We start from the raw sequence: 115,343 nt of genomic DNA, 5'->3' as shown, positions 1-115,343 counted from the left end.
AATTCATTGCTTGCCCAATACCAATCTTCGTAAAATGAAACCTGAATAGACTGAGCCGCAGGCCCGGCAATTCGAATATGTGTATCGCGCCAATGTCGCAGCCCTGCACTTTGGCCAAGATACTCATCGCCGACATTGTGCCCGCCGACCCACGCTTCAACACCGTCTACAACGACAATTTTCCGGTGATTTCTAAAATTCAATTGAAATCGATTGGCCCGCCCTTTGGTTGTATTGAATGCATAAACCTTAACACCCGCAGCACTAAGCCCCGACAAATATTCATCCGCAAGCCCGAGGCTGCCTATTTCATCATAAAGAAAACAAACCTCCACACCTTCGCGAGCTTTGCTGATTAATCTGTCCTTAAGTTCATTGCCCAAGCCGTCAGCCTTAACTATGTAAAATTGCACGAGTATATATTTCTCAGCACGCGCAATTCCGGCAAAAATTGAATCAAAAGTTTGCCTGCCGTCTATCAGAAGGTCGACATTATTGCCGGACGTAAATGGGAGTTTTGCAATCTTCTCAATTGGCAATGCGATCCTTTGATCCGGAAACATTAACAAATTCCGCTCCCTGAGCACCTGAGTATATTCTTGGACAGCATCACTGCTGCGCGCATGATTGGCCCGCAGCAATTTAACAAACCCGTGAAATTTATTCCGCCCGAATATCCAGTAAGCAGGCAAAGCCAGATAAGGAATCGCGACAAGTCCAAGCGCCCATGCAACAGAACCCTGCGGAGTACGGGATTCCATAATCGCTTTTATTGCGCTGAAAAAACCTAAAAAATGGAAAAATAATGCTATAAACGCTAATAATTCCAAAGTCATCGTTAAGTCCTTCAGGTGAAAGATTCTATTAAGCACGAAACTTCTATTAATTACGTTTTATGTACCTCATAACACGCATATTATCTAGAATAATAAGGTTAAAACAGGTCTCGACTAGATCCGTAAAAAGACCAAATTGCTTCATAAACCTATTCATTGCCAAACTGTTAAAACGAAAATTTATATCTTTATAAAATTTTGAAAAAACATTGACAAAATGCCCCTCAACTTAGTTATAGTTCAAATAACCAAGCCTCATAAATTTCAAGAACACCCGCCAAAAGGAGTAACATGCTTAAAAATAACAAAGTATCTTGCTTAACCACAATCTTTACATTTCTACTTATTATAACCTCGACTTCATACGCCCTTGCAGGCGGAGTTCAAAACAGTCCTGAAAAGTATACTGATGTTTTTGATCTTCTGATTAATATATTTATCTTAGCGACCGTAATTGAAGTTGCATTTTCCATAGTTTTCAATTGGAAAATATTTTTACTCCACATGCATGACAAGGGCTGGAAAGTTCCGATCATTGTTGTAACGACGTTTTTATTCTGTAAAACTGCGAACCTTCACCTCGTTGGTGATCTCGTTAATTTACTCTTTACTAAAGCACACACCTTAAATGCTAATCTAGATTATTTTTTATCAGCCCTCCTGTTAGCCGGAGGTAGCGGCAGTGTTAATACCATATTTGAAATTATAAAACTAAGAGATCCTAAAATGATCCAAGCAAGATATGAAAGAGTCGTTGCAGAACAAAAGGCTACGCTTGAAAAAAAACTAGAGGAAGAAAAACTAGCCAAGAAGAAAACACTTAGTTCTTAAAAAGTTCTAAAATACGGAGGCAAGAATCATGATCACTGACACTGCAACCATAATTCTATTTGCAATACAGGCAACCGTAAAAATAGGTGAAGCCGGCTACAAAAACTACATAGATGCCACACGAAATAGAGATCTTATTCTTCCTCTTCCAGAACATTACAATAAAATACTACCGACACAGGCTTGGAACTTCTTTTTTGGATCAGACGCAGAAGGAAAAAGATTTGCCTCCGGCGACAGTGTCTGGCCAGAATTAATTATTTTCGAAAACAGACTCTTTGACACCTATACTGACGAAGACAAAGAATTGTTGTGCAAACTTGCGGAGCAAGCTTATAATATACTTGAACTTGAACGCTTCCCCGATGCCAAACCTAATTCCACGATAAACCTGATTAATTTCCACGTCATTTCTGCTTGGGAAGAAGGATATTCAACAACAACAGCTGTTCAACGGGTTGCCGGAGCAATCATAGAAATTGGAATTGACTATGCCAAACTGAATCCTGGATTATTCGACACCAAAACATCAAACGGCAAACTACTCTATTCTTTAATAAACGAACTGGACAAAATAAAATTTTCAGACAGCCCCATTGATGAATTGCCTGCCCTACTATTTGTAGCAACTCTTGAAACTCTTACTACAAATACAAAAGCTATTAGCAGTGATCCAAATATCAGAGTATTAATTAGTAACTCCGCTAAGAAAGTTGCCTCACTCGTTGGCACGAGGAATACTGCGATCAATGCTCTGGATATTAAAGAGTCAGAAAAACGCGATAAACGTAAAAATATGGAAGACTGGGGTGAACTTATCTTCCGTGGCGTTCTCGACTCTGTCGGCCATACAATGCTGGCTTCTCCAGGGCAGTTTTTAGGAGTGCAAGGTGAGGCAAGTCAGACATTAGTGACACAAGTTGGAAACGATGTTCTTGACTTGATGATTGGAGATGATTCTATCAATCTTGATCCAATATTTTGTAAATCTGGCGCGGAAAGGCTCATGCGTACAGCTCTGGATGTCGTCAGTAAACACCCGAAACTCATTACTAACTCCGACAATTCTGGGATTAACGCGATATTATCAGCTGTCACGAAAGAATTAAGAAACCCCGACCAGCCATTGCTTGAAGATTATATGATACCTGAAATCGGCAGGATCATCCTCGAAAAAACAGGTGAAAACCTAACGCTACTCTGGCCTTCGGCCCCCAACACTCCAGAATCAAATCTTCTTCTCATTGCAAGCAAAGCAACACTTAAAGCGCTCTCCGCTTCCACAACTGGGGAATATTGGACTCCAGATTTCACACATAAAAACATGCTGTTTGTCGTCGAAACAGTCTGTAATGAAATCAAATGCAACCCGGGCTGGATAACAGGAGATGATAAGTATTTAAACAACGCTCTAATTTTAGTTTTGGAAAACACTGTCCTCTGTCTGGAAAAAAAAGAAATTACTATTTCCGGAGATACTGCAGCATCAATACTTACTGAGGTTGTTAAAAGTATCTCTTTGCGGAAAGAATTATTTGATCAGATCACGTATAAAACTGAAACACTAACAGTTGCTGCGGCTGCGATAGATGCAATTGTATACACAATATTTTCTAGCCAGGAAGCAAGTGTAAAATGGATACTCTGCCGTGATGAAACTCTAACGACTATAGTAAATGTCCTCATGACAGAACTAGCAAAGTCCAGTGCGGACGTAGCAGCAGTCACCCAAATACAACAAATTGTTGATGGGCTAATTAATGATCTGAAAAATGGTAAAAAATTTGACTTAGAAAAATTTGCAGAACACGCCGCCTTACAATTATAAAAAACAGTCAGGGAGAAAATCATGAATCATAAAATTAAGTTCTCACCGATTAAGACTGCATTTTTAATCATAATACTAGTTCTAGTATGCGGATGTCAGTCAACAAATAAACTGCGTAATGCACAAGATGCTTTCAACCACGCAGCACAAACTGATATTTCAATATCATACGGGAACAATTTTTCAGAAGAAGACAGATCTCAATTTTTAGAAAAATGGTTAGTCGGCAAAAAGGATAGTCAGGGTCAATACACTGCGGCCCTTAATTCCTTAAACAGTATAACTGAAGATGAGCTCCGTACCATAAAAAAAAACAACCTTTACGGATCAGTAGTCACATTAAAAGCACTGACCTATTGGAAGCTTGAAGACTATAAAAACGCCTACGCTACAATAGATACCGCCAACAGAAGTAAAGAAAAAATCATACAACGAGATAAACATATTTTAAAGATTCTTCCCGCGCTTATAGCTCTCGATGAATCCAAAGAAGACTATCTGAAAATTACAAATCGTGAAGGTAATACGGAAGAGATCGACTCACTATATAAAAAAATATCAAACGTACTAAAGAAAGACCGCCTCGATGAAATTAACAGCGTAATCAACAGTGAGAATATCTCCCTAGAATTAAAGCTGTACGCTTTGGAGGTTAAGCTTCTTTTTCTATGTCGAAAAATTTCAGTCTACAAAGCATATAACTTAGGAGCGTCCGCACAATCTGAAAAAACAGAAGCTGAGAACACTTTAAAAGAATTAAGTAAAACTGCAAAAAAAGTAGACAAAGATAATGCGGATACAATAATCCGTAAATGGACAAAAAAAGTTAGCACAGCCTAATTTTTAAGGAGATAAAACGCTATGACTCCAACAACGGATATAAACCGATCACTTTTTGAACGTGCACATGGCGGACTCAGATTAGTTAGAGGTGAGCTGATCAGACTATTTCAAACAGGACTTATAAACCATGACTCCATGAACGGTCCTGCAGATGGAATATTCGGACCAGGTACCCAAAAAGCAATAAATTCATTCCAACAAGCTGCAAACATGCCCATTACCGGGGTAATTAATGGCGCAACATGGACAGCGGTAACAGGAACGGATTCTCCCTCACTTAAAGACCGATCACTTCAACTGACAGCGGATTTTGAAGGACACGGTTACGGTAAAGCAGAAGGAGACTTTGATGGATGCGGACTAACGTGGGGTATTATCGGATTCACCTTAAAACATGGAGAAGTTCAGAAAATACTAAGTAAAATTAGCACTGATCACCCCGCCATACTCAGCGCATGTTTTGGACAACACACTGAGTCGGTAACCCAAATGCTGACCCAAAGCTTAAAAAATCAAATGAAATGGGCTCGTTCAATATCCGTGGGACGTAATAAAGCCAAAATCCACCCTGAATGGGCTGTTGCATTTAAAAAATTAGGTGAAACTTTAGAATGCCAAGCTATCCAACTTAAACAGGTGGATAAATATTGGAACATTGCGCAAAAGGATTATGCCAAATTTAACCTGCAAACTGAGCAGGGAATGGCTCTGTGTTTCGATATTGCAGTCCAAAATGGAGGAATTGACCATGAGGAAGAAAGCACAATCAAACAGAGCATAAACAATATGCCAGCTCCTTCTGATCTTGATATCAGACTGTGCATTGCAGATACGGTAGCTGAGAGCAGCCGTCCGCAGTATATAGAAGATGTTCGCAGACGAAAAAGGACAATTGCATCAGGTAGTGGAAGAGTGCACGGAGGACGATATGACACTGAACTCTGGGGAATATCTGACATAATTATTTCTTAATCACAATAAAAGTCCCCTGCCTGACACTAAACCAGACAGGGGACTTTTATTTTAAAAAGACTGAATTACTTGGAGTGACTGAACCCGCCGGCATCTTCCTCTGACAATGGCTCTGTCATCGGATTCTTTTTCAGGAAATCCAGACAGCGCTGCATGTCGGCTAACAACAACTCGCCGAGATCAAGGCTTACACCGTGACGCACTAACATGCGCATGATGACCAGATCCTCACGATGGGCAGGCATGGAATACGCCGGAACCTGCCAACCACGACTACGCAGACGATCGGACAAATCGTAAAGTGAAAAACCGTGATCCACTCCCGGCTTCAACGTCCAGCTGAGAGCCGGGATGCCGCCCTTGCCGTCATATATAATTTCAAATGGCCCCATCTCTCCGATTTTTGCGGCAATGGCTTGAGCCGTATCATAGCAAGCCTGATGAATCTTGCGGTACCCTTCTCTGCCAAGGCGCAGAAAATTGTAATATTGCGCTACAATCTGACCACCGGGGCGTGAAAAATTCAGAGCAAATGTCGGAATGTCGCCGCCCAGATAATTAACACGGAAAATCAGATCTTCGGGAAGATCTTCCTTGTCACGCCAGATAACCCAACCCACACCAAGTGGAGCCAGTCCGAACTTATGACCCGAAGCGTTTATAGATTTAACGCGCGGCAAACGGAAATCCCATTCCAATTCAGGCTCTACGAAAGGAGCCAGAAAGCCGCCGCTTGCGCCGTCAACATGAACAGGAATATCCAGTCCGGTTTCAGCTTGCAGTTTATCCAAGGCATCGCAGACCGCTTTGACAGGTTCATACTGGCAAGTGAACGTCACCCCGAGAGTTGGAACAACGCCGATAGTATTTTCATCACACCGCTTGATGACTTCTTCCGGAGTCATGATCAACCGATCTTTTTCCATGGGAATTTCACGTAATTCAACATCCCAATAGCGGGCAAACTTGTGCCAGCAAATCTGTACCGGACCACATATAAGATTGGGCCTGTCTGTCGGCTTGCCCTCTTTTTTCATTTTATCACGCCAGCGCCATTTCAAAGCCATAGCACCGAGCATGGCGGCTTCACTGGAACCGGTGGTCGAACAACCCAAGGTATTAACCGCATCCGGTGAATTCCAGAGATCGGCAAGCATATGCACACAGCGAGCTTCGAGTTCAGCCGTCTGTGGATATTCATCTTTGTCGATCATATTTTTATCCACACACTCATCCATGAGTTTGTGCATCTCAGGGTCCACCCATGTCTGGCAGAATGTAGCCATATTCTGACGGGAATTACCGTCCAGCATCAACTCATCATGAACAACCTGATATGCGTGACGGGGATCATGCTCTTCGGCTGGAAATTTATATTTGGGCATTCGAACCGACAAATCGGTGGAAGCGTAAACATCATCCAACAACTTTCCCCTGACTGAATTTTTATCATGTAGTGCCATACTATTATATCTCCTTTTTTAATGGTCTAATTATCAGAATCCTGCTTCCACTCTGGTTTTTTCAGTGCATGAATTATCATTGGCAACCCGATGAACACGATCATTCCGGCAGCAACCAAACAAACATAAAGAGTAGGATTACCAACCGGCAGGTTGGTGGGAGGGAAAAAGCCGACAAGCAGCGCAAAACTAACTCCGATCAAGCCCATTCCAGCCAACAAACACATGCCGAGTGTTCCACCGGGAACTTTGTAGGAACGCGGCAGGTCCGGACGGGTAATGCGTAACTTAATGGCTGCCGCATACATGAGAATGTACATGACTAAGTACAAGGTCACAGTGATAGCCGAAAGCACGAAAAATGCGACGCTTACATTGTCCATAATAAAATAAAGCGAAGCCAGTACACTGACAATCACCGCTTGAATCATGAGAATATTTACCTGAATGCCATTCTTGTTCACTTTAGCCATGAATGGCGGAATTTCACCTTGCCTAGCTGTATGCAAGAGTCCGCGACTTGGGCCGCCGAGCCATGACATAACGCCGCCGATAGCTCCGAAAGCCGCCAACAATCCTATTACCGGGGTGAGAAACCCGATATGAAAGGCATCAAGCAACTGTTTAAATGCCTGCATCAAACCAGCCGTAAGACTGATTTCAGACACAGGAATTACGGTTGCTACAGCCAGAGAACCCAAAATAAACAATCCAAAAATAATAGCTGCGGCCAGAAACATGCTTTCAGGAAATTGCTTGGCCGGATTTTCAAGATCAACAGCGTGAACAGCCTGCACTTCCACACCCGCAAAAAGCAGAACAATTCCCGCTAAAAAAGCCACACTTCCTAAACCGGTAATATGCGGAAAAAACCGGACATGCGGAGCTTGATCAGCCAATTTTTCTACTGCGATGGTTGCGGCGCTGGGTTCGAGAAACTGAATGGGATTGCCCTGCAAAACCCAAATCGCTCCCAATACTATTATAAATAATCCCGGAAGCAATGTTCCGAGTAAAACTCCGTATTTAGTAACAGAGCTTGCAACGTCTGCTCCGGCCATCGTTACGAATGTCGCCGCCCAATAACAGACGAGAATGACAATTCCGGTGTACACTCCGTTGTCAGCCAAAGCCGGGTCCATAAATAAATATGCCAGCGCACTGGCGGCAAAAGCAAGCACAGTAGGATACCAGACCACATTCTGAATCCATTGCAGCCAGATTGCCGTAAAGCCCCACCGGGAACCGAAAGCTTCCTTGATCCAAGTATACACACCGCCGCCCTTTTCGCTGAATGCGCCGCCAAGTTCGGCTGCAACCAGAGAGGCGGGAATCAAAAACATTATCGTGGCAAAAAGGATATAGAAAATCATTGAGAGCCCTTCTTTTGCCATCATAGGCAACCCTCGCAGACTTACTACTGCAGCCACTGTCATCATGCTTAACGTGAAGACGGTCATTTTTTTAGATTTCGCCATAAACAAAAGCTCCTGAATTTAATGAAATATACCAATCCACCTGCCCACTTCCTCATTTTAGACACTAAAGCATATTATATAAATCAGGTACAGTCTTCGGACATGTTTTTAAGGAGAGAACTTAAATAACTAATCCATCTTTTCAATAAAAATATTCATCTTTTTACTTGCCAAACTTATCAGTAATAATTACTAAGAAGATCAAAACAACATGAAATAATGGAATTTCAAGTTATATTTAGTAAATAAACATAAAGGAGAAATACAATGACTAAGACTCTTAAAAATCTACAAGACGCATTTGCCGGAGAATCTCAGGCTAACCGTAAATATCTTGCTTTTGCTGAAAAAGCTGAATCTGAAGGCAAACCCGGTGTGGCTAAACTTTTCCGCGCAGCAGCTGCTGCCGAAACAATCCACGCTCATGCACATCTTCGTTTGATGAAAGGAATCGGAACCACCGAAGAAAACCTTAAAGGCGCCATCGAAGGCGAAACCTTTGAATTCGAGTCCATGTACCCACAGATGATTAAAGAAGCTGAAGCTGAAGGCGAAAAAGCTGTTCTTCGTTACTTCGGTTTCGCCAACGAAGCTGAAAAAGTACATGCCGAACTCTACACAGCTGCACTAGAAGCAGATGGAGACACTTTTGCAGATGCTGAATTCTACATCTGCTCAGTTTGTGGACACACTCAGGACGGAGAAGCTACAGATAAATGTCCAATCTGTGGTGCTGCAGCTAAAGCATACAAGAAAGTAAATTAATAACAGATCGATACAAATAATTAACCGCCCGTCAGGCTAACGCCGAATCGGGCGGTTTTTTTGGTAGTGATAAAAAAACGGCCCACCCAGTCAGGGAGTAGACCCGAACCAGATAAGCCATCTATATTAAACAACTAATCAAAAAAAACTATTCTTTAATTCTTCTCAACTCCACTTTCACGCGATTATGAGGATTCGGACAATCCCAAACCTGTACATCTGGATCTTCACCAAAAGGGAATGTGCCTCCGAGTTGCAATACCTGAACCCACCCCGAAATATTTTTGTAAAAAAGACCACAAAAATCACCGCATTTATGAGAGCTTAATTCAAACTCATCTCCGGGCTGCATTCCGATTGTACAACTACCCTTTGCCTCAATAACTTTTGCGACGACCTTGTTACCGATTGCTGGAAATTTAACTGACATTTTATTCTCCTTTTATATAACGTTTGCTACTGCTTCTGTTTATAAAGGAGTGAAAATAATATCTGTAGCGTAGGCTACATCTTCAAGAAAAAGACTTAATCAAAGTTATTTTTTTCCCGTTTTTTAATATTTTACCGCAATCAATAAGTGATTTCATGGCTTTTGTTATACTCACCCTGTGCGCTCCAACCAAAAAACCAAGCTCTTCATGAGTAAGTGAAAAATTTAGTTCAAATCCATCTGCGACCTTGGTGCCATGCTCTTTTGCAACAAGAGAAAGTACACTATGCAGACGACTTTCAAGACTATTTTCGGTCATGCTTTCAAGGCGGTCTGCCATTGAAACCATCTTAATGCCCATGGATTTAATAACACTCAAACCAATATCAGGATGTTTTAGTATAAGTTCATTGAAAGAATTTATATTGAAACCACATGTTACAGTCTCTTCCATGGCCCAAGCACTTAAAGGGTAATCCATTTCGCCAGAGAGAATATTTTCTCCCACAACGTCACCCGCTTTCCTGAAATCCAATGTAATTTCAGCCCCATCTTCCTGCACTTTGCTCAACCTGATTCTTCCAGCTTTTATAAGAAACATTTCATTCGCAGGACGTCCCTGCGCAAAAATAGAATTCCCTTTCGTAATTGTTTTCTTTAAACCGATTTTTTTAAGTTCTTCCAGTTGAGAATCATTAAATGTTTCAAAAAGCCACAAGTCTTTGAAACATTTATCAGTTGTTTGCGAAGACGTCTTTTTACAGTCATTGCAAATGCACTTCATAGAAATTTCCTTATTAGGAACCAATTAAAAATGAGCCGATCTATTTCTTTTTTTCGGTCTTTCCACACAATAAAAAGACTTCTAATTAATCTTATATACAATGTATACCTGCCACAAGCCCCCTAACCTAGACATTCTTTAGATAGAGTGTAATTTTAAGTTATCAAAAATTATCAACCTATTGAATCATTACGGAAGGGTCCGCATGTTCCGAAAAAAAGAATGGTCGTTTAAAGGCGAATCAGGAACCGAATATTACTTTGAAATTAAAATGAAAAGTTCAGCCCTGCCGACAGCCGGTGGAGTCTTTATACTGGCCTACACCCATCCGCGCGGACATCTGGCCGGTTTTGAAGTGCATCCCTTATACATCGGTCAAACGGATAACTTGAGCACAACCATTGATGCCCCGCCACAACTGAAATGTATCACTGACGAATGCTGGAACTGCACCTATATAATGATGACGGATGATGAGCAGACAAGAATCGACTGCGTGCAGGATTTGCTGAAAAACAATCAGACGCCTTGTTAAGTACTTATATTAAGGCCAATTGCCTTTTTACAAAACAGATCGTAAGTTAACTTAAGCAATTTTAGTTCATAAACCTGCCTAAAACGAATAGACTTAATAAAATATCTATAAAGTAAACCTCATGTTCAAATTAAATATCCGACAAAAAATAGTAATCGGCATCATCATATTCTCCATCTGTTTCGGATGTATCGGGATACTCTCGTATTCAAACACTATTCATCTGGAACGCGAAGTTTTACTGGTTGAACGTGTTGACGACCTCAGTAATCTGATCCTCGAAATCCGGCGGACGGAGAAGAACCTGTTTCTCTATCACGATCCGACTGTTTTTTCACAGGGAATCGAATACATAGAGCAAGCCGAAACTCTGTTGCAATCACTCATGGAGGAATTCACCCAGCCCGAGGTCAGGCAACACGGAGCTTCACTTAAGAATGATTTAAATCACTATCGTGAATTACTCGGGAAAATTGCTCCCGAAGTTAATTTCAGCAAAACCTACAAACTTGATAGCGACCCTAACCTTCTCCGTGAATCCGGTCAGGCTATTGTGGAACATTCCCGCGCTATAGCCCGCTTTGAACGTGAGAACATTCTGAATATTAACAGAAACTTACGCACCAATCTGGCAATTTCAATAGTGGCAATAGCAATCGTTGTTTCAATTCTGGTTATATTTGTTAACTCAAACATTCTCCGCCCGTTGAGGCTGGTACAGGAAGCAACCAAGCGCATATCTCTCGGTACTTTTGTAGAGCTCCCTATCAAAAACTCACACGATGAAATTCAACAAGTATTTGTTGCCTTGAATTCAATGGTTGAGCAATTAACGAAACGGCGATTACAGCTGGTGCAGGCTCAAAAACTTTCTTCCATAGGCACACTCGCTTCGGGCATAGCTCACCAGTTAAACAATCCGCTGAATAACATTTCGACCTCATGCCAGATTCTAATGGAAAACGAGCGTGGCAGCGATAAACTTGCTGACAAAATGATGCACAACATAGAGCAGGAGACTTTAAGAGCGCGGGACATTGTGAAAGGACTGCTTGAGTTCTCCCGTGAACGGGAATATTCACCGGCCCCGACTCTTCTTGATGCGATAGTTCATTCAGCCGTACGCCTTGTATCCAGTCAGGTTCCTTCCGATATTTCAATAAAAACAGATATCTCCGGCAAAATTTTACTACAAGCTGATCGGCAAAGATTGCAGGAGGCATTCATCAACCTTATTATCAATGCCGTTCAAGCCATCGAACCGGAAGCGGGATCTATCCTTATCAGCGCCACAATTCACAATGAAAATGCGTTGATCACTGTAAAAGACTCCGGAACAGGAATAGATACCGAAACACTTGAGCGTATTTTCGACCCATTTTTCTCAACCAAAGAAGTAGGACAGGGCACCGGCCTCGGGCTCTACATAGTATACGGTATTATTGAAAAACATCTGGGCCGCATCAGTGCTGAAAGCACACCTGGTAGAGGCACCAATTTCTTTATCAGCCTTCCTTTGGCTACGGATGGAATCATATGATCAGTCATGCAAATATTCTCATCATCGACGATGAACTTATAGCCCGGGAAAACCTTGTACTCGTTCTTTCGCAGGAAGGTTATAATGCGGTTGCAGTTGAAACAGGCATAGCCGCGCTGCAACAATTGGAAAAAAATGAATATGAACTGGTCCTGACTGACCTGATGATGCCGGGAATGAACGGCATTGAAATTCTTGAACACATCAAAGAAATGCAGCCTACCACTGAGGTAATCGTAATCACGGGACATGCCACCGTATCAACTGCGGTTGTCGCTATGCAGAAAGGTGCGCATTCATACATAGCCAAACCGTTCAATCTTGATGAACTCCGCATGCTGGTGCGCAAAGCCCTTGAACAGCGGGCCCTATCTGTAGAAGTCTTGCGCCTAAGACAGGTTATTGCTCAAGGTAAACAGGATTTTCCTCTGGTCGGGCAGAGCGAATCTATACTTCGACTGAAAAAGACTGTGCAGCAACTCGCCAACATGAACTGCAATGTTCTCATTCAAGGTGAAACAGGAACAGGTAAGGAGCTCATTGCGCGGGGCATCCATATGCTCAGTAACAGATCAAATGAGCGCTTTATGGCTATCAACTGCGGAACTTTCACTGCGGAACTGATGGATAAAGAATTGTTCGGACATGAACGGGAAGCCTTTACCGGAGCACAACGCGGACAAAAAGGAATCCTTGAAGTTGCTGACGGAGGAACTGTCTTTTTTGATGAAATGAGTGAACTGCCGCTGAATATGCAGGTAAAACTGCTGCGAGTTCTTCAGGAAAGAACTTTCCTGCGCGTGGGTGGAACACAGGAAATTCCTGTTAATATTCGGATTATCGCCGCAACAAACTGCGATCTCAAAGAAAATGTTGAAAAGGGAACCTTTCGTCAGGACTTATTCTACCGCTTGAATGTAGTCACTCTTTCCGCTCCACCTCTCAGAGAGCATAGAGAAGATATTCCAGTACTTGTAGGACATTTTCTGGAACAACATAGATCTCCGGAGCAGACAATTACTACGATTTCTCAGGAAACTCTGGATATTCTCATAAATCATTCTTTTCCGGGAAATGTGCGTGAGTTGGAAAATATTGCGCAACGGGCTCTGGCTTTAGCCAAAGGAACCGTTTTCACTCCCGACCTATTGCCTTATGACGTACGCAATACCCCGATTGAAAATCCGCTGCAAACTCTCGAAGAAATGGAACATCGCCACATTGAAAAAGTTATGCTGGCAACAGGCGGAAACAAAACTCAAGCCGCTAAAATTCTCGGTATCGACAGAGTTTCACTCTGGAGAAAAATAAAACGGTACAATCTAGATTAAGAAAAAGACTTAAAGAAGCGCCAAATCCACAACTTCTTCCAATCTGCTGACAAGCCGTACTTCTATATTTTCAAGAACTTCAGGCTCAATACTACGCACTGCATAATCACACTTTTCCGGCAGAACGACAGTCTTGATACCGGCACGGCCCGCAGCCATTATCTTTTCCCGTACCCCTCCGACAGGCAGAATTTCTCCAAGCAGGGAAATTTCTCCGCTGAAAGCAACATCCTGCCGGACAGCACGCCCCGTAAGCATCGACAGAATAGCAATAGTTATAGTTATTCCAGCTGACGGGCCTTCTTTGGTCACCGCTCCGGCCGGAATATGAACGTGAATATCTGAGGATTCGAAAAAGTCCGGTGCAAGACTGAACTTTTCAGCATTACTGCGAAGAAAGCTTAAAGCTGTTTGCGCAGATTCCCGCAAAACTTCGCCCAGCGATCCCGTAAGAATTAATTGTTTGTTTCCCTGCATTCTCGCAGCTTCAACAAATAAAATTTCTCCTCCGTTCTCTGTCCAGACCAGCCCGGTAGCCAGTCCGACCTTAGGTGAAGATTTTGCTGTAGTCGTAAAATGAGGTGGCGGCCCCATAATATCAGGGATATCCCCAGCTTCAACCGTGACTATATCTGAATTTTCTCCACCTGCCAGCGTCTTTCGTGCCAATTTGCGACAAAGCGAAGCTATCTGTTTTTCCAAACCTCGAAGGCCGGCCTCACGAGTATAATCAACAACTAAACTTCGCACAGCTTCGGGTAGCAAATTAAAATCTTTTGGGTTCAATCCATGTTGACTCAACTGTGAAGGGATCAGAAAACGAGTGGATATTTGTTGCTTTTCACTTAATGTATAGCTTGAAAATTCGATCTCTTCCATTCGATCACGAAGCGGTGCAGGAAGACGTTCGACGATATTTGCAGTGGCAATAAAAAGAACGCCTGAAAGATCAAAAGGAAGCCCCAGATAATTATCCACAAAAGAAGCATTCTGTTCAGGGTCGAGCATTTCCAGCAACACGGCCGTTGCATCACCTTGAAAATCCTGAATAACCTTATCCATTTCATCCAGCATAATAACGGGATTACGCACGCCGGACTTCTGAATTCCCTGCAAAATTCTTCCTGCCATTGCTCCAACGTAGGTGCGACGATGTCCCCTCAGTTCTGCTTCATCCCGCAGTCCAGCGAGTGACAGGCGAAAAAACTTGCGCCCCATCGCCTCTGCTATGGCCCTGCCGATAGAAGTTTTCCCTGTGCCGGGAGGGCCGGTGAAACAAAGAACAGGGCCGCGCAGACTCTGAATACGCTGATTTCTATTAAGCAGCTCCATCACATAATCGCGCAGTTTCGTCAGATTCACAGGTTTGCCGAGATACTGATCCGCCCCCTTCAACATAGCGGTAACAGCCGTCTTAACAGTGGCATATCCTGTAAGCATAATCACACCGGTGTCGGGCCAGCGGCGGCGAACCTCTTGAAGGAGCTGGAGACCGTCCATCCCTTCCATTTTCAAGTCAGTCACCAAAATATCAGCGGGATCATTTTCCATTGCAGTGATTGCTTCAAGTCCGTTTGCCACAGATCTTACTGCAAAGCCTTCCTGTTCAAAAATTATGGAAAGATTTTCACGGGCAATAACTTCATCATCAGCCAGTAGAATTTTAGCCTGCTGGCGACTGTGCAGACTCTTAACCGCCAAAAATTCCAAGATACGCTCTTTGACCGGGTTAAGCCCATAGTGACGCGCATCTAAAAGATCTTTTGCGCGTGTCAGGTCAAGATCATCTTTAGTAGTAACATTCCAAGGCAAGGACAGAATAAATTCAATATAATTGTGACCAAGAGCAAATTCTGGCGAAGATTTATCTGTCTTGATTAATCTTTCACACTCATCCCGGGCGACTTCCAGTATGTGGTTTGGCAGAGAAGCAGATTCAATACGCATGCGCAAATCGTCCGCAAAAGGATCTTTGAGAATATCATCCACTTTTTGTCCGCCGGAACCTTTAGATTCAGGCTGTGATCCTTCATCTCTTTTTTTACGAAACCACTTCATATTCTAACTTCTCCTACCTTAAAAAATACTGCTGCAAGATGCCCTTTGGCTGTCAAAATTATATAAAAATCCTAACTAACAGTCCACTTTTTATAAGTAACATTAATCACTTGTGTTGTTAACGTTGCATTGTGAAACAACTAGAACACGATCTGACAAATTATAATTTTGAAACAATATACAAAGTATAAGATCCTGATATTGTTATCAATTATCAATCTAAAAGTTCAATGATTCTTTTATAGTTACATTTGGTTCATGTTTTTATGTCCAAAAGGACTATCAGTTAGTTATTTTTTGTTTGTGAATAAAAGCACTAGTATTGCAAAAAGCAACACATGTAATTTCAAGAGAAAATACGCTCTATAAGGGATTATCCTATATAAACCCAAAACACCTATTGCAAATCGCAACACAAGTGGGTGGGCAATCAATGTTATTTAATTAAAAACTCCATCATTACAGGGTATTATACAGCAAGATTCATTTGGCATGACTTTTGATAGTTAAGCGATGTGAATCAATGAACGAACAATGGGGAGGCAACATGGCTACAGTACAGAATGTAAAGTGTTTCTTAGATAGACACTACAAAACAACGGTCAATAACCAATGCAACACCTGTAGTGTAGGAACATGGGCCATCAATCGTGAACAGTCATCAAGTGATAATAAAGAAAGGAGATTTTTCTTGAAAACATTTTTGAACCGTTTCCGCACCAAAGACCAGAACTCCACCGCCGCACAAGTTGAAAATGATCAAATCGTCAATACACTCTCTGAATCTACCCGCCCGGGATGCAAAATTCTTGTCGTAAGTAAAGGATCTGCATTCTCCGGAAATGTAGTGAGCTATGCTGTCGAGATGGCAGCGAAAACCAAAAGTAGTTTAGTTGCTCTTAATCTTGATGAGCACGGCTCAAACTTTAATAATTTCCGTTCAGAATCTGAAGACAACATTGCCAGCTTCTCCGCTAAAGCCACAGAAGCAGGCCTCCTCTTTGCACATATCGTCAAAAAGGGAGCTGAAGATTCAGTCGTCGCAGAACTGCATTGCGCAGACAATGAGTTCCGTTATGTCATGGAAGATGTAGTCACAACTAAATCCACAAAACAGGCTATTCCTGTATACACGCATGCAATGCTGCGAGTGAAATAAAGGTATATTTATGACTCCCGAGATTCTTTTAGTTATGGGCGTACTCGCTTTCGCCGTCCTGCTGTTCGTCTTTGAATGGGTCAGAGTCGATGTTGTAGGTATCATAATGATGGTAATACTACCGTTGCTTGGGCTTGTGACACCAAAACAGGCTATCAGCGGTTTAAGCAGTAACGCCGTTGTTTCTATAATTGCTGTAATTATAATCGGCGCCGGTTTGGATAAAACCGGCGTCATGAACACTATGGCGCGGCTCATATTGCGTTTTGCCGGAAAAAGCGAAATGCGGATTATGACAATGATATCCGGAACTGTTGCCATTATTTCAGGATTTATGCAGAACATCGGTGCTGCGGCGCTGTTTATGCCGGCTGCTAAGCGTATTGGGAATCAGACAGGCGTCCCAGTCGGGCGTTTGCTTATGCCCATGGGATTCTGCGCTATTATCGGTGGGTGTTTAACTCTTGTCGGTTCCAGTCCTCTGATTCTGCTCAATGACCTTATGGTCGTCGGCGGAAAGCACTATGAACCGTTCGGTTTATTCGGAGTTACTCCGATTGGCCTTCTGTTGATTGCCGCCGCTCTTGCTTATTTCATCCTTTTCGGACGTTTCATACTGCCAAATAAAAATGTCGACGAAATTTCAGGACCGATGTCCACCCTTCTCACCAACACTTACGGTGGGATCGGCTCATTATTTGAATTACATGTTCCTGAAACATGGACAAATGAAAATAACCTGATGGCTCTTGAACTGCGCCCGATTTACTTCTCAACAGTAGTCGCAATTGCCAGAAATAAAGGAACATCACATCTATTCGCTCCCGACGCTCTGGAAGGTATCAAGCCCGGTGACCATTTAGCCGTGGTTGGACCTCAGGAATTTGTTGAAAGTATGGCAGAAGATTTTGGGTGGGCTATGCAGTCGGAACTAGCATCCTTCGCAGAAGAACTCTCCCCCAACAATGCCGGAATTATGGAAGGGATTGTTACGCCGCGTTCTGAACTTGTCGGACAGACTTTGTCAGAATTGCGAATACGTGACCGCTTTAAAGTTTCTCCTTTAGCCATATTTCGCGGAGAAAAGTTATTTGTCAGTGGACTTACCAGCATAAAAATTGAATCAGGCGATGCCTTACTATTGCATGGTCGCTGGGAAATGTTCCATCTGCTGAAAGACAGACCGGACTTTGTCTTCACTGAAGAAGTAAAAGGCGAAGTACTCCGCACTGAAAAAGCTAAAATTGCTGTAATGTGGCTGTTAGTTGCTCTTACACTTGCTTTAGGTTTTCATGTTCAGCTTTCCATATCCCTGCTCGCAGGAGCACTTGGAATGGTTTTGACAAAAGTGCTCAGTATTGACGAAGCATATCAATCGGTCGACTGGATGACGGTCTTCCTGCTCGGTGGACTTATTCCTTTAGGAATGGCCTTTGAAAATACCGGAGCGGCAAAATACATTGCAGATGCCCTCATGGTGGCACTTGGACATCCAACTCCTTTGGTTCTGCTCACTGCGATAGGAATTCTGACTTCATTTTTCACTTTAGTGGCCTCCAATGTAGGTGCAACAGTCCTACTGGTTCCACTATCAATGAACATGGCCCTCAGCGCCGGAGTTGATCCGCGAATTGCCGCTTTAACAGTTGCTGTCGCTGCTTCAAATACTTTTATTCTACCGACTCATCAGGTTAACGCACTGATAATGCGCCCCGGTGGTTACAAGACAATTGATTATGTCCGCGCAGGAGCGGGAATGACCGTTGTTTATATGGTGGTGATGATCTCGGCTTTAATGCTTCTTTACTAAATTAACCGGATTAAACGCCAAGGAGAAAATTACTCCTTGGCGTTTTTGCGTGAAAAAATAAAGACGACACATAAAAAGGAGAATTTAATGCAGCCTTCAATTATGCAGGCATTTGGTAGCAACTTTCTTGGTGCTGCTCCCAAATGGTACAAGATAATTATTTTACTTTTTTTAGTTCTCAACCCGTGCCTTATGTTTACAGCAGGGCCTTTTATCGCCGGCTGGGCACTTATTGCAGAATTTATTTTCACACTGGCTATGGCACTGAAATGCTATCCTCTGCCTGCCGGTGGACTGCTCGCATTTGAAGCTGTCTTTTTGGGCATGACTTCAACCGAGACTATTTATCATGAAGCTCTCAAAAATTTTGAAGTAATACTGCTGCTGATTTTCATGGTCGCAGGAATTTATTTCATGAAGGACTTTCTACAGTTCACTTTCACTCGTATTCTTGTGAGAGTTCAGTCAAAAATCACTATATCCGTCCTGTTCTGTCTGGCTGGCGCAGTATTATCTGCCTTCCTTGATGCCCTTACAGTTACAGCCGTTATTATCGCGGTGGCTTATGGATTTTACAATATTTACCATAGATTTGCTTCAGGCAAGACACTGCATTGCGATCATGACCTCTGCTGTGACAAAGCCGCTGCTAAAAACCGTGAAGACTTGCAGGAATTCAGAGCATTCTTACGCAATCTGATGATGCATGGCGCGGTGGGTACAGCTCTCGGCGGGGTTTGCACACTTGTAGGGGAACCACAGAATCTACTCATCGGCGGCGAAATGGGCTGGCACTTTGTAGAATTTTTCCTCGAAATGATGCCTGTATCAATGCCTGTATTAGTAACGGGATTGCTGACTTGCGTCACAGTCGAATATTTTCATCTGTTCACATACGGTGCTAAATTACCGGGAAATATTCGTTCACATTTGCTTGAAACAGCAATTCAAATGGAAGAGAAACAAGGTACAAAAGGTAAGGTAAGATTAATTGTTCAAGCCATGGCAGGCATCTGGCTCGTCATTGCGCTGGCTCTGCATCTTGCCGCTGTCGGTATAGTAGGACTGTCAGTAATTATTTTGCTCACATCCATGAACGGCATCATTGAAGAACATCACTTAGGTAAAGCCTTTGAAGAAGCATTACCATTTACAGCTCTTCTCGTAGTATTCTTCTCCGTTGTCGCTGTAATTCACGACCAAGGCCTTTTCCACCCTATCATCAATTATGTCCTCAGCTTACACGGACAAAGTCAGCTTGTAGCATATTACATTGCCAACGGACTGCTTTCAGCTATTTCTGATAATGTCTTTGTTGCGACAGTATACATATCTGAAACAAAAATTCATTTCGTCAACCTGCTCGGAGCCATACCTAACATAGGAATGACCGGACAAGCTCTGATGGACAAACTTACCGATCCACACTTTGCGAGAGCTGACGTTGTTGCAAGCTTACCACAAGCTGCTGCAACTCAAGCACTCGATATAATGACCAACCTTGATAAACTGGCAGTAGCAATCAACACAGGAACCAATATCCCAAGTGTTGCTACTCCAAACGGTCAAGCAGCATTCCTATTCCTGCTGACCTCAGCCTTAGCACCGGTTATCCGCCTCTCATACGGCCGGATGGTGCTTCTGGCCTTACCGTACACCATTACCATGTCAATCATGGGCCTCGTAGCTGTTAACTACTTCTTGTAGTCATCAGCAATGCTGCTATTGAATCTGGCAGCATCCCCGTCCTCGTAGATGACTTCCAACTTCTACGGGGATGGGGTAAATATTATATGATCCACAAAAGACAACTACGCCATTTCTTCATAAATCTTTTGCCGAAGTCCAGCACTATACTCCAACACACCGACTTTGCCATCAATGAAGTCATAAAGCCGAGGCCTTTTGCCATCAGCAGGTCTTAAAATCCTACCGATAATTTGCACAAGCCTTCCCTTTGATTTAATAGGAGAGCAAAGAAAAAGAGTCGATAAACCAGAGCAATCAAAACCCTCACCTATCAAGGAAGCAGTGCTTGCCAGAACTTTGATCTTTCCTGCGTTGAGATCCTCAACAATTGTACAGCGTTCCTTTGTCGGAGTCTTTCCAGTCAATACGGCCACGTTTATACCCTGCTCCTCAAGAATACCAGCCAGAGCAAAAAGGTGCGCGGTCCTGTCTGCAACGAGCAGCAAAGTTCCATTATCCTGATCAACTTCTCCCTCCACAGACGTAGCTATAAGCTTATTGCGATCCCAGTCCTCGGCAAGGGCAGTCATCATAAGAGGATATTCGTTTGAAGGGTCCCCCGCAAAAGAAAAGGCTGTATTCACGGTAAAAATTTCCGGCTTGAGTATGGCCCCGGTATCCCGAAGCAAATCAGGGTTAACCCGGTGAACCACATTTCCAAGAGTCAAATTTATTATCCGGTCAAGCCCGTCATTTCGGTACGGCGTGGCGGAGAGTCCTGTTAAAAATTTCGCATCAAAGCTGGTGACTACTTCTTGAAAGGTGCTGGCCGGTGCCCGGTGGCACTCATCAACCACAATATGACCGAATGCCGGGATCAATTTATCCAGACGATTACGGGCAGTCTGAATAGTGGCCACGGTAAAGGGTTGAATGTTAAATTTTCCATTACCGACTTGTCCGGGCTCTATCCCCAGAAACTGACGCCCTCTTTCCACCCATTGTAATAGTAATTCCTTGGTATGAACGAGTACAAGGCAAGGTTGCTTACGCTCAGCAATCAAGGCCAATGCCATAACCGTTTTACCTGCACCGGTTCCTGCTTCCAGAATACCTTGTGAAAGCCCGTGAAAAGATTGTAATGCTTCTGACTGATAGGGTCTCAGTTCTCCTTTAAAGACAAAGTCCACAGGCTCAAGTTCCCGCCTGTTGTCTTCATATATAATCTCTTCACCTGCGGCTTTAATAAGCTGGTGCAGTTCAAGCCCATAGCCGCGCGGACAATGCAGCCGCCCTTTGCGGTCGCCTGAAAACATCTTTATATACTTCGCAATACGCCTAGCATTGCGCCCGTACTTCAGGGCGTTGACATACTCAGGGTTCATCAAGGTCAAAGACTCTTTGACCTTGCCCACCAAATCAGCAGGAGTGCCAATCAAGGTCAGGTCTTTTGATATATAAATCTGCATAAAAGCTCCTATCGTAACTCAATCCATGTAGTGCCGAAAATACGACCTTCAATAGCTATAACCTTCCTGACCTGATCAGCATAAAGGTAAACCTTCTCTTTGTTGGCACTCTTAACCTTTGGGACAGTAAGCCCAATATTCAGATCTCCAATGTGAGTATATCTATGAACTCTCCCGGACTACTATAGAACTATACAAAACAAGAAAAGCCCCTAACTGGTAAGTTAGGGGCTTTTTACTACAATATTCAAACCTATCAATATTCGTTGATGGCATACTTGCGCAAGGCTTTCATGCCATCCAATTTCAGCTTGGCGGCTATACGAGTACAATAAGTCTCGACGGTTCTGACACTGATACCAAGGGCTTCAGCTATCTCGCTATTACTTTCTCCTTGGCTTAACAGAGTTAATATAAGAGTCTCTTGTTCGCTGAAGCTATTAAAGGCCATCGAATCATTCGATATCGGCTCCCTAGAAAATTGGTTGGCAGCAACACGGGGACTAAAATACTCATTTCCTCCAAGAATCTGTCTGACGGCATCCAGAAGAACAGTTGAAGTTTCGCGCTTGGAGACATAACCGCGAGCCCCACAATCCATCGCCCGTTTTTGCGTCGCGGCATCCTCATGCATGGAAAAAACAAGTACGGGTATATTTCGCTCAACCATGAGAGGGATTATTCTTAACCCACTTTCGCCACACAAACTAAGATCTATAAGAGCTATGTCCGCCTCACAGCTATCAATACCCTGCAATGCTTCCTGCTGATTTGTAGCAACACCGATTATAACATAATTTTCGCAGGCGAGAAGTAGCGTCAACCCGTCCAGCATTGCGGGATGATCATCTACCAGAAAAACACGTGCTCCATTGGATAGATTCTTTGTCATTGCGTATCCGTTTTCAGTGAAAATTTATTTATAATACCACACGAAGCTGAGCAGGTTACAATGGTGCCGCCTTCTGCAACATCCTCAAAAAGCAGTGTTGCTCCGATAATATTAGCACGATGATTCATGATACCCACGCCGAGTCCTCCGGCTGAACTTTTCGCACGCGCCCTGCCGATGCCGTTATCGCATACTGAAATAGTTATTATCCCTTCGACGTTGCATGAGCAATCCAAACAAATGCGGGTTGCTTTAGAATGCTTCACAGCATTGGTGAGAGCTTCCTGAGCTATTCGATACAACTGGATCACGTTTGCACTAGAAGGACAGATTTTGCAGGCATGTACCTGATTATATTCGATGGAAATTCCGCTTGAGCGAGACAAACGTTGAGCCATATCAGAAAAAGATGGGGCCGCGCTCTCAGGGGTATATTCCTGCGTCCAGAGTCCATGTGTGACATTGTAGGCTTGATCAACAAGTTCATCCAATATGCCGGAGAGTTTTTCCATCTCCAAATCTCCATCCCTCGAATTGCCCATATGCAAAATAGCTGAACAACGCAATCGGGCTGCTGCTAGTAGTTGGCAAAGGCCGTCGTGAAGATCAATACTAACGCGTCGTCGTTCATCTTCACTAATATTGATAATTTCACGTTCCAATTTATTGCGCTCAGCCATCTCCATTTCAAGACTCAAATTTTTGTTTTCCAACTGTAGAGAAAGATTTTCAACAGAGGAAAAGGCAAAGAACAAACGTTGCGACAAAGCAAGAGCTTGGCTCATAATAAAAACAAACAACCCAAGAGGCAAAAGTGGCACAGAGTGGATGAGACGGAGGTCGGTCAACATGTCATTTATACCGACAAGCCCAAGAACCATGAATCCCACAAAAATAAAACAGGCTCCATCCCGGCCTCTACGCCAAGCTTGAAATAACCGCCCAAAACAATAGAAAATGAGAATACCAGAAGAAATATAGTAAAGTGGCAACAAAGCCGTGAGCGTTAGTGTACTTCCAAAAACAGCAAGTGCAGTGAATACTCCGCACATAATCCACGTATACCACTGAACCCGCAGTGAGAATTCATGGGGATAAAGCAGTCTAAAAAAGGTAAAGCCTACTGGAATCGAAATAATGAAACAGGCTATGCCCAAATGCTCCATGAGGAATGGATACATATTTGGGAACACTGCAAGAACAATCCAGCCACTGGATTCAGAAAAAATATAATTGCCCATCCAGAGCAGGCTATAGAAGCCGAAGAGAAGCGGCGAACGATCTTGGCGACGAAAAAGAAACAGCACAATATGGTATATGCCCATAATTAAGAGAATTCCAGTCAACAACATGGCAAGGCTAGAATCACGCAAGGCCACGGCCTGAATGACGGGTTCAGGCCCTAACCATAACGAGGAAAAAACTCCGCCATCCCGAAAATGCTGATTGGATATATTAAGCACAAGTTCCAACGGAGCTGAGCTGTCACGCCCGTAATTTTCTGCTTGTAGTGGCACGACAACGGAAGACGGCCGAGGGGATTCGGATTCGGCAGAAAGACCGGGAACACCGCTGTTACCAATAAGGCGACCATCAGCCCATAGCGTCCAGGCAGCATTGGTATTCGAGAGACGAAAAGCTATACGATCTGTGTTTGGAATATTTTTTATAACTAGCCGCATTGAGGCTGAACCTGTCGCTTGGAACATGCTAACTTCAGGTTTGCTCTGACTCCAAGGGCTTGGAACCTCAGTATATTCCTGTACAGTTTGACTATTAACCCCCATTTTTTCGGGAGGAAGCAAACAATCCCACCTGACTTCCCATTCCCCATCCAGACAAACCGGACCATCTTTTACGAAACTCCAGTTTGAAAGATCCATGACCCCCTGTTTGGCCCTTGGCATAGAGGATTTAGTATAGATACAGCCATTGAGGACTAAAAGAGTAAGAAAGAGAAAAACGCACAGTAAACGGTTCACGAACAAGTTCTCTTGTGCATTTGAACGGGAAAAAATAAATATAAATTATTTTTAAACATTAGGACTTGATCTGTTTTTATAAATATTTACATAGGGGTAGAATAATAACTACAATAGTTAACAAAATTCGTTAGCATTAAGAACTTATGAAAGCAATATGCTGTAAAATTGGCGTCCGACATGGATGTTAAACAAGCATAAAACAAATCCGGCTATTCGTTAGATTAGCCGGATTTATCTTAAGCATTATTTAAATTCAGTTCAGAGTCTAAACCGTGCCCTGACCAACAACAACACTGGAACCAAAAGCAGCAGTGACCACTCAAAGGAGAATGTTGCTGTAGGATTAAGAGTACACCCAGAGCTTCCACCTGAAGAACTTCCTATCAAAACCGGGTCAGTGATATTTCCAAGAGAGCTATCTTCATCATAAATACCGTTGTCTTTGATAACGAAATAAATGGAATACGCCGCCCCTTTTGTGACCTTATCTGAAGCGGCAAGGTGAGCTCCACTTGCATCAACCAGCCACCATGCTCCCTCCACGCTATACTCAGGGCCTGATGAAGCATATGTGCTATATGTCGCGCTGGATTTTTTTGTTTCATATAGTTTTATAAGAGATAAGCTGGACACGCTTGCGGTTGGAAGCTCTGTTGAATTGAAATAAAATGTCGCACAGGATCCGTTGGGGCTGACTGTGGCGTTGAACGCAATGGCTGTGGTTACGGAATCATACCCGCTCAAGGAATATTGTGACTGCAATTCGGAGGCGGTCTTTTCTTTTGCACAGGCCCCGGAAAGAGTAACAGTCACTCCGGCAGCCTGAGTGGAACTTGATTTTACACAAGTGTCACCATTGTCGATGCTACCGGTATTTTTCTGATTTTTTCTAACTTTTGGCCAAGGACTGTCTGCTAGCCCACCAGAAGAGCCTTCTAATGCGTATAGCTTGCCATCACTTGCGCCGATATAAATTGTTCCATCACTGTCGATGGCGGGACCACCTTGCACAGGAACAGAGGGGGCCACCGCATAACTCCACTTCAAAGTTTTATCTGAATTAAAAGCTAAAATAGAGTTATCATCAGATCCGACATATATTGTGCCATCACAACCTATGGCAAGAAAATTGGCTAATCGAGCACCATTATCAAACACCCAGTTCTCATTTCCATCAGAATCCAAGGAATGTAGCATATTATCATTTGATACAAAATAGATCGTTCCATCACTGCTGATAACGGGAGAAGAAGATATAGCACCTCCAGCAGCAAAATCCCATTTCGTGCTGCCATCAGGATTCAAAGCATAGAACTTACCATCAGCTGCGCCGATATAAATTGTGCCATCACTGTCGATGGCGGAAGACATAGATACATCCGTTCCAGCATTAAACTCCCATTTTTTACTGCCATCGGGATTCAAAGCAATAAGGACATACCTACCATTCTCTCCGGTGAAATAAATTGTTCCATCACTACCTATGATGGGAGAAGAACCTACATAACCATTTGTCTTAAACTCCCATTTTTTGCTGCCATCAGGATTAAAGGCATATAAATTAGCGTCATATGATCCAAAATAGATTGTTCCATCGCTACCGATAGCGGGAGAAGATGTTACCGAATGACTGGTAATAAAATCCCATTTTTTGCTGCCATCAGAATTCAAGGCATAGAAATTCTTATCACTTGAGCCAAAATAGATGGTTCCATCGCTACCGATGGCGGGAGAAGAACTTATAAAACCATCTGTAGCAAACGCCCATTTTTTGCTGCCATCAGAATTCAAGGCATAGAAATTCTTATCACCTGAGCCAAAATAAATTGTTCCATCGCTACCGAGAGCAGGACAAGATATTACACCATCTACTGTCGTATAACTCCACTTCAAATCTCCAGCGGCGGCATGACTGCTCGAAACATAAAGCATTATTGAAACAAGAAAAACCGCACAAGTTACAATAGTACACTTAGATACAAATAATAAGCTGGATCTAATTTTGATAGAGCGGTTGGAGATGTTGCATAATTTCATTTTAATAAATCCTTGAGGAGTATTTTATATCACGTCAGAGTGACTACACACTTGATCCGTTTGCTAGAAACAACAGAACTATAATAGTTAGTCATATTTATGAAGCATGCATACAACAATAAAAAAAGTGCGTCTGTCCGGGAAAACCCGGACAGACGCACTTTTTTAACTTAAACTACTATGTAAAAACTAACTTTTCTGGACAAAAGAACAGCAACCACCCACCTACATTGCTGGACTGGAACTGACATAACCCTATTCTTGTTTGAGCAGAAAAAATATATATTTTAAATTATTATATACTGTATTCCAATTCTTTAAGTATATAGTCGGTCATTTTTCCAAATTCTGGAATAGCTCTGCTTCGAGGACGCTCTATATCTACTTCAAGATTTTTCCGAATGCGTCCCGGACGACTTGCCATAATGAGAATTTTATCAGCGAGAAAGATAGCTTCATCAACGCTGTGAGTCACAAGTATAATTGTTTTGCGAGTTAGTTCCCAGACTTTTAGAAGCTCCTGCTGGAGCAGAATTCGAGTATGAGCATCAAGCGCTCCGAACGGCTCGTCCATGAGTAATACATCAGGATCATTAGCGAGTGCACGCGCAATTGCGACCCTTTGCCTCATTCCTCCAGACAATTCATGAGGATATGCCTCTTTAAAATCAAGCATATTGACCATTCGTAAATAACGGGTGGCTTCTTCATTGCGTTTTTCTTTTTCCACTCCGGAAAAATCAAGCCCCGCAGCAACATTATCCATCACCGTAAGCCATGGGAATAGTGAATATTCCTGAAACACAAGGCCGATCTCTCCGCAAGGTTTAGTTACTGGCGCGGAACGGTAGTGAACTGTACCGGAAGTAGCTTTTTCAAGTCCGGCTGCAATGCGTAAAATAGTAGATTTGCCACAACCTGAAGGTCCGACAAGACAAGTAAAAGAGTTCTCTTGAATTTTCAGACTTATGTTGTCTATTGCAAGAAAAGGTTCGCCTCTTTCAGCTTTATACTCTTTGGTAAGTTTATCTATCTCAATTATCACGTTCTTTTGTGTCATTAGCCTGCCTGCCTGCGCCATGAAAATTTCTTATGCTCAATGCGCCTGAAAACCATATCCATTAATGTTCCGACAATACCGATTGAAATCATCCCGGCAATAACGATGTCGGTTGATGCAAGCGTAAAAGCGTGGGTAATCATGTAACCTATTCCTGAAAGTGATCCGGGAAGCATTTCCGCAGAAACGAGACACATCCACGCAATACCGAGGCCAATTCGCATTCCGGTGATGATGGAAGGCATAGAAGCTGGAATCAAAACCTTCATAAAAACTTGATATTCACTTGCTCCAAGCACCCTTGCAGAATCGATCAACGTCTTATTTACATTGCGTACGCCGTGAATTGTAGAAGTGAGTATTGGGTAGAATGCGCCGATGAAAATTATAAACAGCATGGAAAACTTGATGTTGTTCAGATAAATATACATCTGCCCTGTTTCAACGCCTGAGATAGTTGCCAAACTTGATACTCCAAACCAAGCCAGAACCAGCGGAACCCACGCCAGAGGAGGAATTGGTCTAAACAAGTTTAAAAAACCATTGAAAAATTTAAAAACAAATCCGTAATATCCCATGACAATACCTAGAGGGATCGCAACAAAGGCGGCAATGGCGTAGCCCATAATTACACGCACGAGGCTTACTAATACATTGCTGAACAGCGATCCCATGCTGATCAAATCTTCTGTCGGATTACCCAAAAGTTCCGCAACCTGTTCTATTCCGGGAAGAATTACTTGGTTACTTATCTGCCGGGCAAGAATCATCCATGTGACGGCTAAAAGAGCCGGTGCAATAATAGGTAAGGTTAAAGACAGGGCTCGATCTTTCATTTTGTTCCATATTTCGGAGCGGAACTACTCTTGTAATTCCGCTCCGATAATTTTTATTAACTTATTTTTTGAGGCTTTTTTCTACAAAGGTGAAATCGTAAAGAAGTGGTGTTGCAGTTTTAATATCTGCACCTTTCAGAACTCCTTTAAACTTGTTCATGCTGTTCAGCATGGAAAGGAAAACAGCTTCGCCGTTCATCCAATTCTGTGTGGGATCAGTTGTATAAATGATGGTGGACTTCTCAACCGCTACAGCAGGAACTCCGATCCATTTAGCTGAAATTTCGGCAGTCTTAATCTTGTTTTTGTTGCTCCAGTCAGAAGCCGAAGTCATCAGATCAGTCATTGCCTGAACAACTTTAGGCTGTTCAGTGATCATCTGCTCACTTGCTCCCATTACGCAGCAAGGGAAATCAGTCCATTCGCCTGCTGGAGGAAGGTCGCGGGAATCAAGTCCAATGTGCCCAACGTGCTTATATTCGGCAACCGCAGGATGAGGAGCAGGTCCAACCCAGCAGTCTACCTGTTTACCGAGCAGTGCAGGAATAAGATTTGAGGTGGATTTGAGATCTACCATTAAAATATCAGCGTCTGCATCGTTAGGATTACCTGTGATTTTGAATCCTGCCTTATGCAATGCGCCCTCGAAAACAACACGTGGTGCGCTGGTAGGAGAATGGTAGCCGATCTTAAATGGATTTTTAGAACTCTTAATAGCTGCTGCAACATCGTTGTATCCGGTAACTTTACTGTCAGCAGGAAAAACCATGCTCATACCATCAACATGCAAAGGGCAAAGGATTTTAATTTTGGTTCCCTTGTCAATTCCACTCATAAAGGCGGTGCTGGAAGCGAGACCTAAATCAAGCCGATTCATTGCGAAAAGTGTTGAAGTTTCAGATCCGCTTTTAGATACGATGAAGTTGAGCACAGCAAGTGGCTCACCTTCTGCGGACATAAGTTTGTATTTCTGCTTAGGAACCATTTCTTCTAGATATGCACCGGATGTTTTAAAATCTTGCCCCTTAATGGCGGCAACCATCAACGGTGTGTGGTGAGTTGTAAAAACATAACCTAGATAAAGACTGGGTATTTTACTTTTAGCGGCATGTGCTGCGCTGGTTCCGATACAGAAAACTGCGAGCACTGCTAAAATAATTGTGTAAAGTTTTTTTTGCGAAAAACTACTGATCATAATCTATCTCTCTCTTTATTTTGGGGTTATTCTGAAAGTTCCACAAACGCTTCAATCCGTGTTCGCAGTTGTTCTATGTCTGAGTCCGAATAATCTGTTTCAATATGTAAAAAAGGAAGTTCAAGCTCTTCCTCAACAAAGCGGCGTAGGGTCGTAGATTCAGCATTATATGTATGGCAACCGAGCCAAGTCATATCGACAACGGCATCCACCTTGAAAATATCAACCATTTCTTTGATGGATTCAGGTCTATGCGGATTAGGAGTCATGCAAGAACATGGTACCTGCAAATAGCGACGGGCAAGAGCTTCATATGGATCACCTGTTTCATCTACAGATAAGGTCACTCCTTTCAGGCCGGAACAGTTTTCCATGCAAACGACACGGGCGCCCAACTCCTCCGCAATAACAATTGCCTTGTCTGAACCTTTGCCCATGGGGCAACCTGTCATCAATATACGAAGCCCCCGATTAATGGATAAATCCGGCTGTTTCAAATACTCTTCAAGTTCAGTGCGCAATGTGGTCAAGCTGGCGAGATATTTCTCAGGATGTACAACAAAGCTTTTGCTTTCTTGCACAGTAAGCATTTCCTTTGCGTTCAAGGGAGATCTTTCATCCGCAGCCAGAACTGCCAGATTATATAATTCCCGGCGTATTTTATTTTGGATAACGATCTGGTTGTGAAGCTCTTCTTCTGTGACTTTTATACCGGAACATTCGAACAGAAACTTTTCCAGTTCGCGCAATCCATCCATCCAGTATTTTAAAGGAGCTGTTCCCGTCTGTGTGTGCGGAAGATGCATCAGATGCAGCGGTTTCAACTTACTCATCAGTTCATACATCTTCTTTTTGCCGTCGCAGGTCGTTTCAGCAATCAGGATGTCTGAGAAACTAAAGAAAGGACACGTGTCCGTAATTGCATATCCGTAGCTAGATTTTATCAACGGACATAGACTGACAGGAAGTTCTCGCTCGGCCTCTTTAATCGGGTCTTGTTTCTTGCCGCAAAGGCTGACAGGCACAACCCCAGCGGCACGAATAAGCTCATTGGGCGCGTAGATACAGTATACTCCGGCAATTTTATTGCCTTCTTCCTGCCATGCATCCAGTTCTGCAATGCTAAGTTCTGAAAAAGAAATGAAAGGTTTCAAGTTCATCAGACTCTATCCTGTTATTTTTAACATAATAAAAACAAATACTTTCATAAATAATTGATTGAGTAATTAAATCTTTGAACACATCGTCAAGGTGCAGTCCAATTGCTAATCATAATGACTTTAGTAAGTTGTGATTTGATTTTATAATAAAAGGCGAGACTAATCAGTAAGGGGGCTGGGTATAGTCAATAATGATGGGTAGAAAAATGGAGTAAAAACCAGAAAAACCACTAACTGTTAAGCTAGGGGCTTTTTGTTGCCATATGACGGAGAGGGAGAGGCTAAGAAATTTTTAAGATGCTGTTTTGATGAGATATAAGTGGTGGTGTTTTTTTGTGGTTACTCATGGAGTTACTCATGTTTGAAAAGAAATTTATATTTTTCCTTCTTTTTCTGAAGAATTCTCAACATCGATAAAAGCTTGACCTATCTCATCTGCCAACAAGACAAGTGCCTTAACATGACATGTTCTGGTAAAACTTTTTATTGGCTGCAATATCACCGATGTAACTTGTATCAAGCTTAACGCTGTAGAATGCTCTGGAACAGTCATACCAGAGTTACTAGATCCAACATGAATAACGTCACCTTTAACTTCTTGCCGGCCCAAACTTTTATGCATTGATTTGGACATAGGGTGGACGTTTTGACTTGCCCATTTATAATAGGGACGAAAATGATCAAGTTTAACAGCTTCCTCGATCTTACTAAAAGCTATATTTTACGGATACATACGAGCCGAATGCAAAATTCTCAAAATAATTATCTGATCAGAGCTTTCCGCATAAACGACAATATAATTCGCAGAAAGAACCATCTCACGAGTTCCGGCGACCCGTCCGGACTTGTATGCTTTAGGGAATTCAAGCAATCCATCAACTCTTGACTCTAAGTCAACTTTCAGTTTGCGAGCGGCCTCTGGATTATCATTCCCGATAAAACCGAGTATAGACAATAAATCTTTTCTGGCATCGGCTTTCCAATGAATTTGCAACATACTTATTTATCTCTACCCAGTGTGGTCAAAAGCTGTTCAGCCTCATCCATTACCTGACTATGTGCAATTGTCGGGCTGGTATCTTCAAGCGCGGCCTGAACTTTTGCCTTAAACCAACGATCATGTTCTTCCTGATTGCAGGTAAGTCCAGCGGGCAAACCACCCTCTTTTGCGATTCTGGTTAAAAGAATTCTTACCGCATCAGAGAGACTAAGTCCCACTCCTGACAAAGCTTCTGCGGCCTCGGCCTTTACAACCGGATCAACACGGACATGAATCATAGATGATTTTGCTGGCATAATTTTATCCTCCGTAAAAAGTGTATCTCATTTGATACACAAATACAACTTAACAAAGCTCAAACTATTTACAGATACCCTACCAATCTATCCCCTACTCCAAAACACCCCGCCAATCCTGAATATGCCGCAACACTCTCAAAATCTCGACATCTTCATTACAGCAATACGCCACAAGATACGCACCTTTAAGCACAATCAACTCACGAGTTCCCGGCACTCTGCCTGCTCGCCCTATTTGCGGATGCTGCTCTAAATTTTTCACATTACTCAAAATAGCCGAAGCTACTTTCTTAGCTGATTTGGGATCATCTTGGCTTATATATTCGTAAATTGAATCCAAATCCTGAACGGCCCGTTCAAGCCATTTAATCCTCGGCATACTTTGCCTCTAAATTTTCCTGAGAGGTCCACTTAGCTTCTGGGCTTCTGGCTTCGTCCAATCCTTCCTGAATAGCCTTGACCTGCCATTCATTTACATCAAGGTAACTGGAAATAGCTTCACCAAACAAAAATGCCTTAGACCTATTAGTTGCCTGAGCCAGCTTTTCAACGCGCTCTTTCATTTCAGAAGTCATTCGAATTGTTACTACTTCACTCTTGGGTTCACTGCTTATCATTTTTTACGCCCTCCATTTGTATTACAACATATTACACTGTAACACGAAAGACAAGTTTTCGATCAAAACTTCTATTTTTCAAAAACCCAAAACGCCCTTAACTGTTAAGTTAAGGGCGTTTTATTAATGCAAATCAGTGGACCAGATTCTATTTACTATACTGCTGTTTGATGGAAATTATTTCCTCTATGTTCTTAAAGAAAATTTCAACGAGTTCAGGATCAAAATGTTCGCCCCGCTCTTTTAAAATAAGATCAAAGGCTTTTTCCTCTGGCCAAGCATTTTTGTATGGTCGCTTGGACGTCAAAGCGTCAAATACGTCGGCAATGGCCGCAATACGTCCTTCGATGGGAATATTTTTACCAGACAAACCGTTAGGGTAGCCTGTTCCGTTCCATTTTTCATGATGGGTTAAAGCGACGGTTCTGGCTGTGGTCATAAGGTTGTTATCATGAACGCCAATGATTTTTCCCCCGATTGCGGTATGAGTCATCATGGTTTTCCACTCTTCCGGGGTAAGTTTTCCCGGCTTGATGAGGATGTTATCAGGGATACCTATCTTGCCTACATCGTGCATAGGAGCAGCATTTAGCAGAATGTCCGCTTCTTTGTCACAAAAGCCAAACCCCTTGGCTATTGTACGGCAGTATTTACTCATCCGAATAATATGAAGACCTGTTTCATTGTCCCTGTATTCTGCTGCTATTCCAAGGCGACGGACGATTTCCAAACGAGTAGAATACAAATCCTTGGTACGGTCGGCCACCTGATGCTCCAAAGCAATACTCTGATTATGCAGAGCTAAATGCGTCTTGACACGAGCCTTCACAATGGCGGGATTAATAGGCTTGGTTATATAATCTACAGCACCTAGCTCAAAACCGAATGTCTCATCATCTTCAGCATTTTTCGTGGTGACAAAAATGACAGGGATGTACCGACTCTTCTTGTTTAATTTCATCCTGCGACAGACTTCATACCCGTCCATCTCTGGCATCATTATATCCATAAGGACGATGTCCGGTGGATTGGGCGAATCAATGACCTCCAAGGCTTCTTCACCATTGAGTGCAACCTTCACCTTGTAGTCACCCTTAAGAACTTCCAAAAGAATATCAATGTTAGTGGCCATGTCATCCACTACCAAGACAGTCTGTAAGGGTTGCACTTCCATTTTGATCTCCCGCCTTCCCAGATTGAAAAAATTATATGGTTAAAATTGTAACTTTAAGCATAAAACAACAAAATATCCTTATTTTTTAAAATGTTAATATAAAAGAACAATGCAAGTTAACATTTTATAGCAGTACTTTGAAAGCCTCTCAACAATATCGGAAGGATTATTGTGTACCCACCCTTTATTGTGTGATAACAATCATAATACGCCTTCTTTTTTGTTCATTCAATACATTTGAGAATTGTACTATGAAAAAAATGCACATCTGGTCATTTATTGCCATTCGAAGTTTTCTGATAACTACAACCTTTCTTGCCATTCTTGCTGGTGTCGGATGCTATATAATGTACCTGCAGGAAGCTGATTCAATTGAAAAAGTCATCAAAATTAATGCAAAGATGCATAACAGATTATTAGCGCAGAAGGTCAGTCTGGATTTGAGAAGTCTCTTCAACGACATCCAGTTGGTGAGCAACCATATTGAGGTACAGCACTTCTTGAGAAAAAATGACTCGGTTAACCGCACCGACCTTGAATCGGAGTTCATAGCTTTGTGTCAGATCCGCAAAGTGTATGATCAGGTTAGAATTCTTGATAATGACGGTATGGAACTGGTTAGGGTCAATGACAACAACGGACACCCTGCGGCGGTTCCTCAAGAGAAGCTTCAAAACAAAAGTAGCCGCTATTACTTCAAGGAATCTTTGAATCTAAAGCTCGGCGAAGTCTACGTCTCTCCATTTGATCTCAATGTTGAAAACGGGAAGATTGAACAGCCTCTCAAGCCAATGATCAGGATATCCATGCCTATTTACGATAACTCCGGCCATCGACTAGGTATAGTAGTGCTCAATTATCTCGGACAACAAATCATTGATGGCCTTGTCGAAAATGCAGCCGACCACAGCAACCCTTCGATGATACCGATGCGAACAATGCTTCTGAACAGCGATGGCTATTGCCTTCTGTCTCCAGACAGGACCCAAGAATGGGCGTTCATGTACCCAGACCGAAAAGAAATCAATTTTGGAGCCATTAACCCAGAGGCATGGAAACAAATTATTTCGTCCCCAGAGGGGCAGTTCTCCTCTTTTGAGGGGGGCTATACATATTCCACCATCGTTGTATCTCCTGAAGTGGGACAGAGAGAAATCAACGGCAATATTCACAAGTGGAAGATCGTTTGTCTGACTCAGGCTTCAACCATCAACTCTATGGTTTCACACGCATTATATCGCTATATGATGGTGTATTCCGGAATTCTCCTGATTATACTTTTTGGAACGTTGACCAGAGCCAGATTTGTCAGTGCACGAGTTCTCGGACAAAAAAAATTAGAAATAGCCAAACAAACAGCAGAAGATGCCAACCTTGCCAAAAGTGACTTTCTAGCACGGATGAGCCATGAGATCCGCACTCCGATGAACGCAATTATCGGTTTGACATACTTGGCGCTCAAAACGGAGATGTCTCCCAAACAGCATGATTATTTGACGAAGGTTAGCATGTCCGCGAAGTCACTGCTTGGTATAATCAATGACATACTGGACTTCTCTAAAATTGAGGCCGACAGGCTGGAGCTGGAAAAGGTCGATTTTATCTTGGACGACGTGTTTAACGACATACTCAACATGCTTGGTCTTGAAGCTGAAAAAAAGGGGCTTGAACTGCTCCTGATGGTTAGAAGTACTGTTCCCAATCTGCTTATCGGTGATCGTCTTCGTCTGGGACAGGTGCTGTTGAATCTGGCAGGAAATGCAATTAAATTCACCGAGTCCGGTAATATTATTATTTCGGCTAAACTTGTCGAAGAAACTGGCGACACAGCGCAAATCAGATTCTCAGTTCAGGATTCCGGCATCGGAATTACCTCAGAACAGTCAGCCAAGCTTTTTCAACCTTTCTGTCAGGCCGATGGCTCCATCTCCAGACGGTTTGGAGGCACCGGACTTGGCCTGACTATCAGCAAACGTCTGGTGGAATTGATGAGCGGGACCATGCAGCTAAAAAGCGAAATCGGAAAGGGAAGTGAATTCATTTTCACCATCCCATTCGGACTGCAGGCCAGACATACCCAAGAACATTACATTTACCCCGAAGAAATCAGAGGCATGCGCGTTCTGATTGTGGATGACAGCAGAATGTTACGAAACGTACTCGCTAAAGTTTTGCAATCCTTTACATTCGACGTAACAACCGCGGAAAAGGGAGAACAGGCACTGGAGCTATTGCGTAAATATGATAAATCCGAGCCTTTCAAGCTAGTAATCACAGACTGGAGAATGCCAGACATCGACGGCATTAAACTGGCCCAGAAAATCAAGGAAACCAGTTTCTTGGAAAATATCCCCAAAGTCATCTTACTTACAGCTTACGGGCATGACGAAATCCGTCACAGGGCGGAACAGATTGATCTGGACGGTTTCATGCTCAAGCCGTTCAATCGATCGATTCTGTTCGACACAATCATGGAAGTCTTTGCTAATAATGACTACCGAATGAAAAAAACTATTTCGGAAAAATTTCGAAATGGCATGCCAGCCAACGTGGCCGGAGCTCATATCCTGCTGGCAGAGGACAACGACCTCAATCAGCAGGTCGCGCGGGAAATACTCGAAGGCGCTGATGTAACCGTTTCAATAGCCAACAATGGTCAGGAAGCGGTGGAGATGATCAAGACCAACACTTATGACGCCGTGCTGATGGATATCCAGATGCCGATCATGGACGGTTTTCAAGCTGTAAAAAATATTCGATCTGACAAGAACCTGCAATCCATCCCTATCATCGCCATGACAGCGCACGCTCTCGTCGGCGACAGAGAAAAAAGTTTGCTGGCGGGCATGAACGACCACGTCACAAAGCCCATTGATCCCGATGTACTCATGGAAATCCTTTCCAAATGGCTACCAGAAAAACCTGAAACTGAACCTGTGGAAACACATCTGACCCTCAAGGGTGAAGATCCTCCTCTCATTTTCAATAATTTACCTGGAATTAATGCAAAAGAGGCTCTAGCCAGAGTCCGGGGAAATATCGTGCTTTATGAAAAAATCCTTGTAAATTTTGCCAATGATTACGGGGAAATACACTCGAAGATTCATTATCTAATTTCCATAAATGAGTATGAAGAAGCACGAGCTCTGGCCCACAATATGAAAGGTGTTTCAGGGAATATAGGAGCTGCCACCCTGCATCAAGCTTTTAGTGAAATGGAGATTGCTTTGAGTAACGGCTCTGACACAGTCATAACTTTACTGAACAACTTGGAGCAGGAAAGAAAGCGCGTAATTGAAGGAATATTCAAAGCATTTCCTCGAACTGAAAAGGATAAAGGCATCATTGAAGCCGACACTTTTTTGCTTCAGGAAGTTCAGAAGCTATTACCTCGGCTAAGAATTATGTCGGACTTTTTGAAAAAACACGATGTCGAAGCAAGAGATATTTATCGTTCCATCGAATCCAGACTGACCCATGCTGCGCCGAAGTTTGCAAAGGAACTCGGTGCGCTGCTAGATAAATTCGACTTTAGCCGAGGCCATACGAGAGTCAAAGAATTCATCGCGAAATGCGAGCAGAAGGAAAAAGACGATGGATAAGGCACGAATTTTAGTTGTTGACGACACTCCGGCCAATTTGGACATTTTGAGTGAACTGTTGAGTATCAAGTACAGGGTCAGCGTAGCAATCAATGGGGATGACGCTTTACAGATAGCATTATCCGATGAACAGCCCGATCTTGTGTTGCTGGACATCATGATGCCGGGAATAAACGGGTATCAGGTGTGCACAGCTATGAAGACCAATGAACGAACTCGCCAGATTCCCATAATATTCGTAACGTCCATGGACGAAATTGAAAACGAAGAAAAAGGTTTAAGCCTCGGGGCGGTGGACTATATAATCAAGCCCTTCAACCCTTCCATTGTCATGGCACGGGTGAAAAATCATCTCTCATTATACAATCAAACAAGATTGTTGCAAAGTCTGATCAGTGAGAGAACCATTGAACTTGAAAAAGCCAAAGAAGAAGCTGAACTGGCAAATCGTGCTAAAAGTATATTTCTCGCCAACATGAGTCATGAACTACGGACGCCTCTTAATGGTATCATGGGCATGACTCAGCTCCTTTTGGAAAACAACCCCACGAAAGATCAGGAAAATTTCCTAAAAGATGCGTTGGTATCATCATCTCGAATGTTGACTCTGGTCAACGATCTTCTTGAATTGTCCCGTGTTGAAACTGGTAAAGTTCATTTATGTCCCAGTAGTTTCGATACTAAAGAAAGCATTGACCATGTTCTTAGTCTCTATCGGGATCAAGCAAATCAGAAGGAAATCGCTTTTTCCAGTTCATTCGAATCTAATGTTCCAGCCACTCTGTATGCCGACATTAGCCGTATCCGCCAAGTCTTGATGAACCTGCTGAATAACGCCCTGCGTTTCACCAACAGCGGTTCCATAGATGTATCAATTAAATTATGGGGAGGGGAAAAAGTATCTCTCAGCGAGCCAGCTACGGTATTCTTTTGTTTCACCGTCAAGGACAGCGGTGTCGGCATTGGCAAAGAAGAGCAGGCATATATATTTGAGCCTTTCTCCATCGGAGAAGACTTCATGACGAAAACTTACAGCGGCGCAGGATTAGGTCTTACTATCTCAAAACATCTCGTCGAACTGATGGGCGGACACATCTGGCTGGAAAGCCAGAAAGGTATCGGCACTACAGTCAACTTCACTGTTCCATGTGGGTTATGCTCGCTTGAAAATGAGAGGTGACGAAGTCGCCAAACGATTCTACCCTCGCCCGCCAAATAGTCCCAGAAGACCAAATTTTTCTAGGTTACCGATACAGAATAGCTGAAAACCTCAAAAGTCTAGTAGCTAGACAATATGTCTCACCTTTCTATTAATTTTTGTTATAAATTTAAAAATCACAATATAAAAAGGGGGCACCTATGATACTTAAAAAAGGTGTACTAGTTTTTTCGTTCGTAACGATAACCACTATAGCATTGCTATACGGAGTATCCCCCCAGTGGTTCTTTTCAACTTTTTTGGTTGATTCTCAAATTCCAAATATTGATCAATCTCATATTCTTAGGGCCGTAATGATGCTCTATATTGCTCTCGGGTTATTTTGGTTGTATTGCGCATTTAGTTCCAAATTTCGTGATGCAGGAATAATTGTTCTTGCTCTTTTCTGCGGTGGATTAGTTGCCGGAAGAATTTTGAGTGTAATTATTGATGGATTACCTTCACCAATTTTAATTGTCTATATTCTCATAGAATTCAGCATGGTACCTGTGTGTATCTGGTTACTAAAACGGGAAAAGGCTGAGTCAATCGATTGAGTTGGTTCGCAAACAAACTATTAACCGTTTAATCGAGGTCTCGAGCTGTGAATAAACAAGCTATAATATTTGGCGCGACCGGTGCGGTTGGCCGCCAGCTACTTGATCTCTGTCTCAATGGCGACATTTACCAAAAGGTCACAGTTATTGCTCGGAGATCTGCCTCTTTGTCTCATGCTAAGCTGAACTGGATTGAGGCTGAAATGGATGCACTGGAAAGTTTGCCACCCATTTCTGGCATGGTTGATGGAGACGCATTTTGCTGTCTTGGCACAACCATCAAAGCGGCTGGTAGTAAAGAAGCATTTCGCCTAGTGGATTACGACTATGTAATAAACAGTGTACACTTCGCAAAAAAATGCGGCGTAATGACCTACAGCATGATCAGCGCAGTTGGGGCTGACACAAAGTCGAATAGTTTCTACAATCGTACCAAAGGTGAAGTTGAAGTTGCCGTTATTGCTGAAGAACTTCCTTCTCTACGCATATTTAGGCCTTCACTCCTCAAAGGAAAACGTGACGATTTTCGCCCAATGGAAATAATAAGCAACATCATCTCGTTATTATTGACGCCTCTGTTTTTCTGCGGGCTCCGCAAGTATCAGCCTGTGGAGATCAGAAAACTGGCCCGTGCGCTTTATAAGACTGCAAATGACGGAAGTGCTGGCATGTTGCGGATATATGAAAGCAACGAGCTTCAGTCCTATTAATTCAATCAGTTTAGCTGGATGACTACTCGATACCAGTCAAGGTTATCACATAAGACAAGTTTTCGATCAAAACTTCTATTTCATAAAAACCAGAAAAGCCCCTAACTGTTAAGCTAGGGGCTTTTTATTGCCAAATGGCGGAGAGGGAGGGATTCGAATATATATGATAAGAGTCTGTTTTAATGGAATTTAGATAGTTTTATTTTTGTGGTTACTCAGGGAGTTACTCATGTTTGGCGAAAAAAATAAAAAAATCACCTTCAACGACTTATTATTACAAAAACAACACTTTCTCACACCATTTTATACTTTAAATATTCCACATCCACAAACAATAGAACAAACTTTTCACATATAATCATAAGCACTTGAGAAAAGCTCATCTAAAATCATTAATAACTTCCTTAAAAGTAGCCTCATATAATTTCGTTTATTCGGAATTGCTTAGCCTATACCGCCAAACAGCACAGATTCATAACAAACTTTTCTATAATTAACTTCTGTAAAAACACTGCATAGCGAATCAACGCCATTGACGCTAAAGACGCAATCATACTATGATTGAAATAATATTAACCCATCACGACAACCACTCAATAACATGCATCCCTATATACTTTAGAATATACAGCATAATTCAGAATATTTTTATAATGACAATTTAGTTTTTGGAAAGTTTAAAGGAAACTTATTATGACTATTATTGATCTTCATACAGCTCTACCAGAAGAAAGCTTTGAGAAACAAACTATTAAACTATTACATAAAAAACTAAGTGAAATGAATGAAGCGGACTTTACCAGAATGGCAGTTTGTCCTCTTTTTGAAGCCCTTGGCTATGATGTTATTGATTACAATGGAGGAGCATACGAAGGAGGAAAGGATGTTATCTGCTGGAAAGACGATGAATTTGGAGATCCTGAGCTAACAGTCATTCAAGTTAAGAAATTCAAGTTTACGCCTAAAGCTCGATCTGAAAGAAACTTTTCTGAAGTAGTCACGCAATTGTCTCAAGGCATTCGAGAAAAAGTTCATCATTCCAATGGATCATCGTATTTCCCTAATAAAGTTTACTTGATAACACCATATGACATTGACGCTAGGTCCCTTCAAATGAGATTTGAAGATTACTCTAACTTAAAAGATAGAAATAGAATAAAAACTCTTGCAGGTGTTAATTTTGTAAAAGTGCTAATAGACAAAAGGCCTACGGTTATTCAAGAAATACTAGGAGAAGGTCACAGCATTAAAGGTTCTGCATTTAAAACATTTGGAAATGAAGATTTACTAAGTGCTTTAAATTACCAACATACAATTAATATTGAAGAAATATATAGTGACTTGGAGTTTGTTTTTGGTGGGGCCCAAGATATTTTCTTTAACTCTACTTTTACAGGAGGAAAAACATGTTTAAGCATACCCCTCAAAGAGTGGAAAACTATTAAGAAGAACCTTTTAACATTGAATAAAAATTTGAATTGTGAATTTTTAATATTGGATTTGGATACAATCGAAAAAACATATATTAAAAACGAGTTAGACTATAAAGAAAAAACTGCATTACTCAATAAAATTGATAACAAAATAGACAGATTAGTGACTTCTATCCCTAAAAATTACCATGCCATAAAAAATAGCTTGTCCCAAATAATAGAAGATCTAAAATTAAGAGATAGCCATTTACTCTTTGATTACCAACTCTTATTGGAAGATGTTGACAGCCTTTTACTAAATATTTCAGAAGACCACGATATTTTAGAAAAATATAAAACTAAAATTAATAACATAGTTTTTAGAGTTTCAAATGACAAAACAGAGCCACACAAAAACGCAGATCTTTGGCGACTTATGGATAGTATTTCAAAATCGATAAGCTCTTTAATTGATGAAAAAAATTCTAAAAAACAACTTGAGAAATATCATCAACAGGCCAAATTCAAAGTCGAAATTGATGGATCATGCTTAGCTAAATATCTAAACATACAAAAAAATAAAATATTGTTGGAAATTGAAGAAATAAATAATAAAAACAATTCATTAGACCTAAAAAAACTTCTTGAAGACGTCAATAGAATAGCAACTTCAACAAAAATCATATTCAAAAACAAACGATTTAGAGGTGTTTTGTGCCCTCGTGTTGATAAAAATAGTAAAAGACCCATAATGAAAATATCGATCCATGATGTTTTCAATACCAAAGCTGACCTTCTCGTTCTAGGTGACGCTGGAGCTGGCAAGACAACAAGCTTACAAATGTTTGCAAGAAAAAGTCATCAATCAAAATTAAATAATGAGTTAACTCTTTACCTACCTTTAGCAAAGATATTTTATGGACATCAAAATTATGAGAATAACCTTACGGTAAAGACATTTATTTCACAAATAGCAAGTTACTTTAAATCAGAAAGCATTTCAGCCAACTACGCTGATTTATGCTCATTGTTCTCTAAGTGCGAATGCACTCTATTGCTAGATGGAGTCGACGAGGTAGTAAAAAAATCTAAAGGAATATTGGAAGCGGTAAAAAAATTCAAAAAAAAATATAGTAAGACCAACGTTATCATATCTTCCAGAACAGGTAATTATGCCAATGAAATAGAATTCTTAGGCGTCTATTTGCTACCATTTTCAGAAGGTCAAAGAAACTGTTTCATTAAGGCTTGGTTTTCAGGAAAAGAAATAGATCGATCTGATATAATAATTGATCACTTAAGTGAAAACAGCTGTCTTTCAGAGTTAGTGCGCAGCCCCTTATTGACAACAATTCTATGCGTTCTTGCTGAAAGTGAGACTCCACTTCCCGTAAATGAAATCGAACTATATGGTGAACGAATGCGTTTGCTGCTCGGCCAATATGATATCCATAAAAAAATCAGAAGGGTAACAACAACCCATAGCGAGCGTGAATATATAGCCAGAAAAGTTGCTTTTATACTCCACAACATAGAAAGGCGATACTTAGAGAAAAAAGTACTTTTAAAAAAACTATTCGCTGTAAGTAAATACCCTAAAGAAACAGTCCAGTCAGCCTTATGTGAATTGATTGAACCATGTAATATTTTAGTAACAATGACTTCCGATGGCAAAATAGGTTTTGGACATTTAAGATATCAAGAATACCTTGCCGCTTCTGAGTTAACTCTAAATAGAGGTGCAGGTATTGGTAAGTTAATGGAAAATCCCTGGTGGAAAGGAGCATTAGTTTTATTTTCTCAGGCAACCGATGACATCTCTTTTTTGAGTGGGTGGATAGTTAATCATGGTCACGTTGCAGATGTACTTGATACTTATAATGCAATGATTGATGTAAGATCAGAAGAAGAACAAAATCACTTCAGAGGATGGTTGACTTCTTACTTAGAAAATGCGGACAGGTTGGAGCAACCTACAGAAGTAAGCTATGAAAATTTCATTGATTTTAGATAATGCTGTCTTTAAATTTATACTTTATCTGAAATATAAATTAACCTTGTAACAGAAACTATATTTTCCAAGACACAAATAACTTTGTGGAGATTCCACCAGCCACAAAACCGTTTGTGTCCCCTAAAACCCCCTAAACCTCCCACAAACTTTTTTGTGTGCCACACAGGTTACACAAAACTTACCAGATAACCTTACGTCCCTCAGCTATATTCAAAAGTTCAGGAAAACAAAGAACCGCAGGTTTGCTACCACTTGCTTCGCTTAAAGTGACTAACACATCGTTATCTCTAAGCATTCTCAACAACCCCATTGATGTTTTCTTATTTATTCCAGAGCGAACAATAAAATCTGTAGTTCTAAACAATGGCTTATCAAAAATAGCATCAAGAAGGTTTATAGAATATCTTGAATGAGTGATATCTTGAATCCTTATTTTCATGTCCTCATAAAGATTCATTATTGCAGTAACCTTACGACTATTAGATTTTGCCTGATCAGCTATTGCCTCCAGAAAGAACACAATCCAACCATTCCAATCTCCACTCTGGGAAATAGCCTTTAGCCTTGCGTAATATTCGTTCCTGTGACTCTCCAAGTAGGAACTAAGATAGAACATAGGCTTAGACAGTTTCTTTTTCTGGTACAGAAACAGCGGAATAAGAATACGCCCAATACGTCCGTTACCATCCTTAAAAGGGTGCAACAACTCAAATTGAGCATGAACAACAGCAGACTGAAGCAGCAGGTCAATATCATTGCCTTTTAAATAATTTTGCCATGCCTCTAAATGATCATTCAATTGAAGCGGATTAGGAGGGACAAAAGAAGCCTGTTCAATAGAACACCCCGCACTTCCAATCCAATTTTGATCTTTCCGAAACTCACCGGGAGTCTTGTCCTGCCCGCGTACACTATCCAGTAATAATTTATGAAGCTCTCGAACGAAAGATAATGTTATAGGTCGCTCGTCAAGATATTCTTGTGCAGAATTCAAGGCCTTACGGTAATTAATAATTTCCTGAATATCTTCATACTTAGTGCCCTCTTTGAGCAACCCAGCCTCATGTTCGAGAACCTCATCAACAGTTGCCTGAGTCCCTTCAATCTTGGAAGAAAGAACCGCCTCCTCATTTGTCAAAGGAGAAAGCATTACAGACGGATTCACAATCCCCTGTAACAGTCCATCGTAGCGGGCAAGTTCAGCATTAGCATCACCGACAACGGCAAACAGGCGTTGGTAATCCAACTCTTTCAAAGGTAGTTCACACGGTTCATATGGTTTCATCAGAGCACCTTATATTTAAATCTTTTACTGATAGCTAAAGCATCACAAATGCTTTTACCTTTCAATGCTTCTTCTTTCAACTGCTCATTTTCTAGAGGAACACGCACAAAATATTCTCTTATGCCTTATGCTTTTATTTTCATTGAAGTCAAAACCTCGAAGCGAACACAGTGCTTGCGCGGTCATTATCCTTAAGCGAAATCGAACGAAATAAAGAAGAATTAAAACCGCATCACAACCATTACTTAAAAAAAATAAATTTATTTTATATTTCATAAAACGTCATTTAGTGTCCCACAGCGTCCTTTGACGCAATTCAGTAACACATCAACCTAATTGGATTAATTGGTTTTATATGATATCAATAGCTCCCATATAATTCCACATTTCAATTACGATACGCACCAATTAGGAGCAGACATGGAAAAAACACCACTTTTCACGGAAAAGGAATATTCTGATACTTTTAAGTTATTAGTATTTCTTATTATGGCTGTAGGACTAGAAGCAAATCTAGCAGCCCGCTGTTTCCAATTAGCCGCGATTCTAGCTATAATTCCAGCCGGGCTTTTCTTGGAAGGAAGAAGCCGAATAAAAAAGAAAAAGGCTAAGCAAACTAGAGTACTACGAGACCTGCCAATCACCTGTGAAAATAGCCGACCTTCCCTTCCTAGCGAGCAAAACCTTTTGAGATGTTACCTTTTGCTGTCCACGGCTTTTGTGATTCTTTTACACTACTACCTTAAGAAAAAAGATATCCAGACCAAGAAAGAAATCGAAATTGTAAATAAAACCAGAAAACAACAACCAACTTTAGCTATTCCTCTTCCATGTTCGAAAGAAAGACTCATTAAAGCGAATAGAGTTGAAAAATGGGAGAGGGATAAAGACTTAAAAAATCACTACGCGATAGCTCTCGACAAGATTCTCACGTGGGAAAATTCTGTAAATGAGCCAGTAAGAATACACAAAGAAGCACTCATCCATGGATCTCGGAAATTTTTTAGCTCATACTTCACTCACGGAGTGCCAACGGTATCGAAAGAAATGTTCTTTAAAGAGGTAAGCGGCTATATGGAAAAGACCCCTTCAGTAAAATACATTGAAAAAAGAGCCGCAGAAGCGTGGCAATATCTTCCAGAAGATTTGAAGCTGCTTGGTGGAACAACAGCTAAAAGCCAGAATAAAGAACGATCGAAGTCCCCTTAAAAAAGTTTAAGCCCTAAAATAAATTTAGTATCTTGTTGGATTAATAAGAAAACGTATGATTTCTCCTGATGTCGAAAAAAACAACACAGGAGAAAATTAATGAAAGGTAAAGAAAAAGAACTTCTTTTAAATCCACATGCAGGGTTCCTACGTCTCAAGGATGTCCTCAAAATTATACCTGTAGCCAGAAGCACATGGTTGCGAGGTGTTCAGAGTGGAAGATTTCCACAATCCATTCAATTAACTGAGAGAACTGTCGCTTGGGCTGCGTCTGAAATTTATGAACTTGTAGAGAATCTTCAAAACAAGAATTCTTATCCTTTTGCCAAGGGTAATGAATAATGCCTTACCTAAATGAATTCAAACAAATCTTGGAAGAGCATGGAATCTCTAGCGAGAATTTAATTCGTGACGGTCAGCTGCACCGAACTGCAACGCACACCAAACCTCATAAGAAAAACGCAGCCTACATAATCCATAACAACGATCCTGCAGTTTTGTGGTGGTGTAATTGGGAAACAGGAAATCAGGGTTCATATTCCCCCAAAAACGCTACAGACAACCCTATCGATCAAGCAAAAACACAGGAACGCTTGGCTGACATCAGAAAACAGCAGCTACTAGAGCAAGAGCTACGCCACGCCGAAGCTAAAGAACGAGCTGCAACCATATTACAAAACTGCTTGCCTTGCACGCATAGTGAATACCTACAGCGCAAAAAATTGCCTATTATGGATAACCTTTTCCAAGGTCGAAACGGCGAAATCATAATCCCCATTCTTTCAAAAAATGAGTCCGTACAAAGTTTACAACGTATTTTCCCAGACGGTAAAAAACGGTTCTTAACTGGCGGGAAAATAAACGGTGGATTCTTCTACCTTGGCAAAAATCCTGAAAAAGCAATTTATCTGTGTGAAGGCTATGCCACGGCTGCAAGCGTCTATCTAGCCTCACAAGATACAACTTACCTCTCTTTCTCAGCCAACAACTTAAAACCTGTCGCTTTGTTCTTGCGTAAAAAATAGCCACAAATACCCATAATCATATGTGCCGATGCGGATGAAGCTGGTCAAAAGAATGCTGTAGAATGTCTAGGCATCACGAATTTATCCGTGGCAACTCCTTCTTTTTTAAATATTGAAGGATCAGATTTTAACGACCTACATTTAAGTCAAGGACTTGGAGAAGTATCAAAGCAGATCGAAGCTGCCTACTCTGCGCATATTCAAGCACAAAAATCGCAAGCGCTATGCGCGATTCAATTAGGAGATTTTCTAAAAATGCCCCTACCTAAACGAGGATTTCTGTTGAAACCAGTTATTCCAACTCAAGGGTTAGTCATTATGTATGCGCCTCGTGGAATAGGTAAAACCTTTGCAGCATTAAGCATGGCTCTGGCTATTTCTGGGGGAGGGGAAATTTTTGAATGGCGAGCGTCCAATCAAAGTAGAGTTCTATACGTTGACGGGGAGATGCCAGCAATAGCGATGCAGGAACGCTTGGCATACCTTGCGATGGGAAACAACGTTCCTCCCAACGCCACGAACAACCTCGTACTTGTCACCCCAGACATTCAACCTTGCCCCATGCCGGACTTATCTACTTATGCAGGGCAACAATCCCTTGAACCTTTGTTAAAAGATATTGCTCTTTTGGTTTTAGATAATATTGCCACACTATGCCGGACAGGTAAGGAAAATGAGGCTCAGTCGTGGCAAAACATGCAGTCATGGTTGCTGGACTTAAGGCGCAGAGGGATTGCAGTTCTAATTATCCATCATGCGGGTAAATCTGGAGACCAAAGAGGCACTAGTGCCCGAGAAGATATCATGGACACCGTGATCAGCCTACGCCGCCCTAAACAATATAAAATGACAGAGGGGGCTAGGTTTGAGGTTCACTTAACTAAAGCTCGTGGAATTTCTGGCGAAGATGTAAAGCCCTTTGAAGCACTTCTATGCAGCGAAAAAGAGTCTTTTTACTGGAAAATAAAAGATATCGAAGATGCTGAGTTAGACGAATTAAAGGCGCTTCTATCCGAAGGGCTGAGCATTCGAGACTGTGCTGAAGAAATGGGAAGATCCAAATCCTCAGTGCACAGGCTCAAAAAGAAATTGGAAGCCACGAACTGAAAACAAAATTGACCGCCAGTCCCGCTTTTAAATTCTATAGGTTTCGGGACACTGGGACAATAAAATGCACTCCTAAATTATAACAAAATATTTGCCCCAAAAACCTGCATAAATTCCTCTGGTGAAAAAATAACGCAAAATTCGACTTTGTCCCACTGTACCACCTCCTAGTAGGGAGGACACGGGACAGTGAAATCAAGACTCAATTGCTAGCCCCCCCCTGAAGGATAGAGATGGCAATCACGATTGACACATTATATTCGTGCTAGCTTTACCGAGGTAAGGAGCAAGCCATGTTTTCGTTTCACTTAAACGCTTGCCCTGCGGGGTAGCAATAAATCAAAGCACAAAAAATAAAACCACAAAATGAAAAATAATTATCATAAAAAAACAGGTCGTCCCACTCTCCCTAGCGAGGACGTTAGACAATACGTTATTGGCGTCCGTGTAAATTTAAAAGAACGGACACTGCTAGCTAGTAAAGCCCGAATGTTAAATCTATCTCTTTCGCAATGCTTACGAGAACTATCCATACAAAAGAACATAAACCACTTAATTGTCCCAACCATAAACAGACAAGCTTACGCCGAACTATCAAAGCTTGGAAGCAATCTAAATCAGCTTTTGCAGCTTAGCTATCGCTTAGACAAGAACGCGATCCCAGAGCAATTAATCAACGAAACGCACGAAGCTGTCACAAAACTACGCTGCGACCTGCTAGGCCTAAACAAAGCTGCGAAGAATGATAGCTAAGCTAGTAAAAGGTACAGGATTTCGCGGAGCTTTGGATTATGATCTAGGGAAAGCTGGTGCATCTATTTTAACAACCAATATGGCCGGAAAAGAGCCGAGAGGCTTAGCAAATGAATTTGGAGCTATTCGCAATTTGCGACCTAATTTAAAAAAAGTAGTTTGCCATGCAAGCATTAGTCTGGCTCCACAAGAAAGCCTAACAGACAAGGAATGGCGTGACGTCACGCAAAAATACATACAAGCAATGGGGTTTAGTGACTGCCAATATATTGCGACAAAACATACAGACACAGAACATCCACATATTCACATTGTAGTTAACCGAGTCACCATGAGGGGAGAGGTTGTAAGCGACAGTAATGATTTTAGAAAACAAGAAAAATTAATGCGAGAACTAGAGAAAAAATACGAACTGCAAATTGTTCCAAACAGTAAAGAAGTCAACTCCAAAGCATTAACCAAAAATGAAGTTGAAAAAGCTCTCCGCACAGGAGAATTGCCTATCAGAATGCAACTACAAAAAAAGGTAAAAGAAACTTTAAACACGAACAAAGACCTTAATTTATTCATAAAATCACTAAAAGCAAACAATATTGAAGTACGACTAAACCAAGCCAAAAATGGAAATATCAGAGGCATTAGTTTTGCGCTGAATGGAATAACCATGAAAGGCAGTTCCCTAGGTAAAGGTTACTCTTGGAACGGACTGCAAAAAGGAGGATTATATGAGCAAAATGGAAAAAATAAAGAACTTATCGACTACGAAAGAAGAGGCTCCAGAAGTGGACGAAATCACAATGATGGAAGCCCGCTTGGGATTGTTGAGCCAGCAGGAGCAACACAAGATCGAGAGCAACATGGAGTTGATCAAGCTTTTGAAAAAATTTCAAAAAGTAATCACGGAATCAACTCGGACAGTAGAAAAAACCATCGAAGAAACAAAGGATTTTCCCGTTAAGGCCGTGAAGTTATTAGAAAGGGACGTAAAGCATTGTATAGCGATATGTAATCAAGTCAACAAGCAAGCCGGAAAGGCTCATGATGAGGCATGCGAAGTCTATAACTACATGCAAAATGAAATGCGGAATAACACCTACATAAATATGGGAGTTATGTTTCTTTCTTCGTTTGTTGGGGTTTTGCTTGGGGTGGTGATTATATTGTATACGTTGGGGGTTTTGTAAAAGAGGCTGACTGTCAGATCAAGTCGGAACTAATACATATGACCCACTATTTACGAATTGGTAGGCGAGGGATTAATTTGGGGGCCGATAACGCCCGTATACCCATGATTCATGAGGATAAGTGGAATTAGGGAGAATTTAAAAACTACCAAAAACTAGCTAAAACTACCGACTTTTGTACGCAAATTTGCGGACAGTTTGCTTACAGATATTTTTATTAACTATGCGGGCCGCCACCATTTTCAACGCAAGGTTTTCTGTTAGCAACGGAATCGTTTATCCACAATCATGTCGCAAGATTACATCCAATCCATAATTTGCTAAAAACACTACTCCAATGACGCAAGTGAAGTTTCAAGCTGACTTTCAATATTTGAGTAATATGACAACATCTCATCTAATGCGGCGTATTTACGGATTAAATCAGTTTCAAGCAAATCAAGCCGTGCGCTTTCATCATAAATTTCATTTTCATAATTAGTGCAAGAACTTTCATAGCTACTAATCAATAACGGGATGGAACCAGTTTCGACATCTGTAATATCTGAACATAAATCAGCGATTTCCCCGGCTTTTCCTTGCTTAACCGAAATTGTCGCAGAGTAAACTCCATCCGTAGTTTCTGTTCCTTCCAAATAAAGACCGTTTGCATCGCTATCTCGCTGAGCAAGCATGGTATTCCCATCTATCAGCATATCAACACCATTAATTGTTGCAGAAACAATCACCCCACCCGACACTTCATACTCAACATCATACTCCCCCGCAGAAGTTAATCCGCTGATGCTTGAAATTATTTCCAGCGAGGAATTACTTGAAGAAGCTTCACCTGATGCGGAAAAAAGCTCTGCTACGGTTTCCGGTGAATCAGTAAGAGCTTCGTTAAGCTCATCATAATCTATGACGAGTTGCCCGAAAGTAGCAGATCCCTGCTCTGAATCTGTGGAAATTCCTACCATTGAAAGAGAAGAATAAAGATCACCGCTTCCCGTTTCACTGTCATAACGTTCAAAGCCTTGACCAATAGAAGATAAAATTAATTTGATCTGATTATAAACCAAATCCAAAGTACTATCGTTTAATTTAAAAGAGGATTCATCTTCATCATCTGAATTAGTATCAAGACGGCCTGTAACACTTTGAATATCATAAATAATCTGGTTAATCTCTGTAACAAATGTTTCAACCTTTTCAATCATGCCCTCGGTATCGTAACTAATACCAACCTCTATACCATCTTGATCTGTAGTGCTGTTCAAAGTAAGGGTTACATTGTTAATAAGGTCGTCAACAGTATTTGAATCTCTTTCAAGCCACTCATCCGCACCGGAAGGATAGCCATTAATTTTGAGATATGCGTTCTGTGCCTGCTGGGTATTATTAAAATCTGCGGCAGTTAATGAATCCAGTGCGCTGAGATCCTTTATTTCAATTAAATTAGCGGCTCCTGTTTCCTCGCCCGAAAAACTTAAATGATAATTTGCTCCGTCATAGATAAGCGATGCTTCAATTTTATCATCAAACTTACTGCTTTGATTTATCTGATTTACTAATTCTTCAGCGCTTGTTCCTGCTGAAATATCCAGTGAAATATCCTCACCGGCATAAGATAATATTATGGATGAATCCGTACTGCAAAGTATTGTGTCGTAGGATGCAATGTCATAATCTTCAGCTACCCAAGTATCTTTTTTTGCAAGCTGATTAATAACGACATTATGCGAACTCGGCTCCGCCCCGTCCTCGACAATGGCACTTAGCTCATCGCCTGAGATTGAACCTGTATAACTATAAAATTCTTCAACTTCATCCATTTCCTGCATGATTACAGACAGACTGAGAAGTTCCTCATCAAGAGTTGTGAGAACCTCTACTGCATTTTCTGCATATACGAGGTCTTCTTCATATTGCGTCTTTTTGTATGACTCAGCTTCGATTGTTATATCAATAATGTTTTCAAAATCGGTCCCATTACCAAGACCTGAAAAAGTAACAGCTCCAGAAATTGAAGTTGAAGAATAAGACAGGACATCCGATGAAAGCGAAGAAATAGCCATGCCGCACTCCTATATGTAGTCCATTATGCTGGAACTTATTATTTCTGCGGAAGACTTAAGAACCGCCTCATAAATATATGAGGCCTGACTCAGTTCAATTGAAAGCTGTGCTGTATTTGCATCTTCTTCCGAACTTATCGCTGAAGCCACCCGTTCTCTTGAAAGTGACAAACTGCTCAGTATAAATGATATTTTCTCTTCACTGGAACCAATATCAGCTGAAACTGTTGTTATGGTTTCGTGCCCGTCACGCAACTTTTCAAGACAACTTGCAACCCCGGCTTCATCTCCAATCTCCAGATATGCGATCGCATCATTAATGGTTTCAAAGAGATTAGGTTCATCGTAGGGAACTCCTGTTTCTGGATCTACTCCGCCAAAAGCTTCATGTCCGACAGTATTTACATCAACATCCAAACTCTCCGAAATAGCGACCGACATAGCCTTATCAGAACCATTATAAGATAGCGCAGTACGCACTATAAATTGACTGCCTTCTCCATCATCGGCAGCAGTAAGGACTGTCCCTGCATTCATCTCAACGGAGATATCTCCAAGATTAAGATTCATTTCGGGAGGCACGGCGGTTCCATCCATTGTTCCTGTTTCCCAGGAATCACCACCATTAGTTGAAAATTTATAATCTATGGAGTCTACACCGACTATCCCGTCTGAAGTAAATTCAACCCACACACTATCTTCCAACTCTCCTGTAATCTCTACAATATCAGTCAGAGCAGGCGAATCTCCATTCAGAGTCACTCCTGTGGTATATTCATAAGGAGAAGTATCAGTCGCTTCACCGGAAAACAGGTAATCATCACCAGATTTAGCATTTGCAATATCTACCAATGAGTCCATATAAGACCTCATTTCTTCTGCCATCATCTGGCTCTGTACGAGATTGAATGTTCCGGTTGCCCCCTGCTCGGCTTGCTCAAGTACTGAACTCATTATTTCGCTTGCCTGAACCAACAAATCATCCGCAGTGCCTAAAATTCCATTTGCAATCGTTCCATTTTCACTCTGAGATGCAAGACTTTCATCATAAGTCCTCAACTTCATGACATTTCCCATTCCAGCAGGATCATCTGACGGAGCATTCAATCTCTTTTGAGAACTTGTCTCTTTATTAAGCTCAGTCAGTCTGACCAAAGAAGAATTGATACTATTCAGGCTCTGTGCATAAATTTGGGTGGTGCTGATTCGCATAACTGCTCCTGATTACATCATACCGAGAATGGTATCGAACATATCGCGCGAGACGGAGATAATCTGACATGCAGCCTCATACTGTTGTTGCTGGCGGGTAAGATTGATCATCTCTTCATCCACGTTGACTCCGCTGACAGAGGCTTGCTGATCATAATAAAGCTGAGCCGCAGACGAATCACATATAATCTGAGTCTCTGCTGTTGCGGCGGCAGCTCCAACTCCGGAAACAACCCCTGAAAGATATTCAGAAAGAGATGCCACCTGCGAAGATGTTTCATTTCCAATTGTAATGGCCTTTGTCATCAATTCATTGATGGATTTTGCCGTGTCATTACTACCTGAGGAAACGAGTCCGTCGGTTCCGACTTCTCCGCAGTTTACATGCGAGGGATCACCTTGAATGTACGAATTTACACCGATATCTGAAGCATCACTTCCTTCAAAAAAAGTATTGATTCCTGCCGCAGCCAGAAAACCGGAACTGTCATCTGCCAGCTCAAAACTCACATCAGTAGCGGATTGTAATTTGAGAAACCCTTCTGAATCTACAGAGGCAGTCAGTGTACCGGGGAAAGCCGTATTTATGGCATTTACAACATCATCAAGAGAATCTGTGGAGGGATTGATAGAGATAGACGCATTGGACAAAACTGTTCCATCCGCATCATAGGTATATATTGAAAATTCGCCTGATTCTATATTATCAGCATATGTAAGCCCGCTGTTTGAAAGTGTCGCGGCTTGGTCATCGAAGCTATACGTTCCCTCAAGGGCAAGATGAGATGTGAGTCCTGCCCCTTGCGAATGAACCGCATTTACTTCCCAGATTAACGCTGCTGCCATATCATCAATGTTACTCATGACAGGAAGTAATTCGTCATCCCTAACCTTTAATAATCCTGACAGGCTGCCGCCAGTACTCCTGTTTGAAACATCTTTCCCGCTAGCATCGGTCATGGGAGTACAATTTATTAAAGAAGAATCATTCCCCTGCCAGTAAAGACCACTCTTCGGGACGATGGTATAACGGTCCCCTTCAGTATGATCAGTGGTTCCGCCTGAAAAATAGACATCTACACCTTCGATATTGACTGAATTATCAACATCACCTGCGGTATAAATAAGTGTGTTGCCATTTTCATCTTCAGCCCATGTTTTTCCACCATCAAATGAAACTTTAAATTTTGCACTTCCATCCGGTCCAGATGACGTAAATTCTAAAAGAAGCTCTTCACTCGAAGATCCCGAAAAGTTCACATCTCCGGTATAAGTCGATTCGGGCATCAGTGATTCTGTGCTTCGTGCTGATGTGTAAACAAGATTATGAGTTTCAGCTCCTTCTACGAGAGGCATACCACTTTCGGTATAAATCTTTACCTGTCCATCACTGGGAACAACTTCGGATATACCTATTATTTCATCAAGTTCACGAATCATCTGATCGCGACTTGCAACTAATTCATAATTATCAGGAGAAGCTGAAATCTGCTCATTTAAAAGGGCTATCCCATCAATATACTCATTTGCGCTCGCAACCTGCTCACTAATTTCATCCTCAATGGTATATTGCATCTTCTTAAGTTCAGCAGACGTGGAATTAAGCGAATAAACCAAAGATTCAGCTTCACCGAGCAATGCCTCACGCTCTGAGGAAGAGTTGGGATACATAGATAATTCTGCCCATGAAGTAAGGAAAGCATCCTGAGTTGTCCCGAGTCCATCATCAGCACTTTGATTCAAAATTGAATCCATCTGTGAGAGATAACTTGAAGAAGCTTTGCTGGCAGCCAGATCAGCTGAAGCAGCCAAATATTGATCTTCAATGAAGCTGTCCCAATTTGCCTGAATAGCAATAATGTCAGCACCGGTACCAAGACTGTTGCCACCAACATTAATATTACCTGTACTGTCGTAAACGGCGTCTGCACGCTGATATCCAGTAGTTTCCGCATTAGCGATATTATTGGATGTGGTATTAATGGAAACCTGAGCATTATTAACGGCCTTGGAACCGATATTAAATAAGTTACTAATCATGGTTCATGCTCCCTTGAAAATTCAAACTTCAAATTAAATCTCTGCTGACAATCGCAGAAAATTACGCTGCCAGCAGAGATTTCACATCAGCACCTAGCGTTTGAGACTCAAAGCTGTTTCAATCATACTATTCGCTGTGGTCACAACTTTACTATTGGCCTGATATGAAGCTTGAATAATAATCAACTTGGTCATTTCAGAGGCTAAATCAACATTTGAAGCTTCAAGAGCATTCGAAACAACTGACCCGAAACCGGCAGTTCCGGCAGTTCCTATAATTGCTTCCCCTGATTCAGTTGTCGCACTGAATAGGTTGCTACCATTTGCCTTGAGCCCGTTTTTATTATTGAAATCAGCAAGGCCAAGCTGATAAAGTTCAATACTCTGGCTATTTGAATAATTCCCGCTAATTATACCATTTTCATCGACAGTTACTGAGAGTAAGGCCCCTGTAGGATAGCCGTCCTGACCTGCACTGTAGGTCGCGGAGGAAGTGTCACTGTAACTAGTCGTTGCACCCGTTCCCAATTCGACATCTTCAAAAGAAGGTAGGTCGGAGTAGTCAGTCGTTGCGGTTATATCTGCCAGAGTCTTAATGGTTGAACCTGTTGACCATCCTCCGTTGGAACCTACATCTGCTCCGGGATTAGACATGCCGAAACTGAAAGCCACTTCCTGTCCCTCAGTACTTCCTGTGAAGTTCACATTCATTTCCGGAATCCCAGAATCACTAAAGGAGGCTAGTTCCCAGTTTGCGGCATCTTTTGCATTTGAAGAAACAGGAGTGTCGGTAAGCGTGAAGGAAGACATTGAGGTCATTTGACCTTCGGAATTAAAAACCAATGTCCCGGTCATGAGCATACCTGCTCCGCTGGTCGTATTCATGTCTGTTCCACCGAATGAACGCTGATCTTCTTCGGGATCACAGGAAACTACATATTCCCAGATAATATTACCGTCGGAATCGGTGCTTACAGGATCCATATAAGTTGTAAGGTCATGGGCAGAACCATTTTCATCATAAATGGTCATAGTTGATGAATAGCTATATCTGGAGTCATCAAGTGGCGGGGCTTCAGTTCCGTCATATAAATTAAATTCAGAAGTATATGGATTTGAAGTAATTGCACTATCCACACTCTGTGAATCAAGATTCATAGACAATGAAACTTCACTTGTGGCGTTAGGAGGAGACTGAGATTGATCCAGAACAACATTGGTAAGTGAACCCGAGGCAGATCCTTCGTTAACGACCCAGCCCTGCACATTATTGCCATAGGGGTCTACGAGATTACCGTCTTTATCAAAATCGAAATTTCCTGCTCTCGAATAATATTTAGTGCCGGTATCCGGATCTACAACTATATAATAACCATCTCCATTCAAAGCTACATTAGTGGATGTACTGGATGTTTCATACGAACCTTGCGTATAATCAGTATTAACAGTCGCGACGGCAGCTCCGTTACCTACCTGATCACCACCGCTTCCAGTTGTAATAGTGGAGTAAAAAACATCTTCGAATGTAGCATAAGAGCCTTTGAATCCTACAGTACTGGAGTTAGCCAAGTTATTACTGACTACGGAAGTAGCCTGACTGTTAACATTAAGACCCGATATCCCAGTATATAATGAACTTGTGATTCCCATTTTATTTCTCCTTTTACCCTGATCAGGACACTAACGTTACGTCAGCAATAGAAACTTCTCTTCCATCATCAAGAATGAGCAGCGTTCCTGAATTTTCTTGATTGATACTTTTCACAGTTCCGATGGACGAAAGTGAAACATCTATACTGCTACCGTTTTCATCGTAAGCAGTGGCAACAAGATAATAATCCCCGTCAGTCGAGAGTTTTCCACTGGGATTAAGTTCAGCCTGCCCATACAGAGATTCACTCGCAGAAACATTTGAGAACTCTCTTGTGTCCACAATACTTCCACCCGAATTATAGATATTGATGCTGAGAAGAGCTGCATCTTCATCAAGATTAAGCGTCACATCTGAAGCAACACCATCTTCCACTTCAACAACACCTCCAGCGGCCATAACATCCTGCCCGAGATAACTGGAGCTGCTAACGGCAGAAAGAGAACTAAGCTGATCAATAATAGTATTTAAACTTTCATTAGTTTGAGTCTGTTCATCCAGCGATGAATACGCTGTCATCTGGTTAATCATTTCAGTGTTATCAACCGGATTAGTGGGGTCCTGATATTCCATCTGAGTGGTAAGAAGTGTCATAAAATCAACCTGACTGAGGCTGGAGCTGCTGCTTAAATTGTCCTCTGCAACAGTGGTTGAATTTGCCGTTGTGTAACTAACACCTGAGATGCTCATGATACGATCCTCCTTTCGCTTTCCGCTCCGAAGTAGCGGCGCAATTTAGTGATTGCCTGGTGCTTGACGCTCCGAACTGTCTGTGGCGAAATGCCCAGCTGTTCCGCAACTTCAACAGCACGCAAGTCTCCCCAGAAGATCATCTTGATCACTTGTGTTTGCCTCTCTGAAAGCATTCCTCTAGGGATTTTTAATGTATAATTTTGACTTTCTACAACTGATGGTTCAGTGTATTCATCTATAATGAGAGTATTGCGATACATTTTACGCATATAATCAATAGTAACAGATCTACTAATGATGTATAACCATGTATTAAGTGAGCTTTTATCAGAAGAATACTTTGTGATATAATTATGTTTAATTATTTTGAATGCTACTTCTTGAAATATCTCATCAACTTCAAACTGTTTAATACAATTGAATTTGCTCTTTAAAAAAGTTCCAATATCATTTTTAATCTTAATATTATTATCTTTAAAGAATTGATCAACATTAATTGCATTCTTATTATCATATATACTATGTATATTTTCTTTCATTGCTCCTCCTATGCGTAGAAGTAAGCAACTAGTGATCCCTAATACATTAATACAATATTATTTATTGTTCGTATCGAGGTAAGATAAATCGAAGTTTTGTTAAAAACATAAAGTGGTAATAAAGGATTCGGCCTGAAAATTAATAGTTCTTAATCGTAATTCTCTGAAAAATTTGTTCAGCAATTAAAACCGTCATTTTTTTGTTTAGAGTGGAAAGATGTGCCCTAAAAACACTACAAGACTAGGCCAAAACCGCTATAGACAAAGGGCTAGCGGCAAATATTGCTGACGTTAAACATGATAAATTTGAGTTCAACGGCATTATCTTTGGGCAGCACAGAGAATCTTGCCTTGAACCCAATAGATAAGTAGACAGGGGGGCGATTTGACATAAAAAAGACCCGGATAAACCGGGTCTAAATCTTGCCACTCAGCATCTTGAAGAGAGCTAACCAATCAGCTGAAGAGCCATTTGTGGCAAAGAATTTGCTTGTGAAAGCATTGCTACAGCAGACTGGGTTATGATCTGCTGCTTTGAGTAATTGGTCATCTCAGTCGCAACGTCCACATCTGAAATCTGTGATTCTGCGGCCTGAAGGTTTTCCGCCTGAATCTGCAAGTTAGAGATTGTTGCCCCGAGTCTATTCTCAAGAGCTCCGAGGTTCGCCCTTATCTTATCCTTTGAGACAATCGCGTTATCAAGAGCTTCGAGTGAAGCCTGAGCTTGTTCCTGAGTAGACACAGTGAATCCGGCACCTTCAGTACTCTGATTACCGATTCCAAGAGAAGACGCTGTGCAGTTTCCAATTTCAACACTGTACTTATCTTCTGCGGAATCATTACCAGTTCCAAAATGAACAACCAGAGCAGAATCACCACTAAGGTTTCCATTAAGGAGATGAATTCCATTGAAATCGGTAGCACTCGCAATACGGGTGATTTCCGAAGCCATAGCCTGATACTCCTGATCAATTAATGCGCGCTGATCTGAAGTATATGTTCCGGTAGCGGCCTGCTCTGCTAATTCCTTCATACGGATAAGCTTTTCATCAACTACAGAAAGCGCACCGTCAGCGGTCTGAATCATTGAAATACCATCATTGGCATTTCTAACTCCCTGGCTGAGAGTGGAAATGTCAGAACGCATGAGCTCACGCACAGCAAGCCCTGCGGCATCATCAGCAGCAGAATTGATCCTTAGACCAGACGCCATCTTCTCTGTAGAACTACCTAATGCACTATACGCATCATTAAGGTGGCGAGCTGCTGAATTAGCCATTGTGTTGTTGTTAATTACTAATGACATAAAAACCTCCGTGTTTCGTTGTACATCCATGCACTAAAGACCAATGACCTATTCATTTGATCCTTATGCATAGTTATACGCAGCAAACATGCAGAACGTTCATGTCGTTTTTTTGTTATTTAACATTCATAATCTTGACTACCTTAGATTTATATAGAGCATCTTAACATTTCTTTACACTCTTAACATTTTTTAACATTAAACATTTATGCTTATTCCTTCTAAACATTTATAGTGCATCAAGGAGAACAATCATGGACAAAATATTATTAATCGATGATGACCCGGAACTTGGTGAACTTTTAGGAACTTACCTGCGAGACGAAGGATACACTCTGCACACAGAGTGCAATGCCTCCGAAGGATTGAAAAGATTCCGCAATGAAAGCTTCGACCTTATTCTTTTAGATATTATACTTCCTGATATCAGCGGCTTAAGCGTACTTGACCTCATTCGCTCCAAATCCAATGTTCCCGTTATTATGCTCACGGGTAAAGGTGATGAAGTTGACAGAGTGGTAGGTCTCGAGATGGGAGCTGATGACTACATTTGCAAACCTTTTCAATTGAGAGAACTGCTCGCACGCATGCGGGCTGCACTACGCAGATGCGCCATGGTAACCGAAGATTCAAAAAAATATGCAGGCTCAAGCCGGGGTAAAATTGTAGTTGGAGACATTGAGGTTAATCTGGATTCACAATCAGTCCTAGTTAACGGTGAAGATACTCACTTCACAGCTGCAGAATTCAGCATAATTGAGCACTTGTCAGCTAGCTGCGGCACATTAGTTGAACGTGATGCTCTTATGGAAAATGCTCTGGGACGAACAGTCGATTTCGACGATTATGTACTGAATGTTCACATGAGCAACCTGCGCCGCAAAATAGGTGAATCCGTAAGCATCAAAACAATTCGTGGACGCGGCTACATGATGACAGCTAAAAATCAGGCTGGCGCATGATTCATGTTCGTAAGGCAATCTTTGCCTTTTTCTTTTTATTTCTGATTTTCGCTGGCGGGATACATCCTTGCAACGCGGAAGCTGAAGTATTGGACTCCCCCTCACTAGAACAATTAGACCTCGAAGGACTTTTAGAAGTAGAAGTAATCTCCCCTACAAACAGAAAACAATCTCTCGAAAATATCGCTGGTTCCTACACAGTCCTTACCGAAGAAGACATAAAAGCCAGCGGGGCCATGTCCGTTCCTGAAGCATTGCGAGTTGTACCGGGAGTTCTCGTAACTCGCATGGACACAAACAAATGGGCTATTGGAATTCGTGGATTTAATGGAATGTTCAATAGCAAACAGCTTATTCTCATTGATAACCGCCCGATAACCTCTCCATTCTATTCAGAAGTAATCTGGTCAAATAATGACCTTCCTATTGAACTTGTGAAAAGGATTGAAGTTATTCGCGGCCCTTGGACCAGTCTATGGGGATCTGAGTCCTTAAACGGTGTAATCAAAATTATCACCAAATCAGCCAAAGAATTGAAAGGAACTCAAAGTGTCTCGGTAGTTGGAACAGACGGCGTAAATCAAATGATTCGACAAGGAGGCGAACTTTCGGACGAAAACAACTTTATGGTTTATGCGAAAGGAGGCTATGAATCTGGAAAATCCTATAAAGTTAAAGGAACTGCTCACAAGGGATCAAAAGATTTAGTTAAAGGGAATACCGGATTCAGATCAGATTGGCAGAATGCCTTCACCGACCAACTCACTCTTCAAGGCGATATATCCGCCTCCTCCATTAAAGAGCACTCTCCTCCGGGAACTCCCTTTTCCGCTAACAGAGAAAAAAAAGAATATGGAGGATATGCTCAGTTCACATGGGACAGAGCAACCGGAATAAATTCAGGAATGCAATTCCGCACCTCTTATACTCACTCCGCAACAACTTTCGATGACCTCAACGGGATTTCAAACACAGTTGATGCTGAGTTCCTTTATTCTGCTGAACAAATAGGAATGCACCTTATGACCTTTGGCGTCGGGGGCCGTTATTTCTGGGATTCATTTGAGCAGGGCAAACATGTCACTGTCCATAATGACCAGTTCAGCCGTATGGATGTCAGCGCTTTCGCACAAGACAAAATGACTCTGATCGAAGAAAGTCTTTTCCTCACGCTCGGCTTAAAACTGGACTATTCAGAAAAGGTAAACATTTCTCCTCAAGCAACAGCCAGACTTCTATATACTGCGGATAAAGATGAATATTGGATTGCCGCATCGCGTGCAACAAAAACGCCAAGCAACTGGGCTAGAGAGGGGCGATATGAAGTAAAATACAGAGGTGAGCGATACGAAATTGACACAACTAACGGTTTAGAATCAGAAGAACTTACATCATTTGAAGCCGGTTATCGTAGAATTTTCAGTGACAACCTTAAATTTGATCTTTCACTATATTTCAACAGCTATGATAAGCTGTTAACTCTCAGTTATGATAAAGACACAAGAATTGCGACACCAACCAGCTCTCTTTGCGGGCTGACATACGGAACAGAAGCATCTCTTGACTGGAAAGCTCTACCAAGACTAACCCTGCGCCCTTCAATAAGCTTGTCGAATCAAGATTTCACAGGATCGTCCATCGACAGTCCGGGGTTCGCCCCTCCGCTTAACAGCCCAATTTACAATGTAAAGCTTCAAGCTTTGATCAATCTTGCTGACAACTTAGATCTGGACCTTTTCACTTCATATCTTAACAGCATGGACGACAAGGATCTCTCCACAGGATTCAGTTTTGATGCTCGTCTAGCATGGCGTCCTGTAAACAACTTGTCTTTTGAGCTGATAGGATCAAGCCTTCTGTCCCCCATTAATGACGGGAACTTTGCACCGACTAAACCTTCAGGGTCTTTGAGGGTTATATGGGACTTCTAGGCAGGCACAAACTCCTGACGCCGATTTTTACGGCACTCCTAGCAGTCTTAATCCTTCTGTCATCCTCAATAGCAATGGCTGCTGACACAAAAAGAACTGCAACCAAAACACAACTACGTGCGTTGTTCATAAAAAAAATACCCAAATATGTCCTATGGCCTGAGCAAAGCAATTCAAAACATGGCAGACCGTACACGGTTGCAACCATTGATAAAGATGAACTGGTTCCTTTTTTTAATACACCTGACTCATTCAAGCTGGTGCGCTGGCCCGCTGAGAATTGTCAGGTCCTTTTTCTTGACAGCAAAAAGCCGCGTGTAATAGCGGCAATTATCAAACAAGTACAAGACAAACCCATCCTGACCATCGGACAAAATCCCGATTTTTTACGCATGGGCGGAATCATTAACCTTGTTGAATCCGGCTCAAGAATGAAACTGCAAGTTAATATCTGCGCGGCCCGTAAAGCGGGACTTACCATCAGTTCAAAACTACTTAAACTTTCTGAGATATATTGCGGAGATAAAACACAATGATTGGATTCCAGAATAGTATTGGGCGCAAGATAGGCGCGGCAATTCTGGGAACAACCGTTTCCGCTCTTGTCTTGACTATGACTTTAAATATCGCCACATTTTTTCATTCATATAGGCAGGCCACAGTACAAAAGGCCAATGGCCTTGCTAAGATTATAGCAACCTCTACAATTTCAGCTTTGGATTTTAATGATCCAGATTCAGCAAAAGAAGTCCTCGATTCACTTTCGCTTATTACAAATATTGTCGGGGCCACAATTTTTACATCGGCAGGCGATATTTTTGCATCTTTCGGAAAAAACACAGAATCACTACCCACGGAAGATGGCCCACAAGTTAATCTAAACACCTTTGCTGTGATTCAGCCCATTCAATCCGAAAACGAAACACTGGGATATATCGTGCTAGAAGGAACATTCTCTGATCAAGGAGAATGGTTCTACCACAACCTTGCGACCTCAGCACTTATACTCATTGCGGTCCTAGCGGCGTGCATAATAGCAGCCAACCATTTCCGAAAAAAAATTACAAAACCTATCGGCCAGCTGACAGATGCTGTTAGAGAAATTTCAGAGAATAAGGATTATTCTAAACGCGTTGCTTACAAAAGTAAGGATGAAATAGGTTATCTTGTCTCAGAATTCAATTCCATGCTTGGAAAAATTGAAACCCGCGATTCGTGGTTGAACAGCCATAGAGAAATGTTAGAAACAATAGTTTCCCAACGCACAAAAGAAGTTCGCGCCAAACAAAAACAGTTAAAAGAAAAGAACACCCAGCTTGTTAAACAAATTCATGAAAGACGCACCGCAGAAATGATCCGCGAAGAAGTGGAACGTATCAATCGGCACGACCTTAAATCTTCACTTAATTTGGTTATCGGCTATCCGGAACTACTGCTTAACAAGGGCAATCTAACCCCGGAACAAGGTAAATATATCAAGAGAATTGCAGCAGCGGGATACCGTATGCTCGACATGATTCAATTTCATCTCGATATGTTTAAAATGGAACAGGAAATATACACCCTTAAAACGATGCAAGTCGATCTCATCGAAATGCTATGTTCACTGGAAGAAGAAATGGCGCTCTTACTCAATCAGTCAGAGGTGTCGTTATCCATAATAATGAACAAGGAAGAGATAAACGGAGTGGAAGAAGTTCATATTAACGGAGAAATGGTTCTACTACGAACCATGTTTAGAAATCTGATTAAAAACGGTGTGGAAGGGTCTGTAAAAGGTGGAAGTGTATCCATTTCTGTCGAAAGCGATAAATCCTTTACAACCGTCAGCATAAGCAACAGCCTTCCCGTTCCAGTTGAAGTCCGTAATAGATTCTTCAACAAATACGTGACCGAGGGCAAAGAAGACGGAACAGGACTCGGAACGTACTCAGCTCAACTTATAGCGAAAACCCACAATGCATCAATATTTATGGAAACATCAGATGAAAAAGGTACGATTGTTTCTGCTAAATTTAAATCTATCACTGCAGATTGTTAAGAAAAATATGGCAGGATCAATCCTAAAAGGACACCCTGCGATACACATCCACAAAGATAACTACACCGGATTACTCCGACTGAAAACAAAGTGTACGTACAATATCCTGCGTCTGGCCACAGCCTTGGAGCAGGAGTTCGATCCCGTCCGAAGAATCAAAAGATTTCGGATGTTCATACCCTATTTTGTAGCCAATTTCCTATTTGGTCACAGCTTACTAGCCACCTTTTCCACGACAAAGACCATGGATGATGTCCGCCGATTGGCCAAAGAACACATCAGGCCGGACATGCCCTTAAACCAGTCTCCCAACATGAATTTGTACAATCTCTGAGCCAAAACAAAAAAAAACACAATGCGATAAAACATTGCGGGGCTTTACTTTTACTGGAGCCAACGATCAGAGTTGAACTGACGGTAATCCCCCCGAAAATTAATTGTTCTGAAAAGTAAATCTTAAAAAAACAGGCATTCCATGATCTTCCTCGAATCCAAATCCCTCATGCAATAGGAATTTTAACATAGAAGACACTCCCTATTCCTATACAGCTTTCAACTTCAATTTGTCCCTTGTGGGTATCAACAATCTGTTTGCAAATAGATAATCCCAAGCCACTTCCTCTTGTCTTTCTGGACCGCGCTTTATCAACTCGATAAAATCGTTTGAAAATATGTGCGAGTTCTTCTTGGGGAATTCCGATGCCGGTATCTCTTATTGTGATCACTGCTGAATTATTAACAGACTTTAATCCAACAGATATGACTCCACCTTTAGGTGTATATCTAATGGCATTGCTCAGTATATTAACCAACAATCTTCTCAGGCTGGATTTTTCTCCATAAACAAACACTTTGCCTAAAGAGCATAGCTTCAGAATCACCTCTTTTTCTCGGCAAAGAATGGCGATGTCATCACATACTGCACTAATAAACTCAGCCATATCAATCGATTTGAATTCAAGATGCTCCTTGCCTGCATCTGCTCTGGCAAGAGTTAACAGCTGGTTGATAACTAGGGACATTTCATTCGATTCTTGAGCAATTATCTCAAGAGCTTTTCGGTATGTTTCGGCGTCTCTTTCTTTTTCCAGCGTAAGTGTAGCCTCAGCTTGAATAACGGCAAGAGGAGCTCTAAGTTCATGCGAAGCATCAGCAGTAAATTCTGTTTGACGTTGAAATGCCCGCTCGATCCTGCCTATCATTTTATTTAGTACAGTAGAAAGCTCACCCAGCTCATCTTTTGTCTTGATCTTGATTCTCTGACTTAAATCGTGTTCTCCTATTTCCTGAGCTGTTTTAGTGATTTCTTTAACAGGATTAAATGCTTTTCGTGTAAGGAAAACACCTCCAAAGCCCGAAATCGCAATCGTAAGTGGAATGGCAGTAAGGAGTATGCGTAATAGTTGATCAATAGCTAGATTCATATCTTTTGTGGGTCTGGCTATTACCAGAGCAGCTGATTTAATTTCCACTGCTTGATTATTATGAAAAATGGATTTTTCGGGAAATCTTCCACCCCTAGGCTCAAGGCCATTCATTTTTTTCACAAAACGGTTCAAATGGATAACAGGATTAACAGGAGCATAGTGAGTTGCGAAGACTCTTACTTTTTCGTTGTTTATATAAGAAGTGGTAGAAAATATGCTTTCGCCTGAAAGAGCCTGATTAACGAGAGGCTTGCTTATGGGAACTTCATGTCCCTTGTGAGATATATGTGTCAGTTCACCATTTGTGTAAAAATAGATAGAGACAAACTCTCCTGCCTCTTCTTCAAATGTTCCACTGGCAATAATCGGAATAAGATCCTTGAAATCTGCGAGTTGCTTACCTCTGACTTTCAGCGAATCATCAAAATTTCTGTGTAACGTTCCTGAAAGTGTAAAATAAATTCCACTTCCTAAAAGAATCAAAAGAACACTGAGGATAGATAGGTACCAGAGAGTAAATTTAAACCTGATGGTATTTATTAAATTCATTACGACTTCATTCTATATCCAGCACCTCTAACGGTCTGAATAATTTGCTTGCCCTGCTCAGGGTCTATTTTCTGCCTTATTCTTCGGATATAGACATCCACTAAATTTGAGATGCTGTCCAAAGCATAATCCCAGGCATGAGATTCAATCATGGTACGGGTTACGACCGCATTTGGATTGCGCATTAGATATTCCAAAATGACATATTCCTTTGTCGTCAGTTCGATAGGTTCACTTTTCCAGTGAACCTCCCGACTCTTTGTATCGAGAACCAATTCTCCGACAGACAACTTGGACGACTTTGATGGGTTATCACGCCTTAAAAGAGCTCGTGCACGGGCTAAAAGCTCAGCAAACGCAAATGGTTTAGTGAGATAATCATCCGCTCCGGTATCAAGTCCTCTGACCCTATCTTCAACCGTGTCTCTGGCTGTCAACATAAGAATGGGAGTGGTAATATTTTTTCTTCGAAGGTCTTTGCAAATTTCTAAGCCGTCTTTGCTGGGCAGCATAATATCCAGGATAATCAAATCGTAGGAATGTGTATCTGCGTAACACTCACCTTCTTTTCCATCATAAGCACAATCAACAACATATGCATTCTCTTTAAGGCCCCGTTTCAGAACATCGCATAGTTTTCGATCATCATCGACAATAAGAATTTTCATATTACCTCCCGGACATTTATTGAAGGCAGTATATTTCACAAACATTAATAGAAAATGAATAAAAAAATATTTTTTATTCATGTGTAATTCATTTCCTAGGGTTCTTTTCTACCTGCAAGCTTATCGCTGCTGAGTACAGAAACTTTTCATTAAGGAAGTGATCATATGAAAAAACTGACATTCATAATTGTTGCTACAATTTTATCGATAAATTCTTATCAACTCAATGCATTTGCTGAAAAGCTAAGCTTTAAGGACTGCACAACTCTTACGAGCAATGAAAGTCAGTGTAAGGATTGTTGCGATTGTCTGGATGTCGATGCCGCTACCCGCCGCCAGTGTCGGCAGGCATGTACCGCAACTGACTTTCGCCTGAATTCCAGGACAATGGCCATGAAAGTTCCATCGATACTTGGCCCTGATGGTGATTACTCCGTTGCACTTAAAGCCACAACTGAGCAGGCCTGCAAGGAATATTGTGATGGATCAGATGAATTGGCTTGCGGAGACCGGCGTTATTGCCGCGATGCATGCAACGCAGCTTATTTTAAAAACTCTCCTGAAAGGAAGCATCGCTTTGGTAGTTTTGACAGGAACCATGACGGATTTCTAGATATAAATTAACATTGATTTTTTGTTCAAACAAACGGTCATATAAGGTTTTGTAATTATGCCATCTACACGAAAAATGATTGTGATGAAAACGCTAAAAAGCGGTGTGAATCTTTTAAAGCTTTTGCTCATGGTTGGAGGTTTTCTTTTTCTAGTCCAATATGCACAGAATAATTGGGTGGAATCTTCGCTTCGGGACCATTCTGAAGCCCTGAGTTATCGGCTGGAAAAAATCAAAAGATGCGACATGGAAAATACGATTTCCTGTACCGGAACTATTGCTGCAGTTGGAACTGTTGAGGTCGGAACGCAAGTCTCCGGCACGATAAAAAAAGTACTGGTCGATTATAATGATCAGGTGAAAGAAGGTCAGATTCTGGCTGAACTTGATCTGGACCTGTTCAAAGCTGCCGTGGACATCGCCAGAGCCTCCGTTCTCAGTTCAAAGGCTATCTATAAACAGGCCGCAGCAGACTATGAAAGGAATAAACCTTTATACAAAGAGGGACATCTCTCAACTCACGAGCTGCTTGTCTATGAGACGGAAAGGGACATTGCAAAGGCGCAGATCCTGTCAGCAAAGGCCGCTGTGAAAAGTGCCGAGACAAATCTTGAAAATGCACAGATCAAGTCTCCCATTGATGGCGTTATTCTCGAACGGAACATCGATGTAGGCCAGACCGTAGCAGCCAGCTATAGCACGCCGACTCTTTTTATTATTGCTGAAGATCTATCAGACATGGAGATTGAAGCCAATGTGGATGAAAGCGATGTAGGAATAGTGAAGAAGGGGCAGCAGGTTAAATTTTCTGTTCAATCTTATCCCGACGCGATTTTCTTCGGAACAGTGAGTCAGATTCAGTTGAACCCTACCGAAACTTCCGATGTTGTTACCTACACTGTAATTGTGGATGCGCCCAATAAAGAAGGTAAACTTCTACCCGGAATGACTGCTACTGCGGATTTTTGTGTAGAAAAAGCTAAAAATGAACTGGTGGTGCCGAACGCTGCCTTATATTTCACACTTGGCGTTCATGACAAAGCAGAAACCCCCGGAATCTATATTCTTGAAAAGGGAATTCCTAAACGGGTTTCTGTCAGCCTCGGCATGACTACAAATACGGGCACGGTGATAAAAGATACCGAGCTGACAGCTGGTGAGTCTGTAATTATCGGTAAGAATATTAACAAAACAAAAAGCTCTAAGGGGTTTTTAACAAAGATTTTACCCAGCAGACCAAAGCGCGGCCCGAAAATGTAATCCTCTTGATTTTTAAGGAATTGTAAATGGAACTAATCCAACTCAAAGACATTACAAAAACATTTCACCTTGGCGGGGAAACCGTCCGGGCTCTTGATGACATTACTCTCACTATCCCAAGAGGTGATTTCGTAGCAATAATTGGAACTTCAGGGTCTGGTAAGTCTACCCTGATGAACGTTTTAGGTTGTCTGGATAAGGCTGATCACGGGAAGTATTTGCTGGAAGGAATACCTGTAGAACAACTTGATAAAAATGCTCTGGCTGACATTCGCAATAAGAGAATCGGATTTGTGTTTCAAGGTTTCAATCTTCTTCCGAAAACAAGCGCTCTAGAAAATGTGCAACTGCCTTTAATTTACAGAAGGGGAGATCGGAAATATGATCCGCTTATAATGGCGGAAAAAGCTCTTGAAATGGTTGGGCTCGCAGACAGGATGCATCATGAACCCAACCAGCTTTCAGGGGGGCAGCAGCAACGCGTCGCTATTGCCAGAGCCTTGGTGACTCAACCTGCAATTATTCTGGCTGATGAACCGACAGGGAATTTAGACAGCCGGACTACTGAAGAGATCCTCTCTCTTTTTCAAAAACTTAATGCAAATGGCATCACAATTATTCTTGTCACCCATGAAATGGAAGTTGCTGAACATGCAAAGCGTATTGTGGAATTCAGGGACGGACGCATAATTAATAAATATAAAGTACCTAATCGGCGTTGTGCCCTGCAGAATGAAATCCTTTAGAAGCGGAAATACCCTCTATGAGATTCAGACAGTTTGTAATTGTTGCATTTAGAAGTATTACTCGAAACAGGATGAGAAGCCTGCTCACCATGCTGGGAATTATTATCGGACTTGCCTCGGTTATCGCCTTGGTTGCACTAGGCAAGGGGTCTCAGGCAGACATCAAGGATAAGATATCCAGTCTAGGCACAAATCTAATTATGGTTAAGCCGGGCAGCACCATGTCTCATGGAGTAAAAGGTGGAGCTGGTAGCCGAAGCTGTCTGAGTATGGATGATGTTGTGGCTATCTCTAATTTTGCTCCAAATGTGGGCCATGTTTCTCCCGTTATAAGGGTTTCAGGACAGGTTATTGCTGGGAGTGAAAACTGGAGTACAACTATTGAGGGAGTGGATGTCAGTTACCCTATTATCCGCAATTACGAAGTAGCCTTAGGTTCTTTTTTTACTTCCAGAGATATAAAAGTAAAAGCCAAAGTTGCGGTTCTAGGACAAACCGTTGTGGATGAGCTCTTTTACGGACAAAATCCGGTGGGGATGCGAATTAGGATCGGAGCCATTCCCTTTGATGTTGTCGGAGTTCTTTCTGAAAAAGGGCAATCCGCCATGGGAAATGATCAGGATGATATAATATTTGTCCCCTCTACAACCGCTCTTTATCGTATGAGCGACGGCGAGACAGTTCATGATATTATGGCCAGTGCTGTTTCAGAGTCATCCCTTGATCTGGCTCAGTCTGAAATCGAAAATGTTCTTCGTAAGACTCATCGTATTAGTTCAGATGATGAAGATGATTTTGAAATCCGCAACCAAACGGAAATTGTCAGTATGGCCACTCAAGTGACAAGTACCCTGACCATCCTGCTAAGTACTGTCGCCGGTGTTTCTCTTTTAGTCGGTGGCATCGGGGTCATGAATATTATGCTGGTTTCTGTCACCGAGAGAACCCGTGAAATTGGCATTCTTCTCGCGATAGGTGCCAGAAGCTCAGATATTTTGACACAATTTCTTCTCGAAGCGGTTATCCTCAGTCTTTCAGGCGGTATTATCGGTATTTTAACAGGCTTAGGTATTGCCATTGGACTGGGGTCTACTTTGGGTATCCATGCCGTGTTTGATCCATTTATGATGTTTGCCAGTGTCGTATTTACAGTGATTATCGGGGTGTTTTTTGGTTATTATCCCGCGCAAAAAGCATCTAGGCTCAACCCCATAGACGCAATGAGATATGATTAAATGCTATTATCATTTATGGCTTTTCAGAATTTTCGGTACGCAATGCACACTTCTAATCCCGTAACGCCTCTTTATGTGAAAAATTACAGGTAAATTTTATGCGCAATATGGTTATATATATATGTCTGATTCCCTTCCTTCTCAGTGGTTGCGGATCTTTTCTGCAGACTGAGTACATTCCACCCGAGGTAACTATTCCCAAAAGTTGGAATTCTACAGGAAACAGTACCTCTGAAATTTCCTTATCTGCTGCAAAATGGGCGGAAAGTTTTGAAGATGCGTCACTTACAAAACTGGTTAAGCTGGTGCTGGAACGTAACAATGATCTTGCTGCAGCTGGATTTCGGGTCAGACAGGCCCAGTTACAGGCGGGGCTTGCCTACAATGACATGTTACCACAGCTTTCAGGTGCTGTCGGCGGCGTCAATACTAAATATTTTGATAAAAGCGGTTTTGCCAATTCATATGTCGGAGGCTTTAACATTAGCTATGAAGCTGATCTGTGGGGCAAACTTTCCCGCACCCGTGACGCGGCCATGTGGGAAGCAGTTGCAAGTAATGAAGACCGCATGAGCACAGCCCTATCTCTGGTGGGTACGACTATGAAGCTTTACTGGAGTATAGCTTATAGCAATGTGCGCATTGATTTGTGCAGGAGTAATATTCAGTCTTCCGAGAAGACTCTAAAACGAATACTAGCTCAGCAACGCTACGGTTCAGCATCGAAACTGGAAGTCAACAAGGCCAAGCAGGAATTGACCATCCAGCAGGCTAAATATTATTCTTATATGCAGAAGAGGCAGGAAAATATAAGTTCTCTGACGATCCTTTTTGACCTGCCTCCAGGGAAAATTATGGCCGACCCTAAGAATCTTATCAGGTCCACTCTTCCAGTGATTCCTGCCGGACTCCCTGTGGAGTTATTATCCCGCCGTCCGGATCTGCGTGCAGCTGAATCACGTTTACGCAAATTGTTGGCTAATACCGATGCAGCTAAAGCCAGCTTTTACCCGACCTTGTCGTTGACCGGCAGTCTCGGTGGGTCAAGTGCTGAACTTGCTAATATGCTGGATAACCCTTTTGCTGCCCTTGCTTCAGGCATCGCGTTTCCGTTCCTCAACTTGTACAAATTGGAATTGAACCTCGATCAATCCACGGCCGAATATGATGAAGCCGTGGTCTCTTTTAAACAAACACTGTACGAAGCAATGAAAGAAGTAGGGGATTCCCTTTCCAATCGTAAAAATCTAGCTGACAAGTGCAAGTATCTTATGGAGAATCTTGAAGCAGCCCGCAAGGTCGAAAATATATATGAGGTCCGTTACAGGTCAGGGTCAGGAACTTTTAAGGACTGGATGGACGCGCAAGACACAAGGCGTACTGCTGAAGAAAGCCTGGCAGAAAATGTCTATGCACAATTGCTCAATTACGTGAACCTCTATCAGGCCCTTGGTGGGAATCCAGATCAGTATAATCCGGTTAAAAAAGGAAATCCAGCATGAGAGATTTATGGAAGTTGGAAAATTTACAGCACAACAAAACACTGTTAATACTACTACTTACAAATAAAGCGATCAAGAACAAATCAACATCCTACCGATTACGAATTGGTCGCCCCGATTGCTGAGCCTCGCAGAAGACGCACTCAAAGGTAGGCTAGCACTTATCCCACCAGCCCATCCAAGTAGTCAGCCCACTCCTGCATCATCTTATGACGTTCATCTAAGTACTCAGCACGATTGTAAGCATCCCGAACCTTATTTCCCTCACCGTGGGCCAATTGACGCTCTATGACGTCTGGCATGTACTTTAATTCCTCATTTAGACGGGTACTCGCTGTTGTCCTGAACCCGTGGCAGCACATTTCATCCTTTGTGTACCCCATGCGCCGCAAGGCCTGATTTATGGTATTCTCGCTTAGTATCCCTTCCTTACTACGGTCGCTGTGAAAAACATATTTATTATGCCCTGTCACAAGTTGGGTTTTCTTTAGTATATCTATGACCTGTGTGGAGAGTGGAACAATGTGAGGTCGCGGAGCTTTCATTTTATGAGCGGGAATTTGCCACTCGCTTGCTTCCCAATCAATTTCTGACCACTCAGCGCTGCGTAATTCCCGAGAGCGTACAAAAGTATACGGAATAAATTTTAATGCCTGTGCAACACTAAAAGTTCCTTTGAAATCTTTTATCTTCCGCAGAAGTTTTTTAATCTCCGCAGGTTTCGTTATAGCAGGAAAATGTTTAACACGTTTTGATGCGGGAATGAGTAACGCTTTGGTATCACTGGCAGGGTTACTCAATTCAGGATTTGATACGCGAGCATAGTTAAAAATATGTACGCAAGTTAAATTAACTCGCTTGGCTGTCTCATGCAAATTCATGGCTTCCAAACGCTCAAGGAGCGTTACCATGTCTTTATTCGTGATTTCAAAAATGGATTTATCAGCCATGAAAGGAAATACATGATTCACGAGTCTGCCGTATATGGTCTGCCTGTCTTTTTTGTTTGCAAGAGTTAATGATTTTTTCGCAAACCATTTATCTGCAATAGATTTAAAACTATAACTGCCGTCTACCTTCGCCTTCTGCTCTTGTCGCTCTTGGGATGGATCTAATCCTTTCGCTAGAGACTGGCGCATCTCAAACACTCGATTGCGAGCATCTTTTAAATTTACTTCTGGATACAACCCTAAAGAGAGCATTTTTGCTTTGCGATTAAATTGATAGCGGAGCCGCCACCTTTTAGACCCGTTAGGAGTAATTTCTAAACAAAGACCGTTGTTGTCGGAGATTCGGTATAGCTTCTTCTTGGGCTTGGATGATTCAATTTGTTTTATAGTTAAAGGCATTTAAGAATCCATGCGTTAAAAGTTGAGTAACATTTTAGCCAAAAAACTGGTTACTCAAACTCTTACTCAATAAAAAGGTCTGTATCAACCTACCCCATGGAATCTCGTGAAACCTAGAAAACAAAAAAGCCCTGCGTTAGCAGGGCTTTAGGCACTTCCTGAAATGAAGTGAATATGAAATATGGCGGAGAGGGAGGGATTCGAACCCCCGGAAGGCTCACACCTTCAATAGTTTTCAAGACTACCGCGTTCAACCGGACTCTGCCACCTCTCCAAACGCAAAATGAACCTTCTCGATATCGCCCAGAATGTCAACCATTTTTTATAAAAAACAACTAAAATAACCATTTTTGAGCTTATAATAAATGGCTTCACAGAAAAAATTCAAAAAAAGGACTAGATTTAGAAATCTCGGCTTATATTTAAGCGGTTACTGCTCAGAACAAAATCGATTATAAAAATATATCACGAGAAGAAAGCTCTTCGCCGTACGCTCTGAGTTCCGTAAGGGATCTTAGCCCCAGCTTTTTCATTAAATTTGCGCGATGCTTTTCTACGGTCTTAACGCTTATAATCAAAATGTCGGCAATTTCACGATTTTTGTAGCCCGCTAGAATGTTTTTCAAAACTTCTCTTTCCCGCTTAGTCAGCGCGTCAAGCTTGTCGCAACTTTCCCCGCGCCCTTTCTGCAAAAACCCTTTAGCCACTTCTGCGGATATTCCCGGTGCAAGATAAACTTTACCTTCCATCACAGTACGAATAGCCATCACCAACTCTTCGCTGGTTGAATTTTTGAGGACATACCCACAGGCTCCGGCATCGAGCGCCAAAAAAACGTGCTCCGCATCAACATGAGCTGTAAGAGCCAGTAACTTGATCCGCCCATCATCTTTTGTAAGCTCCTGAATCGCCTGAACACCGCTTTTAACCGGCATAGACAAATCCATGAGCACAACATCAGGATTCAATCGTTTACACAGACGAACAGCCTCAAGACCATTCTCAGCCATACCCAAGACATTGATTCCGTCCTGAGCCTTCAGAATGTTCTTCAACCCTTCTCTGACTAACGCATGGTCATCAACAATGATTATACCGACGAGATTAGGCATTTACCCTCTAACGAGTTACAAACCGCCAATTATTATTAAAAAAAAACAAAGCACCGCGAAGTTGCACTGGTAAGATATAGCATACCGCAACAGAATAAAACAAGTACATGAAATTAAACAACCGTATAAATTGGCAAGACATAATTCTCAAACACAAAAAAAGGCAGTTGAATAATTTCAACTGCCTTTTTAACATTCATGGCGGAGAGGCGGGGATTCGAACCCCGGATAGAGTTTTAAGCCCTATACTCGCTTAGCAGGCGAGCGCCTTCAGCCTAGCTCGGCCACCTCTCCATTTATTGAACCGGTTTTGCGCAATGCGCTTCACCCGCTCGGAGCGTTTAAATATGTTTTCTCCGCTCTGTTGTCAACCATTAACTTATTGTTTTCTTAAATTATCTTGTTTCTTTATCTCTTGCTGTAGATCTAAAGTAAATATTCAAAGGAGCAATCTTAATATTTAAAATTTTTCTAAGCTTATTCTCAAGGAAACGGTGATAAGTCGGCCTGATTAACCTTTCATCATTAATGAAGAAAATAAAGGTCGGTGGCTCTTCATCAGCCTGAGTCAGATATTTAAACTTGGCCCTTCTACGTTTAACAACAGGCGGCTGATGCTTCTGAATCACTTCTTTCATGATTCTATTAAGCTGACCTGTAGAAACTCTTATGGAGCACTCTGCTTTAAGCTTTGCAGCCAAAGGCAAAATTCCACCAAGGCCGGATTTAGAAATACAAGAAGTATAAATCACCGGAACATGATGCGCCATCCTAAGAGCTCTTTCAAACCCTTCTTTAAGTGCGTCACGTTCTTTCTGTGAAACCAAATCTATTTTATTAACAGCAATAATAAACGGAGTTGCTTCCTTTGCAAGGAAATCAAGCAGTCTTTTATCCTGCTTTGTCAGTCCGCCCAGAGCATCAACAACCATAATGGTTACATCTGCTATTTTACTGCTCTTCAACGCCCTGAGAACGCTGTATCTTTCAATTGTATTTGCAATATTGGTCCTGCGGCGAACACCGGCAGTATCAACAAAAGTAAAAATCTTCCCACCGGATCTAAAAGTAACGTTAACACTGTCACGGGTTGTCCCGGCAATGTCACTTACGATAACTCTTTCTTCTCCGGTCATAGCATTTACCATTGAGGATTTACCCGCATTAGGCCGTCCAAGCATGGCTATTTTCAGCCCGACTTTTTCCGGATCTTCTTCCTCGGGCACAAGTCCTGTGTCCTCAGCAAGCTGAGCAACTTTAGCGCGCAAAGCTTCAAGATTGTAACCATGCTCTGCGGAAACAGGCATAATTTCAAACCCGAGACAATGAAATTCTGACAGGCACTGATCTTCAATCTCTGAACCATCAACCTTATTTACCAAAAGTAAAATAGGTTTATTGCTCTGGCGGATAAAACTCGCAACCTGTTCATCAAGCGGAGTCAGGCCGAGACGCCCGTCTACCACTAAGATAAGCGCATGAGATTCTTCAATTGCTTCCCGGGCCTGATCAAAGATATCGCCCTGAAATTCTTCGGACTCGTTATCACTTTCCATTACGAGTCCACCGGTATCTACAAGGGCATATCTAACGCCTTCATAGTGACCTTCATCATAGATACGATCGCGGGTAATCCCGGGCATATCATGAGTCAGAGCTCTTTTCTTTCGTAACAATCTATTGAATATAGTGGACTTTCCAACATTAGGACGTCCTACAAGTGCTATGGTCGGCAACATGGCCAGCCTCCTGAAAAATATAACGTGTAAACCGTAAACCGTGGATGAAGCGTGTTACGAAAGAAACTCTAACTGAAAAAAGACGGAAAGAGATCATCTTTCCGTCCTTGGTGTCCAATAGCGGCATATGGCACAAGGAGAGTCACTCTGTAAAGCCTCAACTGCAATTAGTCAAAATAAAAAAATTGCCTGAAAAAACTTTTCGGGAACAAGTAACTATCTAACCATATAATTTTAACTAACTAAACAGTTTTTTTATAGCTTCAGAATAAGGAGGCCTAAGCACGCCCTTCTCTGTGATAATTCCTGCAATCAGTTCATTAGGAGTCGGATCGAAAGCAAAGTTGAAAACTTCAACTCCTTCGGGAGTAATTCTTGTGTCACCGACATGAGTCACTTCACGCGGAGTGCGGTCCTCAATGGGAACATCATCTCCGGTGGGAGTTTCAGGATCAATTGTATAAACAGGAGCAGCCACATAAAAAGGGATGCCGAATTCACGGGCAAGAAGTGCAACCCCGTAGGTTCCTATTTTATTAACAGCGTCTCCATTTGCAGCAATCCTGTCAGCACCTACAACGACTTTCTGCACCAACCCTTTTTTCATAAGCAAAGCGCAAGCATTGTCGCAGGCAACCTTTACAGGAATACCATCGCGGTGAAGTTCATAAGCTGTAAGTCTGGCACCCTGCAAAAAAGGACGCGTTTCGTTTGCGATAACCTGAACTTTTTTACCCTGATCAACCGCTCCTCTGATAACACCCAGCGCTGTACCGTATCCTGCGGTTGCAAGTGCTCCGGCATTGCAGTGGGTCATAACAGTGTCACCGTCATCAATAAGCGCACCGCCAAAACGGCCAATGTCTTCACACATACGGATATCGTCAACGTGAATAACTTTAGCACGTTCAAGCCAGATGGAGCACAATTCATCAAGAGAAACGTCACCGGCTTCCTGCCAGATTCTTCTCATTTCGCGAACCGCCCAGCGAAGATTTACAGCTGTCGGACGGGCTTTCTCGATTTTATCAAGATTAACTTCGAGAGCTTTTTTCCAGTCATCACGACCGACAACTTCGCGCGCGGCCAGATAACAGCCGTACGCTGCTGTCACGCCGATGGCAGGAGCACCACGCACTACCATAACAACTAGGGCCTCGACAATATCATCGGTGTTTTTGCAATCGAACCACTCTTCACGAGTTGGCAGATAGCGCTGATCGAGGAGAACAAGTGCGTCTTTTTCCGCAGAAAACTGAATATGTTCGGTCATTGAATTAATCCTTATTAAGAAAGTTTTTGCTGAATCATTTTACTGACGATACCGGGGTTGGCCTGTCCTTTGGTCTCTTTCATGACTTGTCCCATGAAGAAGCTGACCAATTTCTTTTTGCCGCCTTTGTACGCTTCAACCTCATTTGGATTATCCGCAAGCACCTTGTCTACAGCAGCTTCGAGACTAGAAGAATCTGAATTCTGCTCAAGCCCTTTGTCCTTTACGAATTTAACTGGATCAAGTCCTTCAGTGAAAATTTCATTAAAAATATCTTTACCGATTTTAATACTGATAACTTCTTTATCAACCAGTTCCACAAGCTTAGCCATCATCTCAGGTGTAAACTTGCACTCCGAAACAGAGCAGCCTGACTGGTTGAGTTCTCTAAGAAACTCACCTTTAATCCAGTTAACAACTTTTAGCGGCTCATTGTAGGAATCAAGAACAGCTTCAAAATAATCAGCAACATCTTTTTCAGAAGTAAGAAGATCTGCATCCTGTTCGCTCACTTTGAAATCACTTTCAAAACGGGCCTTGCGCTCGGCTGGAAGTTCAGGAAGCGAAGCCTGCCATTCGGCAAGCCATTCATCTGCAATAACCAGCGGAACAAGATCAGGATCAGGGAAATAGCGATAATCATGAGCATCCGCTTTTCCGCGCATGGAATGAGTGGTTCCCTTGTCCGCATCATAAAGACGTGTTTCTTGAATAATTTTTTCGCCATCTTCAATAAGATCGATCTGACGAGCTACTTCATAATAAATAGCCTTATGAACGTTTCTAAACGAGTTGATATTTTTAAGTTCAGCACGGGTGCCGAACTCCTCCTGACCAAATGGACGAACAGAAATATTTACATCACAACGGAATGAACCTTCTTCAAGGTTACCGTCACAAATATCAAGATAAAGCAGAATACTGCGCAATGATTTAAGATAAGCAACAGCTTCTTCAGCGTTACGCATATCCGGTTCGCTGACTATTTCAATAAGCGGAACGCCTGTGCGGTTAAGATCAACAAAGCTCGCATTTTCAGCGGCAGAATGGATATTTTTACCAGCATCTTCTTCCATATGAATACGAGTAAGACCAATGCGCTTTTTACAAGGCTCACCTGATTTATCTTCATAAGCAATATCAAGATGTCCGTGCTCACATATGGGCAATTCAAACTGTGAAATCTGATACCCTTTTGGAAGATCAGGATAAAAATAGTTTTTACGAGCAAAAATTGATTTCTGATTTACGGTGCAGTTAGTTGCAAGGCCCATTTTGGCTGCGTATTCCATAACTTTTTCATTCAAAACAGGAAGCACACCGGGCATTCCCGAGCAGACTTCACACACGTTCTCATTAGGCTCTTTCCCGAACTCAGTGGAACAACCGCAAAATATTTTTGTTTTAGTCTTAAGCTGGGCATGAACCTCAAGCCCGATGACTGTTTCAAACTGGACCATATATAGCTCCTTACAATTTCTTATTAAACAGGTTTTAGCCTGATATTATCTTCTTAGTGCCGCCCGGCTGATCAATAAATAAACCGGTACTCTCTTTTTCAAATGATGCGCTGTATATTTAAACTCATTTCCGGTCCCGATATAATAATCGAGCCTTGCTCCGCGTATGGCTTTACCCGCATCCTGTGCAAGACCAAGTCCGTTTACCCTGCGCGAGGGGCTACCTTTTTTCGGAAAAATATCTGTACGGAATGCTACTATTGATCCCAGCGGAATAAGCGCTGGATCAGAAGCTAGACTGACCATTGACATCAACGACTTGCCGTTCGCTCCAAGGGGTTGCCCGCGAGTCAGCTTAAAAAATATATAACTGTTATTTTCCGCCATCAATTCCCACATGCGTTCGGGGTGGCTGAGAAGATAATGTTTAATTTTTTCACGGGAAAGCTGACTTCTCTTGAGAACTCCCTTCTCAAGCATAATTCGACCAAGCCCTTTAAAGGAAAGTCCGTTGGTTCCGCTGAACACGGCGGTTCTCAATCGACCGTCAGGCAAGTGAAGCACTCCGCCTCCCTGAACGTGCATATAAAACAAATCTACGGGATCTTTAAGCCACGCAACTTCAAGCCCGCGTCCTGCTAACACTTTATTAACATCGATAGCACGGCGGGAATGATACGGAAGAATTTTTCCATTTTCAACCCGGTAAGCTTTACGCAATTGCTCAGACCACGGATGGGTCTGCCCCGGACGGGCCTTGCGTAAATCCGGCGGAACTCTATAGACTGGATATTTATACGGCCCTTTTTTTATAAGGCTGGCCTCAATAACAGGGGTATAATACCCTGTCATCTCTGCGCCGGATTGGAGCTCATACCAAACAAAATACCTTCCAAGCAACTCCGGGTTAATGTCTAAACGAGGCAGCAACCGTTCAAGATCTTCAAGAGATTTACGAAGCTGTCCCCATGTAAGACGCAAATCCTTTCTTTTAAGAGCCAGTCCCCCCGAGGGGTTACGACCTGCATATTCGATAGATTTACGAATTTGCGGTCCAAGCTGTCTCCAAGAAGAAATATTCTGAGATTTTATATTAATCCTTCGAGCAGCAATTTCAGAAGATGAAGATGGAAGCATAGAAAATTTCACAGGGCCGGAAATCACTTTTCCTTCTTTAGCCCGCTTGCTTTTCCACGCTTTTGACCTAGCGCTCGAAGAAGTCTTTCTTACACTGGGAATTTTTGTCGCACATCCGCTGATAAATAACGAAAGGAAACAAATACCTAACAACGTTTTAATAAAATAAATTGATTTAAGCATTAATTTTAAGGCTCAATAACAACGTCGCTAAATCTGCCGACTCCGTACTCACGCCTGCGCAAAAATTTATCAGCACCGGGGCCGATTATCTGCAATTCGCGATATTGCCTCTGAACATCCTGCGCTATGTGCATTTCCTTAGTACAGCCCGTTGAATAAGTTGCGTCCTTGCCAACCCAGACTGTAGGAACTTTTTTACCCATAAGCTCAAAACTTTTTTCAATATCAGCAGAAGTCTGGAATCTCCAGGTTGAAATTAAACCGCTGCGCTGAACTTTTTCCCACATAAACATAAGATCATCAGCATCCATGCCTTCTTCAAAATGCTCCGCAGGATTAATAATGTATGTATCTTCAAGTCTATTACGAAGATCGGCAACAAAAGTTTTCAAAAGCTGAATCGCAACGTCAACCTGTCCCGGAATACTGCCGACAATCCCGCTATAGAACATCACAGCTTTTCTGGCTGAACGGGCTTGCTGCATTTCCGCAATTATCTCATCAGCTTTGGCGGATATATCCGATTCACTGAACTTGTGAGCTGTCGGATATTTAGCTTTAAATTCGAGCTTAAATTTGCCGTCAAGATTTCTATGAAAACACATCACATCCCGTGTGAAACGGTGTGTATTTCTGATCAGTCTACGCCTGTTGGACCAGCCTTTTGCAAGGATAAGATCGGACTCCTTCCAAGCTCTGGCAAAAGTAACACTGCAACGAACCAGATTGAGACGTTCTCTTGTTCCATCTGAAATAATGACAAAAGGATTCTTACGCAGTGTAGACAGAAGATCATTTTTGGAAATTCTGTTCTCTGTTATAAAAAAAGCACCTTTAAGAGCCTCAGCAAGAGCCGGATCATTTTCATTATCCCAGAATGTAGGGCTATCAAAACAAAACCCCTCCTTAAGAGACATGATGACACTATGACCCTGCCTCAAAAGTGATTTGACCATTAACAAATCAGCCATCATCCCACCGGACTCGTCTGGTAAAAACAAAATTTTAAGCCCGGATCTACTCTTGCAAAAAATATCTCTAATACCGCTAAAATCAATTTTATCTTTAGAAAAACATGTGGAGTAACGAGAAAAATCCCCGGAAAACAAATCCGAACACCATATATCAGGAAGTGTTGATAATCTGAAAATTCTTTCAAGTTCGATCATATCAAGCTCAAAGCGCATATCTTCAAGACAGTTACACTGCAACGGAGGATAAGGGCACGATTCCATTGCCCTCTTGAAAAAATCACTTTCAACGTATGCCCGACCTCTGCTGGTCAAAACATTTTTACGGTTACGATAAGGATCATCAAGTCCACTTCGGGAAAGAAAGATTGTAACCATCCCTTTTAGCAGACGCCAGGGAATAAGGATGGAGGCATCAATGGCCTGCTTAAATTTATGACGGCAGAGATTCAAAATCAGTCTGCGCTGATATCTATCGGAAACGTGAGTTCTGACCAGTTTGATCAATGCCTTCCATACATAAATGTATTCCTGCAAAAGATCAGAGGCAAGTCCGGGTGTAACTAGCCGTTTGAACAGCCAGTCTGAACAAGGTGCAAAGACTTGGTTTTCATCAAGCGCAACCATAAAACGCAACTGTTCCGGAGAAGCGTTTTTAATCGGGTCCATAAAACTTTCCAGATGATTGGCTGTCATAAAATGAAGAAGCCAAGCATCTGAAACCGGATCTTTTCCGTAACGAACATCTTTTATAGATGTAAAATCAAGCAGAACACTCACTGTCTGTTACTCCGAAAAGAAGCCCTTGCTTCTGAGTTTTTCAAAAAAAGTATTACTGCGGATGCGGGCCAGTAACAGATCGTTTTCATGTCTGGTCACAATCACACGGTCCCCGGTATTCAGCGGGTAAGGAACTCTTCCGTCCTCGGTAATGTATACATCCCCGCTCGACTCAGAAACATCTATAGTCATAGGCCGTTCAGCAGGCAGGACCATAGGCCGTATACCATTTAAAAACGGACAGACGGGGGTAACACACATAACCGGTAATTCTGGATGGACAAGCGGTCCGCCTGCGGAGACATTGTATGCGGTGGAACCTGTGGGAGTTGAAATAATCAGCCCGTCAGCACGGATATTTTTAATCCACTGCCCCTTCTGTCCTATATCGAGAGAGATGATACGGGCGACCGCACCCCGGGAAATAACCAAATCATTTACAGCGACGCCTCTGGCTATAATAGAGTGGCCGCGCTGTATCTCGTAATGAAACGCAAGTCTTCGAGAAATATCCAGCTTATTACTGAAAAAATTCTCAAGTGCGACTTCCCAGTCATCAGGCAGAACTTCTGCAAGAAAGCCGACTCTGCCATGATTAATACCAAGAACAGGAATTTTCCAGTCTATAACGACTCCGGCAGTACTTATAAAAGTACCATCCCCTCCCAGCACAAGAACAAGAGAGCAATTTTCTCTAAACTCAGCCACCTCAACATGGGCTGGGGGAGCGGGATGTGCAATGATTTGAGAATCCACACCACGCGCAGAAAGCCATCTTGAAATAATTATTCCAAGCTTGGCTGCGGCGCCTCCTCCGGCCTTAGTAACTATAAGTACAAAACCTTTACAGTCAGACATAGACTCCTACCTATTAGAAAGAAGCCTAAGATTCAACCTTAAGCTGTCGTTAAATTTCATCGGATTAACTTAATTAACCTATAAAGAAAGGTCGACTCCATTTTGAAGACATCTTTTTGTATTCAATACGAAGACTATTTTCAAAATAGTTACCTTGACGCCGCTAGCTACGTTAATTACAAATCCGACTAATGGCCTGAGTAATAATTAAAACAGCAGCTGCAGCGTTAAATATACTGCGGCTGTTTTTATTTTTTAACCCGAGACTCCTTATAAAATTACTGTTACTCTATACCCCGAACAAGCACAAAATCAGCCTTGGTTTTATAACAATCTGATATTTAAAACTTATTTAAATATATTCTTTTTCTACTTTAACCCTAAAGTATACATAGTAACCTGCCGATAGAGCTAATAAGAAGGAGTACACGCTGTGGCTAACAACCCTGCTGAAATTAGAAATATGCTGCGAACCTATGGTAAGCAGTTGACGAACGCCAAGAGACTGGCCAGATTCAGGCGCGCCCTGAAGATGAGCGAGTCTGTTGACGTTGTCACTATTTCACGGCAGGCAAGGCGCCGCGAGCTGATAGAAAAGATTTCAAGGGAAATTATCGAAAATCTCATTGTCTCGGGTAATGAAAATCCGGTAGTGTCCGATATACTAGAACAGCTGGAGTTGGATTTCGGAGAAAGGTACTTATTTGAGTACCCTCTTGACGGAAGTGATGTTCAAGTGCTTAAGGAAAGCGCTGAAGGCGTTATAGATCTGCCTCCGGAAGAAAAGTCGGTGATTATGAACCGATTGTGGGAAATAACACTGGAAAAGGTTGACCGGACAATGCTCTGATTTACACCATCACCTTTTTTTAACCTATAAATGAACAAACCTTGGTAACCCCGGAGGGGATCATGAAGATCAACCAGTTTAACAACGCCCCCCTCAAGGCCTATTCTGATAACCGGGTAAAGAATCCTGCAGAAAAGGCTCAGTCACAGAGTACAAGCTCTGCGTCCACTCGTGATGTCGTGAATGTCTCGTCGCAGGCAAAGCTACTCGGCACAGCGAGGCAGACTGCTGCAGAAAGTCCCGACACAAGAGAACAGAAGGTCAAAGACTTAAGAGATCAGGTGCGCGCTGGAACATACAAGCCTGACATTCGCAAGACTGCGATGAATCTTGTCCGTGAAGACATAGACTTTTTGCGCTAAAAAAAAGGTGAAACCCATAAAGAGTCTCACCTGTAAATCACATTCTAAATAATTAAACGGGAATAAATTCAACCCGTCAGAATACCCGGCAATGTCCTAATTAGACTCATCATTTGCCGGGCGGTAGTGCGTTGGATATTTTGAATCCACTTGCGGAACTTGCATGCCGCGGCGGGCTTCAGAGTTTATCACAATCGGACCGCCCAAATTAAGAGTTGTTTCATCCGGTCTTCCCGGAGGAATTGTCACAGTGACCAACACGCCCAGTTGACGAACATTCTCCAATCTGAGGATTCGTTTTTCAGCATCACTCAGCTTGACTTCATATTCATCCATAAAACTGTACGGATCGACTACTAGCAGACCTAAGTTGGGATCTTCAATACTTTGCAACAACAGAAAAGGAGAATCTTCCCTGATCTGAATCAGAGTAAAATCTCTTTTGTCGTCAAAGCCGATCAGACCGCGGGAAAAGTAGATAATCCCTTCCTCAGTGATCTCTCTTTCGCCAAGCCGAGTCCTAATTATTTTTTTTCTTTCTTTTGCCATAATTCGGTCGCAGCAAAGAGGTCCTGCTGTCTGTTTTCAAGCGCCATACGGTTCTGTTCTTTAATTTTGAGGTAAACCTCTTCCCTATAGACAGTAGTTTCTTGCGGTATTTCGAGGCCCAGCTTAACCTGTCTGCCTTGAACACTTAATACCGTAATTTTTATATTGTCATCAAGGTAAAGAGCTTCGCCCGGTCTCCGAGTCAGAATCAGCATATTCTCTTGTGTGTAAGTAATCCTTTCGGATCGTTTTTGCTTTCAGTAAAAACATTCGCCACTGCGGAGAACATTTTCAACCCACTGAGAAAACTCTTACCGTATCATTGCCATTGCGGGCAAGCAGAATACGGTCCTCAACTGAAATAAATACTTATATATAATTTAAAAGATTCATCTTCATAATCATTGAAGAACTCTTCAGCACTGCTTCGTAAACAATTTGCTGCTGTGAAAGCTGAGTCATAAGTTCTCCGACATCAATATCTTCAATATGTGATATTCTTTCCTTTTCATTCAATTCAAGACTGGAAAGAACATTATCCGCTACAGCAAGTCTATTCTCCCTGCCCCCGACATCAGCCAGTTTGGTAAGCAGGTATTGCTGTGACTTGTCAAGACTGGCAAGACATTCCTGAACACCTGACTGATTATTTGTTTCAAGAAAAGCAACGAGATTACCCATTGTTTCAAGTAAATTCTGAGTCGAACTGGCATTACTTCCGGTCAGCATACTGTCATTGTTAAAAACAGTACTGGCCCCGGATTCTCCCGGAGCCTGATACACTCCACCGAAAAGATCTTTACCAACGTCATTAACCCTTACATATTCATTTTCCTGAATCTGAAAATTTATAGCCGCGGTATCAGGTCTGACAATAAACTGTGAATTAGATTGAAGCTGATTTGTTCCGCCTGCTCCGGCATTTGAATATATTGTCAAGATTCCGCCGGGAATACTCAGGACTGCATTTGAAGAGACTCCGTCCGCCGACTTAACATTACCTTCAACCCAGTTAATACCGCCATCAAGACTGTAAGAATAACTGATGTTAGACTGAAGCTGGGCCGCAGAATCAATTCTCACAACAACGTCGTTGGTAAAAACACCCTCAGCTTCGGTTCTTCCACCGGCAAGAGTTGTGTTCATTCCTACAATGTTTACGGCATCTTCATCATCACCCATATATTGAGCAGTAGGCCTTACCCACATCCATGTTCCAGTTGAATCGTTAGTATTTCCAACGGGATTGGCCCGGACTGTTGTTCCGGTTTCAAGGGACATAGTCACGCCGTCAAAATCCAGAGTATTGGTACCGGTTGCTAAAGTCTTTGTAGTAAAAGTTTTTCCACCGTCTTTTGAATAACGATAATCAAGGTCTGCAGCTCCTATATCACCTGAATCAAGAAACTGAACGACTATAGTTTTATCGGTGTTACCCTCAATACTGAACTGCTGCGAAGAAACATTAGAATCATTTGTGGTCATCCATAAAGTTTCCTTAAACGCGTTCTCGTCAACCTTATGACCGGCATAAATGCTCTTGCCTTCATATTCAGTATTGGCAAGCGATATAAGCTGCTGAAAAAGCTGACGAGCTTCATAACTTATCTGCTCTCTGTTATCTGCGGTAATAGTACCGGAAGCAGCCTGCTCAGCAAGTTCCTTTGCTCTGGTCACAATTGTTGAAGACTGATTCAAAGTGGTGTCGGATATTGATAACCAACCCTTGGCGGTATCAATATTATTTCGATACTGCTTTACAGTTGCAAGAGTTTCACGGTGGTCAAGAATACGCGCCATGCCCACAGGATTATCAGAAGGTTTGTTAACCTTCTTCTGGGTCTGTGCCTGGATATTGCTTTCTACCAGATCCGTAAGAGACCTGTTCATATTAGACACGTAGGTGCCGAAAAGCATTTGTTGCGTAACTCTCATAACCTTTCTCCGTTAACCTTTTTCATTATTCCTAATGCCTTAATTCTTCAGCCCGAGAACAGTCTGAAGCATCTGATCAGCGGTTGTAATAAGCTTTGCCGCTGCGGTGTAAGAATGCTGAAACTTAATAAGGTTACTCATTTCTTCATCAATATTAACACCTGAAATTTCTTGCTGCTTCTGATTGAGATCAGAAGCCAAAGTATTCTGAAAATTAAAATTAAATTTCGCAGTACTTGTATCCGCGCCTACAACACTGACAGTAGAGTCGTAATACTCAATAAGAGTCTGATTGGTCGTCCCGTCAAAAGGAGTCGTAATCGTCACCCTGTTCTGAGCCATCTCTTTCATTTTCAGTGCGGTCGTGTTGTCTCCGGAGTTGGCTTCTCCGGCTCCGTTTACATGCCCGGCATTAATATACCCGACATCTTCACTGATTTTTGGATTCAATGAAAGATCACTTGCGCCGGAACCGGCAAAATATGTATTCAAACCCAGACCTGCATAAAGTCCAGATGTATCGGTCCCCATTTGAAACTCATAACCCTGCTTTGCGTTAAGCTGCAGCTTGTGATTAACAACCGAAGCATCAACATAAGATCCGAAAGTGTCATTTATGGCGGAGACAACATCATTCATTGAATGCTGATCAGGATCGAAATTTTCAATTCCGGGAGGAATTATTCCGCTAAAATCAAGAGGACCGAAAGAAGCAGAAGAAGCAAGTTCTCCGGTAGTTGAATCATAGAAATACATCATGGCATTTCCGGATTCGAGTTTGTCTGCGAAAGCCAATCCTGATGAACCGCTGCCGAGAGCAGTATCATCGGTTGTAACAGAATACGTTCCTTCCATTGAAGTATGAGCCTTAAGCCCGGACCCCTGTGAATGGATTCTATTTGTCTGCCAGATCATTTCATTCGCCAGAGCATCCATGCGGGACTTGTATTTGCCTACATGCTCATCTCTGAAAGAGAAATAACCTGTCAAAGTACCGCCGCAGAGTCTTCTATTATCATCCTGACCGGAGAAAGAAGTCTGTGGAGTGATGTTTTCCTTGGTGGAAGTATTCTGTACCCAGTAAAGGGCACTCTTGGGAACAACGGTGAATCTGTCACCCTTAGTAAAATCATTTGCAGGGACCGCACCGGAATCATCAGCGGTTCCGAACCATATTTTCAGATCATCAACCTGTATGGCCTTATCTTCACCGCGGGCATAGAATGTTCTTGTGTTTCCTTCGTCATCCTTGAGCCATGTATTCCCGCCGTCAAGTGAGACTCTGAACTGTGCAGCGCCGGCACCTGAACCAACGTTCTTGCCTGAATCTACAACATCAAGAGTATATTCAAATTCACTTGAACCATCGAAATAGGCTTGTCCGTCAAAATCAGAATCCGGCTTCAGATTATTCTGACTGCGAGGACCTTCATATGAAAGACTGAAATGTTTGTCGCCATCTACCAAAGTCTGTCCGGCCTTGGTAATGATGGTCATGCTCCCTTTGCCGTTATCAATTGTCTGCGTATCCATTATCTTTGACAGATCGCGAACTAAACGAGCTCTCTCATCATAAAGAGCATTCGGATTGTTCTGACCGTCAATCTGTTCAACATTTATACGCCCATTGATATCCGCAATACGAGTCATCAGATCATTGGCGGAATTTACGTCCTGCCTGATATAATCTTCAACCTGCTCCTGATAGCGAGTCAAATCTCCCTGCATACTGTTCAGACTGCTGACCATGTTTTTGGAATCGTTCAAAAGTTGCTGTCTGGAAGCGGCATCATTCGGACGCTGACCGAGATCCTGCCAGTCATTAAAAAATGTTGTCAAACTGGAGTTGATACCATAACCGCGTGATTCATTAAAAAGACTCTCTACACTGCCAAGGGTATTATACAGAGAATCCCAGCGTTCACGTTGGGAAGATTTATCGTTATAGCTGTTCTCGATAAACTGATCAAAATTGCGATAAACTTCAGCAGCTCTGACACCTGTACCGATCTGACCGGGCTTCCAGTTGATGCTGGCATTTTCTTCAAGACGTACGTTACGACGTGAATACCCCTCAGTGTTAACATTCGAAATGTTATCACCGGTAACCTGAATGGCTGACTGGGAGGCAAACAAAGCCCCAGTGCCTAAGTTAAAAAGGGAATTTACGCCGGGCATTACAATCTCCCGTTAATCAGTGTTGCTGGTGGTGCTACGTTCTGATATCTCCCGCGAGCGGAGTAAACATTATGATTCTTAGGTGTTATTTCGCGATGCAAAAAATCAAGCATTGAAGAGGACTGATCCAGCAAGGCCTGTGCAAGCTGCTGATTCTTAGTGGCCTGAACCGCGCACTCCTGTTCACGAGTATCCATCAGGGCGAGCAGATCCTCAATTTTCTCTCTCTGCTCATCAGCAAGTGCCGGCAAAATTTCTTTCATTCTCTTAGCAGCAGGGTCAACTTTTTGAACTAACCCTCTAAGAGACATACGTTCAGAGGCAATCTGGCGCATAAGCTCCTGAATTACCATCTCAACTCTAGTCACTCCATGAGGATCTTTATTCATAAGTAAGGAAAATTCTTCCTTAAGGAGCATGAAAAGCAACAACACAGCCTTTGACTGTCTGTTAATATTTTCCTGTATGAGTCTAATCATTTCATCTCCCCCAGCGGCTAACTATCTATTTTTATTAAGATTGATAAATTTTTCTTTTTTAATCTACAAATCCTGTACTTATATACCAGCAAGTTTCCTGCCAATTTCGTCAGCAGTGACTCCCTTTCCATAAACTTTCTTGTCATGCTCCATCTCAATTCTTCGAGCCAAATTTTCAATCCTGGCCATTGCTTCCGGTCTGCTCAAAAAAGAAACGTCTTTCACAGCGGACTTTTCAGTTCCGGACTCAGTCTCTTCATTTATAGCTTCCATTTCACGAGACAGCTTTCTTTCAACCTGATGAGCAAAAGGAAAATCTGTGTCATCCAGAGCAATCCCCGGCTTCGGAAGTGGAATTCCAGGAACACCGTTAGCCCCGATATTTTCATTCTTTTTAAGATGATCACCTTCCCTTGAACCTTTGCGCCCTACTTCATCAAGAGTCTTAAGTCCTGTAGAATTTCCGGTTCCGGGAAGAGTCGCTTTGCTGGCGTTATCAAGCTTTGACCTGAGCTGCTGATAGAGCATATCTCCGAGTCCGATTCCGCCGCCATCAGCAAGCTTTTCCGAAAAATCTTTATCAAACATTGAAGTATACTGATCTTCATACTTATTGCTCAGATAACCGGACTTCTGAACACCCTTACGCATCTGCTTCCATATTTTACCCATAAAGACAGCTTCAAACTTCTTACATGCGGTGCGGAGGCCTTCTTCGACATCTTTGCCGCCTGAGATTTTGTCATTAAGAGAATTCAATTGATTCTTAAAACCAAGCAGTTCCTGACCTTCGGCACTTGCTTTTGCTGTAGCAGCATCATGTCCGGTGATAATCATGTTATATGACCTCCAGTTCTGCGTGCAGTGCTCCGGCAACCTTCATTGTCCTGAGAATGGATATGAGGTCACGCGGGGTTGCGCCGATAGCATTTAATCCGTCAACCAGTTCCTGCAAGGTGGCACCTTCAACAAGCATCAGCCTGTTATTATCTTCTTCAACCTGTAAGTCTGTTTCAGGAGTGGTGACTGTTTGAGCACCTTCAGGAGCAAACGGACCGGGCTGGCTGACATCTGCGCCTTCAGCAATGATAACCTGCAAGTTTCCGTGAGCGATTGCGACCTTGGTCAGGCGTACGTTACGTCCAAGAACAACTGTGCCTGTCTTTTCATCAACCACGACTTTCGCTTTTACATCCGGGCTGATTTCAAGATTCTCAAGAGAAGCCATCAAAGGAACCATATTTCCTCTGAAATTATCAGGGATGGCAAGATCGACAGTTGAAGCATCAACTGCTGTAGCGTATTTCCCGCCGATAGCAGTATTTATCCTTTTAACAACCTGCATGATGGTTCCGAAATCTGACATACCGAGATTGATGGTAATCTTTCTCTGCTTATTAAAGGTAAAAGAAACTGATCTTTCAATTGTTGCCCCGTTAGGAATTCGGGCAACAGTTACGACGTTCTTCGAAGCAGTTGCGGCTTCACCGGTGGCCGAAAAACCACCTACAGTAAGTGCTCCTTGTGCCAAGGCATAAACATTTCCGTCTATACCTTTAAGAGGTGTAAGCAGCAGCACTCCGCCGAAAAGACTTTTAGAGTCACCGATGGATGAAATTGTTACATCAAGCGGTGCGCCGGGCTTGGCAGATACCGGCATTTTAGCAGTTACCATTACCGCCGCAACGTTCTTGGGCTTGATGGAGCTGCGATCAACCTGCACACCCATTTTTTCGAGCATGTTCATCATGGAGGTAATCGTGAAAGCTGAATTAGATCCGTCACCGGTGCCCGAAAGACCGACAACAAGACCGTATCCGACCAGAGCATTGTCACGCACACCGCTGAAAGAAGAAATATCCTTCAAACGGACAGCTTCTACCGGCTGTGCGTGCATAAATATGACGAACAAAAGCAGTATGGTTGCCGTAAACCCTGCTGATATATTGTTCATCCTATTACCGCGTTTCATCTTATCCTCCGGTTTGGTCAACTTTGACTCGAAATTAAACTGCTGAAAATATTATGCTGACTAGAAAGGCCATACGTTATCAAGAATTCTTGAGAGCCATCCGGGTCTCTGCTTATCTGCAAGAATGCCGCGTCCGTAGACTTCAATCTGAGCATCTGCAAGATAACTGGACTGCACAGTGTTGCTGGGGCCGATATCTCTCTGCCTGAGCAGACCGCGAACAACCAGAACCTGTGTTTCTTCATTAATTCTGACCTGTCTTGCTCCTTCAACCTGCATGACATTGCCGGGAAGAATTCTAACTATCCGGCAGGCAACAGAAGCTGTGAGAGTCGACTCATTCTTTGTTTCGCCGGTACTTTTAAATTTGTTGGAAGTATCAGAGCCGATAAGCGGAGTATCTCCGGCATTTCCCTTAAGGTTGAAAGCATCAACTACAGCTAAAGGACCCCCGTAGAAATTCGAGACGCTCATACCTGTTTTATTTTCACGCTCAGCTTTTGAATTCGAAGTATGCTTGCCCTTGCTGATTTCAGTAACAGTCACAACAACTATATCGCCGATTCTGCGAGCTCTGTTGTCATCAAAAAGATATTCTGAATTTGAAGGTAAAAAGAGAGATCCCGGATTATTCAACACTTCCGGTTCGTAAGATACTGGCGGAGTCATAACCGGCATAGGTGTTGGGGTCTGCTTGGCAGGTGTGCATCCGGCACTAAGGATTATTAATAGCGAAACTGCCAATACTGATTTTTTCATTTTTCCTTCCTCCACTGTTACTTACCTGACTGAAACAGTCTGAGCGTTGAGAACTTTAGCAATAACTTTTCTTTTAGTTTGCAAATTGCGTACCGTTATAGTCTGCCCAACTCCTCCGTCCTCTAATGACTCGACGGGAGTAGTCAAACGCAGGTGAGCACTTTGAAAAACTAAGGAGACTTTATCCCCGCGTGCGATGACCGGAGCAGGCTCAATGGAAGACTTCATAATAGGCTGTCCGGTTCCGATAGGAACCCTGACTCTCCAAGGACCGCCTTTGCCATCCCAAGCCCTGTCACCCATATGAGCCATATTTTGATTTTTCCAAGTAATCAGGTCTGGTGTAAGTATTTCCTTACGATTCAGGGGGCGAACCGGACAAGGAACAGGCTTCCAAAGATCCATAAACACACTACCGGACAAATTACGCAAAACCTGTCCGTCGACGCTGACTATTTCCATTCTGAAAGAATTATTTCCAGGCTTCAAATTCCGCGGCATTTGAACTTTCAAACTGTCCATTTCATCAGAATAAAAAAGATGATCCGGCAGTTTGAAATCTCTGAATTTGTAATTACCATCAAAAGCTCTGGCATGAGGAGTCAAGACTTTGACAACCACTCGTTGAAGCTCTGCACCGCTCATAACCTTACCGCCCGACTGAATAGTCAAAGTAGCAGGAAGTACGCAATTTGAGATCATATCACCGAGATAGTGCTTTAAAATGACTTTCAGTTTCGTACGGTTAACACTTATAGCTTTGCGTCCTCTGGGCGGAGCATTCCATAACTCAACTTGTGAGAGATCTCTTTTAGTTTCCGCCGGAAGATTGCCATAAAAATCAGCAACATCTCCAAGCCTGACTCTCGGACCGTCAACAGTTGCAGCAGACTTGATGACTATACGCCAATCATTATTTTCCTTTGTTGCCGCATCAGCAGAAGTAACAGCCAGAACGGCCATAGCTGCTATTACCAGAAACATTACTGATGCTCTGCTAAGGTTTATATATCTTTCTGCAAACGTCATAAGTACCACCCTGTTCCGAGCAGGAGAAATCAAGTAATCCCGCCTAAAGACGACATTACCCTTCACCCGGTTTATCTTTTCACATTAATTGCGGTCTGAAGCATAGAATCTGAAGTTGTCAGAACTTTAGAGTTAGTTTCATAAGCTCTCTGTCCGACAATAAGTCCTACCATTTCATCTACCAATTCCACGTTTGACCCTTCAAGATACCCCTGAGAAATGGTTCCGAACCTATCATCTCCGGGGACACCTTCTACTGGCGCACCGGAAGCTTCAGTTGTCACATAGAGATTTTTACCGATAGCATTAAGTCCGGCTTCATTGATAAAATCATAAACAGGAATATCAGATGACGCCAATTCAATACCGTTCTTATCAAGAGCTGCCATATGTCCTTTTTCAGAGACAACAACGTTAACAGCTTCAGGCGGAACAACAAATTCAGGCTGGAGTGCATATCCGTTAGAGGTTACAACACGCCCTTCATTATCAAGTTTAAATGCTCCGGCGCGGGTATAACCATCCTCTCCATTATGATCGATACGGAAAAAACCACGTCCTTCAATTGCCAAATCCAACGGGTTCCCAGTATTTTCAAAAGAACCCTGACTAAAAAATTTATGGATACTTACTTCCTTAACACCCATACCAATCTGCATACCTGTAGGAAGCCTGTTGCCACCCTGAACCTGAGTTCCGGCAATTTGCATGGTCTGGTACATCAAATCCTCAAACTCAACCCTGCTTTTCTTAAAACCCTGAGTATTTACGTTGGCAAGGTTATTCGAAAGAACATCAATATGGGTCTGCTGTGCAACCATTCCTGTTGCCGCTGTCCAAAGAGAACGCATCATAACTCTATCCCCCTATGTTACATTGCTGATCGACCGACTTGCTGAATGACCTTCTTGTCAAGCTCATCAGTGCCGGAAATCATTTTCTGATACATTTCAAAGCTGCGCTGACATTCGATCATAGAGACCATTTCAGTTACAACTTCAACGTTTGATTTTTCAATAAACCCTTGAAGAATATCTCCGGTTCCAGGAAGAACCTCTCCGCCGATTGTGTACAAATTTTCACCCTCTTTCTTTACGGTTCGAGGGTCTACAGCCTCAACAAAATCAAGCTGCGCAAGCTCCTCCCCGTTCGCCCGGATAACTCCGGTTCCATCAACTGTAACTTCAGCCCTTGGAGGGATCGCCACAACACCCCCGGAAGCCATCACAGGATAACCCTGCTCAGTCATCAGGTTTCCTTCAGGAGAAAGAGTAAATACACCGTTACGAGTGTAAAACTCGCCTCCGTCCTTCTGAACTTTGAAAAATCCGTCACCCCTGATAGCGAAATCAAGTGAGTTACCGGTTTTTTGAAAAGAGCCTTGAGACATATCTATTACTTCTTCAGACAATCTTGGACGGGCCATTATTTTAGGCTCCGGAAACAAGTTTTTATCCCGTATGAACGGCTTTGCATCCACAACGTAATCGTGAGCAAATTTAACAAAAGTGTCTTCGAAAGCGCAGGTGTCCCGTTTAAAGCCTGTAGTATTCACGTTCGCCAAATTATTGGCGCTGATATTGACCCTGTGTTCGTTGGACATGGCCCCAAAAAGGGCACTAAATGTACTGGTTTGCATATCTTTTCTCCTAAAAAAGGCGATTGCTTGCAACTGTACTTGCAAACAGCAGGCCAATATGAACAAAAGATAAAAATCAGATGATGAGGTATGAAGAGTGAGAAGAATGATTTTGAATAAAAAAATCCCGGTTGAGCGTTAACTCAACCGGGACAGTTCAAAACATATTTATGGGGATATAATCAGGCGGTATAATGAATAACAACCCCGACAGATGATTCCGGGAAAATAGCCTGAGTTGCGTCCGCGCCCTGAAAACCCTGAGTCGCATCCAAAACTTCGAAGGCCATGGTGGCATCAGCACTTCTTACACCTTGAGTCGCCGGTAAAATTTGAACATGACCTGCCGGCCCTGCTATAACAACACCGGGACCACCCGCGGTAAAAGACCCGGCTGGTCCGGCTGTGATGTGCCCTGCTGGCCCTGCTATAATATTATCTGTAAGAATAGGCATAGTTCACCCGCTTTTTATTTAAGTATATCTACTTATAAAATAACACATGATCCAAACAAGTCAAATCATCAAGCTAGTCTTAAAATAATGATAAATCCCCTACAATTTACACTTGCGAATATGATTTGCTGTAAGCCTATCTTATATGGTATTAATTCTACAAGATACCCGGACTGAGTAAAAAGACTCTCCCACAGTACCAAAAGCCTCTCAGCTTTAAAAATCACAAGGCTTGACATTGCAAATCGATACGCCTAAGTTGCTGTCCTCGGTGCGGGTGTATCTCAGAGTTTGTTATTTGGTGAACAATATACTTCGTAAAAGAAGCTTGGCACACCTCTTCACTCCGCATCAGGCCTCATACTGTAACCTTTTTGTTGGGTTTAAGATGCTGAGGTGGGCCTTTTTCGGGTCCACTTTTTTTATTTTGGTCGCCAAGCGACAATAAAAACGGGGATTATCGTGGAGCAAGGCTCATTAGCCAAGAAAATAAGTGATTTCGTGGAACCTGCACTCGGTGCCATGGGACTTTCACTTTGGGGTGTTGAAGTGACCTCCGCAAACCGTCCGACCGTAATCATTTATATTGAAAACGAGTCGGGTGTCAGCATTGATCAGTGCGCCAAGGTGAGCAGAGAAATAGGACTTATGCTTGAAGTTGAAGAAGTTATCGACAACGCATACGTTTTAGAGGTTTCCTCTCCGGGATTAGAACGCAAATTTTTCAAACCTGAACAGGTTGCAGCCAACATCGGTAAAAAATTGGAAGTTGCACTCATCATGTCATTTGAAGAGCGTAAAAACTTTCGCGGAATTTTAATCGAAACCGACGATGAAGGTTTAGTGCTCCAGCTTGCAGATCAGGAAGAGCCTGTCAAACTGGAATGGGACAGAATTAGAAAAGCAAAACTCATTCACGAGTTTAAATAATACAAATCAGGCAATTATTTGGCTTGCCGGTACGCGTTATATGCCTTGAACAATGTACCGAAGCGGAGGAGCGACATGGGATCTGAACTGAAAAAAGCGATCGATCAAATCAGCAAAGACCGTGGGATCGATAGAGATCTTCTGGTAGATACACTTGAAGAAGCAGTTCGTTCTTCTGTGGCTCGCAAATATGGCGACGCCATGGATATCGAAGTCAACTATAATGAAGATATCGGTGAAATTGAAGTTTACCAGTTTAAAGTAGTTGCTGAAGAAGTAACTGACGAGATAAGCGAAATCGTCCTTTCAGAAGCTAAAGAACATGATCCGAATGTTCAGGTCGACGACGAAATGGGCTTTAAGCTCAAAATCGAAGATCTTGGAAGAATCGCAGCTCAATCCGCAAAGCAGGTAATTATTCAGCGCATGCGTGATGCTGAACAGGAAATTATCTACGATGAATATAAATCCCGCAAAAACGAAATCGTCAGCGGTATTATTCAGCGCAGAGACCGTTCCGGTTGGATTATCAACTTGGGACGCACTGAAGCCGTTCTGCCTAAAAACGAGCAGATTCCCCGCGAAAGATACAAACGCGGAGACAGAGTTCAGGCTTTCCTCATTGATGTACAGAAAGAAGCACGCGGACCTCAGATAACTGTGTCCCGTTCTCACCCTGATTACATGACCGCACTTTTCAAGAGAGAAGTTCCTGAAGTTGACGATGATACAGTAAAAATTATGGGTGTAGCCCGTGATCCAGGTCTCCGGGCCAAAGTTGCTGTTAACTCACTGGACAGAGATGTTGATCCTGTAGGAGCTTGCGTAGGTATTCGCGGTTCCCGCATCCAGAACATAGTTCAGGAACTCCGTGGTGAAAGAATTGATATCGTAGTCTGGAGTCAGGACATTGCTGTCTATGCCCAGAATGCACTTTCACCTGCTATTATTTCCAGAATTGCCGTTGATGATGATGAAAAAATTCTTGAAGTGGTTGTTCCTGACGACCAGCTTACTGTTGCAATTGGCCGTAAAGGACAAAACGTTAAGTTGGCATCAAGACTGCTCGGTTGGAAAATTGATATATTCACCGAGAGCCGCTACGGCGAAATGAACGCAGCAAGCAAAGGAATGGACCAGCTTGCAAGCGTTGCTGAAATAAATCTTGATAACTTTATTTCAGCCGGTTTCGAGACCGTCAATCAGATTGCCAGAGCTTCTGAAGAAATTCTCATGACAATTGAGAATATGACTCCTTCAAAAGTAGCCGATATCAAATCAGCAATTAAGCTGCTTGGCATGGGTGAAGATGAAGAATCTTACATGGAAGAATCTTTGAGAATCAAACAAGCATCTCTGGAAGAAGCTGAGGGAAAAGCAAATGTTCCCGAAGAAGAAACCGAAGATGTCTCAGTTGTAGAAACTGAAACTGAAGAAAGTAAATCCGAAGAAAACCAAACTTCGGAAACTGATAAAGAAATAAGCGAGTAGTAGTCTTTGACCGGAATGGATAGCACTGACGGAAATGATCCAGTCAGATCGTGCGTGATTTGCAGGCAGCGATTTGCCAAAAAAGACCTACTCAGGTTCGTTATCGGCAAGGGGGCTTCCGACTACGAGCTTATTCCGGACAACAAGAAAATAATGCATGGACGCGGATACTACGTCTGCGAAAATGAACGCTGTCTGGAAAAAATTAAATTTTTTAAGCCGCGCAAGAAGAAATTCAGGGGGTAGTGTTATATGACTGCAAAGATAAAAGTTAAGGAATTGGCCGTCGAGTTAGGCGTCAATCCCAAGGATATTCTTCAAAAGTTGCGAGATTTAGGAGTGCAGGCAAAAAGTACTGTTGCGGACATTGATGCGGATTCCGCTCAGACCATCCGCAAAGAACTTGCCGGAGCATCCTCAAATGTTGTTCAAAGAGAAGTTCAGCCCGGAGTTATAGTGCGCCGTCGTAAAGCCGGACCACCTAAAGACGAAGCTGAAAAGCCGGAAGAAAAAACAACTGAAGCTAAAAAAGCTCCTGTTGAAAAGCCAGCTAAAAAGGACGTCAAAACTCCTGCTGCCGACGCAAAAGAGGCAACCGAAAAAGCTGCCCCTGCTAAAAAGAAAAAAGCTAAAAAGAAAGAACCTCTTAAGGACGCTAAACCTCTTGTTAAAATTATCAAGCCTGAAGACCTTGAGAAAAAGAAACAAGATGAAGCTCCTGTGAAGGAAGAAACCGCACCGGTTGAAAAAGCGGAAACACCCCCATCTGCGGACTCAGCCGAGAAAAAAGCTCCCAAAAAAGTAGCTGCTTCGGCTCCCCCTGTAGAAAAAGCCACTAGCGAACAAAAGAAAGAACAGCCCGCTGCTGATAAAAAAGACGTTAAGGCGAAAGATTCCGAGCCTAAAAAGAAAAAACGCAAGAAAAAGAAAGAAATCGAGCCTCCTAAGGTAAAAATTATTTCAAGGCCCGATCCTAATCTTCAAGCTGCACAGCGTGCGGCAGAAGGTCCAGCAGGTGCAAGAATTGCCGGAGATAGAGGACTGCCAGAGCGTAGACCTGCGGCCAGACCGGGCGGTAGACCAGCTCCAGGTGGTAGACCAGCTCCAGGCGGTAGACCAGCTCCAGGCGGTAGACCTGCTCCAGGCGGTAGACCAGCTCCAGGTGGCAGACCAGCTCCGGGTGGCAGACCAGCTACAAGCGGAAGACCAGTTCCGGGTGCTCCTCAGCCAGGCTCAGATGAAGGCCAGAGCAAAAAGAAGAAATTCAAGAAAGATAAACGCGTTGTTGAGTTTGGTAAAGATAACAAAAAGACCAATCAAGAACGTGATATGGATAGTAAGTTCCGTCACAAGAAAAAAGGCAAAAAAGGCAAACATAAAGAAGTTGAGCCTGTATTGCAGAAGCCTTTGAAGGCTGCAAAGCGTAAAGTAAAATTCAATGAAGCTATCAGACTGGCTGATATGGCTCACCAGATGGGACTCAAAGCGCAAGAGCTTATTAAAACTCTCTTCGCTCTCGGAGTCATGGCGACCATAAACCAGTCTCTTGATTTGGATACAGCGACCCTGCTTGCAGCAGAATTTGAATACGGAATCGAAAACGTATCCTTCTCCGAAGAAGAATTATTAGTACCGGTACATGAAGCTGATGATGAAAAAGAACTTATGCCTCGTCCTCCCATCGTTACCATCATGGGACACGTTGACCATGGTAAAACATCACTGCTTGACGCCATCCGTCACAGTACTGTTACCGATGGTGAAGCAGGCGGCATAACACAGCATATCGGTGCTTATCATGTCTCCACCAATCGCGGAGATATCGTATTCCTTGATACTCCCGGCCATGAAGCTTTCACAACCATGAGAGCCCGTGGAGCACAGGTTACTGACATCGTAATTCTTGTTGTCGCCGCCGATGACGGAGTTATGGACCAGACCCGTGAAGCGATAAGCCATTCCAAGGCTGCCGGAGTTCCCATTGTTGTTGCAGTCAACAAAATGGATAAAGAAGGAGCCAACCCTGAAAGAGTTCAACGCGAACTTGCTGATTTCGACCTCGTACCAGAGGCATGGGGCGGAGACACAATGTTCGTTCCCGTTTCAGCTAAAGAACGCACAGGACTTGATCAGTTGCTCGAAATGGTTCAGCTCCAGGCAGAAGTTCTGGAACTTAGAGCCAACCCGAACAAATCAGCTCGCGGTAACATTGTTGAAGCAAAACTCGACAAGGGTCGTGGCCCTCTCGGAACCGTCCTGATTCAGGAAGGAACCATCACTCAGGGAGATCCTTTCGTCTGCGGACTTTACCACGGACGAGTCAGAGCCATGTTCAACGACCTTGGACAAAATATAAAAACAGCTGGCCCCGCTTTCCCTGTAGAAATTCAGGGATTTGACGGAATACCTCTAGCAGGTGATGAATTCATCTGCGTAGCTGACGATAAAATTGCTCGTAAAATTGCTCAGGAACGTAAGCTGAAACATCGCGAACGTGAGCTTGCAGGAAAATCCAAGGTTACTCTTGAATCCTTCCTTGCTTCAAAACCTGATGAAAAAATTCAGACCCTCAACGTGGTTCTTAAAGCCGACGTACAGGGATCACTTGAAGCAATTGCCGAAGCTCTCGCAAAACTTGCTACTGAAGAAATCAAAGTTGACGTCATTCACGGAGGAGCCGGTGCCATCACAGAATCTGACATTCTGCTCGCATCTGCAAGTCAGGCCATCATCATCGGTTTTAACGTAAGACCTACTGTTAAAATCAAAGAAGTGGCTGAACGTGAACAAGTGGAAATCCGCTTCTACGACATCATCTACAAACTGGTCAGCGAAATCAAAGACGCTATGGCCGGTATGCTCTCCCCTGATATTAAGGAGAACTACTTAGGTCAGGCTGATGTTCAGCAGGTATTCACTGTACCGAAAATCGGAACAGTTGCAGGTTGTAAGGTTATAGACGGAAAACTCACAAGACATGCTAAAGTCAGACTTCTGCGTGAAGGTGTTGTAATCTATACCGGAACATTGACCTCGCTCAAACGTTTCAAAGACGACGCTAAAGAAGTAGCAAAAGGCTACGAATGTGGTGTTGGACTTGAAAGATACAACGACATTAAGGAAGGCGACGCAATCGAAGCCTTTGAAGAAGTCGAAGTAGCAAGAACTCTCGCATAACAAATCATAGGGGCGGCACTTGCCGCCCCTTTTTTAAATTTCCGGCACCCAAATGATAATCGGCGTACTTTCACTGGAATTCAGACTTCACGGGAACAGGTCTCTAAAAGGCAAACGGAAAATATCACTTAGCCTGAAACAAAAATTGCGTAATAAATTTAATGTATCAGTTTCTGAGATAGAAGCGCAAGACTCCCATGAAAGACTGGTCCTGGCAGTAGTGACAGTAGCAGGCGAAACTCGTAAAGTTGAAAGTAGATTATCAAAAGCGCTATCCATGATTGAAGCAATTTCCCCGGCAGAATTGGTGCACTGTAAAACCGAATTTTTTAGTTCCTGACCACAACGGCCAGGATAGTCTTTTTTTAAAGGTAGATAGATATGAAAACGTCCACATCACGCCGCTCAATAAAAATGGGTGACATGATAATGCGAGAAATCGCAACAATGCTTATTGAAGATGTCGCAGATCCGCGTCTTGAACTTGTTTCAATCAGCGGAGTCAGACTCAATAAAGACCTCAAATTTGCTGAAGTTCTTTTTACTCTTTCAGGAGACAAAGAACGAATTGCTTCTGCACAACAAGCACTGCAGAACGCTGCCGGTTATATGCGCAGCACACTCAGCAAGCGCATGAGAGTCAGACAGGTTCCACAGCTCACATTCATTCACGATAATTTCCTTGAGGAGATGGTATATGGAAAACCAATTCAAAGAGATCTGCCAGATTCTTAAGGGTGAAGACGATTTTCTTATTGCAGCACACTACCATCCCGATGGTGACGCACTAGGCTCTACTGCCGCACTCGGTTTCATCTTAAAATCTCTCGGAAAACGGTTTCGCATCTATAACCAGAGCGGCGTTCCCGAGTCTATGGAATGGCTCCAATTTCCAGCTCCCATGCTGACCGAAATCCCTAAAGGATTCGACGGCTGGTACATAATTCTGGATTGCGGCGATGCTCCGCGCATGGGTGAAACTCTCATGAATGCTATGGACCCTGAAAAATCCATAAACATTGATCATCACATGGGCAATACTGATTTTGCCACCATCAACTGGGTAGATACAACACGCCCTGCTGTCGGTGAAATGATCACGCTTATCGCACGTGAACTGAAAATTTCTCTTTCAGGCGCTATTGGTGAAGCACTATATTTATCAATCGCCACAGATACCGGTTTTTTCACTTACGGGAACACCAAACCTGAGACACTTGAAATAATCGCCGATATCATCAGACACGGCCTACAGTTAGACGAATTCGTTCCAAAAATTCGCAACCAGTGGACTATGAAACGGATCAAATTATGGACCCTTGCGCTGGACAAAGTTGAACTGTATCATAATGACCAGACAGCGATAATTTTCGTCACTCAAGAAATGCTGACTGACACAAATACCGGCGGCCCGGATTGTGAAGGTTTAGTCAATTTCATCCGCAGAATTCGTAATGTGCGTGTTGCAATTGTTGTCCGCGAAGACTCTCAGCACAGATTTAAGTTCAGCTTGCGTTCATCAGGTTCTGACAATGTTCAGATGATCGCGTCAATGTTTGGCGGCGGCGGACACAAAAACGCCAGCGGCGGCATGATTGAAAGCTCTGCTGCAAATGTTCGCTCCAGACTCACCACAGCTTTAGCTGAAAAGCTATATCATATATAAAGGATAATCCTGTGGGAAGAAAACCTCGCGTAAGCCCTCATCAGAAACATGGAGTCCTCGTCCTGAATAAACCTTCAGGCCCGACTTCAGCAGATTGCCTCAACTCGATCAAACGGGAATTGATGCAATATAAAATAGGTCATGCCGGCACACTGGACCCTCTTGCTGAGGGTGTTTTGCTGGTAATGCTCGGGCAGGCCACCAAGCTCGGCCCGTATTTGACTGAAAATGAAAAAATTTACTCCGGAAGCCTGATTATCGGTAGAACTACAGACACTTACGATATTCAAGGCCAAGAAACTTCGACCCATGACATTTCCGGCATTACGGAAAAAATGGTCGAAAATGAAATTTTAGCATGGAATGACTTGACTAGTCAGGAAGTTCCCGCATATTCGGCAGCTAAGCACAAGGGCAGACCGCTCTATGAGCTGGCTCGAAATGGCGAGGAAATTCCCGTCAAGATCAAGAGCATTAAAATTTTTGAAGCTAAACAGTTGGAAGTGAGTCTGCCAATGGCCCGTTTTCGAGTTGGGTGCTCTGCCGGCACCTACATTCGCTCCCTCGTCCACAGCTTGGGGATGCGGCTCGAATGCGGCGCAGTAATGGAATCACTTAAGCGTGAAGAAAGCCGACCTTTCAGGTTGGCGGATGCACATGATTTAGACGAGGTTCTTAACGATCCTGACGGTTTTGAGAGCCGTGTTATTCCTATTGCGGAAGCACTGCCTCACTGGCCTAAGTTCACTGTGGGTGAACAGATGGCAACCGAGATCATGAACGGAACAAGAATCCCGGTCGAAAATGTGCCCGGATCAGTCGGAATTGCTTTAATCGAAGGAGACAGGGCTATGTTTCTTGCCTCCGACGGCACTCCGCTATCTTTAGCGGAAGCCAAGATTATTGATAATCGTCTGCACTGGACTGTTCTTCGCGGCTTGTGGGGTTGATTCCCTGTGGGAATTTTACTTCCGGCACAAACAGAACATCGCGCACGGGCGCGTAGGAGGGTATCGCTGTGGTAATGACTGCTGTAGATAAGGCAAAAGTAATTGAGGACTATCAGACAACACCTGGAGACACCGGTTCCCCTGAAGTACAGGTAGCACTCCTTACTGCAAGGATTACGTATCTTACTGACCACTTCAAGACTCACAAAAAGGACTTTCATTCCCGCACAGGCCTCCTGAAAATGGTAGGACAGCGCAGAAACATCCTGAAATACCTGAAGTCTAAAGACATTCAGCGTTATCGTGATCTTATCGCAAGACTTGGTCTTCGCAAATAAGTTGTTTTTTGGGGGAGGTATTACCTCCCCCTTCTCATTTTTAAGCACGGACTCATGCATCCCACTATGGATTTTTAGTTGGCTAAGGCAAGCGTTCAGATTTCAACTCTGAAATCTTCCCTAAGCCGGCTAGAAAATTCGGGCTGCTTCGAAATCCGTTTGTACACAATGGTTTAAAACCAAACTCACAAGGAGTTTAAATGTTAGTACCACTCGATAAAATCGAAGTAACAGGTCAAGTCGGCGCACTTGATATCAAACTTGAAACAGGCCGCATGGCTAACCAGACCAACGGAACCGTATGGATTCAGTCCGGTGGAACCGTCGTTCTCGTAACAGCTGTCAACATGGCAACAAGTGAGCCTAGAGACTTTTTCCCGCTTACTTGTAACTATCTTGAAAGAACATACGCAGCCGGCCGCATTCCCGGTGGCTATTTCCGCCGTGAAGTTGGTCGCCCTTCTGACCGTGAAACTCTTGTTTCCCGTATGATGGACCGTCCTATCCGTCCTATGTTCCCTAAATCTTTCTGCGACGAAGTTCAGATTATCGCAACTGTACTTTCCGCTGACGAACACACCAACCCTGATGTTCTGGCTATGACTGGAGCTTCCGCAGCACTTCATATTTCAAATATGCCTTTTAACGGGCCTATCGCTGCTGCCAGAATCGGAATGGTCAATAACCAGTTCGTTCTCTACCCTACTTATAAAGGTATTGCTGAAGACAGCGATCTCAACCTTGTTTTTGCAGCGACACGCGACGCAGTAATCATGGTTGAAGGAAGCTCTCAGTTCCTTTCTGAAACTACAATTGCTGAAGCACTTGAATGGGGACACGAGCAAGTTGCTCCAATGTTCGACCTGCAGGACGCACTCAGAGAAAAAGTAGGCAAACCTAAAATTGAAGTAATTGAAACTGTCAAAGACGATGAAGTTATCACTTTAGTTTCTGACAACTTTGCTGCCGATCTCGACACAGCTCTTACTATTCCTGAAAAAATGGCACGTAGATCTGCCAAGTCAGAAATTAAAGGAAAGGCTGTTAAATTCATCGAAGAAAAATTCCCGGAAGAACCTAAAAGAGCTAAAGCTGTCGGCGACGCAATGGCTGCTCTTGAAAAGAAAATAGTTCGTAATCGCATTGTAGAAAAAGGAATCCGCATTGACGGACGTGACCTTACTACAGTCCGTAACCTTTCCATGGAAGTCGGCACACTGCCAATGACTCATGGTTCCGCCCTGTTCCGCAGAGGTGAAACATCAGCTCTTGCAGTTTGTACTCTTGGTAGCTCACGCGACGAACAGAGATTTGAAACCCTCATCGGTGACGATTCTAAACGTTTCATGCTCCATTACAACTTCCCTCCATATTGTGTTGGTGAAGCCAGATTCCTTCGTGCTCCTTCTCGCCGTGAAATCGGACATGGAACACTCGCAGAACGCGCTTTGACTCCTGTTCTGCCATCTGCTGAATCCTTCCCGTTCACCATGCGTGTAGTTTCAGAAGTTATGGACTCTAACGGATCCTCTTCAATGGCTTCCGTATGCGGCACAACTCTGTCTCTCATGGACGCAGGTGTTCCAATCACAGCTCCTGTTGCAGGTATTGCAATGGGTCTTTGTAAAGAAGGCGACGACTACTTCGTACTGACCGATATTCTCGGCGACGAAGATGCTCTCGGCGATATGGACTTTAAAGTTGCCGGTACTGAAGAAGGCATCACTGCCATCCAGATGGATATCAAAATCAGCGGTATTCCTGCTGATGTTCTTCGCAAAGCACTTTCTCAGGCCAAAGAAGCAAGAATGCTTATCCTTGATGACATGAAGAAAGTTATTGAAGCTCCAAGAGCTCAGCTTTCAAATCATGCTCCTCAGATGCAGGTTGTTAACATCAACCCAGAAAAGATCAGAGACCTCATCGGACCTGGCGGTAAAAATATCAAAGCGATCACTGCTGAAACTTCAGCTGATATTGATATTGAAGATTCCGGTAAAGTTTCCATCTTCGCTCCGACTCTTGATTCTCTCAAGAAAACTGTGGAAATGGTTCAGTACTACGACCAGACAGCAGAACTCGGTAAAAACTACGTTGGTACCGTTAAAAAGATCCTCGAAATCGGCGCAATCGTTGAGATTCTGCCCGGACTTGAAGGACTTCTGCACGTTTCACAGATTGACGTTGAACGCATCGAAAACGTAACTGACGTTATTCAACTCGGTCAGGAAGTAACTGTTAAGGTTGTTGAAGTTCAGCCTAACGGACGTATCAGACTTTCCCGTAAAGCTTGGCTCATGGAGCAGGCTGGACAGGAAGTTGATCTTGATAGATTCAAAATGCCTAGCGGTGGCCGTCGCGACAGCCGTCCACGCAGATAAGCTACTTAAGATCTAAGCCTTAAATTGAAAGATAAAGGCCGCTGAACTGTAATAGTTCGGCGGCCTTTTTATTTAGCTGTCAATGTCATTGAAACTATTTATCTTTTATTTCCTGCTTGCCCTGCTCATACCCTTCCTTAAAATCGTCAGGGGATTCCTTCACACTTTCTGTAGCCTTTCCAGTCTGCTTGCCCATCCATGTGCAAGCAGGAATTACCGAAAAAAGAAACATCGCCAACATAATTGAACAAATTAACTTACTCATAAACATCTCCTTTTAAATCTCCGCTAAAAAGAATGAGCACTTAAAAAATATTATTTCATAATTACATATTTTTTGTTTTCTTAAAATATTTTTTTCAAAACTCTTCATAAACAAAAATTCCAAGCAGTAAGCCTCTATCATCGGCTTACAACTTGGAATTTTAATAATTTGAAAAGTAAATTAATTAGTAGCTAGTTAAATCAAGATCTCTCATCAAAAACACGTTTTGTTTTTGCGAAACTTCGGGGTAGAAGTCCGGGCTTCAAAATTTCAACATTTGCCCTGACCAAAATAAATTTACGGATTCTATCACAAATAGCTTTGGCTAGATTTGCATCATTTTCTGCGGAGATACCCGGTTTACGCTCAACCCTGACAGACATGTGATCAAGTCCTTCGCGTCTTTCGAGAAAAATCTGATACTCCGAACTGGCTTCCGAGAAAAACTCAAGAACAGAACCAATCTGCCCCGGATAAATATTTACACCACGGAAGATAAACATATCATCGCTTCGACCTGAAATATGGTCATGACGCGGCATAGAACACCCGCATGAGCACTTTCCGGGAATAATCCGGGTTAGGTCATGAGTCCGGTAACGCACAAGCGGAGAAGCCTCTTTATTGAGTGTAGTAACAACCAATTCCCCTGTTTCACCATCTGCGACAGGTTCAAGAGTAACGGGATCAATAATTTCAACAATATATTCATCACCCCAGTAATGAATTCCGTCATGAGCCTGACATTCAATACCCGCTCCCGGCCCATAAAGCTCGGTCATACCGGAAATATCGTGACTTGATTCAAGCCCGAGCGACTCTTCAAACTGTTTACGCATTTTAGGAGTATGAGCTTCTCCTCCGAAAATACAACGTTTGAGTTTTAGCTTATCAGTTAAACCCGCCTTGTGAGCCTCTTCGCCCAGCAGCAGCGCCATAGAGGCGGTCGAGCAAAGACATGTAGCCTCAAGATCAACCAGAATTTGAAGTTGAATTTCCAGCATTCCCGGCCCGACAGGCAGAGTCATTGCGCCGAAATGTTCAGAACCAAGTTGAAATCCGGCCCCGGCAGTCCAGAGACCATACCCCACACAGATCTGCACCCGATCAAGAGTTGTCAGCCCGGCAAGCTCGTAACAGCGGGCAAACATATTTTTCCATGTATCAAGATCTTTCTGAGTGTACGATAAAATTTTCCGTTTTCCGGTTGTTCCGCTTGAACCGTGGATTCTTACGACTTGTTCCTCAGGGACAGACAAAAGCGGCAACGGGTAGCCGTCTTTCAAATCATCTGCGGAGGTAAAAGGAAGTTTTCTAATATCATCCAGAGTTTTTATATCACCGGGTTCAATAGATTTTTCTTTATATTGCGAAGCATAAAACGGACAGTTCTCAGCAGTATGAGAAACCGTCCACTTGAGTCCTTCAAGCTGCTTCTTCGCTAATTCCTCAGGTTCAAGCTCTGGAATAAATCTATATTTACCGCTCATTGGGGTCTCCTTGAAAACTTGTTCAATCCCGATAACTGTCGTAATCATATCTGAGTGACTTTGTTAAACTAATTTTTTTTGCAAGAAAACCATAAATCTTCGAGTAAGACCTGATCATCATGCCATTATCCACAATAAATTTTATGAATGTATCTCCCGCCGCGATTACAGCAGCAGGCCTAATCGGCGCAGTGCTCGGCAGTTTTTATGCATGTGCAGTATACCGCTACATTGCAGGACAAACCCTTACAAATCCGCCACGCTCAATGTGCCCTGAGTGCGGACATAAAATCAAGTGGTATGAAAATATTCCGCTACTGAGCTTTTTTATACTGAGAGGAAAATGCTCAAACTGCCATAAATCAATCAGCCCAATGTATCCGGTAATAGAATCCGTTTCTATATTATGGGCAATTTTACTGATGTTTATGTACGGCCCTTCAACTTTATGGATTATGTACATGTTTTTCGGCGGCCTTATGATTGTGGCATCTTTTATCGACCTGAAAACTTTTATCCTCCCGGATATCATCACCATCCCCGGTTCAATAGCAGCCATTCCCTGCGCGGCTATGTTCACAAATGTAGGATGGGAAGGCGCTCTGCTCGGAGCAGTTCTCGGCGGAGGAATGTTCTGGTCGCTGAGGCTTCTTTATCGCGGACTCAAAGGAGTTGAAGGATTGGGACTCGGTGATGTAAAGATTATGTGCATGATAGGAGCATTAGCCGGACCGCAAAACCTCCCGCTTGTAATTACGATTGCCGCTTTTACGGGGCTATGCGCGGGACTTATTATGATGCTGGTAAAAAAGAGAGAGTACGGAAGCATGATCCCCTTCGGGCCTTTTCTGGCTCTGGGATCAATGCTCAGCATTCTTTACGCAGAACCATTCTGGCTATGGTATTTGCTCGGCTAAACACAAACGAAAAGGGGAAGTCTTCGCAGACCTCCCCTTTTGGATCGGATAAAAATTAATTAAACTCCGAATGGACCGAACTTTTTAACATATTCCTGAAGTTCTTCCCAAAGGTGTTCAGAAAATTTGTCATACTTTTCAGCAGCGGTGTCGTAGCTTTCAAGCTTTTTAACAACATTCGCAGCTTTATCATAAACAGTTTTAAATTCAGCTTCATCCATGCCTGTCATTTTCATGGCTTCTTCTTTGGAAAGATTGCCGGTATGGACAAAGACTCCGGACAGCACGCCCATCATCTTTTTTACGTTCTTCTGAGCCATCTCGCACTCCTTAAAAATAATGTTAATAAACCCCTTGTTAGCTATATCGAATTAACACCATTTTATCCGTTATTGCAAGTAATTCAGCCTACAACCTTGATTAAATTGCCTGCTAAATTTCCCCCCGACGGCCCCTGCGGCACAACCGTTGCCTTTTTTACGCAGCAAACGTATTATCATTTTTTATAACTTATTAAATAAATACAGACATGAGCAAAATAAACAACAGCATCTGGATTAACGCAGGGGAAGCTTCCGGTGATATGCACGGTGCATTGCTTGCTTCCAAACTTATAAATAAAGACCCCGACCTGAAAATTTTAGGTATGGGCGGATCAGCAATGGAAAAAGCGGGGTGTGACATCCGCTACCCTATGCAGTTGATTTCCCTCGTAGGTTTTACCGAAGTATTTCCAAAACTGCCCCGCCTGTTAAAATTATTCGGACAAATCAAGGACATTCTGAAAGCGGAACGCCCCAAGGCTGTCATATTAATTGACTGCCCAGACTTTAATTTCAGGGTCGCCAAAATTGCCCATGAACTCGGAATTCCGGTATATTACTACATTACGCCGCAAATCTGGGCATGGCGACAGGGTAGAGCTAAATTCCTGCAAAAATATGTGCGCAAAATTTTATGTATTCTGCCCTTCGAACAGAAATTTTTTAAAGATCGCGGAGTAGACGCTCAGTACGTAGGACACCCTCTGCTGGACTTGATTCCACTCGCAGAACTTGATGCAATAGATCCTGACCCGAATCTCGTGGGAATTCTTCCGGGCAGTAGAAGCAAAGAAATATCTTCACTATTACCGGAATTTGCTAAAACAGCCGAAATGCTGCTTGCAGACTTTCCTTATCTGAAATTTTCAATAGCCCGTGCTCCGGGAGTGACAGAGAAAAAATTACGCAGTTTCTGGCCCTCCAATATTCCCGTCACCATTAATCAACCCGAAAACCGCTATAGGTTAATGCGCAACTCAAATGTCATCATGGCCGCGTCCGGCACTGCAACACTTGAATGCGCCCTTATTGGCACGCCAACACTGGTCGCATACAAAATGTCCGCATTCTCAGCGTTCCTAGCCCGCAAGATTATATCCGTGAAATATGTAAGTCTTGCCAATTTAATCCCCGACAAACCCATTCTTCCTGAATGCCTGCTTGAAAAAGCCTCAGCTAAGTTTTTTTATCCCCATATGCATGAGTGGATTAAAAATCCTGCCTCAGCCGCTGCGGTCAGAAATGAGCTAAAAGATCTTCGTAAAATGATCGGAGAACCGGGAGTTGCGGATAGAGTGGCTGAAATAATTCATAATGATCTGAATTCTCTCTAAAAAATCAGTATTCACAAGACACAAAAAAGCCCGACGTTTCATAAACTGAAGCGTCGGGCAAATAATACCAATCTGTAATTTTCTACCAACCGTCATCTTCCTCGTCCCAATCGTCTTCATCGAAAACCTGACCTGAAATGATTGTACGCAAATACACATACAATTTTCGTCTGTTGCCTTCATAAACAGATAAGAATCTTCGCAACTTTTTTCCTACGGCAAGACTTCAGGAGTCGAGATATCCGAACAATTTAGTTTAGTTTGTATATCTTCCTAAAACTCTTTTTACGATTAATTACATCTATACATTCCAACAACAAGATCGTATTATTCGTGTTAATCGTAGCTTTACAAACATCATATTACGCCAATGATAGCTATCAACTGGAGAAGAAATATATGCCTAGACACTCAGCACTCATTAAAAAACTAATATCTTACACAATTACAGTGCTCGCCGTATCTCTGACTCTTAGCTCCACAACTTTTGCCGAAACGAATCAAAATCTTGAATTATTAAGAAACCGGATTCACAGTTTTCAAGCATTTGAAGCCGAAGAACTGGCAACCTACTCACAAATTGAATTGCTATTGATGCTAACACAGAAAAAATATGCAGAATCACTGCAACATTTTCAATATATTCTTATATCTGAAAGAGCTTCAACAAGTTCACCGATAGATCGCAAACAAGTTAAAAATGATCTTTATCAACTACGCGAAAAAATTAAAACTACACTTAGTAAGCTTCAAGAGGCTCAAGAAGAATGCGTCTCCAGAATTGATGTTATTAATTCTTTCGATAACCTTTCCATACCTTCAGGAACTCCCGACTCGCTTAAAATTATTTATCGAAATAATATAAACTCTATTTCACAGTTACGATTTAAATCTAAAAAACAACTCTCAAAAATTGGCTCATTGTTAACAGAGGGAAACCGTGTACTTAAACGTCTGGACAAGCTTGAACAGGGGGAAAAACATAACCTGCTGCAGTTATGGAGTTCCTATTTATTAGTAGGTAAAAACCCAGTATTCAGCCCTGTTTTTTGGAGCACATCCTTCCAGAATAACAATTGGTTGATTATCAAAAATTCTGAATTCCAGAGTGCTCTTGATAGTTATGATGAAAAAGCTCTAAGGCATTTATCTCTCTTTGCAATTTTAATTTTAGCAGGGTTGGCGCTGAGAAGTTTTGTAGAAAGACAAGTAAACTGGCAAGAAGTACTGGGAGATAACCAGTTTAAAATCAAATCACTGTTTATCGCTTCTCTTGTCGGCTTTGCCTTATATGTAGCGACAAGAATAACGTTCCCTTCCACAATGGAATCCTTGGAAATACTTGCTTTCGGCCTTTTTTTCATATCGGTATTGAAAATTTCTAAATACATATGCACAGACAATTTTATACTTACCAGCGGACGCTCAAGAACCGCTGTCCTGTTTACACTCAGTTCTTTTCTGCTGGCTCTTCATGTACCCAGTAAATGGGTCACTTTGTTTTTTTTGGGATTCCTCGTCTTCTCATGGTTTCTAAATTCTGCATCGGCATGGAAAAAAAGACGCTTTCAAGGGCTACTCGATTCAACTAAGAAAAGCAGTTTTCTTAGCCCGTTATTAGTTATTTCTTTTTTCGGATTTGGCAGACTGGCATGCTTTCTGGCTATCCTCTGGAGTCTGGGCATATTTATTCGCTCTTTCGGAATGCTCTGGGGGCAAATTCTGTTTTTGAGCACTGAAAAAAATGTGAAGCTATTTAAAGGGCTGGTTCGTAGCTTGGCGGTCCCCTTAGGATGGGCAATTGCATTCAGCCTCGCATACTTCTGGCTGGTCGGCTTTTTCGGACAAAGCACTGTGTTGGATGTTTTAGCTATGAACACAGGCTGGGAGGGTTATTCAGTCTCCATTGGCAATATTGTGTCTGTATTTGTTCTTTTCTTCATGACCAAACACAGCGTTTCAGCCTTCAAGGTTTCCATCGAGCTTGTCGGGCGAAAATGGCCCAGAGGCAAACGAGGCGCAGTTCCTTCAATGCAAACTTTGTTTTCATATGGAATCTGGACGCTGTTTGCGCTTTTGGCTATGCGCATTCTTGGCTTAAACCTTACAAGCATAGCCGTCATCGCCGGGGGACTCAGTGTCGGTATAGGTTTCGGACTTCAAAATATTGTAAACAACTTTATCAGCGGCCTTATTTTACTATTCGGCAGATCCATCCAGCAAGGCGATGTCATTGAATTAAACAGTCTCTGGTGCACAGTTAAAAATATCAACATACGTACTACTCTGGTAGAAACATTTGAAAATGCGGTAATCATGATTCCCAATTCCGACCTTGTTACTAATCAGGTTACCAACTGGACTAAAAACAATTCAATACTTCGCCGCGATATATTGGTCGGCGTCGCCTACGGCTCGGATACAGACAGAGTAAGAAGAACATTGCTCGAAGTTGCGAATGAAAATCCCCATGTTCTTAGTAAGCCTGAACCGTATGTTCACTTTAATGATTTCGGATCAAGCAGCCTCGACTTTATACTGCGTGTATGGATAGATGACATTGATAACACTATCAAAACAATCTCCGAACTTCGCTTTGCCATAGACAGATATTTCAGACGCGACAGCATTGAAATTGCGTTCCCGCAAATGGATCTTCACCTTAAGAGCAGTCAGGCTCTTGCTGATGTGCTGGGTAAAAACAAAGATGCCGGCGGCAGTCTTTCTTAATTCATTCTTTATACGAAGAGAGACGTCCAGAGCATATACTTTAACGAATACGTCATGCTATGCTTCGCTAGTTTTTATCGTGTCATGAAGTTTTGAAAAAGCTCAGGGAGAAAGATAATGCCTTTGCGAGTAATAGAGATAGTTACCCCCCGCGAGGACAAAGACGAGGTTGTCAAATCCCTTGAAGAACATCGTCCCGATGAAGGATATGTTTTCTGGGCATCTCCTTTAGACGATGAAACGGCTCTGACATTTAGAGTCGTACTTGATGTCCAAGAGTCAGAAAATGTTCTGGATAAGCTTGAAAATCTTTTTTCATGGAGTGAGAAATATCGTATTATTGTTTTTTCTGCCGAAGCAACAATCCCTAGATTGAAAGTACCGGTCAAAGAAGAAATACCCGTCAATCCAAACGGAGAAAACGCCGAAAACGATGCAGCTAAACGAAAGAACAGAATAAGCCGCGAAGAATTGTATTCAGACGTTTTAGATACCTCCGTGATGTCGAAAAGCTACGTGATGCTTGTTCTTTTCTCATCACTGGTAGCGGTTATCGGACTTATGCGAGACAACGTGGCTGTAATTATAGGCGCGATGGTCCTAGCTCCTCTTCTAGGGCCGAATGTAGGCTTATCGTTAGCTACAACTCTTGGTGACGGCAAACTGGCACTGGAGTCATCCAAAACACTTATTATTGGTATTACTCTTGCTTTTTTTATATCCCTTTGCGCAGGTTTTTCTCTTGGACTGCCGGAAATATCCTCTGAACTGATGTTAAGAAGCACCACCAGCTTTTCAGATATAATTTTGGCTATTGTTTCCGGAGCAGCCGGAATAATATCCTTTACACTGGGCGTTCCTACCTCCCTCGTCGGCGTGATGGTTGCTTTGTCGCTTCTTCCTCCTCTCAGCGCCTGTGGCATCTTTTTAGGTGCAGGACAAACGACACTCGCTGCAGGCGCCGGCCTTCTTTTTATCGCAAACATAATATGCCTGAATTTAGCAGGAGTAGTGACATTCTTACTCCAAGGAATTCAACCCTTGACTTGGTGGGAACGTGAACGGGCCAAAGTTACAGCAATTCGTATGGCCCTTCTGTGGGGCCTTATGCTGGCAATCCTTGTATTGCTTCTATATTTCCGAATCATCCAATAACTTTGAATTATCAAACTCAAAACGAATCAAAATTCAAAAAAACAGGTAAGAATCCATGGCAAGATTTCTTAAAAATTTCGACCAAAAAGCAGGAAAATCTCCCGGTTCACTTATTTTCATCGGACAGCAAAGAATGGATGAACCCCGTTTACGAATCATTGATTATGATTCACAAACGTTGCGAAAAGAGTTCATTAAAACAATCGATGAAGTAGGCCCGATTAAAGAAACAAACACAACCAGCTGGTTCAACATTGACGGCCTGCATGATTCCGAATTGGTCAAAAGGGTCGGAGAGAAGTTTGATCTCCCATCACTAATGCTTGAAGACATTCAAGACACCGGACAGCGCCCAAAAATTGAAGAATATCAAGATCATCTTTTCATTACTATGAAGATGCTTTTTTTAAACGAGGATCAAACTGAAGTCTGGTCTGAACAATTAAGCGCAATTCTTACCCCCAATTATCTGATCACTTTCCAAGAAAGGCCCGGCGATGTCTTTGAACCAGTTAGGAACAGAATTACCAAACCAAGTGGGAAAATAAGAACTCGCGGAACAG

General features: G+C 42.5%; 102 protein-coding genes and 2 tRNA genes (2 of these 104 running past the window's edge). 48 read left to right on the top strand and 56 right to left on the bottom strand.

Features of this window, described 5'->3' with window-relative positions; all coding sequences use genetic code 11:
• Positions 1 to 836, bottom strand: the 5' portion of a protein-coding gene (gene cls / locus BLT41_RS14095; protein WP_092162265.1) for a cardiolipin synthase. Its footprint begins 592 nt before the window's first position; only the first 836 of its 1,428 coding nucleotides appear in the window; the start codon lies at positions 834 to 836; the stop codon falls past the left edge of the window.
• Between the two features lie 291 nt (positions 837 to 1,127).
• Between cls and BLT41_RS14090 the strand changes: the two genes are divergently transcribed.
• From BLT41_RS14090 to BLT41_RS14075, 4 genes are read left to right on the top strand one after another with little or no spacing between them, the layout of a single operon-like run.
• Positions 1,128 to 1,667, top strand: coding sequence for a hypothetical protein (locus BLT41_RS14090; RefSeq protein WP_092162263.1), 540 nt, complete (start codon positions 1,128 to 1,130; stop codon positions 1,665 to 1,667).
• Positions 1,668 to 1,695: 28 nt separating this feature from the next.
• Complete coding sequence (locus tag BLT41_RS14085; RefSeq protein WP_092162254.1) at positions 1,696 to 3,495, top strand: hypothetical protein; 1,800 nt, start codon at positions 1,696 to 1,698, stop codon at positions 3,493 to 3,495.
• Between the two features lie 21 nt (positions 3,496 to 3,516).
• On the top strand, positions 3,517 to 4,335 hold the full coding sequence (locus BLT41_RS14080; protein ID WP_092162252.1) for a hypothetical protein: 819 nt from the start codon (positions 3,517 to 3,519) through the stop codon (positions 4,333 to 4,335).
• Positions 4,336 to 4,356: 21 nt separating this feature from the next.
• Complete coding sequence (locus tag BLT41_RS14075; protein ID WP_092162250.1) at positions 4,357 to 5,310, top strand: peptidoglycan-binding protein; 954 nt, start codon at positions 4,357 to 4,359, stop codon at positions 5,308 to 5,310.
• A gap of 65 nt (positions 5,311 to 5,375) precedes the next feature.
• Here the strand turns inward: BLT41_RS14075 and gad are convergent, their stop codons facing one another.
• Together gad and BLT41_RS14065 are read right to left on the bottom strand one after the other, a co-directional pair.
• On the bottom strand, positions 5,376 to 6,773 hold the full coding sequence (gad, locus tag BLT41_RS14070) for a glutamate decarboxylase (RefSeq protein ID WP_092162248.1): 1,398 nt from the start codon (positions 6,771 to 6,773) through the stop codon (positions 5,376 to 5,378).
• 26 nt (positions 6,774 to 6,799) lie between these two features.
• The gene (locus BLT41_RS14065; protein WP_092162246.1) at positions 6,800 to 8,251 is read right to left on the bottom strand and encodes an amino acid permease; all 1,452 of its coding nucleotides are present in this window, start codon (positions 8,249 to 8,251) and stop codon (positions 6,800 to 6,802) included.
• 267 nt (positions 8,252 to 8,518) lie between these two features.
• Here BLT41_RS14065 and BLT41_RS14060 point away from each other — a divergent pair, with 267 nt between their 5' ends.
• Positions 8,519 to 9,016, top strand: coding sequence for a rubrerythrin family protein (locus BLT41_RS14060; RefSeq protein ID WP_092162244.1), 498 nt, complete (start codon positions 8,519 to 8,521; stop codon positions 9,014 to 9,016).
• A 148-nt stretch (positions 9,017 to 9,164) separates the two neighbouring features.
• Here the strand turns inward: BLT41_RS14060 and BLT41_RS14055 are convergent, their stop codons facing one another.
• Entirely contained in the window at positions 9,165 to 9,446 is a 282-nt protein-coding gene (locus BLT41_RS14055; protein WP_092162243.1) for a TIGR04076 family protein, read from the bottom strand.
• 82 nt (positions 9,447 to 9,528) lie between these two features.
• Positions 9,529 to 10,230, bottom strand: a complete 702-nt coding sequence (locus BLT41_RS14050) for a Crp/Fnr family transcriptional regulator (protein WP_092162242.1) — start codon at positions 10,228 to 10,230, stop codon at positions 9,529 to 9,531.
• Between the two features lie 205 nt (positions 10,231 to 10,435).
• On the opposite strand from BLT41_RS14050, the gene BLT41_RS14045 reads away from it, so the two are divergent.
• The 3 genes from BLT41_RS14045 (at position 10,436) to BLT41_RS14035 (ending at position 13,636) form a co-directional block, all read left to right on the top strand.
• Positions 10,436 to 10,765, top strand: a complete 330-nt coding sequence (locus BLT41_RS14045) for a hypothetical protein (RefSeq protein ID WP_092162241.1) — start codon at positions 10,436 to 10,438, stop codon at positions 10,763 to 10,765.
• Positions 10,766 to 10,886: 121 nt separating this feature from the next.
• The gene (locus BLT41_RS14040) at positions 10,887 to 12,305 is read left to right on the top strand and encodes a sensor histidine kinase (protein ID WP_092162240.1); all 1,419 of its coding nucleotides are present in this window, start codon (positions 10,887 to 10,889) and stop codon (positions 12,303 to 12,305) included.
• Positions 12,302 to 13,636, top strand: a complete 1,335-nt coding sequence (locus BLT41_RS14035; protein WP_092162239.1) for a sigma-54-dependent transcriptional regulator — start codon at positions 12,302 to 12,304, stop codon at positions 13,634 to 13,636. Before BLT41_RS14040 ends, BLT41_RS14035 begins: the two co-directional genes overlap by 4 nt.
• A gap of 9 nt (positions 13,637 to 13,645) precedes the next feature.
• Here BLT41_RS14035 and BLT41_RS14030 read toward each other — a convergent pair whose 3' ends face one another.
• Entirely contained in the window at positions 13,646 to 15,694 is a 2,049-nt protein-coding gene (locus BLT41_RS14030; protein ID WP_092162238.1) for a S16 family serine protease, read from the bottom strand.
• A 547-nt stretch (positions 15,695 to 16,241) separates the two neighbouring features.
• Between BLT41_RS14030 and BLT41_RS14025 the strand changes: the two genes are divergently transcribed.
• The 3 genes from BLT41_RS14025 (at position 16,242) to nhaB (ending at position 20,370) form a co-directional block, all read left to right on the top strand.
• On the top strand, positions 16,242 to 16,853 hold the full coding sequence (locus BLT41_RS14025; protein WP_092162237.1) for a universal stress protein: 612 nt from the start codon (positions 16,242 to 16,244) through the stop codon (positions 16,851 to 16,853).
• Between the two features lie 10 nt (positions 16,854 to 16,863).
• Positions 16,864 to 18,663 (top strand): SLC13 family permease, encoded by a 1,800-nt coding sequence (locus tag BLT41_RS14020; RefSeq protein ID WP_092162235.1) that lies wholly within the window; start codon positions 16,864 to 16,866, stop codon positions 18,661 to 18,663.
• A gap of 87 nt (positions 18,664 to 18,750) precedes the next feature.
• Entirely contained in the window at positions 18,751 to 20,370 is a 1,620-nt protein-coding gene (gene nhaB, locus BLT41_RS14015) for a sodium/proton antiporter NhaB (protein ID WP_170830379.1), read from the top strand.
• A gap of 104 nt (positions 20,371 to 20,474) precedes the next feature.
• Here the strand turns inward: nhaB and BLT41_RS14010 are convergent, their stop codons facing one another.
• From BLT41_RS14010 to BLT41_RS13945, 14 genes are all read right to left on the bottom strand, one after another.
• Positions 20,475 to 21,821, bottom strand: coding sequence for a DEAD/DEAH box helicase (locus tag BLT41_RS14010; RefSeq protein ID WP_092162233.1), 1,347 nt, complete (start codon positions 21,819 to 21,821; stop codon positions 20,475 to 20,477).
• Between the two features lie 256 nt (positions 21,822 to 22,077).
• Positions 22,078 to 22,713, bottom strand: a complete 636-nt coding sequence (locus BLT41_RS14005) for a response regulator transcription factor (protein ID WP_092162231.1) — start codon at positions 22,711 to 22,713, stop codon at positions 22,078 to 22,080.
• On the bottom strand, positions 22,710 to 24,695 hold the full coding sequence (locus BLT41_RS14000; protein WP_092162229.1) for a sensor histidine kinase: 1,986 nt from the start codon (positions 24,693 to 24,695) through the stop codon (positions 22,710 to 22,712). Before BLT41_RS14000 ends, BLT41_RS14005 begins: the two co-directional genes overlap by 4 nt.
• A gap of 261 nt (positions 24,696 to 24,956) precedes the next feature.
• Positions 24,957 to 26,735, bottom strand: coding sequence for an outer membrane protein assembly factor BamB family protein (locus BLT41_RS13995; protein ID WP_092162227.1), 1,779 nt, complete (start codon positions 26,733 to 26,735; stop codon positions 24,957 to 24,959).
• 295 nt (positions 26,736 to 27,030) lie between these two features.
• Positions 27,031 to 27,795 (bottom strand): ABC transporter ATP-binding protein, encoded by a 765-nt coding sequence (locus BLT41_RS13990; RefSeq protein ID WP_092162207.1) that lies wholly within the window; start codon positions 27,793 to 27,795, stop codon positions 27,031 to 27,033.
• Positions 27,795 to 28,631 carry an ABC transporter permease gene (locus BLT41_RS13985; protein WP_092162205.1) on the bottom strand — a complete coding sequence of 279 codons (837 nt, stop codon included), beginning with the start codon at positions 28,629 to 28,631 and terminating at the stop codon, positions 27,795 to 27,797. The genes BLT41_RS13990 and BLT41_RS13985 overlap by 1 nt, the downstream gene beginning before the upstream one ends.
• Positions 28,632 to 28,692: 61 nt before the next feature.
• The gene (locus BLT41_RS13980) at positions 28,693 to 29,826 is read right to left on the bottom strand and encodes a CmpA/NrtA family ABC transporter substrate-binding protein (RefSeq protein ID WP_092162203.1); all 1,134 of its coding nucleotides are present in this window, start codon (positions 29,824 to 29,826) and stop codon (positions 28,693 to 28,695) included.
• Between the two features lie 26 nt (positions 29,827 to 29,852).
• Positions 29,853 to 30,986 carry a double-cubane-cluster-containing anaerobic reductase gene (locus BLT41_RS13975; RefSeq protein ID WP_092162201.1) on the bottom strand — a complete coding sequence of 378 codons (1,134 nt, stop codon included), beginning with the start codon at positions 30,984 to 30,986 and terminating at the stop codon, positions 29,853 to 29,855.
• A gap of 373 nt (positions 30,987 to 31,359) precedes the next feature.
• Entirely contained in the window at positions 31,360 to 31,689 is a 330-nt protein-coding gene (locus BLT41_RS13970; protein WP_425283314.1) for a hypothetical protein, read from the bottom strand.
• An 18-nt stretch (positions 31,690 to 31,707) separates the two neighbouring features.
• Positions 31,708 to 31,983 (bottom strand): type II toxin-antitoxin system RelE/ParE family toxin, encoded by a 276-nt coding sequence (locus BLT41_RS13965; RefSeq protein WP_092162198.1) that lies wholly within the window; start codon positions 31,981 to 31,983, stop codon positions 31,708 to 31,710.
• A gap of 2 nt (positions 31,984 to 31,985) precedes the next feature.
• Positions 31,986 to 32,282, bottom strand: a complete 297-nt coding sequence (locus tag BLT41_RS13960; protein ID WP_092162197.1) for a type II toxin-antitoxin system RelB/DinJ family antitoxin — start codon at positions 32,280 to 32,282, stop codon at positions 31,986 to 31,988.
• 94 nt (positions 32,283 to 32,376) lie between these two features.
• Complete coding sequence (locus BLT41_RS13955; protein WP_092162196.1) at positions 32,377 to 32,664, bottom strand: type II toxin-antitoxin system RelE/ParE family toxin; 288 nt, start codon at positions 32,662 to 32,664, stop codon at positions 32,377 to 32,379.
• On the bottom strand, positions 32,651 to 32,902 hold the full coding sequence (locus BLT41_RS13950) for a CopG family ribbon-helix-helix protein (RefSeq protein WP_092162195.1): 252 nt from the start codon (positions 32,900 to 32,902) through the stop codon (positions 32,651 to 32,653). The genes BLT41_RS13955 and BLT41_RS13950 overlap by 14 nt, the downstream gene beginning before the upstream one ends.
• Positions 32,903 to 33,050: 148 nt before the next feature.
• Entirely contained in the window at positions 33,051 to 34,076 is a 1,026-nt protein-coding gene (locus BLT41_RS13945; protein ID WP_092162194.1) for a response regulator, read from the bottom strand.
• A 251-nt stretch (positions 34,077 to 34,327) separates the two neighbouring features.
• On the opposite strand from BLT41_RS13945, the gene BLT41_RS13940 reads away from it, so the two are divergent.
• The 5 genes from BLT41_RS13940 to BLT41_RS13920 all read left to right on the top strand — a co-directional run bounded on the left by BLT41_RS13940 (position 34,328) and on the right by BLT41_RS13920 (position 43,569).
• Positions 34,328 to 37,678 carry a hybrid sensor histidine kinase/response regulator gene (locus BLT41_RS13940; protein ID WP_092162193.1) on the top strand — a complete coding sequence of 1,117 codons (3,351 nt, stop codon included), beginning with the start codon at positions 34,328 to 34,330 and terminating at the stop codon, positions 37,676 to 37,678.
• Positions 37,671 to 38,858, top strand: coding sequence for an ATP-binding response regulator (locus BLT41_RS13935; RefSeq protein ID WP_092162192.1), 1,188 nt, complete (start codon positions 37,671 to 37,673; stop codon positions 38,856 to 38,858). Before BLT41_RS13940 ends, BLT41_RS13935 begins: the two co-directional genes overlap by 8 nt.
• A 179-nt stretch (positions 38,859 to 39,037) precedes the next feature.
• Positions 39,038 to 39,433 (top strand): DUF4345 domain-containing protein, encoded by a 396-nt coding sequence (locus BLT41_RS13930; RefSeq protein WP_092162191.1) that lies wholly within the window; start codon positions 39,038 to 39,040, stop codon positions 39,431 to 39,433.
• 47 nt (positions 39,434 to 39,480) lie between these two features.
• Positions 39,481 to 40,143, top strand: a complete 663-nt coding sequence (locus BLT41_RS13925; protein WP_092162190.1) for an NAD(P)H-binding protein — start codon at positions 39,481 to 39,483, stop codon at positions 40,141 to 40,143.
• 693 nt (positions 40,144 to 40,836) lie between these two features.
• A complete protein-coding gene (locus BLT41_RS13920; protein ID WP_092162189.1) occupies positions 40,837 to 43,569 on the top strand; it encodes an NACHT domain-containing protein in 2,733 nt (910 codons plus the stop codon).
• A gap of 178 nt (positions 43,570 to 43,747) precedes the next feature.
• Here the strand turns inward: BLT41_RS13920 and BLT41_RS13915 are convergent, their stop codons facing one another.
• Positions 43,748 to 44,854 (bottom strand): Fic family protein, encoded by a 1,107-nt coding sequence (locus BLT41_RS13915; RefSeq protein ID WP_092162188.1) that lies wholly within the window; start codon positions 44,852 to 44,854, stop codon positions 43,748 to 43,750.
• Between the two features lie 420 nt (positions 44,855 to 45,274).
• Between BLT41_RS13915 and BLT41_RS13910 the strand changes: the two genes are divergently transcribed.
• From BLT41_RS13910 to BLT41_RS13890, 6 genes are all read left to right on the top strand, one after another.
• A complete protein-coding gene (locus BLT41_RS13910; protein ID WP_092162187.1) occupies positions 45,275 to 46,063 on the top strand; it encodes a hypothetical protein in 789 nt (262 codons plus the stop codon).
• Between the two features lie 99 nt (positions 46,064 to 46,162).
• Complete coding sequence (locus tag BLT41_RS13905) at positions 46,163 to 46,405, top strand: helix-turn-helix transcriptional regulator (RefSeq protein ID WP_092162185.1); 243 nt, start codon at positions 46,163 to 46,165, stop codon at positions 46,403 to 46,405.
• On the top strand, positions 46,405 to 47,088 hold the full coding sequence (locus BLT41_RS17700) for a primase/helicase family protein (protein ID WP_244512289.1): 684 nt from the start codon (positions 46,405 to 46,407) through the stop codon (positions 47,086 to 47,088). Before BLT41_RS13905 ends, BLT41_RS17700 begins: the two co-directional genes overlap by 1 nt.
• A gap of 255 nt (positions 47,089 to 47,343) precedes the next feature.
• Positions 47,344 to 48,195, top strand: coding sequence for an AAA family ATPase (locus BLT41_RS17695; RefSeq protein WP_244512288.1), 852 nt, complete (start codon positions 47,344 to 47,346; stop codon positions 48,193 to 48,195).
• A gap of 366 nt (positions 48,196 to 48,561) precedes the next feature.
• Complete coding sequence (locus tag BLT41_RS17845) at positions 48,562 to 48,948, top strand: plasmid mobilization protein (protein WP_092162184.1); 387 nt, start codon at positions 48,562 to 48,564, stop codon at positions 48,946 to 48,948.
• Positions 48,938 to 49,906 (top strand): relaxase/mobilization nuclease domain-containing protein, encoded by a 969-nt coding sequence (locus BLT41_RS13890; RefSeq protein WP_092162182.1) that lies wholly within the window; start codon positions 48,938 to 48,940, stop codon positions 49,904 to 49,906. Before BLT41_RS17845 ends, BLT41_RS13890 begins: the two co-directional genes overlap by 11 nt.
• A 555-nt stretch (positions 49,907 to 50,461) precedes the next feature.
• On the opposite strand, the gene fliD is transcribed toward BLT41_RS13890, so the two are convergent.
• The 7 genes from fliD to BLT41_RS13850 all read right to left on the bottom strand — a co-directional run bounded on the left by fliD (position 50,462) and on the right by BLT41_RS13850 (position 59,630).
• The gene (gene fliD / locus BLT41_RS13880; RefSeq protein WP_092162179.1) at positions 50,462 to 52,189 is read right to left on the bottom strand and encodes a flagellar filament capping protein FliD; all 1,728 of its coding nucleotides are present in this window, start codon (positions 52,187 to 52,189) and stop codon (positions 50,462 to 50,464) included.
• A gap of 9 nt (positions 52,190 to 52,198) precedes the next feature.
• Positions 52,199 to 53,401, bottom strand: a complete 1,203-nt coding sequence (locus BLT41_RS13875) for a flagellin N-terminal helical domain-containing protein (RefSeq protein ID WP_092162178.1) — start codon at positions 53,399 to 53,401, stop codon at positions 52,199 to 52,201.
• A 12-nt stretch (positions 53,402 to 53,413) separates the two neighbouring features.
• A complete protein-coding gene (gene flgK, locus BLT41_RS13870) occupies positions 53,414 to 55,441 on the bottom strand; it encodes a flagellar hook-associated protein FlgK (protein WP_092162177.1) in 2,028 nt (675 codons plus the stop codon).
• Positions 55,442 to 55,534: 93 nt separating this feature from the next.
• Positions 55,535 to 57,091, bottom strand: a complete 1,557-nt coding sequence (locus BLT41_RS13865) for a flagellar hook protein FlgE (RefSeq protein ID WP_092162176.1) — start codon at positions 57,089 to 57,091, stop codon at positions 55,535 to 55,537.
• Between the two features lie 22 nt (positions 57,092 to 57,113).
• The gene (locus BLT41_RS13860; protein ID WP_092162175.1) at positions 57,114 to 57,782 is read right to left on the bottom strand and encodes a flagellar hook assembly protein FlgD; all 669 of its coding nucleotides are present in this window, start codon (positions 57,780 to 57,782) and stop codon (positions 57,114 to 57,116) included.
• Positions 57,779 to 58,324 (bottom strand): RNA polymerase sigma factor, encoded by a 546-nt coding sequence (locus BLT41_RS13855; protein ID WP_092162174.1) that lies wholly within the window; start codon positions 58,322 to 58,324, stop codon positions 57,779 to 57,781. Before BLT41_RS13855 ends, BLT41_RS13860 begins: the two co-directional genes overlap by 4 nt.
• Before the next feature lie 448 nt (positions 58,325 to 58,772).
• Complete coding sequence (locus BLT41_RS13850) at positions 58,773 to 59,630, bottom strand: flagellin N-terminal helical domain-containing protein (RefSeq protein ID WP_092162170.1); 858 nt, start codon at positions 59,628 to 59,630, stop codon at positions 58,773 to 58,775.
• Between the two features lie 254 nt (positions 59,631 to 59,884).
• On the opposite strand from BLT41_RS13850, the gene BLT41_RS13845 reads away from it, so the two are divergent.
• The 4 genes from BLT41_RS13845 to BLT41_RS13830 are packed head-to-tail and all read left to right on the top strand — an operon-like array spanning position 59,885 to position 64,564.
• On the top strand, positions 59,885 to 60,592 hold the full coding sequence (locus BLT41_RS13845) for a response regulator transcription factor (protein ID WP_092162162.1): 708 nt from the start codon (positions 59,885 to 59,887) through the stop codon (positions 60,590 to 60,592).
• Positions 60,589 to 62,523, top strand: coding sequence for a TonB-dependent receptor plug domain-containing protein (locus tag BLT41_RS13840; protein WP_092162161.1), 1,935 nt, complete (start codon positions 60,589 to 60,591; stop codon positions 62,521 to 62,523). Before BLT41_RS13845 ends, BLT41_RS13840 begins: the two co-directional genes overlap by 4 nt.
• Positions 62,511 to 63,059, top strand: a complete 549-nt coding sequence (locus BLT41_RS13835; RefSeq protein WP_092162160.1) for a YfiR family protein — start codon at positions 62,511 to 62,513, stop codon at positions 63,057 to 63,059. Before BLT41_RS13840 ends, BLT41_RS13835 begins: the two co-directional genes overlap by 13 nt.
• Positions 63,056 to 64,564 carry a CHASE sensor domain-containing protein gene (locus tag BLT41_RS13830; RefSeq protein WP_092162159.1) on the top strand — a complete coding sequence of 503 codons (1,509 nt, stop codon included), beginning with the start codon at positions 63,056 to 63,058 and terminating at the stop codon, positions 64,562 to 64,564. The genes BLT41_RS13835 and BLT41_RS13830 overlap by 4 nt, the downstream gene beginning before the upstream one ends.
• Before the next feature lie 500 nt (positions 64,565 to 65,064).
• On the opposite strand, the gene BLT41_RS13820 is transcribed toward BLT41_RS13830, so the two are convergent.
• Positions 65,065 to 66,540: a sensor histidine kinase gene (locus tag BLT41_RS13820; protein WP_092162158.1), complete on the bottom strand. Its 1,476-nt coding sequence runs from the start codon at positions 66,538 to 66,540 to the stop codon at positions 65,065 to 65,067.
• Complete coding sequence (locus BLT41_RS13815) at positions 66,540 to 67,208, bottom strand: response regulator transcription factor (RefSeq protein WP_092162455.1); 669 nt, start codon at positions 67,206 to 67,208, stop codon at positions 66,540 to 66,542. The genes BLT41_RS13820 and BLT41_RS13815 overlap by 1 nt, the downstream gene beginning before the upstream one ends.
• Positions 67,209 to 67,373: 165 nt before the next feature.
• Here BLT41_RS13815 and BLT41_RS13810 point away from each other — a divergent pair, with 165 nt between their 5' ends.
• The 5 genes from BLT41_RS13810 to BLT41_RS13790 all read left to right on the top strand — a co-directional run bounded on the left by BLT41_RS13810 (position 67,374) and on the right by BLT41_RS13790 (position 72,564).
• Positions 67,374 to 67,832 carry a hypothetical protein gene (locus BLT41_RS13810; protein WP_092162157.1) on the top strand — a complete coding sequence of 153 codons (459 nt, stop codon included), beginning with the start codon at positions 67,374 to 67,376 and terminating at the stop codon, positions 67,830 to 67,832.
• A 46-nt stretch (positions 67,833 to 67,878) separates the two neighbouring features.
• Positions 67,879 to 69,081, top strand: a complete 1,203-nt coding sequence (locus BLT41_RS13805) for an efflux RND transporter periplasmic adaptor subunit (RefSeq protein WP_211477664.1) — start codon at positions 67,879 to 67,881, stop codon at positions 69,079 to 69,081.
• A 26-nt stretch (positions 69,082 to 69,107) separates the two neighbouring features.
• Complete coding sequence (locus tag BLT41_RS13800; protein ID WP_092162156.1) at positions 69,108 to 69,827, top strand: ABC transporter ATP-binding protein; 720 nt, start codon at positions 69,108 to 69,110, stop codon at positions 69,825 to 69,827.
• Between the two features lie 17 nt (positions 69,828 to 69,844).
• On the top strand, positions 69,845 to 71,062 hold the full coding sequence (locus tag BLT41_RS13795) for an ABC transporter permease (protein WP_092162155.1): 1,218 nt from the start codon (positions 69,845 to 69,847) through the stop codon (positions 71,060 to 71,062).
• A 98-nt stretch (positions 71,063 to 71,160) separates the two neighbouring features.
• Positions 71,161 to 72,564: an efflux transporter outer membrane subunit gene (locus BLT41_RS13790; protein WP_092162154.1), complete on the top strand. Its 1,404-nt coding sequence runs from the start codon at positions 71,161 to 71,163 to the stop codon at positions 72,562 to 72,564.
• 161 nt (positions 72,565 to 72,725) lie between these two features.
• Here the strand turns inward: BLT41_RS13790 and BLT41_RS13785 are convergent, their stop codons facing one another.
• The 10 genes from BLT41_RS13785 to BLT41_RS13740 form a co-directional block, all read right to left on the bottom strand.
• Positions 72,726 to 73,913 carry a tyrosine-type recombinase/integrase gene (locus tag BLT41_RS13785; protein WP_092162153.1) on the bottom strand — a complete coding sequence of 396 codons (1,188 nt, stop codon included), beginning with the start codon at positions 73,911 to 73,913 and terminating at the stop codon, positions 72,726 to 72,728.
• Positions 73,914 to 74,095: 182 nt separating this feature from the next.
• Positions 74,096 to 74,187 (bottom strand) — tRNA-Ser (locus BLT41_RS13780).
• A 178-nt stretch (positions 74,188 to 74,365) separates the two neighbouring features.
• A complete protein-coding gene (locus tag BLT41_RS13775) occupies positions 74,366 to 75,025 on the bottom strand; it encodes a response regulator (RefSeq protein WP_092162152.1) in 660 nt (219 codons plus the stop codon).
• A 199-nt stretch (positions 75,026 to 75,224) separates the two neighbouring features.
• Positions 75,225 to 75,319, bottom strand: a tRNA-Ser gene (locus BLT41_RS13770).
• A gap of 101 nt (positions 75,320 to 75,420) precedes the next feature.
• On the bottom strand, positions 75,421 to 76,764 hold the full coding sequence (gene der, locus BLT41_RS13765) for a ribosome biogenesis GTPase Der (protein WP_092162151.1): 1,344 nt from the start codon (positions 76,762 to 76,764) through the stop codon (positions 75,421 to 75,423).
• A gap of 238 nt (positions 76,765 to 77,002) precedes the next feature.
• Positions 77,003 to 78,037 (bottom strand): S-methyl-5-thioribose-1-phosphate isomerase, encoded by a 1,035-nt coding sequence (gene mtnA, locus BLT41_RS13760; protein ID WP_092162150.1) that lies wholly within the window; start codon positions 78,035 to 78,037, stop codon positions 77,003 to 77,005.
• 14 nt (positions 78,038 to 78,051) lie between these two features.
• The gene (gene gatB / locus BLT41_RS13755) at positions 78,052 to 79,497 is read right to left on the bottom strand and encodes an Asp-tRNA(Asn)/Glu-tRNA(Gln) amidotransferase subunit GatB (RefSeq protein WP_092162149.1); all 1,446 of its coding nucleotides are present in this window, start codon (positions 79,495 to 79,497) and stop codon (positions 78,052 to 78,054) included.
• A gap of 45 nt (positions 79,498 to 79,542) precedes the next feature.
• Entirely contained in the window at positions 79,543 to 80,817 is a 1,275-nt protein-coding gene (locus BLT41_RS13750) for an MltA domain-containing protein (RefSeq protein WP_092162148.1), read from the bottom strand.
• A gap of 5 nt (positions 80,818 to 80,822) precedes the next feature.
• Positions 80,823 to 82,568 (bottom strand): hypothetical protein, encoded by a 1,746-nt coding sequence (locus tag BLT41_RS13745; protein ID WP_092162147.1) that lies wholly within the window; start codon positions 82,566 to 82,568, stop codon positions 80,823 to 80,825.
• A 6-nt stretch (positions 82,569 to 82,574) separates the two neighbouring features.
• On the bottom strand, positions 82,575 to 83,426 hold the full coding sequence (locus BLT41_RS13740; RefSeq protein WP_092162146.1) for an NAD(+)/NADH kinase: 852 nt from the start codon (positions 83,424 to 83,426) through the stop codon (positions 82,575 to 82,577).
• A 433-nt stretch (positions 83,427 to 83,859) separates the two neighbouring features.
• On the opposite strand from BLT41_RS13740, the gene BLT41_RS13735 reads away from it, so the two are divergent.
• Together BLT41_RS13735 and flgM are read left to right on the top strand one after the other, a co-directional pair.
• The gene (locus BLT41_RS13735) at positions 83,860 to 84,276 is read left to right on the top strand and encodes a DVU0524 family FlgM-associated protein (protein ID WP_092162145.1); all 417 of its coding nucleotides are present in this window, start codon (positions 83,860 to 83,862) and stop codon (positions 84,274 to 84,276) included.
• A gap of 62 nt (positions 84,277 to 84,338) precedes the next feature.
• Positions 84,339 to 84,638 carry a flagellar biosynthesis anti-sigma factor FlgM gene (flgM, locus tag BLT41_RS13730; RefSeq protein ID WP_092162144.1) on the top strand — a complete coding sequence of 100 codons (300 nt, stop codon included), beginning with the start codon at positions 84,339 to 84,341 and terminating at the stop codon, positions 84,636 to 84,638.
• Between the two features lie 96 nt (positions 84,639 to 84,734).
• On the opposite strand, the gene fliW is transcribed toward flgM, so the two are convergent.
• From fliW to BLT41_RS13670, 12 genes are all read right to left on the bottom strand, one after another.
• Complete coding sequence (gene fliW, locus BLT41_RS13725) at positions 84,735 to 85,187, bottom strand: flagellar assembly protein FliW (protein WP_092162137.1); 453 nt, start codon at positions 85,185 to 85,187, stop codon at positions 84,735 to 84,737.
• Positions 85,163 to 85,402 (bottom strand): carbon storage regulator CsrA, encoded by a 240-nt coding sequence (gene csrA / locus BLT41_RS13720; RefSeq protein ID WP_031482008.1) that lies wholly within the window; start codon positions 85,400 to 85,402, stop codon positions 85,163 to 85,165. Before csrA ends, fliW begins: the two co-directional genes overlap by 25 nt.
• A 154-nt stretch (positions 85,403 to 85,556) precedes the next feature.
• Positions 85,557 to 87,122, bottom strand: coding sequence for a flagellar hook-associated protein FlgL (gene flgL / locus BLT41_RS13715; RefSeq protein ID WP_092162128.1), 1,566 nt, complete (start codon positions 87,120 to 87,122; stop codon positions 85,557 to 85,559).
• A 39-nt stretch (positions 87,123 to 87,161) separates the two neighbouring features.
• Positions 87,162 to 89,300: a flagellar hook-associated protein FlgK gene (gene flgK / locus BLT41_RS13710; protein ID WP_092162127.1), complete on the bottom strand. Its 2,139-nt coding sequence runs from the start codon at positions 89,298 to 89,300 to the stop codon at positions 87,162 to 87,164.
• Positions 89,300 to 89,779: a flagellar export chaperone FlgN gene (flgN, locus tag BLT41_RS13705; RefSeq protein WP_092162126.1), complete on the bottom strand. Its 480-nt coding sequence runs from the start codon at positions 89,777 to 89,779 to the stop codon at positions 89,300 to 89,302. Before flgN ends, flgK (BLT41_RS13710) begins: the two co-directional genes overlap by 1 nt.
• 78 nt (positions 89,780 to 89,857) lie before the next feature.
• Positions 89,858 to 90,616 (bottom strand): rod-binding protein, encoded by a 759-nt coding sequence (locus BLT41_RS13700; protein WP_092162125.1) that lies wholly within the window; start codon positions 90,614 to 90,616, stop codon positions 89,858 to 89,860.
• Between the two features lies 1 nt (position 90,617).
• Positions 90,618 to 91,751, bottom strand: coding sequence for a flagellar basal body P-ring protein FlgI (locus BLT41_RS13695; protein ID WP_092162124.1), 1,134 nt, complete (start codon positions 91,749 to 91,751; stop codon positions 90,618 to 90,620).
• A gap of 60 nt (positions 91,752 to 91,811) precedes the next feature.
• Complete coding sequence (locus BLT41_RS13690; RefSeq protein WP_092162123.1) at positions 91,812 to 92,510, bottom strand: flagellar basal body L-ring protein FlgH; 699 nt, start codon at positions 92,508 to 92,510, stop codon at positions 91,812 to 91,814.
• A 21-nt stretch (positions 92,511 to 92,531) separates the two neighbouring features.
• Entirely contained in the window at positions 92,532 to 93,539 is a 1,008-nt protein-coding gene (gene flgA, locus BLT41_RS13685; protein WP_092162122.1) for a flagellar basal body P-ring formation chaperone FlgA, read from the bottom strand.
• Between the two features lie 71 nt (positions 93,540 to 93,610).
• A complete protein-coding gene (gene flgG / locus BLT41_RS13680; protein WP_092162121.1) occupies positions 93,611 to 94,393 on the bottom strand; it encodes a flagellar basal-body rod protein FlgG in 783 nt (260 codons plus the stop codon).
• Between the two features lie 17 nt (positions 94,394 to 94,410).
• Positions 94,411 to 95,178, bottom strand: coding sequence for a flagellar basal-body rod protein FlgF (flgF, locus tag BLT41_RS13675; RefSeq protein ID WP_092162120.1), 768 nt, complete (start codon positions 95,176 to 95,178; stop codon positions 94,411 to 94,413).
• Between the two features lie 182 nt (positions 95,179 to 95,360).
• Positions 95,361 to 95,633 (bottom strand): hypothetical protein, encoded by a 273-nt coding sequence (locus BLT41_RS13670; RefSeq protein WP_092162118.1) that lies wholly within the window; start codon positions 95,631 to 95,633, stop codon positions 95,361 to 95,363.
• 462 nt (positions 95,634 to 96,095) lie between these two features.
• On the opposite strand from BLT41_RS13670, the gene BLT41_RS13665 reads away from it, so the two are divergent.
• From BLT41_RS13665 to pnp, 10 genes are all read left to right on the top strand, one after another.
• Complete coding sequence (locus BLT41_RS13665) at positions 96,096 to 96,563, top strand: ribosome maturation factor RimP (protein WP_092162116.1); 468 nt, start codon at positions 96,096 to 96,098, stop codon at positions 96,561 to 96,563.
• A 75-nt stretch (positions 96,564 to 96,638) separates the two neighbouring features.
• Positions 96,639 to 98,054 carry a transcription termination factor NusA gene (gene nusA / locus BLT41_RS13660; RefSeq protein ID WP_092162114.1) on the top strand — a complete coding sequence of 472 codons (1,416 nt, stop codon included), beginning with the start codon at positions 96,639 to 96,641 and terminating at the stop codon, positions 98,052 to 98,054.
• A 15-nt stretch (positions 98,055 to 98,069) separates the two neighbouring features.
• Positions 98,070 to 98,300: a YlxR family protein gene (locus BLT41_RS13655; protein WP_092162453.1), complete on the top strand. Its 231-nt coding sequence runs from the start codon at positions 98,070 to 98,072 to the stop codon at positions 98,298 to 98,300.
• Between the two features lie 6 nt (positions 98,301 to 98,306).
• Complete coding sequence (gene infB, locus BLT41_RS13650; protein ID WP_092162112.1) at positions 98,307 to 101,231, top strand: translation initiation factor IF-2; 2,925 nt, start codon at positions 98,307 to 98,309, stop codon at positions 101,229 to 101,231.
• Positions 101,232 to 101,283: 52 nt separating this feature from the next.
• The gene (locus BLT41_RS13645) at positions 101,284 to 101,571 is read left to right on the top strand and encodes a DUF503 domain-containing protein (protein ID WP_092162110.1); all 288 of its coding nucleotides are present in this window, start codon (positions 101,284 to 101,286) and stop codon (positions 101,569 to 101,571) included.
• Between the two features lie 41 nt (positions 101,572 to 101,612).
• Complete coding sequence (rbfA, locus tag BLT41_RS13640; RefSeq protein ID WP_092162108.1) at positions 101,613 to 101,966, top strand: 30S ribosome-binding factor RbfA; 354 nt, start codon at positions 101,613 to 101,615, stop codon at positions 101,964 to 101,966.
• Positions 101,929 to 102,897 carry a DHH family phosphoesterase gene (locus BLT41_RS13635; protein WP_092162106.1) on the top strand — a complete coding sequence of 323 codons (969 nt, stop codon included), beginning with the start codon at positions 101,929 to 101,931 and terminating at the stop codon, positions 102,895 to 102,897. Before rbfA ends, BLT41_RS13635 begins: the two co-directional genes overlap by 38 nt.
• Positions 102,898 to 102,908: 11 nt before the next feature.
• Positions 102,909 to 103,847: a tRNA pseudouridine(55) synthase TruB gene (gene truB, locus BLT41_RS13630; RefSeq protein WP_092162104.1), complete on the top strand. Its 939-nt coding sequence runs from the start codon at positions 102,909 to 102,911 to the stop codon at positions 103,845 to 103,847.
• A 68-nt stretch (positions 103,848 to 103,915) separates the two neighbouring features.
• The gene (gene rpsO / locus BLT41_RS13625; protein WP_092162102.1) at positions 103,916 to 104,185 is read left to right on the top strand and encodes a 30S ribosomal protein S15; all 270 of its coding nucleotides are present in this window, start codon (positions 103,916 to 103,918) and stop codon (positions 104,183 to 104,185) included.
• A gap of 200 nt (positions 104,186 to 104,385) precedes the next feature.
• Positions 104,386 to 106,566, top strand: coding sequence for a polyribonucleotide nucleotidyltransferase (gene pnp / locus BLT41_RS13620; RefSeq protein ID WP_092162100.1), 2,181 nt, complete (start codon positions 104,386 to 104,388; stop codon positions 106,564 to 106,566).
• A 94-nt stretch (positions 106,567 to 106,660) separates the two neighbouring features.
• Here pnp and BLT41_RS17500 read toward each other — a convergent pair whose 3' ends face one another.
• Both BLT41_RS17500 and BLT41_RS13615 read right to left on the bottom strand, forming a co-directional pair.
• Entirely contained in the window at positions 106,661 to 106,831 is a 171-nt protein-coding gene (locus BLT41_RS17500; protein ID WP_170830378.1) for a hypothetical protein, read from the bottom strand.
• Between the two features lie 200 nt (positions 106,832 to 107,031).
• A complete protein-coding gene (locus tag BLT41_RS13615; RefSeq protein ID WP_092162098.1) occupies positions 107,032 to 108,321 on the bottom strand; it encodes a phenylacetate--CoA ligase family protein in 1,290 nt (429 codons plus the stop codon).
• Positions 108,322 to 108,440: 119 nt separating this feature from the next.
• Between BLT41_RS13615 and BLT41_RS13610 the strand changes: the two genes are divergently transcribed.
• Positions 108,441 to 109,238 carry a prepilin peptidase gene (locus tag BLT41_RS13610; protein WP_092162097.1) on the top strand — a complete coding sequence of 266 codons (798 nt, stop codon included), beginning with the start codon at positions 108,441 to 108,443 and terminating at the stop codon, positions 109,236 to 109,238.
• 59 nt (positions 109,239 to 109,297) lie between these two features.
• On the opposite strand, the gene BLT41_RS13605 is transcribed toward BLT41_RS13610, so the two are convergent.
• A complete protein-coding gene (locus BLT41_RS13605; RefSeq protein WP_092162096.1) occupies positions 109,298 to 109,558 on the bottom strand; it encodes a hypothetical protein in 261 nt (86 codons plus the stop codon).
• Between the two features lie 209 nt (positions 109,559 to 109,767).
• Between BLT41_RS13605 and lpxB the strand changes: the two genes are divergently transcribed.
• Positions 109,768 to 110,895: a lipid-A-disaccharide synthase gene (lpxB, locus tag BLT41_RS13600; RefSeq protein WP_092162095.1), complete on the top strand. Its 1,128-nt coding sequence runs from the start codon at positions 109,768 to 109,770 to the stop codon at positions 110,893 to 110,895.
• Positions 110,896 to 110,977: 82 nt separating this feature from the next.
• Here lpxB and BLT41_RS17760 read toward each other — a convergent pair whose 3' ends face one another.
• Positions 110,978 to 111,100 (bottom strand): hypothetical protein, encoded by a 123-nt coding sequence (locus tag BLT41_RS17760; RefSeq protein ID WP_280141311.1) that lies wholly within the window; start codon positions 111,098 to 111,100, stop codon positions 110,978 to 110,980.
• A 194-nt stretch (positions 111,101 to 111,294) separates the two neighbouring features.
• On the opposite strand from BLT41_RS17760, the gene BLT41_RS13595 reads away from it, so the two are divergent.
• The 3 genes from BLT41_RS13595 to corA all read left to right on the top strand — a co-directional run.
• Positions 111,295 to 113,625, top strand: a complete 2,331-nt coding sequence (locus tag BLT41_RS13595; RefSeq protein ID WP_092162094.1) for a mechanosensitive ion channel domain-containing protein — start codon at positions 111,295 to 111,297, stop codon at positions 113,623 to 113,625.
• A gap of 117 nt (positions 113,626 to 113,742) precedes the next feature.
• Complete coding sequence (locus BLT41_RS13590) at positions 113,743 to 114,780, top strand: TIGR00341 family protein (RefSeq protein WP_092162093.1); 1,038 nt, start codon at positions 113,743 to 113,745, stop codon at positions 114,778 to 114,780.
• Positions 114,781 to 114,835: 55 nt separating this feature from the next.
• Positions 114,836 to 115,343, top strand: partial view of a magnesium/cobalt transporter CorA gene (corA, locus tag BLT41_RS13585; protein ID WP_092162091.1) — the 5' end (the start) only. Its footprint extends 557 nt past the window's final position; 508 of the gene's 1,065 nt are visible here — the first part of the coding sequence; the start codon lies at positions 114,836 to 114,838; the stop codon falls past the right edge of the window.

Origin of the sequence: Maridesulfovibrio ferrireducens, from assembly GCF_900101105.1 — a bacterium.
In the GTDB taxonomy this organism is placed as follows: Bacteria; Desulfobacterota; Desulfovibrionia; order Desulfovibrionales; family Desulfovibrionaceae; genus Maridesulfovibrio; species Maridesulfovibrio ferrireducens.
The sequence above is the reverse complement of the archived record's forward strand: the minus strand, read 5'-3'. Positions and strand labels throughout refer to the sequence as shown.

Bases quoted from the DNA above. Each gene is read 5' to 3' on its own strand.
- BLT41_RS14090 (WP_092162263.1), top strand. From the start codon at position 1,128: ATGCTTAAAAATAACAAAGTATCTTGCTTAACCACAATCTTTACATTT.
- BLT41_RS14085 (WP_092162254.1), top strand. From the start codon at position 1,696: ATGATCACTGACACTGCAACCATAATTCTATTTGCAATACAGGCAACC.
- BLT41_RS14080 (WP_092162252.1), top strand. From the start codon at position 3,517: ATGAATCATAAAATTAAGTTCTCACCGATTAAGACTGCATTTTTAATC.
- BLT41_RS14075 (WP_092162250.1), top strand. From the start codon at position 4,357: ATGACTCCAACAACGGATATAAACCGATCACTTTTTGAACGTGCACAT.
- gad (WP_092162248.1), bottom strand. From the start codon at position 6,773: ATGGCACTACATGATAAAAATTCAGTCAGGGGAAAGTTGTTGGATGAT.
- BLT41_RS14065 (WP_092162246.1), bottom strand. From the start codon at position 8,251: ATGGCGAAATCTAAAAAAATGACCGTCTTCACGTTAAGCATGATGACA.
- BLT41_RS14060 (WP_092162244.1), top strand. From the start codon at position 8,519: ATGACTAAGACTCTTAAAAATCTACAAGACGCATTTGCCGGAGAATCT.
- BLT41_RS14055 (WP_092162243.1), bottom strand. From the start codon at position 9,446: ATGTCAGTTAAATTTCCAGCAATCGGTAACAAGGTCGTCGCAAAAGTT.
- BLT41_RS14050 (WP_092162242.1), bottom strand. From the start codon at position 10,230: ATGAAGTGCATTTGCAATGACTGTAAAAAGACGTCTTCGCAAACAACT.
- BLT41_RS14045 (WP_092162241.1), top strand. From the start codon at position 10,436: ATGTTCCGAAAAAAAGAATGGTCGTTTAAAGGCGAATCAGGAACCGAA.
- BLT41_RS14040 (WP_092162240.1), top strand. From the start codon at position 10,887: ATGTTCAAATTAAATATCCGACAAAAAATAGTAATCGGCATCATCATA.
- BLT41_RS14035 (WP_092162239.1), top strand. From the start codon at position 12,302: ATGATCAGTCATGCAAATATTCTCATCATCGACGATGAACTTATAGCC.
- BLT41_RS14030 (WP_092162238.1), bottom strand. From the start codon at position 15,694: ATGAAGTGGTTTCGTAAAAAAAGAGATGAAGGATCACAGCCTGAATCT.
- BLT41_RS14025 (WP_092162237.1), top strand. From the start codon at position 16,242: ATGGCTACAGTACAGAATGTAAAGTGTTTCTTAGATAGACACTACAAA.
- BLT41_RS14020 (WP_092162235.1), top strand. From the start codon at position 16,864: ATGACTCCCGAGATTCTTTTAGTTATGGGCGTACTCGCTTTCGCCGTC.
- nhaB (WP_170830379.1), top strand. From the start codon at position 18,751: ATGCAGCCTTCAATTATGCAGGCATTTGGTAGCAACTTTCTTGGTGCT.
- BLT41_RS14010 (WP_092162233.1), bottom strand. From the start codon at position 21,821: ATGCAGATTTATATATCAAAAGACCTGACCTTGATTGGCACTCCTGCT.
- BLT41_RS14005 (WP_092162231.1), bottom strand. From the start codon at position 22,713: ATGACAAAGAATCTATCCAATGGAGCACGTGTTTTTCTGGTAGATGAT.
- BLT41_RS13995 (WP_092162227.1), bottom strand. From the start codon at position 26,735: ATGAAATTATGCAACATCTCCAACCGCTCTATCAAAATTAGATCCAGC.
- BLT41_RS13990 (WP_092162207.1), bottom strand. From the start codon at position 27,795: ATGACACAAAAGAACGTGATAATTGAGATAGATAAACTTACCAAAGAG.
- BLT41_RS13985 (WP_092162205.1), bottom strand. From the start codon at position 28,631: ATGAAAGATCGAGCCCTGTCTTTAACCTTACCTATTATTGCACCGGCT.
- BLT41_RS13980 (WP_092162203.1), bottom strand. From the start codon at position 29,826: ATGATCAGTAGTTTTTCGCAAAAAAAACTTTACACAATTATTTTAGCA.
- BLT41_RS13975 (WP_092162201.1), bottom strand. From the start codon at position 30,986: ATGAACTTGAAACCTTTCATTTCTTTTTCAGAACTTAGCATTGCAGAA.
- BLT41_RS13965 (WP_092162198.1), bottom strand. From the start codon at position 31,983: ATGTTGCAAATTCATTGGAAAGCCGATGCCAGAAAAGATTTATTGTCT.
- BLT41_RS13960 (WP_092162197.1), bottom strand. From the start codon at position 32,282: ATGCCAGCAAAATCATCTATGATTCATGTCCGTGTTGATCCGGTTGTA.
- BLT41_RS13955 (WP_092162196.1), bottom strand. From the start codon at position 32,664: ATGCCGAGGATTAAATGGCTTGAACGGGCCGTTCAGGATTTGGATTCA.
- BLT41_RS13950 (WP_092162195.1), bottom strand. From the start codon at position 32,902: ATGATAAGCAGTGAACCCAAGAGTGAAGTAGTAACAATTCGAATGACT.
- BLT41_RS13945 (WP_092162194.1), bottom strand. From the start codon at position 34,076: ATGGAAGTGCAACCCTTACAGACTGTCTTGGTAGTGGATGACATGGCC.
- BLT41_RS13940 (WP_092162193.1), top strand. From the start codon at position 34,328: ATGAAAAAAATGCACATCTGGTCATTTATTGCCATTCGAAGTTTTCTG.
- BLT41_RS13935 (WP_092162192.1), top strand. From the start codon at position 37,671: ATGGATAAGGCACGAATTTTAGTTGTTGACGACACTCCGGCCAATTTG.
- BLT41_RS13930 (WP_092162191.1), top strand. From the start codon at position 39,038: ATGATACTTAAAAAAGGTGTACTAGTTTTTTCGTTCGTAACGATAACC.
- BLT41_RS13920 (WP_092162189.1), top strand. From the start codon at position 40,837: ATGACTATTATTGATCTTCATACAGCTCTACCAGAAGAAAGCTTTGAG.
- BLT41_RS13915 (WP_092162188.1), bottom strand. From the start codon at position 44,854: ATGAAACCATATGAACCGTGTGAACTACCTTTGAAAGAGTTGGATTAC.
- BLT41_RS13910 (WP_092162187.1), top strand. From the start codon at position 45,275: ATGGAAAAAACACCACTTTTCACGGAAAAGGAATATTCTGATACTTTT.
- BLT41_RS13905 (WP_092162185.1), top strand. From the start codon at position 46,163: ATGAAAGGTAAAGAAAAAGAACTTCTTTTAAATCCACATGCAGGGTTC.
- BLT41_RS17700 (WP_244512289.1), top strand. From the start codon at position 46,405: ATGCCTTACCTAAATGAATTCAAACAAATCTTGGAAGAGCATGGAATC.
- BLT41_RS17695 (WP_244512288.1), top strand. From the start codon at position 47,344: ATGCCCCTACCTAAACGAGGATTTCTGTTGAAACCAGTTATTCCAACT.
- BLT41_RS17845 (WP_092162184.1), top strand. From the start codon at position 48,562: ATGAAAAATAATTATCATAAAAAAACAGGTCGTCCCACTCTCCCTAGC.
- BLT41_RS13890 (WP_092162182.1), top strand. From the start codon at position 48,938: ATGATAGCTAAGCTAGTAAAAGGTACAGGATTTCGCGGAGCTTTGGAT.
- fliD (WP_092162179.1), bottom strand. From the start codon at position 52,189: ATGGCTATTTCTTCGCTTTCATCGGATGTCCTGTCTTATTCTTCAACT.
- BLT41_RS13875 (WP_092162178.1), bottom strand. From the start codon at position 53,401: ATGCGAATCAGCACCACCCAAATTTATGCACAGAGCCTGAATAGTATC.
- flgK (WP_092162177.1), bottom strand. From the start codon at position 55,441: ATGATTAGTAACTTATTTAATATCGGTTCCAAGGCCGTTAATAATGCT.
- BLT41_RS13865 (WP_092162176.1), bottom strand. From the start codon at position 57,091: ATGGGAATCACAAGTTCATTATATACTGGGATATCGGGTCTTAATGTT.
- BLT41_RS13860 (WP_092162175.1), bottom strand. From the start codon at position 57,782: ATGAGCATCTCAGGTGTTAGTTACACAACGGCAAATTCAACCACTGTT.
- BLT41_RS13855 (WP_092162174.1), bottom strand. From the start codon at position 58,324: ATGAAAGAAAATATACATAGTATATATGATAATAAGAATGCAATTAAT.
- BLT41_RS13850 (WP_092162170.1), bottom strand. From the start codon at position 59,630: ATGTCATTAGTAATTAACAACAACACAATGGCTAATTCAGCAGCTCGC.
- BLT41_RS13845 (WP_092162162.1), top strand. From the start codon at position 59,885: ATGGACAAAATATTATTAATCGATGATGACCCGGAACTTGGTGAACTT.
- BLT41_RS13840 (WP_092162161.1), top strand. From the start codon at position 60,589: ATGATTCATGTTCGTAAGGCAATCTTTGCCTTTTTCTTTTTATTTCTG.
- BLT41_RS13835 (WP_092162160.1), top strand. From the start codon at position 62,511: ATGGGACTTCTAGGCAGGCACAAACTCCTGACGCCGATTTTTACGGCA.
- BLT41_RS13830 (WP_092162159.1), top strand. From the start codon at position 63,056: ATGATTGGATTCCAGAATAGTATTGGGCGCAAGATAGGCGCGGCAATT.
- BLT41_RS13820 (WP_092162158.1), bottom strand. From the start codon at position 66,540: ATGAATTTAATAAATACCATCAGGTTTAAATTTACTCTCTGGTACCTA.
- BLT41_RS13815 (WP_092162455.1), bottom strand. From the start codon at position 67,208: ATGAAAATTCTTATTGTCGATGATGATCGAAAACTATGCGATGTTCTG.
- BLT41_RS13810 (WP_092162157.1), top strand. From the start codon at position 67,374: ATGAAAAAACTGACATTCATAATTGTTGCTACAATTTTATCGATAAAT.
- BLT41_RS13805 (WP_211477664.1), top strand. From the start codon at position 67,879: ATGCCATCTACACGAAAAATGATTGTGATGAAAACGCTAAAAAGCGGT.
- BLT41_RS13800 (WP_092162156.1), top strand. From the start codon at position 69,108: ATGGAACTAATCCAACTCAAAGACATTACAAAAACATTTCACCTTGGC.
- BLT41_RS13795 (WP_092162155.1), top strand. From the start codon at position 69,845: ATGAGATTCAGACAGTTTGTAATTGTTGCATTTAGAAGTATTACTCGA.
- BLT41_RS13790 (WP_092162154.1), top strand. From the start codon at position 71,161: ATGCGCAATATGGTTATATATATATGTCTGATTCCCTTCCTTCTCAGT.
- BLT41_RS13785 (WP_092162153.1), bottom strand. From the start codon at position 73,913: ATGCCTTTAACTATAAAACAAATTGAATCATCCAAGCCCAAGAAGAAG.
- BLT41_RS13775 (WP_092162152.1), bottom strand. From the start codon at position 75,025: ATGCCTAATCTCGTCGGTATAATCATTGTTGATGACCATGCGTTAGTC.
- der (WP_092162151.1), bottom strand. From the start codon at position 76,764: ATGTTGCCGACCATAGCACTTGTAGGACGTCCTAATGTTGGAAAGTCC.
- mtnA (WP_092162150.1), bottom strand. From the start codon at position 78,037: ATGACCGAACATATTCAGTTTTCTGCGGAAAAAGACGCACTTGTTCTC.
- gatB (WP_092162149.1), bottom strand. From the start codon at position 79,497: ATGGTCCAGTTTGAAACAGTCATCGGGCTTGAGGTTCATGCCCAGCTT.
- BLT41_RS13750 (WP_092162148.1), bottom strand. From the start codon at position 80,817: ATGCTTAAATCAATTTATTTTATTAAAACGTTGTTAGGTATTTGTTTC.
- BLT41_RS13740 (WP_092162146.1), bottom strand. From the start codon at position 83,426: ATGTCTGACTGTAAAGGTTTTGTACTTATAGTTACTAAGGCCGGAGGA.
- flgM (WP_092162144.1), top strand. From the start codon at position 84,339: ATGAAGATCAACCAGTTTAACAACGCCCCCCTCAAGGCCTATTCTGAT.
- fliW (WP_092162137.1), bottom strand. From the start codon at position 85,187: ATGGCAAAAGAAAGAAAAAAAATAATTAGGACTCGGCTTGGCGAAAGA.
- csrA (WP_031482008.1), bottom strand. From the start codon at position 85,402: ATGCTGATTCTGACTCGGAGACCGGGCGAAGCTCTTTACCTTGATGAC.
- flgL (WP_092162128.1), bottom strand. From the start codon at position 87,122: ATGAGAGTTACGCAACAAATGCTTTTCGGCACCTACGTGTCTAATATG.
- flgK (WP_092162127.1), bottom strand. From the start codon at position 89,300: ATGCCCGGCGTAAATTCCCTTTTTAACTTAGGCACTGGGGCTTTGTTT.
- flgN (WP_092162126.1), bottom strand. From the start codon at position 89,779: ATGATTAGACTCATACAGGAAAATATTAACAGACAGTCAAAGGCTGTG.
- BLT41_RS13700 (WP_092162125.1), bottom strand. From the start codon at position 90,616: ATGATTATCACCGGACATGATGCTGCTACAGCAAAAGCAAGTGCCGAA.
- BLT41_RS13695 (WP_092162124.1), bottom strand. From the start codon at position 91,751: ATGAAACGCGGTAATAGGATGAACAATATATCAGCAGGGTTTACGGCA.
- BLT41_RS13690 (WP_092162123.1), bottom strand. From the start codon at position 92,510: ATGAAAAAATCAGTATTGGCAGTTTCGCTATTAATAATCCTTAGTGCC.
- flgA (WP_092162122.1), bottom strand. From the start codon at position 93,539: ATGACGTTTGCAGAAAGATATATAAACCTTAGCAGAGCATCAGTAATG.
- flgG (WP_092162121.1), bottom strand. From the start codon at position 94,393: ATGATGCGTTCTCTTTGGACAGCGGCAACAGGAATGGTTGCACAGCAG.
- flgF (WP_092162120.1), bottom strand. From the start codon at position 95,178: ATGCAAACCAGTACATTTAGTGCCCTTTTTGGGGCCATGTCCAACGAA.
- BLT41_RS13670 (WP_092162118.1), bottom strand. From the start codon at position 95,633: ATGCCTATTCTTACAGATAATATTATAGCAGGGCCAGCAGGGCACATC.
- nusA (WP_092162114.1), top strand. From the start codon at position 96,639: ATGGGATCTGAACTGAAAAAAGCGATCGATCAAATCAGCAAAGACCGT.
- BLT41_RS13655 (WP_092162453.1), top strand. From the start codon at position 98,070: ATGGATAGCACTGACGGAAATGATCCAGTCAGATCGTGCGTGATTTGC.
- infB (WP_092162112.1), top strand. From the start codon at position 98,307: ATGACTGCAAAGATAAAAGTTAAGGAATTGGCCGTCGAGTTAGGCGTC.
- BLT41_RS13645 (WP_092162110.1), top strand. From the start codon at position 101,284: ATGATAATCGGCGTACTTTCACTGGAATTCAGACTTCACGGGAACAGG.
- rbfA (WP_092162108.1), top strand. From the start codon at position 101,613: ATGAAAACGTCCACATCACGCCGCTCAATAAAAATGGGTGACATGATA.
- BLT41_RS13635 (WP_092162106.1), top strand. From the start codon at position 101,929: ATGGAAAACCAATTCAAAGAGATCTGCCAGATTCTTAAGGGTGAAGAC.
- pnp (WP_092162100.1), top strand. From the start codon at position 104,386: ATGTTAGTACCACTCGATAAAATCGAAGTAACAGGTCAAGTCGGCGCA.
- BLT41_RS17500 (WP_170830378.1), bottom strand. From the start codon at position 106,831: ATGAGTAAGTTAATTTGTTCAATTATGTTGGCGATGTTTCTTTTTTCG.
- BLT41_RS13615 (WP_092162098.1), bottom strand. From the start codon at position 108,321: ATGAGCGGTAAATATAGATTTATTCCAGAGCTTGAACCTGAGGAATTA.
- BLT41_RS13610 (WP_092162097.1), top strand. From the start codon at position 108,441: ATGCCATTATCCACAATAAATTTTATGAATGTATCTCCCGCCGCGATT.
- BLT41_RS13605 (WP_092162096.1), bottom strand. From the start codon at position 109,558: ATGGCTCAGAAGAACGTAAAAAAGATGATGGGCGTGCTGTCCGGAGTC.
- lpxB (WP_092162095.1), top strand. From the start codon at position 109,768: ATGAGCAAAATAAACAACAGCATCTGGATTAACGCAGGGGAAGCTTCC.
- BLT41_RS13595 (WP_092162094.1), top strand. From the start codon at position 111,295: ATGCCTAGACACTCAGCACTCATTAAAAAACTAATATCTTACACAATT.
- BLT41_RS13590 (WP_092162093.1), top strand. From the start codon at position 113,743: ATGCCTTTGCGAGTAATAGAGATAGTTACCCCCCGCGAGGACAAAGAC.